This is a genomic window from Bacillota bacterium, assembly GCA_040757085.1.
Taxonomy (GTDB): Bacteria; Bacillota; Sulfobacillia; order JACIYH01; family JACIYH01; genus JACIYH01.
This window is the reverse complement of sequence record JBFLXJ010000002.1, coordinates 1-115343: the sequence shown is the minus strand read 5'-3', so window position 1 is coordinate 115343 and position 115343 is coordinate 1. Positions and strand designations below refer to the sequence as shown.

The window sequence follows — 115343 nt, the reverse complement described above, 5'->3', positions numbered from 1 at the left end:
CCCTTCCTGCTGTTCTGCGGTGTGGCCCTCTTCATCTACTTGCTCCTCTGGCTGTGGGCCCGGTAGGTAGGAATGAAGTGGTCCCGTGGTGAATCTAGTAAGCTCGGGAGGTGGGACCTGCCCTTTGCCAGCAACGCACTGCCCAAAAGTTCTGGCATTCATGGAGGGATGAGGGTTGCGCATCGTGGTATGTGCCAAGCAGGTGCCGGACACCGAGGCCAAGGTTACGGTGGGCAAAGACGGCAGGTCCATAGACGAAACCGGGATAACGTTCATCATTAACCCGTATGACGAGTTTGCCCTGGAAGAAGGGCTGCGTATCAAAGAGAGGCTGGGAGGCGAGGCCACCGTCACCATGGTGTGTGTGGGTCCGCCCCGGGCCGAGGAAGCTCTGCGCACGGGGCTGGCTATGGGGGCGGACCAGGCCGTGCACATCTGGGACGAGAGCCTGGCCCGGGCCGATGCCGCCGCGGTGGCTGCCGTCCTGCACGCCGCCGTGGCCCAGATCGGATTTGACCTCATCCTGTGCGGACGGGTGGCCATCGACGATGCTTCTGCCCAGGTGGGACTCCGTCTGGCCGAGAGGCTGGGTCTTCCTCACGCCAACGCGGTGACGAAGCTGGAGATCCAGGGGCAGAAGCTGTTGGCCTACCGGGAAGTGGAGGGCGGCGTGGAGGTGGTGGAAATGCCTCTGCCCGCCGTGGTGACCGCCCAGAAGGGGTTGAACGAACCGCGCTATCCCACCATTCCCGCCATCATGAAGGCGAGGCGCAAGGAGATCGGGCGTCCCACCCTGGTCCAGCTCGGCCTGGGTGCTCAGGAGGTGGCGGATGCCTGCCGGAGCGAGGTGCTGTCGCTGCAACCGGCGCCCGGGCGCAAGGGTGGGCGCCTGGTGGCGGGTGAGCCGGAGGAGGCGGCCCGCACCCTGGCCCACCTCCTGCGGGAAGAAGCCAAGGTGCTGTAGGAGGGTGGGGAAGATGGCGGGGATATTCATATATGCCGAGGCGAAGGAAGGAGAGTTCCGCAAGGTAACGGGTGAGCTGCTCTCGCAGTGCCGGGCGGTGGCGGACAGCACCGGGCAGCCCCTGGTGGCCCTGGTGGTGGGTCCTGCTCCCGAGGATGCACCGGCGCGCCTGGCGCCGTTCGGGGCCGATTCTGTACTGCACCTGGATGGACCCGGCCTCGGTGTTTACACGAGCCAGGCGTATGCCTGGGCGGTGGCTGCCTGCCTCAAAGAGCGGGAGCCCGCGGCCCTGTTCTTCGGCAACACACCCCTGGCCCGCGACCTGGCTCCCCGGGTGGCGGAGCGGGTGGGGGCGGCCCTGCACGCCGACTGCACCGGCCTGGCCTGGGAGGACGGCCGGTTTGTGTTCACCAGGCCCCTTTACGGTGGCAAGCTGTACGCCCGCGCGGTGTCGAAGCCAGGTCACCCGGTGATGGCCACGTTCCGGCCCAACGCCCTGGGGACGGTCCAGGTGGCTGCCACCTCTCCCGGCTATGAGCGGGTGCAGGTGGAGGTGCCGGCAGCTGCTGTCACCACGGTGGTGAGGGAGACCATCCGCCAGATGGCGGGGAGGGTAAGCCTGCAGGAAGCGGAGATCATCGTGTCCGGGGGCCGGGGCGTGGGTGGCCCCGGGGGGTTCCGGGTCATCGAGGAGCTGGCCGATGTGCTGGGGGCGGCGGTGGGCGCCTCCCGGGCCGCGGTGGATGCGGGCTGGATCAGCTACGACCACCAGGTGGGACAGACGGGCAAGGCGGTATCGCCCAACCTGTACATCGCCTGCGGGATATCGGGTGCCATCCAGCACCTGGCGGGGATGTCGTCTGCGCGCTGCATCGTGGCCATCAACAAGGACCCTGACGCTTACATCTTCAAGGTGGCCGATTACGGGATCGTGGGAGATCTGTTCCAGGTGGTGCCGGCTCTTACCAGGGAACTGCGCGAGATGCTGGCCCGCGCCTAGGAGCTGGTTGTCATGCCCACACGACCCATATACTGGAACATTTCCGGTCACCTCTGGTTATACCTTTTCCTCGCCATCGCCCTGGGGGTCCTTGCCCTGGGGTTGTGGGGGCACTACCGCCTGATCCGCCGGGGACCCCGGCAGTCCTGGTGGGACCAGCCCTGGCGGCGCCTGGGGTCCCTGGTGGTGGATGGTCTGTTCCAGCGGCGGTTCTGGACGGATCCCTACGCGGCGATCATGCATCTATTCATCATGTGGGGTATGCTGGTGCTCCTGTTCGGGACTGCCATCGTGCTTCTGGAAGCCGACTTTCACCTGCCCGTGTTCCGGGGCACCTTCTACCTCTGGCTTTCCCTGGCCCTGGACATCTTCGGGGCACTGGCGGCGGCCGGGTTGGTGATGGCCCTGGTGCGCCGCTACCTGGTCAGGCCGGCCCGGCTGGACAACCGGTGGGAGGACGCCGTCATCCTGGGCGGGCTCCTGTTCGTGGTGCTCAACGGGTTCGCCCTGGAAGGGTTGCGGCTGGCGGCCTCCTCTGATCCCTGGCAGGCTTGGAGTCCCGTGGGAGCGGCCCTGGCCGCACTCCTGGCGGGAGTGCCCGCGGACATCCTGATGGGCTGGCACCGGGTGCTGTGGTGGGTGCACCTCCTCACCGCTTTGGGCCTGGTGGCATGGTTGCCCTTCTCCAAGCTGCTCCACCTGGTGATGGGCCCTGCCCATCAACTGCTGCGCGACCTGGGCCCGCGGGGGGTGCTGGTTCCCGTCGACTTCAGCGACGAGACCCGGGAGGTATATGGGCTGGCCAACCTGAATGAATTGGGGCCGCGGGGAAGGCTGGCCCTGGAGGCATGCACCAGATGCGGGCGCTGCCAGGAAGTGTGCCCGGCCCACCTTTCCGGAAAGCCCCTCACCCCTAAACAGGTGGTGCTCGATCTGCGCCGGGAACTGGAGGTCGCTTTGCCCTGGCGGCAGTCCGCCCTGGTGCGGGCGTCCTCTGGCGGTGGTCCTGCGATGCGCACCGCCACAGCGGGTGGCGCCGGAGGGGAAGGGCAGGCCGGCCCGCGCGTCATACCCGGTCAGGTGGTGGAGGCCGACGTCATCTGGTCGTGTACCACCTGCGGGGCCTGCCAGGAGCATTGTCCGGTGTACGTCGACCACCCGGCCCTGCTGGTGGATATGAGGCGCTACCTGGTCATGGTGGAAGGGGATTTTCCCTCCGAAGCCCAGCTCACGCTGCGCAACGTGGAGACTAACTTTAATCCCTGGGGAGTGGGTTGGGCCGACCGGGCCCAGTGGGCGGACGGGCTGGGGATACCCGAATTCACCACCGTGGTGGCCGATCATCCCGATGCCTGGCTGTACTGGGTGGGGTGCGCGGGGGCATTTGATGCCCGCAACCGCCAGGTGGCGGCCAGCGTGGCCGGGCTGCTCAAGAAGGCGGGGGTACCGTTCGGCATCCTGGGCACCCGGGAGAGGTGTTGCGGTGACCCCGCCCGCCGGTTGGGGAACGAGTACCTCTTCCAGACCCTGGCGGAACACAACATCGCCGCCATATCAGGAGCCGGGGTGCGGCGCATCGTCACCGCCTGCCCCCACTGTTATCACGTCCTGAGTCGCGAGTATCCCGCCCTGGGAGGGCAGTTCCAGGTAATGCACCATACTGCCCTGCTGGCCCACCTCATGCGGGAAGGAAGGCTCAAGCCCGCCCGGCAGGTGGACGGGGTCGAAGTAGTGGTGTACCACGATTCCTGCTACCTGGGCAGGTACGCGGGGATATACGATGCTCCCCGGCGTCTCATCGACGGGCTGGGCCTGGCGCGGGTGGAACTTGCGCACTCGAGGCGGCGCAGTTTCTGCTGCGGCGGCGGGGGCGGCCGCACCTTCCTGGAGGAGGCGCTGGGCAAACGCATCAACCTGATGCGCACCGACGAGATCATGGCGACACGGGCGACGATGGTGGTAACTGCCTGTCCCTTCTGCCTGACCATGCTGGAAGACGGGGCCAAGGAAAGGAGCCGGGCATTCAGCGTCCTCGATCTGGCCGAGTTGATGACCCGTTACTTGTGACCACGCGTGCCGCCGGGTTCCCTCGATTCTTTCCGGGGGGATATGTGCCCCCGGTCGAGCCTGATCCGGGCTGGCCGGGCGCGGCCGTTATTCCCCAGAGGGAGCAGGCGCAGGCGGTAGAGCAGGTCGCCCGCCCAGGTGACGATTTCCTCCGAACGCCGGATGGCCAGGCCTTTGCAGGCAGCTTTTCCCCCGATGGTGAGGGCAGCCACGCCGCTCACCACCAGCACCTGGGGGAGCAGGTTCCCTGCTTGCGGATACAGGGCGGCCAGCCTTACCACGAGGGTGGAGGCGGCCGCTCCGCTCAGGGTGCCGCATATATCACCGACCACGTCCGTACAAAAGTTATTGACTTTGTCAGCGTTGCGGACCATCCACAGGGCCTGGCGGGCGCCCGGTTTCTTTTTGGCGGCGCGGGCGTGGAAGGGTGCCTCGGAGGCGGCGGCGGTGGCGACGCCCACGATGTCGAATACCACGCCGATGCCAATCACCACAAGGATGGCGAGCAGCGCGGGAACGATGCTGAGTCGGGAAGAAAGAGCCTGTGTGGGAAGGGACATGCCTAGGGAAATGCCGAACGCCAGGGCGGCCATGACCAGGCCATACCGCAACCCCTGCCGGGCTGCCGACCGGTTGGTGCCTCCCCGTCCCTTGCGAGATGCTGACCGGTCGGCACCTCCCCGGTCGTTGCGTCTGGGACCTTTGTCGTCGTCTGCCAACCCGGACCTTCACCCCCGGCACAATCTATATTTTCTTTCCCGTTCCCGATCTCCTTCCCCCCGTGAACCATCCGGCGTGGAGGCAGGAGGAGAATTGCGCACAGGCGCGAAAAGTTTAGGGGAACGAGGATTGGGGGAGGGCTGAATTTGGAGAAGCTGATCGAGGTCAAGGACCTGAAGACGTACTTCTTCACCTCCGACGGGGTCCTTCCCGCCGTGGACGGGGTGACCTTCCACATCAACCGGGGTGAGACCCTGGGGGTGGTGGGAGAGTCCGGGTGCGGCAAGAGTGTGACGTCCCTGTCCATCATGAGGCTGGTGCCCATCCCGCCCGGCAGGTACGTGGGCGGGGAGATCCTGTTTGAAGGGGAAGACCTGCTCAAGAAGTCGGAGCCTGAAATGCGAAAGATCCGCGGCAACGATATCGCCATGATATTCCAGGAACCCATGACCTCCCTCAACCCGGTGTACACCATCGGTGACCAGATCGCGGAAGCCATCCAGTTGCACCAGGGTCTCAAGCGCCGGGAGGCCATGGCCAAGGCCGAGCATATGCTGCGCCTGGTGGGCGTGCCGGATCCCCACCGGCGCATCCGGGAGTATCCCCATCAGTTGTCGGGCGGGATGCGGCAGCGGGCCATGATCGCCATGGCCCTCTCCTGCAACCCCAAGTTGCTCATCGCTGACGAACCCACCACCGCCCTGGACGTGACCATCCAGGCCCAGATCCTGGAATTGATGAAGACTCTGAAGCGGGAACTGGGGATGGCTATCATGCTCATCACCCACGACCTGGGTGTGATCGCGGAGATGGCGGAGCGGGTGGTGGTCATGTACTCGGGCAAGGTGGTTGAGGAGGCGGTTGTGTATGACCTGTTCCGCGAACCGCTCCATCCCTACACAGAGGGCCTGCTCACCTGCATCCCCCGTATCGACCGTCCCCGGGGCAGGTTGCACGTGATCGAGGGCGTGGTCCCCAACCCGCTGGAGTTCCCACCCGGGTGCCGGTTCCATCCCCGGTGTCCATATGCTCAGGATATCTGCCGGACTCAGGAACCCCCGCTGGTCGAGCAGGGTTCCCGCCGCATCGCCTGCCACTTTACCCCGGCGGAGCGGCGCCCGGCCAGGGAGGTGGCGTAATTGAGCGTGGTACTGAAAGAAGAAGCAGGTCCCGCCAGCTCTCCCCAGAGCGAGACGTTGCTGGAAGTGGTGGACCTGAAGAAGCACTTTCCCATTTACGGGGGTGTGTTCTCCCGGGTAGTGGGGTACGTTTACGCCGTGGACGGGGTATCGTTCACGGTGAGGCGCGGCGAGACCTTCGGCCTGGTGGGGGAGTCCGGCTGCGGTAAGACCACGGCCGGGCGGGTGATCCTGCGCCTCACCCCGGCCACTTCCGGCAAAGTGTACTTTGACGGGCAGGATGTGTTCGCTCTCTCTCCCGCGCAGATGCGCCGCCTGCGCCGGGAGATGCAGATCATATTCCAGGACCCGTACGCCTCCCTGAACCCCCGCATGACGGTGGGGGAGATCATCGGTGAACCCCTTGAGATCCACGGGGTGGCGCGGGGCGCTAAGAAGCAGGAACGGGTGAAGGAACTCCTGCAGGTGGTGGGCCTGCAGGCTTCCGATGCCCGCCGCTACCCCCACGAGTTCTCCGGCGGGCAGAGGCAGCGCATCGGTATCGCCCGCGCCCTGGCCCTGCATCCCAAGTTAATCATTTGTGATGAACCCGTTTCCGCCCTGGACGTGTCCATCCAGAGCCAGATCCTGAACCTGCTGGACGAGCTGCAAGAACAGTTCGGCCTGACCTATGTTTTCATCGCCCACGGCCTGCACGTGATCAAGCATGTGTCCGACCGGGTGGGCGTAATGTACCTGGGCAAACTGGTTGAGGTGGCATCGGCGGATGAGCTATTTGCCGAGCCGTACCATCCCTACACCGAGGCCCTCCTGTCTGCCATTCCCATCCCCAACCCCGAGGTACGGCGCGAGCGCATCGTCCTGGAGGGAGATGTGCCCAGCCCCATCAATCCCCCGCCCGGTTGCCGCTTCCACACCAGGTGCCGGTATGCGCAGGCTGCCTGTCGCGAGGCTGAACCCTCGTTGCGGGAGGTAGGGAACGGGAGGTTGGTAGCCTGTCATCTGCGCCCGTAGCCGCGACATAGAACGGGAGGGGAGGGCGGGGCATGGAGGGGGGCCGCAAGCCGCTGGGCACGGCCCGGATGCTGGCCTACAGCCTGGGTTCGCTGGGGGCATCTGTCCCGGCCCAGGCTTTTTCTACGTATGCGGTGTTCTTTTATGTGGATGTCCTCAAGTTGCCGGCGTTCTGGGTGGCCACCATAGGGATGACCCTCTACGGGATCTGGAATGCGGTTAACGATCCCATGATCGGGTACGTTTCCGACCGCACTTCCACCCGCTGGGGCCGCCGCATTCCCTGGATCGCGGGCGGGCTCTTACCCCTGGTAGTTTTCTTCATCCTGGTGTGGAGCCCCCCCGGCCTCGCGCCAACCGGACTATTTGTGTACTTCCTGGTCGTCATTTTCCTGTACGATTTCTTCTACACCCTGGTAGTACTCAACTGGACCTCGCTGTTTCCCGAGATGTTCACCAGCCTGCGGGAACGGGCCCACGTGTCGGCCTGGCGCCAGATCTTCGGGAACGTGGGTCTCATCCTGGGGGTGGCCCTGGTCCCCGTGCTGTACGGTACCGTAGGCTGGCCCGGGATGGGGCTGATCCTGGGTGTGGTCACTGGCGTGGCCCTGGGCATTTCACTGCTGGGCAGCCGGGAAGACCCTTCCCTGCGCGGGGAACCCCTGCCCCTGGGGCCAGCCCTGCGATACACCCTGGCCAACCGGTCCTTCCTCACATTCGTGCTGACCAGCCTCACGGTGCAGTTTTCCTGGACGGTGCTGATGGCCACCTTGCGTTTTTACACCAAGTACGTGCTCGGGCTTAACGAGGGTCAGCACACCCTGATGCTGCTGGGCTGCTTCCTGGTGGTGTTTGTCCTGCTCCACCCCTGGGGTCGCATCACCGTGCGGCTGGGGCCGCGCAAGGCCATGATGGTGGGGCTGGTCATTTTCGGGCTCACGCTCCTTCCTGCCTGGTTCGTGAGCGATTTCGCAGGCGGTGTGGTGTACGCGGCCTTGCTGGGCCTGGGGTTGCCCGGCCTAATGCTGCTTCTGGACGTGCTCATCTCTGACGTTATCGACGAGGACGAGTTGCGCTCTGGTGCCCGCCGCGAAGGCATGTATTTCGGTGTACACGCCCTATTCATCCGACTGGGAATCTCCTTCCAGGGCCTGGTGATGGGTGCCGTCCTCACCGCCACCGGCTACGACCCCAATCTGGCGGTGCAACCGGCTTCTGCGCTGTGGGGCATGCGTTTCCTCATGGCGGGAGTCCCCCTGGTGGCCGTGGCCCTTGCCTTCCTGTGCATGGTGCTTTACCCGCTCCACGGGGAACGGCTGGCGGCAGTTAAGGCTCAGGTGGCGCGGCACCGTGCCGGGGGAGAGTGAGGGTTGGGCAGAGGGGCAGGTTACGTCGCCTTCAATCCCCTGGACATCCCTGCCTGCCGGGCAAGGATGCTGGGGTCGGGCTTTGTGGGAGGCAAGGCCAAGGGCCTGTTCCTGGCCGAGCAGGTGCTGGCCCGGCGGGGCCTTTTGGGCACGCGCGTGTTGATCCCGCCCACCTGGGTTCTTCCCACAGGCGTGTTCGAACAATTCCTCGATGAGAACGACCTGTACCGGTTCAGCCCGGGCGCCCGCACCATGGAGGAGTACGCCGAAATAGTGGCTGCATTCGCCCGAGCACCGCTACCGGGACCGGCGCGGCAACGGCTGGCGTCGTGGTTGGCGGAGGTGGATTACCCGCTGGCCGTGCGTTCCTCTGCTTTCCTGGAGGACAGCCTGCGGTATTCCTTCGCCGGCAAATACCACACGGTGTTCATCCCCAACCGGGGGCCCCTGGAGGTGCGCCTGGCCGCACTGGAGGCGGCTATCAAGGAGGTTTATGCCTCGGTGTACTGCCCCGATGCGGTGGCATACCGGCAGCGACGGGGCCTGGGGGACGACAGCATGGCCGTGATCCTGCAGAGGTTGGTGGGTGAGGAGCACCGAGATCTCTTCTATCCCGAGATTTCCGGGGTAGGGTTTTCGCGCAACTACCGGTGCTGGAGTGAGCGTGTCCGGCCGGAGGATGGCGTCCTGCGCCTGGTATTTGGCCTGGGGACCCGTTGCACGGGACGGGGGTACGCGCGCCTGGCTTCCCTCACCAATCCCGAGCTCAGGCCTGAGGGCAACGATCCCCGCGACGTGGCTCGCTACTCCCAGGAGATATTTGACGCCCTGCACCTGCCCTCGGGGCGCCTGCAATCCTGGAACATCAACCAGAGGCCGGACGTGGTTGCCTGCCATCCCCACTTCTCCTGGTACGCCCAGTTGTATTTGCCCGACCGCAACGAACTGGTTCCTCCGCCGGCTCTTCTACCCGAGGGACCTGCGGGCACCAGGTACGTGTTCAGTTTCCCCACCCTGGTGCAGCATTTCCGGCCCGTACTGGAAACCGCACGGGAACTTTTTGACCTGCTCGAGGACTCCCAGGCCATGGACACGCCGGTGGACGTGGAGTTCACCTACGCCACCGGGACGCGCGAGTTCTGCGTTGTGCAGGCGCGCCCCCTTTCCAGCTATGAGGAGTTCCGGCCCGTGCGCATTCCCTCCATGCTCCCCGGTGAACTCATCCTGCGGGGGGACCGCATGATGACCAACGGTCAACTGGAGAACGTCAACCACCTGGTCTACGTCGATCCCGACCTGTACCGGCACACCGCCGACAAGGCCCGCGTGGCCAGGGAAGTGGGACGCGTGAATGAGCGACTGGCGGGAGACCGCTATATCCTGGTGGGACCGGGGCGGTGGGGATCTTCCCATCCCGCTCAGGGAGTGCCCGTCCAGTACCGGGAGGTGGCCCATGCCGGGCTGCTGGTGGAACTGGGCTCCCGGGAGGAGAGCTTCATCCCTGAGCTATCTTATGGTACCCATTTCTTCGCTGACCTGGAGAACGACCGTATCCTGTACCTGCCCGTCTTCACCCACCTGGGGAGCAATGTGTATCATCGGGAGTGGTTCTGCCGTTACCCGGCGGAAGATACCGGTCATCCGGCAGTCAAGGTTTACCGAGGCAGGTTCTCCGCCTACCTGGATGGCCGCCAGCCCCTGGGGGTGGTGGTCTCACTAGGAGGTTAGGTGTCCGGGCGCGGTGTTCCCGGCCGCCCGGTAGGTCCGGCGAGTCGCGGTGTGACTTGCCCGGCGGGTGCGCCATCGTGTATGCTGGGAACGCACGGCTCAGGGGGGATGGGCATGAAAGCGGTCAAGGTGGAGCGTCTGGGCATGGACATGGTGTCCGACCAGGTGGTTGTGTTCCTCAAGGAGGTGGATGGTAACCGGTCCCTGCCCATATGGATCGGGCACCTCGAGGCAGGCTCCATTGCCCTGGCCCTGGAAGGGGTGCAGCCGCCCCGTCCCATCACCCACGACCTCCTGAAAAGTATGCTTGATGCCTTGGGGGCGCGGGTCAAGCGGGTGTCGATCAATGACCTGCGCAATGAGACCTTCTATGCCCTCATCGAGGTCGAGGCGGACGGGCGCACTTTCGAAGTCGACTCACGTCCCAGCGATGCCCTGGCCCTGGCCCTGCGCACGGAGGCACCCATCTTCGTGGCAGAGCAGGTACTGGAACAGGCCGGGGTGCGGTCGAGCGAGGGAGAGCAGAGTGGATAGTTTCGTCATCCCCGTGGCCAACGGGGTACTGCCCCGACCGGACGGTGGTGTGGTCACGGGGATATTCGTCAACCCCTACGCAGCACGGGTGCTGCAAGAGGCGGGACCGGACGCCGACATCCTGCTGTGCCCTTACGCGGTGACCAAGGGGAGGCTCTACCCGGTGGGGGTGATGGTATCCGTTCAGGAGGCATGGATGCAGCCCGTCTACGTGGGCAGCCCGTGCGGTCCCTACCGGAAGGTGACTGCCCTCTTCGCCCGCGTGACCGGGCGCGGGCGTTTCCGGGCAGGGTCTTTCTGGCGCCGGGGGCACATCCTGCTAGCCTCCAGGGTGGAAGCCCTGGACGTGGCGGCCCTGCGGGGCCAGGGGTACCCGGCGGTGGATGGGGCCGGCTGGCAGGCCGTCGGGGGACATACCCGCTTCCAGGGAGCGGAAGACGTGGTGGTTACCCTGGAGGGGGTGGAGTACGAATCCGGCCGGCGCGTGGAGGTCACCGGCAACGTGGGCGGCATCATTCCTCCCGACCAGGCCCACACCGTGGAACACGGGATCATCAGGGCCCTGGCCCAGTACGCCTTCTGCACGCCCCGCCTGCTGCGGGAGGCCTTTGCCGAAGAAGGCCGCGAACTGGAACAATCCCTCGACGTGGGTTTTCGCCTGCGCCTGCCCGAAGTATTCGGGGTGACGCGGGCGGGAGCTTGCGGTAACCCCCTGTCCGACCTGGCCCACTTTTACCTGGCGCGGGAACTGGTGGAGAGGCTGGCCGAAGGGGAGCCTTTCCCCCGCTCCCTGGAGGCTGCCCGAAACGTCACCATGTCCCGGCTGGTGGAAGAACTGGAACTTACCGATCGGGCCCCGTTTCGGGTACCGCGGGCTTTGAAGCACGGTATGTTCCACGACGACACTCCCATGGACATGGCCACTCTGAAGCGGGTGCTGGCGCGCTTTCCCGCCTCACCCTGGGCATAACCGGGCAGCGCGGGCCCTGACGGCTGCCGGAGCCGGGGTCGGGTGCGGGAACTGAAGGAGTGCCGGCCGAGGGAGGTGGAGGCCGTGGACCTCGTGCGCATCGGTGATAAGGTGCTCAGCCGCCAGAAGCTGGCCGAGGCTATCGACCGCATACTGGAGATGCGGGCGCGGGGCCTGTCCCAGCAGGAGGTGGCGGACCGGGTGGGGGTTGACCGCACCTTCGTGTCCCGATTGGAAAGCCTGGGCGAGGTGCGCAAGGGGCGGACCATCGCTATGGTGGGATTTCCCGTGGAGAACCGGGCTGAACTGGAGCAGGTCGCCCGTGAGGAGGGAGTGGATTACACTTTCCTCCTCACCGACCGGGAACGCTGGGACTTCCTGGAGAACAAGAGCGGGGTAGAGCTGTTCAACGAGATTATGTCCATCATCTATGCGGTGCGGGAACACGATGTGGTCATCCTGATGGGTTCCGACCGGCGGGTCAGTCTGATGAAGGGGCTGGTGGACAAGGAAGCCATCCTGGTCCCCATAGGCACCTCTCCCATGACCCAGGGGGCGCGGGTAGATCCCGAGAAGCTACGGGCGCTCATCCGCTCCGTCAAAGGCCCCTGACCCGCACCACTTGCGTCGGCCGGGTCCTCGAGCCGGGTGCATACCAGATACCAGGAATGGACAGCGGCAGCGAATTCATACAATAGCTTGCGTCCCGGCGAGGGCGGGGCGCAGGTGCTTCCTATGCGCTTTGGCTGCGTTTTTGCTGGGCATACGAGGGGCGGCCCGGCCTGGTGGTTGCTTCCTGTGTGGTTCGGGTTGCGCGTTCCCTGGCGGTGCCCGGCGGTCCGGGTCGCCCTGGGGGACGGCCAGGAAGGATGGGCCGTCTTGCTACCCGCAGGTTCGTCGCCCCGGCGGGTGAGGGATACGGTGGCCTGGTTGGTCCGCCGGGGGGTGAAGGACGTGAGCGTTTCTCCGCGGTTCGGCGTGCCGGGGCGCGGCCTGGCTTTGTGGATGGCGGCCACGCTGCGGGTGGCGTTGCTGATGGCCTCTCGGGGAGGAACACCCGCACGCGCCCTGGTGGTGGGCACCCATACCATGGTCGGGCAGACGGCCCTGGGGTGGCTCGCCTCCAGGGTAAGGCACCTGTCGGTGGGGCAAAGCCCGGACCGGAAGCAAACGTTGGTTGGGGACCGCTTGCTCGACGACCTGGGGGTGGCGGTCACCTGGGACCCCGTGGACGTCCCCGGGCCGCGCTGGGAGGGAGACCTGGTGGTGTGGGCGGGGGGATCGGTTCCTTTGCGACGGGAGGTGTGTGCGCCCGTGTGGCTGCAGGCGGGGACCTCACTACCCACCGAGGCTGGGCGACCGGTCTGGGGGACTGTGGTGGTGGTGGATGCGCTGCTCCGGGGAGTGGAAATGAAGGGCATACCCGCCTGGTGGTGGCGGGAATTGCGGCCTCCGGGCGAGGCGCAAAGCGTTGATAGGCAAGGGCCGGGCGGGGTTCACCAGCAAGTGGGAGTCCAGAACAGTCCGTGCCAAAACGGTGGAGTATCAGGGCTTCCGGGACAGTCCGTTAGCAACGCGTTAGCAAGCAGTTTGGAAGTTCGCGCCAGTGCGGTCGCGGCTGGCCTGAAATCGCCTTGCGCTTGTGAACGCCGGCACGAGCTACCGACTGCGGCGAGGAGTCAGGTAGGAGCCAGGATGCCGCATTCGAAGCTTGACGGGCACATTTGCGGGCTGATAAAATCGAGCAGGGAATGGTTCGTGGGATGCATGTGAACGTGGTCACATGCACGGACGCCAGTTCACGGGGAGGGCAGACTCACTATGAAACGTGTTTGGAAGGCTCTGGTTCCCGTACTGCTCGGCATAATCCTCTTCCTGATCCCGGTCCCTCAGGGTCTCAATGCCAATGCCTGGCACTATTTCGCACTTTTCGCAGCCGTGATCGCCGCGCTGATTCTGGAACCCTTACCGGCTGGCGCAGTCGGCGTTGTGGGCGTGACTGCAGCAGCAGCACTTGGATTGGTCGCGCCTAAGCCGGCTGAGTCTATCAAGTGGGCTCTTTCGGGTTTTGCCAACACTACGGTGTGGCTGATCTTTGTCGCTTTCATGTTCGCGCTCGGGTACGAGAAGACTGGCTTGGGGCGGCGTGTCGCGCTGGGTTTAGTCAAGGGTTTGGGCAAAAGGACACTCGGTCTTGGATACGCAATTACCCTGGCTGACCTGGTGCTTGCTCCCTTCATGCCTTCGAACACGGCTCGCAGCGGGGGAACCATTTACCCCATCGTCAGGAACATCCCGGTGCTTTACGGATCGCTGCCAGGGGAGACGGCGCGCAAGATTGGGTCGTACATCATGTGGACGGCGTTTGCCGCCACCTGCATCACCAGTTCGATGTTCCTGACCTCGCTGGCACCGAACGTGCTGGCTGTTTCTCTGGTGAAGAAGACCGTGAACTTGGACATTGTCTGGTCCGAGTGGTTCCTTGGTTTTGCCCCTGTTGGGATCCTGCTCATTTCTACCCTGCCCCTGCTGATTTACAAGATATATCCGCCTGCCTTGAAAGCGAGTGAAGAGGTACCCGCATGGGCTGCCCGGGAACTCGCCAGGATGGGCAGGCTAACCAAGAACGAGCTGGTGATGGCTCTTCTGGCCGTGCTGGCGCTGCTCCTCTGGATTTTCGGATCCGACGTGCTCGACGCCGCAACGGTGGCCCTGGTTGCCCTCTCCTTGATGCTGCTGACGGGCATCGTGGCGTGGGACGACGTTTTGGCGTACAAACAGGCCTGGAACGTGCTGGTATGGTTTGCCACGCTGGTTACCCTTGCGGACGGCCTGAATAAGGTGGGGTTCGTGACATGGTTTGCCAAGGCAACTGCCGGTGCTATGGCGGGCATGTCGATGACGGTCATCGTGCTTCTGCTGACGGCCGTCTTCTTCATCGTCCACTACATGTTTGCCAGCCTGACGGCACACGCCACCGCGCTACTTCCCGTATTCCTGGCGGTAGGCGCCGCCGTACCAGGTCTCCCCATCAAGGTCTTCTCGCTGCTCCTGTGCTATTCGTTGGGTCTCATGGGAATCCTCACCCCCTATGCCACGGGGCCGGCCCCGGTGTATTACGGGAGTGGGTACGTGAGCCGCAGGGACTTCTGGGTGCTCGGGCTGATCTTCGGCCTGGTTTACCTGGCCGGACTCCTCGTGATCGGTGCGCCCTACCTCTTCGCAGTGTACCGGTAGGGGTACGGCGGGTGCATGGCTTGGGGCGCCGTTGCACGGAGGTTCGAACACTGAACACGTTAGAGGAGGCAGCCCCGTGGGCAGGAGATCGATCCCTCTGAAACTCGGGCAGAGGGACGAGGTGGTGCAGGTCCCCGAGGAGAACCTCGTTGCGGTGGTGGAACCAAGGGAGAGGCCGGCGGTACCGGACCCGGTGGCAGAGGTACGGAGGGCACTGGCGGAGCCTATCGTTTCCCCGCGACTGTGTGAGATGGTCCGGCCGGGGCAGAAGGTGGCCATCATGGTGAGCGACATCACCAGGCCTGCTCCCACTTCAGTTCTTTTGCCACCCCTCTTGCGGGAACTCTCGTCGGCGGGCGTGCGCGAGCACGACGTTACAATCGTTTTCGGCATGGGGATCCACAGGCGGCATTCTCCCGAAGAGCAGCGGGCGCTCGTGGGCGACGGAGTCTTTAAAAGGTTCAGGTGTGTGGACAGTTCGGAACTCGAGGTTGTGAACCTGGGTGAGACCTCGAGGGGGACGCCGCTCGAGGTGGCCCGGCCCGTGGCAGAAGCGGACGTTAGGGTGGCCACCGGGAACATCGAGTTGCACTACTTTGCGGGTTACACGGGTGGGGCCAAGGCTTTCATGCCCGGGGCCTCGACACGAAAAGCCATCGAGCACAACCACGCCATGCAACTCCTCCCGGGGGCCGCCCCCGGTCGCATTGAGGGCAACCCGGTGCGGGAGGATATCGACGAGTTTGCGAAGAGGATCGGTGCTGCCTTCATCGTGAACGCCGTTCTCAACTCACATAAGGAAATCGTTGCCTGTCTCGCCGGGCACTTGATCGAGGCGCACCGGGAAGGATGCAAGCTTGTGGATTCGATGTACAAGGTGGAGATCCCCGAACCGGCGGATATCGTAGTTGCTTCCGCAGGGGGGGCTCCTAAGGACATCAATGTTTACCAGGCCCAAAAGGCCCTTGACAACGCCAGGTGGGCGGTGCGACCCGGCGGGATCATAATCCTCATTGCCTCGTGCCGGGAAGGATTTGGCGAATCCACGTTCGAGAGGTGGATCATGGAGGCCCGTACCGCGCACGATCTCATCGAGCGACTAAAGAAGGGGTTCGTCCTCGGGGGCCACAAGGCAGCAGCGATTGCCAGAGTACTCGAGGTGGCGCAAGTCTGGCTGGTATCCGAGCTCGCGCCCGGCGTTGTAAGGAGCCTGATGTTCAGGCCTTTTGGCTCGGGCCAGGAGGCGCTTGATCGGGCCATCGCGGAGAAAGGAAACGGTTGCAAAGTGATTGTGATGCCGCGTGCAGGGGTAACGTTGCCGTGTACTCCGGGGGTAAGGGCTGGCGGCTGAGCCGGCTGGCCGGCTTGTGTCAACGGGCGCGGTTGGCTGGGTTGACAGGGCGGGGGAGAACCCGGTATAGTGATGGCAACCAAATGGCGAGGAAGGGGAGGAGTACCCGCGTCCGTCGCCGCCCAGAGAGCCGGGGGCAGGTGCGAGCCCGGTCGAGGACGATGCGGGGAATGGGCCCCAGAGCTGCCACCCCAACGAGGGATGCCTCCAGTATGGGTGGACGGATGTCCCCCGTTAACGGGACGCCGGTATCGGCTGGGTGATGGCCTGTACCGGAACAGAGTGGGGTTCCCCCACTTGGGTGGCACCGCGGAAGTGACCTTTCGCCCCAGGGCGAAAGGCCTTTTCTTTTAGCGGGGTAGGCCCGGGGGGACCCAGTTGGGTGGCACCACGGGGAAGGCTCCCGTCCCAGCGGCGGGGGCCTTCGTGTTTCCAGGTGGCGAGGTGAGCGAGTTGATCAATCCATCCCGGGACCAGTTCTTGCAGGTGGCGCGGAGCGTTCAGGGGACGGCCGTGGTTCCCGTCTGGCGAGAGTGGGTGGCCGACACAGAGACGCCCGTTTCGGCGTTGCTGAAGCTGGGCCACCTGAGGCCCGTGTTCCTGCTGGAGAGCGCGGACGGAGGGGAACGGGTGGGCCGCTATTCCTTCCTGGGATTGCAGCCCTTCTGGGAGTTGCGGGCCCAGGGGGACGTGGTGACTGTACATCGCGGGGACCGGACCGAGGAGCGGACCGGCGACCCGGTGGCCGTGATGCGGAGCGAGATTCACCGGTACCGGGCGGCGGCTGCCGGGCCGCTGCCACGCTTTTATGGCGGGGCGGTGGGGTACCTGTCGTACGAATGGGTGCATCGACTGGAGAAGCTGCCCCGCCCCCGGGTGAGCCGGCTGGGGTGGCCCGAGGCGGTGTTCGTTATGGCCGGGGTGGTGCTCGTATTCGACCACCTGCGGCACACGGTGACGGTGGTGGTCAACCAGCTCCTGGACGGCGACTCTGACTCCTGTTACAGCCGCGCCGCCGCCCGCATCGAGGAGGTGCAGCACCACCTCGCGGGTTCTCTACCGCGCGCCTCGTGCCCACACGGGGTCCGGGAAGGGGAGTTTTCGGTCCCGCGGATGCCCCTGCCGCCGGACGGCCAGCGGTCGCTGCTCCCTGAGCGGGAAACCGGCGCGGAAGGATTCACCAGCAACTTCACGCGGGAGGAGTTCTGTCGCTGCGTGCGGCGGGCCAAGGAGTACATCCGTGCGGGGGACATCTTCCAGGTGGTGCTTTCCCAGCGCCTGGAGAGGCGCCTGCGGGCGCACCCCCTGGATGTGTACCGCGTACTGCGTGCCCTAAACCCTTCGCCCTACATGTTTTACCTGGACCTGGGCGACAGGTACCTGGCGGGGGCGTCGCCGGAGATGCTGGTGAGGGTGGAGGAGGGCTGGGTCGAGACCCGACCCATCGCCGGTACCCGGCCCCGGGGCCGGGATGCCGAGGAAGACGAGCGCCTGGCCGGGGAGCTGGTGGCCGACCCCAAGGAAAGGGCGGAGCATGTGATGCTCGTGGACTTGGGGCGCAACGACGTGGGGCGGGTGTGCCAGCCGGGGACCGTGCGGGTGACGGAATTCATGACGGTGGAGCGTTACTCGCACGTGATGCACATCGTGTCGGCCGTGCGGGGGAAGCTGTGCCCGGATGTGGACGCCTTCGGCGCCCTGGCCAGTTGCTTTCCGGCCGGCACGCTCACCGGTGCACCCAAGGTACGGGCCATGGAGATAATCCGTGAGCTGGAGCCGGAGGAACGGGGCCCTTACGGCGGGGCGGTGGGGTACTTCAGCTTCTCGGGCAACGCCGACACCTGCATAACCATCCGGACCGTACTCATGTCCGAGGGTAGGGCGGTCGTCCAGGCCGGGGCCGGGATAGTAGCCGATTCCGACCCGGAACGCGAGTACGAGGAGACCATGAACAAGGCCCGCGCCCTGCTCCTGGCGGTCGAGCGGGCGGAAAGGGGCCACTGGTGAATCCGGGGGGTGAAAGCGGTGCTGGTGATCCTTGATAATTACGACTCTTTCGTCTACAACCTGGTGCAGTACCTGGGGGAGCTGGGGGCGGAAGTGAGGGTGTTCCGAAACGACCGTGTCGAGGTTGCCGCCCTGGCCGAGATGAACCCGGAAGCCATCGTCATATCGCCCGGACCCGGTCGCCCGGAGACGGCGGGAGTAAGTGTGGAGGCAGTGCTGCTACTGGGGTCGCGCATTCCCGTGCTGGGCGTGTGCCTCGGGCACCAGGCCATAGCCGTGGCGTACGGCGGCCTCGTCATGCTGGCCCCGGAGCCGGTTCACGGCAAAGTGTCCGCCATCCACCACCGCGGAGATGGGCTCTACGCCGGGGTTCCAAATCCGTTTCCGGCCACCAGGTATCATTCCCTGGTCGTGGATCCACACCGGTTGCCACCGGAACTGGAGGTGACAGCCTGGACGGAGGACGGCATGGTCATGGGGATCAGGCACAGGCGGTATCCAGTGGTGGGTGTGCAGTTTCACCCCGAGTCCATCCTCACCGCCCCGGGCAAGACCATCCTGGCCAACTTCCTGCGCATGGTAAGGGATTGGTGGGTAGGGACCGGTCGGGAGTGCTGACCGGGGGAGCCGGTTGCCCGCCCGGTTCAGGGGGCTGGGCGACAGTCCGGGCGGACGGGGGCGATACGGACCCGGGTGACGGCGGTTCGGAATGGGGAGGTGAGCATGGTGCTGCGCACGGCTCTACACAAAGTGGTGGACGGGATTTCCCTTTCCCTGGAGGAAGCGGAAGCGGCCATGCGGGAGATTGTGGAGGGCAGGGCCACCGATGCCCAGATCGGTGCTTACGTCACGGCCCTGCGCATGAAGGGCGAGACGGCAGCGGAAATCGCGGGGTCGGCCCGGGCCATGCGGGCGGTGGCCACACGCGTGCGCTCGCGGTACGGCAGGCTGGTGGACACCTGCGGGACGGGAGGGGATGGTTCGGGTAGCTTCAACATATCCACCGCGGCTGCCTTCGTGGTAGCCGGTGCCGGTCAGCCGGTAGCCAAACACGGCAACCGGGGGGTGTCCAGTCGTTCTGGCAGTGCCGACGTGCTGGAGGCGCTGGGGGTGAACCTGGACCTGGGACCGGACCAGATGGGCCGCTGCATAGACGAGGTGGGGATCGGGTTCCTCTATGCCCCCCGGCTGCATGCCGCCATGAGGCACGCAGCCGGTCCCCGCAGGGAACTGGGGATGCGCACCATCTTCAACCTGCTGGGCCCGCTGACGAATCCGGCCGGGCCCCGGGTCCAGCTCCTGGGGGTGTATCATCCCTCGCTGGTGGAACTGGTGGCCCGGGTGCTGCTCCTGCTGGGCACGGAACGTGCCCTGGTGGTGCACGGGGACGGGTTTGACGAGTTGACCACCACGGGGGTGAACCTGGTGGCCGAAGTCACTCCCGGGGGGGTGCGGGTTGAGGCCCTGGACGCGACCGACCTGGGGTTTCCCCGGGCAAGCCGCGATGAGTTGCTGGGGGGTACCCCCCGGGACAATGCGGAAACCATCAGGGCGGTGCTGGCGGGGGAGAAGGGCCCGCGACGGGATGTGGTGCTGCTGAATGCAGGCGCTGCTCTCTTCCTGAGCGGGATGGCCTCCCATCTGGGGGACGGGGTTCGCCTGGCTGCCGAGGTCGTGGACAGCGGCAGGGCCATGGGCAAGTTGGAAGCCCTGCGGCGCTTTACGGCCGAGGTCCTGAAGGGGGAAGCGTCCGCGTAGGGGGGATCGCTGTTGGCTGGGGGCGGATTTCTGGAGGTGCTGGTGTCGGCTGCCCGGGAGGAGGTCTCGCGAAGGCGGGCACGCCTGCCCCTGGGTGTGCTCAGGGACCAGGCTGGCAGTGCACAGCCGCGGCGGCGGTTTCGGGAGTCCCTACGCGGGGGGTCGCGGGCATGGCCGGCCATCGTCGCCGAGATCAAGCGGGCCTCTCCGTCCCGCGGCCCGCTTATGAACGACTGCCGGGCCGATGAGCTTGCCTCCCGGTACGAAGCTGCCGGCGCCCGGGCCATCTCGGTGGTGACCGAGCCCAGGTACTTTCGGGGCCGGCCGGAGGAGCTGGCCGAGGTGGGAAGGGCGGTCAGCCTGCCGGTGTTACGTAAGGACTTCGTGGTGGACGAGTACCAGGTGTATGAGACGGCCGCCCTGGGAGCGGATGCCGTGCTCCTCATCGCGCGGGTGCTGCCGGACGCCAGGTTGGCGGAGTTCTGCGCGCTGGCTCGTGAACTGGGGATCGAGGTGCTTGTGGAGGTACACGAGGAAGCGGAACTGGAACGCGTGCTGGCAGCAGGTGTGGACCTGGTGGGCATCAACAACCGGGACCTTTCCACTTTCCGCACCGACCTGGGAGTGACGGAGCGGCTGGCTCCCCGCTGCCCTCCCGGAGTGACCGTGGTGAGCGAAAGCGGCATCCGGCAGCGGTCGGACCTGGAGCGGCTGGCGGCCATCGGGGTCAGGGCAGCGCTGGTGGGGGAGGCCCTGCTGACCTCACCGGACCCCGCCGGGACTTTGCGCTGGCTGGCGGCGCCGCCGGAGGCCGCCGGCTGGGGAGCAGCGGGTGGCGGGGTCGAGGCGTGAGGGGAGGGCCGGCGATGGGGGTGCTGGTGAAGATATGCGGCCTGACCCGGGGCGAGGAGGTCGATTGGGCAGTGGAGGCGGGAGCTGACGCGGTCGGGTTCGTGTTTCACCCCTTGAGCCGCCGGCGGCTGGATCCTGAGCAGGCGCGGGTGCTGGCCGCCCGAGTCCCCGGGGGGGTCACGAAGGTGGGCGTGGTGGATAGCCCTGACCTGGACGGGCTGCTGGGGCTGGTTGATGCCGTGCCCCTGGACGCCGTGCAGTGGCACGGGCGGTACCGCGGCGACGTGATGGCGGCACTGCGCCGGTTACGGCCCGACGTCAAGTTGATCCTGGCAGTGGGGATGGGAAGGACGGAGGCAGTTCGATCGATACAGCAGGCGCTGCGGTTGGCCAATCTGGCCGAGTACTTTCTGCTCGACACCGCCGCCGGGGCGGGTGGGGGAACCGGTCTCACCTGGGAGTGGGCGAGCGGCCAGAGCATCGTGTGGCCCAGGCCGGTGATCGTGGCGGGAGGGTTGACCCCCGAAAATGTGGGTCGAGCCCTGGATCACCTCCTTCCCGCCGGTGTGGACGTGTCCAGCGGGGTGGAAAGGGACGGAGTTAAGGATCGGCATAAAGTCTTCGGTTTCGTGAGGGCGGTGCGCTCCTGGGAGCGCACCCGTGGGGGAGGTGCGGTGGATGAGTAACTACCCGTGGCCCGATGAGCGGGGCCGGTTTGGCGATCGGGGGAAGGTTTGTGCCGGCGTTCCCGCCCTTCGTGGCCCCCACCAGCACCGACGATCCGTGGGTCACGTGCACGATTGCGTGCACAAAATGCGACAGGCCCTTGACACGTCGGCGGAGAGCCGCTAAACTGTGCCCTAAATACTGCCGCCAAACCCATGAGGGGCGAATTACCCCGGACGGCGGGTGCAAAGAGAGCCAGCGGCCGGTGCGAGCTGGCCACCCGGCCGGGGGGATCCGGCCCTGAGGGCGGGCCGAGGCACATCCCAAGGCCCGGACGGTATGGGCCCGTTACTGCCCGGCAAGAGGTTGCGGCTTTTGTCGCAGCAAGCGGGGTGGCACCGCGGGAGTTGGCCTCTCGTCCCCGACAGCAGGGGGCGAGAGGCCTTTTACTATTTCGCCCCGTGGCAGCGGAGGCAGCAAGGGAGGGAGTTGTCCATGACGCACAGGCAGTACCTGATGATTCCGGGGCCCACGCCCGTGCCCGCACGGGCGGCCCTGGCGGAAGCAGCGCCCATGATCAACCACAGGGGGCCCGAATTCGGTGCGCTGCTCGGGGAAGTGACCGGAGCGCTCAAGCGGGTCTTCAGGACGACCCACCAGGTGCTCATTTTCCCGGCCGCCGGCACGGGTGCCATGGAAGCGGCTGCCGCCAACCTGGTGGCTCCCGGGGAAAGGGTGCTGGTGGCGGTGGCCGGGGAGTTCGGGGCCCGTTTTGCCGAGATCATGCGCGTCATGGGGGCCGACGTACGAACCCTGGAGTTCCCCTGGGGCGCCCCTGTCGACCCGGTCCAGGTGAACCGGGCCCTGGAGGCCGACCGCTCCATCAGAATCCTCGTGGTAACTCACAACGAGACGTCCACCGGGGTGACCATGGACCTGCCCGCACTGCGTCGGGCCATCCCGGGGGACGACGTGCTCTTCGTGGTGGATGCGATCAGTTCGGTGGGGGCCATAGATGTGCGCCCCGACGAGTGGGGCATCGATGTGCTGGTGGGGGCATCCCAAAAGGGGCTGATGGCGCCGCCCGGGCTGGCGCTGGTGGCCGTAAGCGAGGAGGCCTGGGAGAAGGTAGGGAGAACCCGGTGTCAGAGCGTCTACTGGAGCTTCGTGCGCGCGCGTGAGTTCCTGGAGAGGCCCAGCCCCCAGACCCCGTACACACCCGCGGTTTCCCTGCTTTACGCCCTGCGGGAGTCGCTGCGGTTGCTCGAGGCGGAGGGACTGGAGAACGTCTTCCGCCGCCACGCGGTGGTGGCCCGGGCCATACGGGCGGGTGTGCGCGCACTGGGGCTGGAGACGCTGGCTGCTGAGGCGTGCGCGTCCAACACGGTCACGGCGGTGAAGGTTCCCGACTGGCTCGACGGGCGTAAGCTTCTCGCCCTGCTCCAGGATCGCTACGGGGTGGTTTTGGCCGGCGGCCAGGGGCCGTTGGCCGGGCGGATTTTCCGGATCGGGCACGTGGGACAGGTGGGGTGGCAGGATGCGGTGGTGGTCCTGGCAGCCCTGGAGATGGCGTGTCGCGACCTGGGAGCCGAGCTGGAGCCGGGGCTGGCGGTGGCGGCTGCGGAAAAGGTGTTCGCGGGCGAGGGGCGATGCCCGGGGGCCGTGTAGCGCCGCGGAGGGCCAAAAGCTGTTTTGGGGGGGCGAACACCATGCGGATCCTGGTGACGGACGGAGTGGCTCCGGAAGGCGTCGAGGTGCTCAGGCAAGAGGCAGAGGTTGAGGTGACGGGACCGCTCCGGGAGGAGCAGCTTCTGGAGCTCATCGGGGAGTACGACGGGATGATGGTTCGCAGCGCCACCCGCATCACGGCACGCTGCATTGGGGAGGCGCGGCGGTTGAAAGTGATCGGACGGGCGGGGGTGGGGGTCGACAACATAGACCTGGAGGCGGCCACGCGCAAGGGCATCGTGGTGGTCAACGCGCCGGGCGGCAACGCGGTCGCGGTGGCCGAGCACGCGATCGGGTTGCTCCTGTGCCTGGCCCGGAAGATTCCCCAGGCCCATCAGCACGTGAAGTCGGGGCGCTGGGAGAGGAGCCGCTTTCTTGGCAAGGAAGTGCGGGGCAAGACGCTGGGGTTGTTCGGGTTGGGGCGGATCGGGTCGGAAGTCGCCAGGCGAGCTCTGGCCCTGGGGATGAGGGTGCTCGCCTACGATCCCGCCGTCTCCCCCGAACGGGCCATCGCTACGGGCGTGACCCCGGCCGAGCCTGCAGAGATCTTGTCGACTGCGGACTTCATCAGCCTGCACGTCCCCCTGACCCCGGATACCCGGGGAATGATCGGCGCAGAGGCAATATCGCGCATGAAGCCAGGGGTGTGCCTGATCAACTGCGCCCGGGGTGAGGTGGTGGACGAGGGGGCGCTGGTCCGTGCCCTCCAGGAGGGTAAGGTGGCCGGGGCGGCTCTGGACGTATTCAGTTCCGAACCACTCCCGCCCGGCCACCCCCTGCTGGGCCTGGACAACGTGATCCTGACACCCCACCTGGGTGCTTCCACTGCGGAAGCACAGGCCAGCGTGGCCGTCGAAACCGCCCGCGCCATCCTCGCCGTGTTGAGGGGTGAGCTGGTACCCAATGCGGTGAACGCACCCGCCCCCGCTCCCGAGGAGAGCAGGCAGTTGGCGCCTTTGCTGCCCCTGGCGGAGATGCTGGGCCGTTTCGCCGGGCAGTGGTCGGAAGGGATGATCCGAGGGGTGCGCGTGGCCTGGGCGGGCGAAGTGAGCAGCCTGGATACCCGCCCCCTCCTGAATGCCGTGCTGAAGGGGATGCTTCGGCCGCTCCTGCAGGAGCATGTGAACGCGGTCAATGCCCCCCTGCTCGCCCGGGAGAGAGGGATCAGGGTGACCGAGGTGAGGGCGGATGACACCGACGGCTACCCCAGCGGGATCACCGTTTCGACCAGCAGCAGCCGCGGTGAGCGCGCCGTAGGGGGAAGCCTCTCGGCACGAGGGGAACCTCGTCTGGTGCGCATAGACGGTTACCGCATCGACGTGTCTCCGGCCGATTTCATGCTCGTGTGCCCTCACATCGACCAGCCCGGAATCATCGGGCATGTGGGGACCATCCTGGGCAAGGCCGGTGTCAACATCTCGGGCATGCAGGTGGCCAGGCAGATCCGCGGCGGGGAGGCCATCATGGTGCTGGGTATGGATTCCCCCGCGCCCGCCGATGCCCTGGCTGAGATCGCCCGGGTCGAGGGTGTCCTCTCCGTCCGGCCCGTATACCTGCGGTGAAACTGATCAGGAGGGATCGACGTGGCCAGGTTCATGCCATTTCGTGCCGTGCACTTTGACCCCCGCGTGGTGGGCGGCGACCTGGGTCCCGTGATAGCGCCCCCATACGACGTGGTGGATTCCGCCCTGGGGGAGCGGCTGGCCGCCCGCCACCCGTACAACGCGGTGCGTCTGGAGCTGACCGTCCCCGTGGCCGGGGGTTCACCGGAGCGTTACCGGGAGGCGGCCAGCCTGTGGACGGCGTGGCGGCGGGCGGGCATTCTGGTGCGGGATGGACTCCCTGCCTTCTACCTGTGCGAGCACGAGTTCTGGCACGGTGGCCGCCGGCTGGTGCGCACGGCGGTAGTGGGGACCCTGACGGTCGCGGCGGGGGTACTGGCGCACGAGGACACCATGGCCCAGCCCAAGGAAGACCGCCTGCACCTGCTGCGCGCCTGCCGGGCCCAGTTCAGCCCCATACTTGCCCTGTACGAGGACCCCGAGGGCAGCGTGGCGGCCGCCTTGCGGGAGGCGCGGGGCGATGATCCCGATCTGCAGGCCGTCGGCGAGGGGGAGGCCCTGCGGGCCTGGAGAGTGACAGCGGAAGACGCCATCGAGCGCGTGACCGCGGCGGTGGGCAGCGGTCCCGTGGTGATCGCCGACGGCCACCACCGGTACGAGTCAGCCCGGAGATTTGCCGGGGAGACGGGGGAGGAGGGGCATCGGCGCGTCCTGGCCGCCCTGGTGGCGACCACCGATCCCGGGCTGGTGGTACTACCTACCCACCGAGTGGTGCGTCGGATCTCGCCGGGTGTCCGGGATCAAATTATGGAAAGGGTACGGGGCGCCTTCACCACCGAACCGATTCCGGGAGATATTCCCTTCGGGTGCGAGGACAGGGCTGCTTCCTGGTGGGAGGCTTTCGCGCCGCCGGCGAGGTCGGAGGACGGCCACATCCGGCTGGTGGCGGTGACCGACCAGGGAGCCTGGGCCCTGGGTTACCGCGGGGAAACGGCCGAGGCCCTGAAGCTCCTCGACGGCATCCTCTCGGAGGCGGGCGTGGCAGCGCGCGGGATCTTGGGCGAAGCTGGTGCGGCCGTGGAGTACACCAGGGATGCCGTTTGCGCCCTGCGGGAGGTGCTGGGGGGCCGGGCCCGGGCCGCCTTTTTCCCACCCGCCGTCTCGGTCGGGGAGGTGTTTCGGAAGGCGCGGGAGGGCTTCCGCTTCCCCCGCAAGACCACTTACTTTCATCCCAAGGTGCCCGCGGGGTTGCTCATGTGTGACCTTGACGACTAGCCCCGAATCGAAGGGGGTCTGCCGGCCGATGTCGAAGCACGAACATCTGAGACGCATTCTTTCCGAGATCCCAGGTGCTGTGGTGGCCTTTTCGGGGGGCGTGGATAGTACTTATTTGCTATACGTGGCCCGGGAGGTACTGGGGCAGCGGTTGCTGGCGGTAACGGCAAGTTCGGAGATACACCCCGAGGATGAGGTCGAGCGCGCCCGGGAACTGGCCGGAGCCATGGGGGTTCTACACCTGGTGGTGAGGACGCGCGAGCTGGAACTGCCTGCGTTTTCCTCGAACCCGCCCGACCGTTGCTACCACTGCAAGAGGGCGCTGCTTTCCCTGCTGTGGGATGTGGCCAGGGATCGCGGGCTGGCGTGTGTCCTGGAGGGTTCCAATGCCAGCGACGTGCTGGAGTACCGGCCGGGAGCGCGGGCCATCGCCGAGCTGGGGGTGCGCAGCCCATTGCAGGAGGCCGGGCTCACCAAATCCGAGATCCGCCAGTTGTCCCGGGAGGCAGGGTTGCCCACATGGGACCTGCCCCCCATGGCCTGCCTGGCCACCAGGTTTCCCTACCACACTGCCATCACCCGGGCGGGTCTGGAGGCGGTGGCGCAGGCGGAAAGGAGTCTGCGCACTCTGGGACTGCGGCTAGTCCGTGTGAGGCATCACGGAACGGTGGCCCGCATCGAGGTGGCTCCCGGGGAGATTGGGGCGGTGCTGGCGGCCCGGGAGGAAGTGGTGCGGGCAGTGAAGGGGGTTGGCTACGCATACGTGGCCCTGGACCTGCAGGGTTACCGCAGCGGTAGTATGGACGAGGTGTTGGGCAATGGCGGTCCGCAGTAAGTTATTGCCGGATCGCGACCATCCTGGCGGCGGCTTGCCGGTGAGGAGCTGGGGGCGGTGGATAGAGCTGCTCTGGTGAGTCTTCTCGAGCGAGTACGAAGGGGCGACCTCGGCGTTGAGGAGGCGGTCGAGGAACTGGCTGTACTGCCATATGAGGATATGGGTTTTGCCAAGCCGGACCATCACCGTGCCCTGCGTTTGGGTTTCCCGGAAGTTGTGTTCTGTCAGGGGAAAACCCCGACGCAGGTGGTCGAGATCCTTCAGAAGCTGGCCTCCCGGCATGTGGTGGTGATGGCCACGCGAGCCGATGAAGAGGTCTGGCAGGCTGTGCGGAAGTGGAACTCGCAGGCGGAGTATTTCCCCGCTGCCCGCATCATCGTCCTGCGTTCCGGAATCGATCGGGGGGCGGGGTATTGCCGGCCCAGAGGTTTTGTGGCAGTGGTCTCGGCGGGGACGGCGGACCTGCCCGTGGCGGAGGAGGCAGCGGTGACGCTGGAGGTGGCAGGCGACCCCGTGGAGCGTATTTACGATGTGGGGGTGGCGGGTTTGCACCGCTTGCTTCCCCATCTCCGCCTCCTGCGGCGGGCGCGAGTGGTGGTGGTGACGGCGGGCATGGAAGGGGCCTTGCCCAGTGTGGTGGCCGGGCTGGTGGGGCGGCCGGTGATAGCGGTCCCCACCAGTGTGGGGTACGGGGCGAGTCTGGGCGGGATGGCCGCGTTGCTGGCCATGCTCAACAGTTGTGCGCCCGGCGTGGCAGTGGTGAACATCGACAACGGCTTCGGCGCGGCGCAGATTGCCCACCTGATAAACTGCGACGAGTAGGGGGGTCACCGGTGGCTGAGGACGCCAGGGGCTTGCGGCTGGCTTTCGTGGACCCTGCCTCCGGCGTGAGCGGGGATATGCTGCTGGGGGCCATAATCGACTGCGGCGTGAGCGTCGAGGATCTGAACCGTGCCGTGGGGGCACTTCCCCTCCAGGGCGTTCAAATAGTGGCCCGGAAGGTGAACAAGGCCGGCATTTCGGCAACCAAGGCCGACGTGCTTCTGGCAGAGGGGGGCGGGGGCGGGCCGGCCGTGAACGAAGGACACGTGCACCGGGGGTTGCATGAGATATTCGCCCTGCTTGATTGCAGCTCTCTCCCCGGTGCCAGCGTGGCCCGGGTCAAGGAAGTTTTCCGGCTCCTGGCGGAGGCGGAGGGCCGCATACACGGCGTCCCTCCCGATCAGGTGCACTTCCACGAGGTGGGGGCGATCGACGCCATAGTGGACGTGGTAGGGGTGGTGGAGGGACTGAGGCTCCTGGGAGTGGAGATGTTGTTGTGCGGCCCGCTGCCGCTGACAGGTGGTGAAACCGTTGCGGCGCACGGCGTGATTCCCCTTCCTGCGCCCGCCACACTGGAACTGTTGAGGGGGTTCCCCGTGAAGGGGGCTCCCGGCGAGGTAGAACTGGTGACCCCCACGGGGGCGGCCCTCATGAAGGCCATGGCCCGGCCGACACTGTCCTGGCCGCGGATGGTTCCCGAAGCCGTCGGGTACGGGGCAGGAACCCGGAATCTCCCCCGTCCCAACGTATTGCGCCTGGCCGTGGGAACTGCCTGGGTTGCCGGCGACGGGTTGGACGAGGGCTTGACTTTTTGCGAGGCGGAGGCAGCGCGGGACCTGGGCGCCGAGCTGGAGCATTGCTTCCTGCTGGAGTGTAACATCGATGATATGAACCCGCAGTTCTACGATTACGTTCAAGAACGCATGTTCGAGGCGGGAGCTCTGGACGTGTTCATGAGACCTGCGTACATGAAGAAGCAGCGTCCCGGAGCGGTGCTTTCCGCGCTGTGCCGTGGTGCTGACCTGGCGGCCGTGATTTCGGTTTTCCTGCGCGAGACGACCACCATAGGCGTGAGGGGCTACCGGGTCACGCGATGGCTGGCGTCGCGAGAGGTCAGGGAGGTGACGACCCCCTACGGCACCGTCCGGGTCAAGTGTGCCTACCTGGGGGGCAAGCTGGTGAACGTGGCGCCCGAATACGGCGATTGCAAGGCACTGGCTGCCTCCTCGGGGGTTCCGCTGAAGGAGGTTTTCGCAGCGGCGCTCGCAGTCTGCGGGGCTGACCGCCGCTCAGGCGGAACAAGCGTAACCGCCGAATAGCGCCAATGTCGCTCCCACTTGGCTGGTGCCGATCTCATTTTGCTTTGGCGCTCCCTGGGCGAATGCGTATGGGATGAACTTGCCGCAGAAGTGCGGACCGTTGCAGCAGGTACCGGGGCAGGTCCCCTGGAGAGGGCGTGGGCATTGTCCGCCCCGGAGCGCATTAGGCATATGGGGAGGACGGCATCTGCGGCTTTCAGGGGGGCGCTGAGAGGTGAGAGGGCACATCAGGAAGAGATCCCGGAACGGGTGGACGGTCGTGGTGGAGTTGCCCCGCGACCCGCAGACGGGCAAGCGGCGGCAGAAGTGGGTGACGGTGAAAGGAAACAGGCGGGATGCGGAGCGCACCCTGACGCAACTGCTATTGCAGGTCGACGGGGGTGCCCTGGGTATGGCTCCCACAAGGTTAACGGTGGGGGAATATCTCCAGTGGTGGCTGGACACCGTGAAGCAAAGACTGCGACCGGCAACCTACGAATCCTGGAAGGAGCGCCTCAGGTACTGGTACCAGACTCTGGGAAGCAGGTACCTCGTCGCACTCACCCCCGTTGATGTCCAGCAGGCACTGTGCGCCTTGCCGGACACGCTATCGGGGGGAACGCGTGCCAGCGTCTTTGCAGTGCTGCGGGTGGCCATGAGGCAGGCGGCGAAGTGGGGTATGGTCGCGCGCTGTCCCACCGACGGGGTGAAATGCCCATCCCCGGGCGTCGGACGGGTGAACGTATGGACGGAAGAACAGATCCGGCTATTCCTGCGCGAGGCCCGGGGTTCGCGCTACTACCCGCTGTTTCACCTCGCGCTGGCGACGGGAATGCGCCTGGGGGAATTGCTGGGCCTGGTGTGGGAGGATGTGGATCTCGACCGGGGTGTCATCCAGGTAAGGCGTTCCCTGGTCGGACGGCCGAGCGGGCCGGAGCCGAGGTGGCAGGAGCCCAAGACGCCGCGTTCGCGGCGGCCGATACCGCTGGATTGTGTTTCCCTCGAGGTGCTTCGGCAACACAGGAAGCAGCAGATGGAGGAAAGGTGGAGGGCGGGTTCTTCGTGGCAAGACTACGGTCTTGTGTTCAGCACGGACAAAGGCAAGCCCCTTCAGCGTCCCAACATCACCAGGAGGCTGAAAGAGATTGCCCTGGTAGCCGGGGTTCCCGTTCTCCGTTTCCATGACCTCCGGCACAGCCATGCCACCGTGTTGCTGCGCCAGGGTGTGCACCCGAAGGTGGTCTCGGAACGGCTGGGGCATTCCTCGGTGGCGCTGACCCTCGACGTTTACAGCCATGTACTGCCCGATACCCAGAAGGAAGCGGCCCGGGCCATGGAGCGGGTTTGGGATCCGCCTTCGGTTGGCAATTCGTTAGCAACAGCGGATCCCGGGCCGTGACCCCGCTGGCTGCGCAGGGGCAAAACGGCCCGGCATACCCGCCTGGTGGTGGCGGGTATGGGGATGGCCGGAAGGGTTTCTGCCGGCGGGGGGCCTGGAGGCGGCCCTCCCGCCTCCGCGTTCAAGGGGGCCGCTATCGGCCCGCCAGCTGGACCGGGTGTGGCAGGCGGCCAGGGAATGCGGTTGGTCGCTGGCGGGTGCCATTCTGGGGCCAAACGGGCGCAGCGTGGCATGGTTGACAGGTGTGGGGGGTGCGCATATAATCGGGGATGCCATTGAGTGAGCACCGGGCAGTAATGTCCGGGGCCTTCATATATTGCCGGTGGAGTCCGATTAATTGGGGAGCTAGACTCCAGGGAGGAGAAGATCAGGTGGCCCAGAAAGAAATCGTTCTTTCGCCGGAGGGCCTGGAGAAGCTGGAGAAGGAGCTGGAATACCTGAAGTCGGTACGCCGGCGGGAAGTGGCCGAAAGGATCAAGCAGGCCCGTCAGTTCGGGGACCTGGACGAGAACTCGGAATACGAGAACGCCAAGAACGAGCAGGCCTTCGTGGAAGCGCGGATCGCGCAACTGGAGAATGTGCTCCGGTATGCCCGCGTCCTCAACCGGGAGGCCATCGACCCCGAACGGGTCAGCCTGGGATCGCGGGTAACGCTGCGCGACGTGGACACAGGGGACGAGTTCACTTATACTATCGTCTCCTCGGCGGAGGCCGACCCTTCTGCCGGTCGGATTTCCGACCAGTCCCCGGTGGGGCGTGCTGTCCTGGGGCAGAAGGTGGGTTCTCAGGTGGAAGTGGCGGCGCCTTTGGGTCGTTTCCGCTACGAGATCGTGGCGCTGGGGAGGTAAAAAGCCAGTTTGGAGATGAGCAGGGAAGAGCCCAGGCTGTCCGACGTGCTGGAGGCCCGCAGGGCCCGGCTGGAGCAATGGAGGGCGAAGGGGGTCGACCCGTTCGGGGGCAGGTTCGAGAAGACCCACTTCGCCCAGCAAATTAGAGAGGACTTTGCCGCCCTGGAGGGGCGCCCGGTGAGGGTAGCCGGCCGGGTGATGGGGATCAGGGTGCATGGGAAGGCCAGCTTTGCCGACCTGCAGGATATTTCCGGTCGCATCCAGGTTTACGCTCGGGCTGATGTGCTGCCGGGCGGGCAGTACGATGACTTCACTTTGCTGGACGTGGGCGACGTCATCGGAGTATGGGGCAAGGTCATGCGCACCCGCCGGGGCGAGGTCTCGGTGGAGGCGGAAGGGTGGCAACTCCTCACCAAGTCGCTGCGACCACTGCCCGAGAAGTGGCACGGCCTGAGGGACGTGGAACTCCGGTACCGCTACCGCTACCTGGACCTCATGGTGAACCCCGAGGTGCGGGACGTGTTCCTCACGCGGGCCCGGGTGGTGCGTGCCATCCGTAACTTCCTGGATGCCCGGGGGTTCTACGAGGTGGAGACCCCGGTGATGAGCCTGGTGGCGGGCGGGGCGACCGCACGCCCGTTCATCACCCACCACAATGCCCTTGACCTCGACCTGTACCTGCGCATTGCACTGGAGCTGTACCTTAAAAGGCTGATCGTGGGAGGCCTGGAAAAAGTATACGAGATCGGGCGGGTGTTCCGGAACGAGGGGATTTCCACCCGTCACAACCCCGAGTTCACCATGCTGGAACTCTACCAGGCTTATGCCGACTACGAGGACATGATGGTACTTACCGAGCAGATGATTTCCCGGGTAGCGGGGGAAGTCCTGGGGACCACGGTTATCACTTACCAGGGGAACCGGATTGAGCTGAATCCGCCCTGGCCGCGGCTGCGACTGTGGGATGCCATGCGCCGGTATGCTGGCCTGGGTCCCGAGGACATCAGGGATGACCGGGATGCGGCCGAGGTGGCTGCCGCACGGGGGCTGCGCCTGGACAAGCCCGCCACCAAGGCCAACGTCATCGACAAGATCCTGGAGGAGGAAGTGGAACCCCACCTGGTGCAGCCCGCGTTCCTGATCGACTACCCGGTGGAAATGTCCCCGCTTGCCAAACGCCGGGCAGATGATCCCGGGCTGGTGTACCGGTTCGAGGCGTTCGTGGCCTGCCGGGAGATAGCAAATGCCTTTTCGGAACTGAACGATCCCCTTGACCAGCGGGAGCGCTTCGAGCAGCAGGCAGCCGTGCGGGCCCGGGGTGACGAGGAGGCCCATCCCTTCGACGAAGACTTCCTCCTTGCCCTGGAATATGGGATGCCCCCCACCGGCGGCCTGGGGATCGGTATCGATCGCCTGGTGATGCTACTCACGGATTCACCTTCCATTCGGGACGTCATCCTCTTCCCTCTGCTACGCCCCCGCCCGGCCGAAGGCTGATCGCTCCTCCCACCCCCGTTGTCGTCCCCGGTCTCCGTACTCTGCGTCGATGGGGGCGATCGGCGTCACCTGCGCCGAGCGGCGCTAGACGCGGATTGTCTGCCAGCGGCGGCTGCGGAAGCGGAAGGTGACGAGGATGGCCCGGGTCCACTGGTCGCAGGCGATGGCACCCCATATGCCGTACAGGCCCAGGGGAAGGATGATTGCCCCCAGATAGCCCAGGCTGAGCCGCACTCCCCATATCCCCACCAGGGTGAGGTACAGCGGCCAGCGGGTGTCACCCGCTCCCCGTAGCGCCCCTGCAAGTACCGCGTACAGGGCCAGGCCCGGTTGAGATACGGCGGCGATCCGGAGGGCAGAACTGGCCAGGGCCGTCACCTGGGGGTCGGTGGTATACATCCGGGCCAGGAACAGGGAGAAGAAGGCGGTGGCGAGGGACACCGCCGTCACCAGGCCGAAGGCGAGCATTCGGGCCGTATACGCATACCTTTCTGCCAGGCGCGGCTTGCGGGCCCCCAGAGACTGCCCCACCAGGGCGGTGGCGGAAATTGCGAATCCCATAGTGATGGGGAAGGTGAGGTTGGTCAGGTTGACGGCGATCTGGTGGGCGGCGTAGGTGCTGGTGCCCAGAGAAGTGACCACCCTCACGAACATGAGGATGCCGAAGGACATGGCGAGTTGTTCGGCGGCGCTGGGAATACCCACGTTGAGGATGCGCCCCAGCAGCCCGAGGTCAGGGCGGTAGCTGGTCCAGGAGGCGACGCGCAGGCCGCACCGCCCGGTGACCGTGGTCACCAGGAACGCAGCACAGCCCCACAGGCCGCTCACCAGGAAGGATATGCCTGCCCCCTGCAGGCCCAGGGCGGGAGCACCCATCTTTCCCCCCACCAACAGGTAGGCGACGAGGATGTTGAGGACGGTACCCACCGCGTTGACCAGCATGGGGGTACGGGTGTCGCCGGCTCCCCGCAGGCTCGCCCCCAGGCACATGGCGGCAGCGCTGGGGGGAATGCTGGCGAACAGGAGCCGCAGGTAGGGTACCGCCAGGGCTGCGGTAGGGTCATCCAGGCCCATGGCCCGCAGGGCGGGCCGGGCCAGCATCCACCCCGCAACTCCCACCAGGGTAGAAAGGGCCGCCGTGGCCGACACGGCCTGGAGCACGGCAGCCCGCGCGGTGTCTGCATCCCCGGCCCCCATGGAGCGGGCCACTATGGTGGTGGCACCCGCCCCCAGAGCGAAGAAGCCGGAGACAAAGAACCACTGGAGCTGGTTGGATACCCCCACGGCGGCGATGGCGACAGGCCCCAGGTTTCCCACGATGGTGAGGATGAGCACCTGCGCCAGGCCGAAAAATAGTTGTTCGGCGACCGAGGGCCACGCCAGCGTGAGGACGTGCCGGACCAGGACTCCGGTGGGGGCCCCTTCGGACACGGATAAGAACGAGGCCGGGGAATTACTTCGAGTCACGCAATAACTTATTGGCTGACCGCGCCCGTTTTCCTCCTGCCCGGCAGCACAGCAGCACATGCCGCCGTTCCTGCACCGGGCGCCCGCCTCGTGCGGCCCGCCTCCCCCGGTTCCTGGTGCCGGTTCAACGGATCGGCTCTACTGGTCCCGTGTGCACGGTGATACCTCGGGCTGCCAGTTCCTCGAGGAAGAGGTCGGGAGGTACGGCCCCTTCGGCTTCCGGAGCGATCACACCGGGCCGGTTGATCTGGCGCCGTCCCACCATCAGGGTGCCGATGGCAAGGGGCACACCGGTCAGGTTCATCATGCGGTCTACAGCAGCCAGTTTCACCCGGGCCGGAATGCCGTCCTTTTCGCCCCGGACTTCCACGTGGATGCCCGATAGGGGGCGGGCAGGCTTCCCCACCTTCTCCATCATGGGGAGCAGGGGCTTGATGATGCGCCCCAGGGCATCCTTGCGGGCGGGAGTGGCGGTGAGCCCCAGGCGGGCCACAGCCACGGCTACCCAGTTAAGAAAGCTCTCGGTGAGGCCTCCCCGCAGTGTGACCTCCTGCAGACCGGGAATGAAGCGGGGGATGGTCACCGGTTCGGGGTGGCCCACGTGGTACACGGCCACGGGACCGATGGGCTCGGGGAAGGTGACGACTTTCCGGCCGGTCCCCGCGCGCACCTGGGTCATCTTGCCCCCGGAGAAGGTGGGAACCTGGCCGGTGAAGATGTGCATGGTGTGCAGGACAACTGCGTATCCCTCCGAGTCTGAAGAGGCTCCACACCAGGCGATGTGGACCTCGCGGGCGGAATCCAGCATGGTCACTCCCTTGCGCGCCAGGACGTTGGAGAGCCCCGGGGTCCATCCCAGACCGGTGAGGATGGTGACCCCTCGGTTTCTCGCATGGGGGTCAAGTTCCAGCACTGCTTGGGCAGCGTCGTAGTCGTCGCATATGCTCACGTAAGGCTTCCCGGCATCGATGGCCGCGCGGGCCACCCTTGCCTCGAAGAGGTAGAAGGGGCCGATGGCCCCCGCCGCCACGTCGTGCTCGGCGATGAGACGTACGAGGGCATTGTGGTCCCGGGCGTCCACGGCACGGGCCTGCGCCCTGGGGCCTATGGAGGCCGCTACCTGTTTCGCCTTCTCCAGGTTGCGGTCCGCGATCGTGAGTAATTCAACTTCGGGGGAGCGCCCCAGCTCCCTGGCCGCACGGCTGCCCATGTCCCCCGCTCCGCCCAGCACCACGACCTTCATGGGAAGACCCCCTCTCCCGTGATCGTTCACTGGTGAAATTCGCCAGTCGTCAAAAATTACCTGCCGCGGCGTACCAGTTGGAGGCGGGCGAGGTGAGAGCGCTGGGCCCGGGTGTTACCGGGCTGCGGATGACGCCGCCGCTCCCGGCCGACGGGACCGCCGGTACGGATCAGAGCACCTTGCTTAGGAAGGCGCGGGTACGTTCGTGCCGGGGAGAAGCGAAGATCTGCTCGGGTGGACCTTGCTCCAGGATGATGCCGTGTTCCAGGAACATGATGCGGTCGGCCACCTCGCGGGCGAACCCCATCTCATGGCTGACTACCAGCATGGTCATCCCCTCCCGGGCCAGGTCCTTCATGACCGCCAGCACTTCTCCGATCATCTCCGGGTCCAGGGCCGAGGTGGGTTCGTCGAACAGCATCAATTTGGGGCGCATGGCCAGGGCGCGGGCGATCGCCACCCGCTGCTGCTGCCCGCCGGAAAGTTGCGCGGGCAGGCTGTTCACTTTGGCTGCCAGCCCCACCTTGGCCAGCAGTTCCCGGCCCAGCTCCTCGGCCTCCGGGCGGGCCATACCAAGCACCTTGATGGGGGCCAGGGTCACGTTCTCCAGGGCGGTGAGGTGGGGGAAGAGGTGGAAGAGCTGGAACACCATGCCTACCTGGCGCCTGATCTGGCACACGGGGGCGTGCCGGTCGGTGATGCACTGGCCGTCGATGTACACCTCCCCCGACGTGGGCTCTTCCAGCCGGTTGATGCAGCGCAGGAGGGTGCTCTTGCCGCCTCCGCTGGGGCCGATGATGACCACCACTTCCTGACGCGCCACTTCGAAGCTGACGCCCTTTAGTACTTCCAGGCGGCCGAAGTATTTGTGAAGATCCTTGACCACCAACATGGGCCCGTTCACTGCGTTTCAGCTCCCCTCGCGGCGGTGCTCGCGCTTGAGTTTCATTTCCGTCCAGGACACCAGCCGGGTGAACGGCAGGGTCATGGCCAGGTAAAGTAGCGCCACAGTAATCCAGATCTCAAATGGTCGGAAGCTGCGGCCGGCCGAAATCATGCCCCGGAAGAGGAGTTCCTCCATCGAGATGATGGACACCATCGAGGAATCCTTGAGCATGGCGATGAACTCGTTGCCCAGGGGAGGCAGGACCCGCCGGAACGCCTGGGGGAGGATGACGTAACGCATGGCCTGGAAGGGGGTCATGCCCAGGGAAAGGGCCGCCTCAGTCTGACCCCGCTCTATGGACTGGATGCCGGCCCGAAATATTTCGGTGACGTACGCGCCGCAGTTGATGCTGAGGGCAGCAATGGCGTCCACCACCATGTTGGGCTTGTACCCGAATAGCTGGGGGAGGCCGAAATGGATAAGCATGATCTGGGCCAGGAGGGGCGTGCCCCGGAAGAAGTCGACGTATATGGCGGCCGGCCAGGAAAACGCCTTAAATCGTGACAGGCGGGCGATGGCGGCGAAGAGGCCGATGACGGTGCCAAGGGCCGTGGTGATCACCGTGAGCCGCAGGGTCAGCCAGGCCCCGCCCACCAGGAACGGCAAGTAACGCTCCATGATGTCCCAATTGAGGGTCACGGGGGTTGCACCTCCGGTCAAGAAAAGGGGGGCGTACGGTGTGACGCCCCCCTTCCCTCACTTTTTGTCGTCGCGGGTTCTCTCACTTGCCAAAGTACTGAGCGTAGATCTGGTCGTACTTGCCGCTGGCCTTGAGGGCAGCGAGGGCGTGGTTGATCTTGGCGTGGAGTTCAGTATCCTCCTTGCGCATGGCCATCCCCAGGTACTCCACGTTTATCGGTTGGCCGATCACGAAGGGATCGCCGGGGTTGGCCTTCATGTGCTCTACCGCTACGGGCAGGTCGATGACGCAGGCGACGGCACCACCGATCTTGACCTCGTTGATGGCGTCGGGGGTGCTCTTGAACTTCTTTATCTTTACCAGCTTCTTGCCCTCGCTCTTAAACTTTTCGTTCAACTTCTCCATGGCGAACTGGCCGGTAGTGTTGACCTGCACAGCTACATCCTTACCGGCCAGGTCATCCGGCCCCTTGATGTTGGCGTCCTGGCGGGACATGATGACCTGTCCGGACTTGAAGTATGGGTCAGAAAAGGTCACGGCCAGAGCGCGTTCGTCGGTGATGGTCATGCCCGAGATGATGAGGTCGATCTCTTTGGCCAGCAGGGCGGGAATGAGACCGTCCCAGGCCATGTTGCGGATGTCGGCCTTGAACCCGGCCTCATCTGCGATGGCCCGGATCAGGTCCATGTCGAAGCCCTTGAACTCACCTGTCTTCTCGTCTATCCACTCGAACGGCGGGTAGGCGGCCTCCGTCCCCACCTTTACCACCGGTTTCTCCGGCGGTGGCGCGGGTTGCTGAGCCGTGGGCGCTGGCGCGGGTTGCTCGGCCTTCTGTGCACATCCGGCCAGCCCGAGCAGCAAACCCAGCGCCAGCAACACGGCTATCGTCTTCCTCACGACTATCCCCCCTCCGGTCAGTCTCGTGGGGTTCTTTTTTCGCCGTTGGGGGGATAATTCCTGCCTATGAGGGCACTTCTCCTAAAAAGTTGATGGGGATCGGGCGCCGTCCCGTGGGGGATACGAGTGTGGCTTCCCTCAGCCGGACCGGTCCCTCCCCCACGTCCACCACAAGGAACGGGTAGGTGAGGACCTGGGCCACCATGGCCCCGCGGGGTGGGCCCACCAGCTCCACCTCCAGCTTTCCCGCGGAGAGCTGCTCGGCGAGCGACGCGGTGAGACGCAACTCATACCCCGCAGTCCTCTGCTCTCCAGCGCAAACGAGAAGGTAGATCCTGTGCCGGTACGAGGTCACGTAAACCCCCGCCTCCGGTGTCTCGGCCCGTTCGGCAAGAGGCCTCGGTATTTCTTCCCGCCCCAGGAGGCGGGGTGTCTCCCCGGGCATGCGCCCACCTCCATATCACGTTATGCTGTGGATCACGGTATGCACCGGCGTCATGCTATGCGCCGGATCGCCGTGCGCCGGGGCCTGGAGGCGGCAGCGGGGGCTGGGCCGGCATGCGGCGCTTGTGCTCGGAGGCTTCGTGCATGCGAACGATGCAGTCGCGGACGGCGGGCTCAGCTTCGCCCGTGAGCAGGTAACGGTCGAGATCGGCGTAAGTGAGGCCCATTTCACCTTCGTCTGTCTGGCCCGCCCACAGCCCGGCCGTGGGAGGTTTGGTGATGATGCGTTCGGGAATGCCCAGGTGGCGGGCCAGTTCCCGTACCTCGCTTTTGACCAGGCCGGCCAGGGGGAGGATGTCCACTCCTCCATCCCCGTACTTGGTGAAGTAGCCCACGTGCAACTCGCTGCGGTTGCCGGTGCCCACCACCAGCAGGTTGTGGGTGTTGGCGTAGTAATAGAGTGCGATCATGCGCAGGCGGGGCTTGAGGTTAGCCAGGGCCATCCTGCGGCGATCGGGAGCACCTTCCTCGGGCAGGACCCGACGCAGGGCCTCGTAGGGTCCGTCGAGGGGTATGGTGACGGGCTCCAGATTAAGCGACCTGGCCACCAGGCGGGCATCTTCCAGGTCGACGGGGTTGCTCTCGCAGGGGAGGATCAGGGTGTGGGCCGTCTGCGGAAAGGCCCGCTGGCAGAGGGCCGCCACCACCGCGGAGTCCACCCCCCCGCTCAACCCCACCACGGTACCCCGTGCTCCTGCCCTGTCCACCTGCTCGTGGATCCATTCTGTCAGATAACGGGCCAGCTCTTCGGTGCGCATCTGGTCCCTCTCCTTTCCTGTGGTCACCTCATTATTTTGCACGGATCGACCGGCAGGTCCTTCCCCCTGTGTCAGATTTGTGACTGCGGTCCGGCAGGGGACGTCCGGCGCCGGGGCCGATGTTGTCCGGTGGTCTCAGCCTGATGGTGGTGCCCGGTGTTTCGCACACGTTGGTCCCCAATTGGGAATATATCCCTCAACAATGGGTACAATAAGGAGTGCAGTTACCATATTATAGGAAAAGGAGTGTGGTGGGATGGAGGACGTGGAGAAGCTGTTCTACCAGGACATGCGTGAGAAGCGGGTGTCAGCTTCCGGCGCCCGTCACAAGAAGGGCAAGAGGGGCCGCGTTGGGCGTGTGGTTACACCGGCGGACATCTCCGGGCCCGAGTACCGCCAGGGAAGCCAGACCTTGAGCTACAACATAACGGAACTCGTGGGAGTGCTGAGCCAGAGCCCTGCGCTGAAGGAAGCCCTCCTGGCCCGCCTGGACGAAGAGTACCGCACTTACCGGCTGGCCATCGAGCGCACCGTCGAGGCCGTCAACCAGTTGGTGGGGGCAGCCCTGCAGGCCACTCACCGCCAGATTCAGCAGTTGGAAAGCCGGGTGCAGCTCCTGGAGGAAGTGGTGCGGGAGGGTCAGAGCGTCGTTTGCCCGGCTGCAGCCCCGGATGCTGCAGCCTCCGGTGACGATGACAGGGAGGCGGGACATCCTGGTGCTCCCCAGGCGCGGCCGGCTCGCAAGCGTATTCGCTGGGGCAACACGCCTGAGGAGATCAAGAATACCACGTTCCGGGTGCTGGAGGGACTGCAAAAGAGCGGAGAACGCATCACGGTGGGGCTTATCCGCTCCCGCACCCCGAGTATGATGCGCTGGTTGTACGGTGAAAAGGCGGTGTTCGCCGGCCTCAAGGGTTTGCTGGAAGAGTACCAGCAGCATCTGACCCAGGCCGTCGGCTCATAACATCGCGCCCGCCGACCCCGGGGCCTATTCCAGGGGTCGGCAGGAACTCCGCCATAGGGGTGCACGCCCCAGCAGGTGCTGGATGGCAGGTTCGGGGGCCGCTGGGGGCGAAACAGCACGGAGAGAACACCGTAGGGGGCGACCGCGACGAAGGCCGTGCTGTTTGACTTCGGAGGCACCCTGGCCGAGTGCCCGGCCTGGATGGACCTGGAGCTGGATGGTCTGGTGTCTGCCGCCCTGGCCGGCCTGGCGGCCCGGGGCTGGCCGCTTCCCCGGGAGGTGGATCAGGACCGGGGCCGACGCATGCTACACCACCTGCGGCAGGTGGCCAGAGAAACCTGGATGGAGTGCCCGGCCCGGCGCTGCGTGGAAGAAATTCTTCCCCGGCTGGGGGTGGAATGCCCGCCCCCCGTCCTGCTGGACGGGGTACTGGAGGATATTTACGGGGAGCTTCTGCCTCAGGTAACCTGGTTGCCGGGCAGCCTGGAGCTTCTCGGGGACCTGGCCGAGGCGGGTCTGGCCCTGGGCCTCGTGTCCAACGCTGCTCATGCCCCCTTCATCCACCGGGCGCTGGCCGAGGCGCGGGTGGGGCACCTGTTCCGAACCGTGGTTATCTCGGCGGAGACGGGGTGGCGAAAACCGCATCCTGCCCCTTTCTTGCGTGCCCTGGGTGACCTGGGAGCTTCACCCGAGGAGGCTTTCCACGTGGGGGATCACTTTCACCAGGACGTGGTGGGGGCGGCCCGGTTGGGGATACGGCCCATCTGGGTGAATCCGCAGGCGGGGGACGGACTCCACACGCCGCAACTGCTCACGGCAGGTTGTTGCCCCGGCGTGGCCTTGGTGCGGGACCTGGCGGGGGTAGCGGGTTACCTGGTCGGCACCGCTCAGGGGGAGTGGTCGAGAAGCATGGCCACGTCAGTGAGGTCGGTGGTCGTGCGTACGGGGGGAAGGGCCCGCATGAGGTAGCGCCCGTAGTAACGGGTGGCCACACGGTGATCCAGGATCACCACTGCGCCCCGATCCGATCTGGTGCGGATCAGGCGACCGAATCCCTGCTTCAGCTTGATGGCCGCCCTCGGCAACGTGTATTCCCGGAAGGGGTCCTTGCCCAGGGAACGCAGGTGTTCGCACCGGGCTTCCACCAGAGGCTCATCGGGTACTTCGAAGGGTAGCCGGGCTATGATCACGCAGGAGAGGGCTTCTCCCGGCACGTCCACTCCTTCCCAGAAGGAATCCACTCCAAAGAGGACCGATCCCGTGTCGCGCCGGAATTCCTCCAGGAGCGCATCGCGAGGGGCATCCCCCTGTTTGAGGCAGGTGTATCCCATTTCCTCCAGGTGGGGAGCGACCTCGGTGTAGACCTGGTTCATGGCCTGGTACGAGGTGAAGAGGACGAATGCTCTTCCCCGCGTGATACTCACGATTTCCCGCACCTTGTCGGCCACATAGGACAGGTAGCCGGGCCGGTTGGGATCGGTGGCGGCGGCGTCTTCGGGTACGCACAGAAGGGCCTGTTGCTGGTAGTCGAAGGGGGATCCCAGCACCAGGCCCTCGTATTCGGCCAGGCCGAGCGAAGAGGCGGTGTAGCTGAAGTCCCCGCCCACGGCGAGAGTAGCAGAGGTGAGGATTACGCTGCGGGTACGGGAAAAAAGCAGCTCGGCCAGGGCTTCCGCCACGGATATGGGGGCAGAACACAGTGCCACCCCGCCGTAGCGGGTACCGGGGGCCGGTTCCAGCCAGTAGGCGCAGGCGGGATCTCCAAGCGTGGCCGCCTGCTCCAGTTCTTGCCCGAGGGCGCGGCAGCGCGACGCCTGGTTGGCGGCAAGCTGGGAGTGCTCCTCCGACATACCCATGTCGGCGATCTGGTCCAGTGCGTCGGCCAGGCGCACGAGGTCAGTGAGCAGCTCCTGGTATCCCGGGAGGGGGGCCCGCAAGCGTAGTGGACGCCAGGTGCCGGAGGGGGATGCGGAGAACAACCGGTCACGAAGATCGTTGAAAAAGCGGGTGGAGGAATCCCGGACCCTGGCCAGCACCTCCTCATAGCGCCGCAAGGTGCGTTCGCTCAGCACTGCCTTCGCCCGGGACTGGCCGAGCAGGTCCTCTACCGCTTGCACCAGCCAGGCGAAGCGGTAACCGGTCAATCGGGTGCCCAGGTGATCTGCCGCCACCCGGTCCAGGTGGTGAGCCTCGTCGCATATCACCACTTCGTGGGAGGCAAGTACCCCGAGCCCGCCCGTCTCGCGGCGGACCCTGAGGTCCGCGCACAGCAGGGCGTGGTTGGTGAGCAGCAGGTGCGATTCGTCCTGACGCCTGCGGGCCCGGCGGAAGAAGCATTCCTCACGGAAGGGGCACTTTTCTCCCACGCACTCGTCGCTGTCGCTCTGCACTTTCGTCCATACTTCGGCGGGAACGGGGAAAGGTAGGTCTGCCCGATCACCGCTGGCACCGGGCCGGCCTGCCCACTCAGCCAGCCTCTTCGTGGCTAGGTCCGCTTCATTGGCCAGGAGCCCGAGGCTCAGTTGCTGCTCTCGCGTATTGACTTCCTGGTCCAGGCGGCGCAGGCAGAGGTAATTATTCCTTCCCTTGACCAGTACGGCCCGCAGGGGCGGGGCATGCAGCTGTTCGAGGACACGGTTGACCGCGGGAATGTCCTTCTGCAGCAGTTGTTCCTGCAAGTTGATGGTGTGGGTGCTGACCACCACACGTTCGCCCCGGCTGAGGGCCCAGATGGCAGCAGGAAGGAGGTAGGCCAGGGATTTGCCCACCCCGGTGCCGGCCTCCACCAGGCCGTGGGAGCCCTGTTTCAGGCATCTCCACACCAGGCGGGCCATCTCCAGTTGCTGGGGTCGTTCTTCGTATGCTGGCAACACCTGAGCGAGCAGGCCGCCCGGCGAGAATATGGTCTCCAGGTGTGATTCATCCAGGTTAACGGTCAACGGTTTTCCCCCATCCGGGTAGATTTTGCCACAGCCGGCGTTGGACACGCAACGAAGGACTCGCGACGTCTGCGGTCGTGATGACCGCGATGGCTCCGATGGCGGTGACGATCCGGGCGAACAGGAGTACAAAAACCCCTTGACACCAATGCGAACACCTGTTAGAGTAAAGTCACCAAACCGAGGTTCGCTGTCACGGGGGGCTACCGGTATGGACCGCGTAATCTATCTGTGGCTGGAAGGCGGTATTGCCCGGGCCTATGCTTCCCCCGGTGGGGAAGAGACCCGGGAGGTCACGGGGAGCGAACCCTGTGAAAGGGCTGAAAGGCCCGTGCTCGTCTGTCACCAGGGCCGGCTGGTCGATGCTTCCTGTGGATTTCCCGGCCTGCGGGTTGGGGAAAGACGTTCCCGGCTGGGGCATTTGTGTCCGGGGGCCATTGTGGTGTCGTACGACGCCGGGGTATGCGAAGCACAAGCGCGTCGGTTCTGGGATCTGGGCACCACCGTTTCGCCGGTCGTCGATCCGGAAGCGGAGAACCGGATCTACCTGGGCTGGAACACCGCCTGGCCCGAGCGGCTTGAGCGCGTGGTGGCCGGGTTGGCGCAGAAGGCGGTGCCTGCCTTGGGGTACCGCCTGCTGGGAGCCCTCGCCTCCAGCAAGGTGGTGGCCCGGGGGGCGGCGGAATGGCTGTATGACGCCCTCCTGGAAGGGAAGCGAACCCGGTTGCCGGGGGCGGTCCGGGGTAACCGGCTGGTGCCTTTCGCCGGAGGAAAAGGGGTGGTGGGCTGGTGGCTGGAACTCAGCCCCCAGGGTGAAGCTGAGTTCTGGGCCTCCCTGCCCGTACGGTACCTGTGGCCGGTATCGGAAGACGTGGTAGCACGCTTCTTGCGGCTGGGATTGTACCGTATCGGGGATGTGGCCCGACTGGGGGCAGAGACCCTGGCCCTCAAGTTCGGTGTTCTGGGAGAAACCATTTCTCGCCTGGCCCGCGGGGAGGGGCCGGATGGAGTACGCCCCCGGCACCCCCCGGAGAGGATAGAGCGGCGACTCAACTTTGCCGATCCGGTGTACGACTACGGGGCGGTGGCCAGAGGGTTGAGGTGGCTGGCCCGGGAAGCCGGGGCTGCCCTGCAGAAAAAGGGATACGGTACCCGGGAACTGGTGCTGGAAGTGGAGTGGGAAGGAGGTGTGCGCACCCGGGTTCAGCGTCGGTTGTCCCGGGGGGAAGGTGATCCTGCCCGTCTGGCCGTGCTCGCGGGACTCCTGTGGGAACGCCTGCTGCTGTGCGCTCAGAACCGGCCGGGTTCGGCAGGTGAGCGGGCAGTGCAGGCAGTGAGGTTGGTGGCTGGTGGCCTGGAGGAGGCGTGGTTCGGGCAGTTGCAACTGTTCCCGGGTGGGGAGCCGGTTCCTTCAGCACCCGCAGGTGACCGGCTGCAGGCGGTGCTGGAAGGTTTGCGGGAACGTTATTCCCGCGAAGTCGTGCGCGTGGGGATGACTCCTGCCCGCCGCCAGTTGATGCTCTCCTTCTACGCCTGACGACGGGCGGCGGGGGCTCGGAGGTGATGTTGGCATGCCGCGCGACACCCCGGTAGTACGGTGGGGGTGGGAGCAGGGATTACCGGTACCGCTGGGGATTGTTCGGGCCAACGGTTTCCTGCCGGTGGTGGAAGTGCTTGACCGGTGGGTGGAGGCAGGGAAGTGGTGGGAAGGGGAAGAAGAGGAAACTATCTTCTTCCGGATCCACCTGGCCGATGGCAGTGTCCGCGAGGTGAGGCGCCGTCTGGGCGGTGCCGCAGAGGGAGAGAGGGATAAGCAGTGCTGGTGGGAGATAAAGTCGTCCTGAGAACTCCCGAAGTGGAAGACATACACGTGCTGCTGCGCTGGATAAACGACCGCGAGGTGGGCCAGTACCTGATGCCCCACTTCCCCTTTTCCCACACCGAGGAGCGGGACTGGCTGGAACGCGTGTCCCGGAGTGAGACCGACCGCGTCCTTCTGATCCAGGCCCGCGATGACCAGCCCATCGGTGTGATCGGCCTCCACCGCATCGACCACACCCGCCGCCAGGCCGAACTGGGTATCTTCATCGGCGAAAAGGAGTACTGGGGGCGTGGCTACGGTACCGACGCCATCCGCACTCTGCTCCGCTTTGCCTTCCAGGAGATGAATTTCCACCGCATATACCTGCGCGTCAACGCTGACAACGAGCGTGCGCAGCGCTGCTACCGGAAGTGCGGTTTTGTTCACGAGGGTACGTTGCGGGAGGCCGTCTTCTCGGGGGGACGGTGGCGCGACCAGCACCTGATGGCTGTGCTGGCCCATGAATTCCCGGGCACGGCCGGTCCATGCTGCGAGAGACGCGAGATAACCACTGGGTGATGAGCAGGGCCGCGGCCAGGGAGGAGCCACCCCCCACAGTGAACGCCCACCCCGCCCCCCAGCGGTCGGCCAGCGTGCCGGCGATAAGGTTCCCCAGCGGGCCAGTGCCCTGCATGAGCATGCTGTAGACGCTCATGGCGCGTCCCCGCATTTGGGGCGGTACGCTCACCTGGATGGTGCTGTTGGCGGAGGTGGTGAAGGTTATCATGCTCCACCCCACCGCCACCAGCAGCGGTATGAGCACCGGGAAGGAAAGCCCCCGAGGGACGGGGCCGGTGATGATCCCCAGGACCGTCTCCAGGCCGGTGAACGCGAACAGGGCCCCCCAGAGCAGGCGGGGACGGGGGCCGCCCTCGCTGATGGCAGCCAGAGCCAGGGCGCCGGTTAGGGCACCGGCCCCCTGGGCGGAAAGCAGGAAGCCGAACCCTTCCGACCCGGTGTGCATTTCCTGCCGGGCCAGCACGGGCAGCAGGGTCTGGAAGTTCATGGCCAGGGTGCTGGTGAGGCCTGCCGCTACGAATACGGCCAGCACGTGGGGCGTACGGGATATGAAGGACAGCCCTGCCCCGATATCCCGGAGCAGCACCATGCGCCCGGGGGTGGGGTGTTCCTCCAGATTCATCAGGGCCAGGCTGATGAGCACGGCCAGGAAACTGATCCCGTTGGCCACGAAGGCCCAGCCCGTGCCGGTGGCGGCAATCAGGAGCCCTGCCACCGAGGGGCCGATGAGCCGGGCCACGTTGAAGCTGGTGGAATTGAGGGCGATGGCGTTCAGGATATCTTCGCGTCCCACCAGGTCCATGATCATAGACTGGCGGGCGGGGGTGTCGAAGGAGGTGACCACGCCCAGAAGGGTGGCCAGTACCATGATGTGGGCCACAGTGACCCGCCCGGTGAGGGTGAGGATTCCCAGGACGAACGCCAGGGTCATGGCCGAGGCCTGGGTGACCATGACCAGTTTCCGGCGGGGGACGCGGTCGGCCACCGCTCCCGCGGGCAGGGCCAGGAAGAAGATGGGGGTGAACTGAAGCGCCCCCACGACCCCCAGCAGGAAGGGCGAGTTGGTCAGTTCCAGGACCAACCAGGACTGGGCTACCCGCTGCATCCAGGTGCCTATGAGGGATATGCACTGGCCCATCCAGTACAGCCGGAAGTTGCGGTGTCTCAGGGCCGCAAAGGGACTGCGTACCGCCAAGCGGGAGTCCTCCAGTTACTTCGGGAAGCTTAATATCCGCTATTCCAGGGGACCCCCGCCGATTCCTGCTGGCCAGCAGGAACCAGACCCTGGATGGGGAAACCACTAACGCCGGGAGGTGATGTGGTGAAGGCGTTCCTGCAGGGGCTGGTGATGGGCAAGCCGGCCGACTACGTAGAGGCCCGATACGAGGAGAGCACCACCGTGCGCATCGTGTACCGGGGCCCGCGGTTGGAGGCGGTGGCGGAGTCAGTTCTCTCGGGCGGTGCCATCCGCGCCCTGGTAAACGGTGGTTGGGGTTTCGTCTCCTTCAACCGTCCGGATGACGCCGAGGGACTGGTGGGTGCCGCCCTGGCTGCGGCGGAACGGGTGGGTCGCGAACGGGGCGAGAAGGTCTCGCTGGCTCTGGTCGATCCGGTGGAAGCGGAAGTGCATCTGGATGCCGGGGAAGACCCGCGGAAGGTGAGCCTGGCCCAAAAGGTGGATCTGATGGGGGAGTACAACCGGTGCATTATGGCCTGGGGCCCGCCGGTTACCACCTCGCAGGTCTTTTACCAGGAGAAGTTCACCCGCCTGTGGCTGTGTACTTCGCACGGCACCTCGATTTACCAGGAGAAGCTGGACCTGAGCGGGGTGGTGGCGGCGGTGGCTACCCGCGGTGGGTTGACCCAGATCGCGCGCCACGGGTTCGGTTCCTCCCGCGATTTCGGGGTGGCACGGGGGTTGGAGAGCCGGGTCGAGGAGGTGTGCCGGCTGGCCACCGCCCTCTTGGATGCACCGGTGGTCCAGGCTGGTGAGTACCCGGTGGTGTGTGATTCCCGCCTGGCGGGCGTGTTCGTGCATGAGGCATTTGGGCACCTGAGCGAGGCAGACGACCTGGCCGAAAATCCTGCCCTCCAGCAGGTTATGAGGCTGGGGCGCCGGTTCGGCAGGGACATCCTCAATATCTACGACAGCGGTCTGGACAGGGGGGCGCGGGGATACCTGGCGTACGACGACGAGGGCACCCCCACGGAGAAAACTTACCTGATCAAAGAGGGAGTGCTGGTGGGCAGGCTCCATTCCCGCGAATCGGCCGGACGCCTGGGGGAGCGTCCCACCGGCAACGCCCGTGCCCTGGATTTCCGTTTCCCGCCGATCTGTCGCATGCGCAACACCGGCATCGATCCCGGGACGGCGTCGTTCCAGGATCTCCTGGAGGGGATCGAGCTGGGTGTGTACGCCGTAGACTCTTACGGGGGCGAGACAAACGGGGAGATGTTCACCTTTACGGCCGGTTACGGTCGCATGATCAGGAACGGTGAACTGGCGGAACTGGTGCGGGAAGTGAAACTGACGGGTAACGTGTTCCATACCCTGGAGAACATCGATGCCATCGGGCGAGAGGTGGGTACGGAGGAAGGTCCGGGCGGTTGCGGCAAGGGAGCCCAGGCTCCTCTTCCCGTCAGCCATTGGAGCCCGCCCATCCGTATCCGGCGCGCCGTCATCGGGGGGAGGTGACGAGGGTGAGCGGTGACATGCGAGCCGACTTTGCCACCGAGTTTGCCTTCATGGAGCGCGTGCTGGACCTGGCGCGCCGGTCCGGGGCCGCTGCCGAAGTGTTCTGGGCCTCCGGGGAAAGGCTCCCGGTGAACTTCGAGGCCGGTCGCCTGAAGCGTATCGAAATGACGCGTCACCAGGCCTTTGCCCTGCGGGTGCTCCACGAGGGCCGGGTGGGCTTGAGTTCCACCACCGTGGCCCGCGAGCCCGAGCAACTGGTGGAGCGGGCCATGGCGGCAGCCCGTTACGGCCCCCCGGCCGAATTTGCGTTCCCCTGCGAGAGCCCCGGCTCCGACCCGGGAGAGTGGTGGGATGGCCGGGTAGCCACCCTGGAGCAGGACGTGATGGTGGAGTGGGGACGCGGTTTCGTGGCGCAACTCTCCGGTGTCGGGCCCGCCCTCGCCCATGCCAGCGTGGCCCGTGAGACGGCCGTGACCCGCGTCATCAACACGGCCGGCCTGGATGCTGCTTACCGGAAGACCGGTGTGTCAGTGGCGTTCATCGCAGAGGTAACCGAGGAGGGCAACTTCCTGCACGTGTACAACTGGGACGCCTCCACCAGGCTGGATGTGGATATACCCGCTCTGATCTCTCAGGTGGTGGACGACCTGCAGGCGGCGCGGCGCAATGTGGTGATGCCGCCCGGGGAGTATCCGGTGGTGCTTGCCCCCCGAGCGGTGCGCGACCTTCTGGGGCCTATCCTGGCCTGCGTGGACGGTCGGGCCGTGCAGCGGGGGATATCTCCCTGGCGAGATCGGCTGGGGGAGGAGATGTTCCATCCTTCCTTCAGCCTGGTGGACGACGGCCGTTTGCCTGGCGGGGTGGGGAGTGGCCTTTGCGACGATGAGGGCGTACCGACCCGGCGCACCTCCATCGTGGAGGGGGGCGTGCTGCGCAGCTTCCTGCTCGACCTGGAGTCGGCGGCCGCTCTCAAGATGGCACCCACGGGCAACGGATCCCGGAGTGAACTAGCGGACGGTCCCCCCGTACCCAGGCAGACCAACCTGGTGATCCCCGCGGGGGAACAGCCCCTGCGGGATATGCTGGCAGGCGTCAGGGATGGCCTGCTGGTGGAAAACTTCATGGGGGCCTGGTCTGGCAACCTGTACGCGGGCGTGGTCACGGGCAACGTGGCCCTGGGATACCGGCTGCGGGATGGAGAACGGGTGGGGCGCGTGAAGGACTGCATGTTCTCGGTAAACGCCTTCACTGCCCTGAAAGAAGCCCTGGGGGGCATAAGCCGGGAAACCAGGCGGCTGGCCTCCGTGTACTTCCCTTACGTTCTGCTGGAACGGGCCACCATCACCACCCGCTCCCCCTGACTCCCGGCCCACCCGAGCGCCCTGGTGCGTCCGTCCTTATATGCCGTAGAGCTTGTAGCAGTGCCGGCAGGGGGGCGGCGCCGGCGGGGGCGTGCCTGCGGCTGACGGGTTGAGGAGTGCATCGAGGGCGAATTCCACCTGGCCCCATCTCTGGCGGCGGGCAAAGGCCTGGCGGAAGGAGCGAGCTGTGCGCGACTGCCACATCGCGGGAAGGCCCCTGATGACGTCACCGAATGTCAGGCGGGGCACGTGCTCGGATGTGCCCTGGAACAGGCGGGGGATCCCTTCCCGAGAGGGGAGGGCCAGGTAGCCGCAGGGCCCGGCCCGGCCATCTACGGCGATCCACAGGTTGTGCAGGGGATCGGCTTCGCAGACCATGACGTCGTCTCGCAGGGTCAATCCGAAAATGCGCACTGCAACCCCCAGTTCCTCGCCCCTGCGTTTGGCCTCGACGGTGAGTTCGGAGACGGCGGGATCCGGTTCCCGGCCGAAGGCACGCAGGGAGTCCAATTCGCGGCTGGGGATGTAATCCAGGTTGGGAGCCGACACCTCGTCGGCGCCCAACTCCCTGGCCAGGGATACGAGCTCGGGAAGTTCGGGGAGGTTGGGCGGCATCATCTGCATGATCAGCACCACCCGGGGACGGGGCTTCTGCCCGCAAAGAAATGAAACGTTGGCGGCGATGCGCTCAAGAGAGGACCCCACCCGCAGAGCGTCGTTGGTGGTGGCACGGGCGCCGGCTAGGGACACGGCCACCAGGTCCAGGCCCACGCGGCACGCTTCCCGCGCAGCCTCCTCGTCCAGGAGCATGGCGTTGGTGGTGAGCGAGACCTTGCAACCGGCCTGTTTCAGGGCTGCTGCCATGTCCCACAGGCGGGGGTGGAGCAGGGGTTCCCCCCAGCCCTGCAGGTGTACCAGTTGTATCCGGCCGGCGTGCGGCAGCAGGGCGGAGAAAGCTTCCCACGGCAGGTGAGCGGTGATCCAGCGGTCGGCCAGGGCCGTCCGGGCACAAAAGGTGCAGCGCAGCTGACATGCCGAAGTTACCTCAACCTGCACTATGCGGGGAACCTGTAGTGGACGCATGGGCATCCCCTCCGCCCCGGTGGTTCTACGGTAGGGGCAAATGCTCCTTCCGGTTGAGGCGCGACCAGGCGTTCTCGCCTGCCGGGGGGGCCAGGTTACCGCTCAGATGGACCGTGCGCCGTACGCGCACCTGTCTTTCGCGGGCGAGTGGCATTGTCGATAAAGGGGGAGAGGTGTCGAGACTATGCCCACGGTGAAAGTGGATGATTTCGACCTTTACTGGGCGGGTTGGCTGCGCCCGGAGGGCGGGGTAGTAGTCCTGGTGCACGGTGCCGGAGGCAATCATTCCCACTGGTTGCCCCAGATCTCGCATTTGCGTTCGCTCGCGGCGTGGAGCGTAGTGGCCTTCGACCTCCCCGGGCACGGGCGCTCGGGAGGCGAGGCGCGTTCCACCATTCCTTCTTATGCGGATGTGGTCTTCCGGGGCCTGCAGGCGCTCCTGGCAGAAGGGGACGGGGAAGGGTACTCCGCCATTGAGCGACGGCAGGTGGTGGTGGGCGGTCACTCCATGGGCGGGGCAATCGCCCTGGAGATGGGCCTGTCCCGCCCCGGGTCCCTGGCCGGGTTGATCTTGGTGGGGACCGGTGCCCGTCTGCGGGTGTTGCCTTCCGCTCTGGAGATGATGGCCCGCGGTGAGCGCGACGAAACCCTCCTGCGCATGGCATACGCCCCCGGTGCCGCACCCGAGTTGCTGGAGCGGGGGCGGGCCGAGTACATGGCGGTGCCGGTGGAGGTGCTTCACCGGGATTACAGCGCTTGCGACCGTTTCGACCGCATGCAGGAGGTGGTCGGCCTGCGGCTTCCCGCCCTGGTGGTGGTGGGTGCCGAGGACGCCCTGACCCCACCCAAGTACGCCCGGTACCTGGCGGAGAAACTGGGAGGAAGCCTTCGCATCATCCCCGGAGCCGGGCACATGGTGATGCTGGAAAGGCCGGAGCCGGTCAATCGGGCCATGGTCGAGTTCCTGATATCCCTGAAGACCTGAGCGGAATGGGCCATGCGCGTGGTCGCCCTGAGCGATGAACTGGAAGGAGAAGTGCTGGCCCGTTCCGTGTGCACTGCCTCCGGACAAGTACTGGTGGGAGCCGGAGTCGCCCTGACGCGGTCCCTCATCGCCCGGCTCAGGGAGCGGGGATTCACGCGCGTGGTCATTCGCGACTGGCTGCTCGATGACGTGGAGATAGACGATGCGATATGTGAGGAAACCCGGACCATGGCCACGCGAGCGGTCCACTCGGTACTGGAAGGGGTGGTGCACGGGCAGGAGCCCGACCTGGGCAGGGTGGCTGAGGTGGTCAGGAGGGTGATATGGGAATTGCGGGAAAGCTCCAACGTGGTCCTGAGCCTTTCCGCCCTCCGTTGTCACGATGACTATACCTGTGTTCATTCTGTCAACGTATGCATCCTGGCGGGGGTCCTGGGTATCGCTCTGGGCATGTCCGATTGTGAACTGACTGACCTGGGGATGGGGGCCATCCTGCACGACCTGGGCAAGATTCGCATCTCCCGGGAGATATTGGGCAAGCCGGGCGCCCTCGGGCAGGATGAGTGGGCGCTGGTACGGGCTCACCCCATGGAGGGCTACCGCCTCATGGTGCGGTACGTACGAGCGAGTTACCTGGCCGCTCATGCGGCCCTGGATCACCACGAGAGGATGAACGGTTCCGGGTACCCGCAGGGCCTGGCGGGGCGGGAGATCACCCTGGTAGGGCGCGTGGTGGCCATTGCCGATGTATTTGACGCCATGACCAGCGACCGGGTGTACCGGCGGGGGGTGCCCCCGCATGCAGGCCTGGTTCATCTCCGGGAGGGTCGGGGGGAACTGTACGACGCGTCCCTGGTGGACAGGTTTTGCCAGCGTATTGCTCCCTACCCGATCGGTACGGTGGTGAAACTGAGCACAGGCGAACTGGGTGCGGTGGTGGCGTATACCCCCGCCAGCCAGTGGTTGCCCCGGGTACGCCTATTCTCCGATCCAGAGCTGCGCCCCGTCCCGCCGCAGGAAATCGAATTGGCCGCCCATCCCGACGTGACCATAGCGGGGGTGCTGGACGATTACCCGCCCTCATTTAAGCAGTTGACCAGGCGATATTGATACGGTCGGCGGTTCCTTTACAGGGGGGGTGTTGATTCGTTATAATGTGATTGCAGTATCGGTTGCTGAAAAGCCGAAGCGCATAATCTTGACCACAGGGTGGACGGCTGGATTCCCGCGGGGGAAGGGGTCCGGGTCCTGATGTCAGTGGCAGTGGCCGCCGGCCCGGTGTCGGCTTGCCGGCGCGGGAGGTGGCGCGACGGCAAAATGAGCTCGGTGAGTTATCAGGGTCGGGCAGACATCCCGGCCCTGTTACTTATGTATACAGAAAGTTCGATTATTTGGTGGACAGGGGGATGATGGCTGCTGGCACCGAATATGGAGAACTGGGCTATCCGGGCTGAGACAGCAGGGGGTGTGCAAGAAAGTGGAGGTCAAGGAGGAAAAGACCAGGTTCGATGGCGTCAGGGTGGAGGTGCTGGGACCCACTTACGAGCCGGGAAAGCCGGCGGGCCAGGACGAGGGTAACTGGCGCCGCAAGTTGCGCGACCGTGAGGAGATGCTGCGTTACCTGAGGACGAGCGAGCGGTACTGGTACAGTTCCGACTGGTACGGAAGCGAACGCCGCAAGAACCCGGCTTAGCATGCGATAACCCGGCCCGGCCGGAGAGAATGGGGTGAGTTCGTTGGCTTTTTCCATACCCACCATTTCGTACACGGGCAAGGTGAAGGAGATTTCCCTGGGACCTCCCGATCGGGCGGTCAAGGTGGGGAACGCCGGTTGCTATCCCTTCCATCTGTTTGAGGGGGAGATGGGCAATCCGCCTCGCATCGCCATGGAGGTGTACGACGTAGCACCGGGCGACTGGCCCCCCGCTGCCCTGGAGCCTTTCGCTGACGTGGTGTCTGACCCGGTAGCCTGGGCCAGGAAGTGCGTGGACGCCTACGGGGCGGAAATGGTGTGCCTGCAGCTTGTGAGCACGGATCCCAACGGTCTCAACCGCCCCGCCGAGGAAGCGGCGGCCACCGCCAAACGGGTGGCAGATGCCCTGAACGTCCCCCTCATCGTGTGGGGCTCGGGAGACGTGGAGAAGGACGCCGAGGTGCTGCGCCAGGTGTGCGAGGTGTGCGAGGGAAAGCATCTGGTGGTTGGACCCGTGCAAGACAAGAACTACAAGAAGATCGGGGCGCCCGCCATCGGCTACCGCCACACGGTGATCGCCTCTACCCCCATCGACGTCAACCTGGCCAAGCAATTGAACATCCTCCTGGGCAACCTGGGGGTGCCCGATGAACTGCTGGTGATGGACCCCACCGTGGGCGGCCTGGGGTACGGTCTGGAGTACACCTATTCCGTGATGGAGCGCATGCGCATGGCCGCCCTCGTGCAGCAGGATGACCGGCTGCAGTTCCCCCTGGTGTGCAACCTGGCCAGAGAGGTGTGGAAGGTCAAAGAAGTAAGGCTGGAGGACCCCAACCTGGGTGACCCGGGCAAGCGGGGAATCTTGATGGAAGCCATCACCGCGGTCCTCCTGGCGCTGGCAGGGGCGGACGTGCTCATCATGAGGCATCCCGAGGCGGTCCGGCTGGTCAGGGGATACCTGGCTGAGATGATGGGTGCTGCCGCCTGAGGCCGGAAGGGCCAGAGGCAGGAAGGAGAGGTATGGCAATGGCGGACCATTTGGACAGGAGTGCGTGCCCGGCCACGGTGCAGTTGCTGGGCAAGGCCCAGCAGGACGGGGTGTCGACCGCCTTCCTTCGGGCGGATCACGTCAAGCCCTGTCCCATAGGGGCGGAGGGTAGTTGCTGCCGCAACTGCGCCATGGGCCCCTGCCGGGTGCTGCTGCCCCGTGGCAAGTCGGACCTGGAAGTGGAAGTGACCGGTGTATGCGGGGCCACCACCGACACCATATCGGCCCGCAACTTCCTGCGCATGATTGCCGCGGGGGCGGCCGCCCACTCCGACCACGGGAGGGCGGTGGCAGAAACCCTGATTGCGGCCGCCAAGGGAGAGGCGCCCGGTTACACCATCAAAGATGAGTACAAGCTCCTGAAGCTGGCCCTCGATTTCGGCATTGAGGTGGGGGACCGGCCCATCGAGGAAATAGCCCTGGACGTGGGGAAGGCGGCCCTGGCCCAGTTTTCCCAGCAGGAAGGGGAACTGGCCTTCATCAAGAAGGCCCCCCTCAAGCGGCAGGAGATATGGCGTAAGCTGGGCATCGTCCCCCGCGGCATCGACCGGGAAATCGTGGAGGCTCTGCACCGCACCCATATGGGTGTGGACCAGGACGCCGAGACCCTGCTTTTGCACGGGATGCGGGCTGCCCTGGCGGATGGCTGGGGCGGGTCCATGATCGGCACCGAGTTGCAGGACGTATTGTTCGGCACCCCGCAGCCCATCCTGGGTCAGGTGAACCTGGGGGTACTCAAGCCCGACCACGTGAACGTGATCGTGCACGGGCACGAGCCCCTGCTTTCGGAAATGATCGTGGTGGCGGCCGAAGACCCGGAGATGCTGGCCCTGGCCCGCGCCAAAGGGGCGGAGGGCATCAACGTGGCCGGCATATGCTGCACGGCCAATGAGATCCTCATGCGCCACGGCGTCCCCATCGCGGGTAACTTCCTGCAGCAGGAACTGGCCATCGTCACCGGCGTGGTGGATGCCATGGTGGTGGACGTGCAGTGCATCATGCAGTCCCTGCCCAAGGTGGCCCAGTGCTATCACACCAGGATCATCACCACTTCCAACCGGGCGCACATCCCGGGAGCCACCCACATTGAGTTCCACGAGCACGATGCCGTCAACGCGGCCAAGGCCATCGTGCGCGCCGCCATCGAGGCATTCCCCCACCGCACGGGCCGGGTAGAAGTACCTCCCCACCGGGTGGATTTCGTGGCCGGGTTCAGCCACGAAACCATCGACTACCTGCTGGGAGGTGTGTTCCGCGCTTCCTACCGGCCCCTCAATGACAACATCATCAACGGGCGCATTCGGGGCGTGGCCGGGGTGGTTGGTTGCAACAACCCGCGGGTCAAGCACGACTCCGTGCACGTGGAAATGGTGAAGGAACTGATCAAAAACGACGTGCTAGTCCTCCAGACCGGTTGCAGCGCCATCGCCTGCGCCAAGGCGGGCCTCCTCACCCCGGAGGCGGCGGCCAGGTACGCGGGCGGCGGTCTGGCCGAGGTGTGCGAGGCCGTGGGCTTGCCCCCCGTCATCCACATGGGGGCATGCGTGGACAACAGCCGCATCCTGATGGCGGCCACGGCCATGGTGAAGGAGGGCGGCCTGGGCGACGACATCAGCGACCTGCCTGCCGCGGGGGCGGCGCCCGAGTGGATGAGCGAAAAGGCCATCGCCATCGGGCAGTACTTTGTGGCCTCGGGCGTGTTCACCGTATTCGGGGTGACCTGGCCCACCACGGGCAGCGAGAAGTTCACCCGCATGCTGTTCGAAGGGCTGGAAGAAAAGGTGAAGGCCAGGTGGGCCTACGAGCCCGATCCGATCAAGGCGGCGCGGCTCATGATCGAGCACATCGACGCAAAGAGGAAGGCCCTGGGTATCGACAAGGCGCGTGAGCGGGTCCTCTACGACATGGCCATGCGCCGCGGGCTGGAAGCCCTCTAGGGACGGGGGGAGAGAGATGTCCAAGATCATCGCTTCGGCAGCCATCCGTGGTGCCCACAAACTGGTGGCCCGGGCGGAAGAGAAGTGGCAGCAGGCCATGGACCGCTGGGGGGCCAGGCAGGAGGTGGGCTTCCCCAATACCGGTTACTATTTGCCCGTCATCTATGGCATCCTGGGGGTGCCTGTTAAGACCCTGGGCGACATGGAGCCGGTGCTGAAGAGGGCAAAGTCGCTGCTCCCTCCGCCCGTGCGGGAGGACATCCACCTTCCTTATCTGGGACCAGTCCTGGATGCCGGCATGGCCACCATGTTCGCTGAGGAGATCATCGAGGCCATCCGGTACCTGGAGGATCCCGACTTTTACACCAAGCAGGAAGAGCCGGTGGACGGCCGCATCTGGCTGGGGGCGGCCGACGACATCATCCTTCGTCGGCGCGGCATCGAGTTCGTGGACGGCACCGCGCCCGGCTTCGCTGCCATCGTGGGCGCGGCGCCCTCGCCCGAAGTAGCGGCCAAGATAGCCCAGGAACTGCAGGAAAAGATGCTCTACGTTTTCATGGCCGCAGAGCACAACGGGGTGCGTTTCGGAGAGCAACTGGTGGAGGCGGGGGTGCAGATCGGATGGCCCACGCGCCTGGTCACCTTCGGTCCGGACATCACCTCGGCCGTGTTCGCCATCGGCTTCGCCACCCGGGCGGCCATGTCCTTCGGCGGCGTCGAGCCCGGTGACTTCCGCAAGATCCTCATTTACAACAAAGACCGCATTTTCGCCTTCGTGCTGGCCCTGGGCACGGTGACCGACGAGTGGTACGCCACCGCCGCGGGCGCCATCAACTGGGGGTTCCCCACCGTTGCCGATACCCCCATCCCCCAGATCCTGCCCAGCGGGGTGTGCACCTACGAGCACGTGGTCTCCAACGTGCCCCACGACCACATTGTGGCCAAGGCCATCGAGGTGCGCGGCCTGAAGGTGACGGTCACCAAGGTGCCGGTGCCTGTTGCTTACGGCCCCGCCTTCGAGGGCGAGCGGGTGCGCAAGGACGACGTGTACCTGGAGTGCGGCGGCGGTCACAGCCCCTGCGTGGAATGGTGCACCATGAAGAGCATGGACGAGGTGGAGGACGGTAAGATTGAGGTTGTCGGACCCGAGATCGACGACGTTCCTCCCGGCTCACACCTGCCTTTGGCCGTGGTGGTGGAAGTGGCCGGGCGCAAGATGCAGGAGGACTTCGAGCCCATCCTGGAGCGGCAGATCCACCACCTGGTGAACTACGCTCAGGGCGTCATGCACATCGGCCAGCGCGACATCGCCTGGTACCGCATCAGCAAGGCCGCCAGGGAGAAGGGATTCAAGCTGCGCCACATCGGGTCCATCCTGCACGCCAAGCTGCACCAGGACTTCGGCACCATCTTCGACAAGGTACAGGTAAAGCTGTACACGCGGGAAGAGGACGTGCTGCCCATCCTGGAGAAGGCGCGGGCGGTGTACCGGGCGCGCGACGAGCGTATCGAGGGTATGACCGACGAAGCCACCGATACCTACTATTCCTGCACCCTGTGCCAGTCCTTTGCTCCCGGGCACGTGTGCATGATCAGCCCCGAGCGTACCGGCCTGTGTGGTGCCTACAACTGGATGGACTGCAAGGCCTCGTACGAGATCAACCCCACCGGCCCCAACCAGCCCGTCTTCAAGGGCGAGTGCCTGGATTCCAGGCTGGGACGGTTCAAGGGCGTGGACGAGTTTGTGACCAAGGCCTCCCGGGGCAAGATCCAGGGGTACAACTTCTACAGCATCGTCCATGACCCCATGACCACCTGCGGGTGTTGCGAGTGCATTGCGGCGGTGCTGCCCCTCTGCAACGGGGTCATGACGGTGAACCGCGAGTACACGGGCATGACCCCTTGCGGGATGAAGTTCACCACCCTGGCCGGCATGGTGGGCGGCGGCGTGAGTACCCCCGGCTTCGTAGGCCACAGCAAGTACTACATCACCCAGCGCAAGTTCATTGCCGGAGACGGCGGGCTGTTGCGCCTGGTGTGGATGCCCAAGATTCTGAAGGAGGAAATCCGCGAGCGCTTCGAGAGGCGGGCGCAGGAACTGGGCGTGCCCGACCTGCTGGACCGCATCGCCGACGAGACGGTGGGGGTCACAGAGGAAGAGATCCTGCCCTTCCTGGAGGAGAAGCAGCATCCCGCCCTCACCATGGAGCCCATCATCTGAGAAAGGACGGATGTCGATGCCACTCACCGGTATAGAGATATTCAAGCTCCTGCCGCGCACCAACTGCGGCCAGTGCGGGGTTCCTACCTGCCTGGCCTTTGCCATGAACCTGGCCGCCGGTAAGGCCGAACTCTCTTCCTGTCCCCACGTCTCCGAGGAGGCCAAGGCCAAGCTGGAGGAGGCCTCGGCCCCGCCCATCCGTCCGGTGACCATCGGGTCCGGCGACGGGCAGGTGAAGATTGGCGGCGAAACCGTGCTGTTCCGGCACGAGAAGCGGTTCGAAAACCCCACCGCCATAGCCCTGCTCATCTCCGACACCATGTGCGACGACGAGATCACCGCCCGCCTGCATAAGTTCCGCACCCTGCGCTACGAACGGGTGGGCCTCACCCTGAAGCCGGACATGGTGGCCCTGGAGTCGGCCTCGGGCGACGGGGAGCGCTTTGCTCAGGTGGCTGCCCGCATTCACGGGGAAACGGGCGGGGCAGCAATGATCCTCATGAGCGATCGACCTGCGGTACTGGCCCGGGCGCTGGAGGCGGTACCCGGCAGCCGGCCTCTGCTCTACGGGGTGACGGCGGAGAACCTGGATGCCATGCTGGAACTGGCCAAGCAGCACAACTGCCCCCTGGGCGTGAAGGGGAGCACCATCGACGAGGTGATCGCCACCAGCGGGCGGCTGCTGGACCTGGGATGGAAGAGTGTGGTGCTGGATGGCGGTGCTCGCAGCCTGAAGGCGGCGTTCGAGGAACAGGTGGCCATCCGCCGGGCGGCCCTCCTCAAGAAGTTCCGTCCCCTGGGGTTCCCCACCATCGTGTTCCCCTGCCGGATGACGGACGACCCCATGAAGGAGGCCCTCATCGCCGCCACCTTCATCGCCAAGTACGGCGGGATCGTGGTGCTTTCCGACCTGGAGGGCCATTCCCTGTTCCCGCTCCTGGTAGCCCGCCTGAACATCTTCACCGACCCGCAGCGACCCATGGCCACCAGCGAGGGGATTTACCCCATCGGCCAACCCGACGAGAACTCGCCCGTGCTGGTCACGTCCAACTTCTCCCTGACCTACTTCATCGTGTCGGGTGAAATCGAGAATAGCCGGGTGCCGGCCTGGTTGCTGGTGCAGGACACGGAGGGGTTGTCCGTGCTCACCGCCTGGGCGGCCGGTAAGTTCGTGGCCGACACCATTGCTGCTCTGGTCAAGAAGTCAGGTATCGCCGACCGGGTCGCCCACCGCAAGATCATCATCCCCGGCTACCTGGCCGCGGAAAGCGGCGCCCTGGAAGATGAGTTGAAGGGATGGCGGGTGCTGGTGGGTCCGCGGGAAGGTGCCCACATCCCCGCGTACCTGAAGAACTGGCAGGTTGCTTGAAGAGGGGGTGGCACCGGTGATCCTCATCGGCGAGAACCTGAACATCATGTCCAAGACGTACGGCCCCGCCATCAAAGAACGGAACGCCTCCGCGATCCAGGAACTGGTTCGGAACGAGGCGGAGGCAGGGATGGATTACATCGACGTCAACATCGGTCCGGCCCGGAAGGGCGGCCCGGAGACCATGACCTGGCTGGTCCAGACGGTTCAGGAAGCGGTGGACCTGCCCCTCTCGCTCGACACCACCAACCCCGAGGCGGTGGAGGCGGGGCTGAAAGTGCACCGGGGCAAGGCCCTCATAAACTCGATCTCCCTGCAGCCGGAGCGCCTGGAAAAGGAACTCCCCCTGGTCACCAGGTACGGGTGTGCCATGGTGGGCCTGCTCTGGGGTACCGAGGGGATGCCGCGGGACGCCGCGGAGAGGGCGGCCCTGTGCGTGGATCTCGTGTACAAGGCCACCCAGGCCGGGGTGCCCGCCGAGGACATCTGGATAGATCCCATTGTCACCCCCGTGTGCGTGGACATCAACCAGGTGAAGGCATGCCTGGAGTTCATGAGCATGCTGTCGGAAATCGCTCCGGAATGCAAGTCCATCGTGGGGCTTTCCAACGTATCGAACGGGACGCCGACCCGGTTGCGCCCCTACCTCAATCGCACCTACCTGATGATGTTCATGAAGTACGGGCTCACGGCCGCGATCGTGGACGCCTTCGACGAAGAACTGGTGGCCATCGCCCGCGGGAAGCGCCCCGAGCTGGTATCGCTGGTGCACCGGATGATGGACGGCGAAGACGTCGACTTCTCCGGGCTGACGCCGGAGGAGGTCGCTTACGCCAAGACGGTGCGCGTCCTCACCGGCCAGACCGTGTACTCCCACTCCTGGCTGGAGGTATGAGATGACGCCCATGGGCCTGGGGGAAAGTTACCGCCACGCCCTGGCCCTGGCCCAGCAGGAACTGGGGCAGGCGTCGGGGGCGGAACTGGCCCGCCGCCTGGCGGCGAGCGGGGCAGAATTTCTGCTGCCCGGCTCGCCCGGGGCGGGTCCCGGCGGAGCCATCAGGCTCTCCTTCCTGGGCCGGCCGGTGCTGGTTTCCCTGCCCGATGCCCGGGTGGTAGCTTCCCTGCCCGACGGCGTGACGGTACCTCGTGTGCCGGATGCCCCGGTGGGGACTTCCCCTCCGGATGGCGGCATGGTGGACGTGCCCCAGTGGCTGGCCATCCTCACCCTCCACTACTTGAACGGGGCCAGCGGGGACCCGCTGACCGGGGAGCTTATCCCCTTCCGGGACCTGCCCGGGGGGCGGGTGTACGACTCCAATTTCGAGAAGCGCGTGCGGGCCCGGCTGGTGAGGGCTTTCGCCCACCAGCCGGCCCTGCTCGTGGAGGCAGGAAGGCGCCTGGGCGGCGAGGCTGTCGAGATGGGGGATGCTACGGTGCGCGTCCTCACCTTCCCCCGGATACCCGTCTGGCTGGTGCTGTGGGCCGCCGACGAGGAATTTCCCGCCCAGGCCAATGTGCTGTTCGACTCCAGCGTGCATTCGTACCTGTGTACGGAGGACGTGGTGGTCCTCTGCGAGCAGGTCGCATCGGAACTGATCAGTATGAGCAGGAAAGCCGAGGTCGGGACGGACGGTGCCTAAACACGTGTCGGTTGCCGGCAAGGGGGGAACGGGAAAGACCACCCTGTCGGCTTTGCTGGTGAGGTGGCTGGTTGAGCGAGGCAAGACCCCGGTGCTGGTGGTGGATGCCGATCCCAACGCCAACCTGGGGGAGGCCCTGGGGTTGAGCTGGCAGGGGACCATTTCCGAGGTGCTGGAAAGGGCCAGGGCGAAGCAGGGGATTGCGGCCGGGATGACCACCAGCACCTTCATCGAGTACCAGTTGAACCAGGTGCTCACCGAGGCGAGCGGGTTCGACCTCCTGGTACTGGGAGGTCCGGAAGGTCCCGGATGTTACTGCTTTCCCAACGAGATGCTGCGCCACTACATGGAAGAACTGAGCGGGAATTATCCCTATCTGGTGATGGATAACGAAGCGGGTCTTGAGCACCTGAGCAGGCGGGTGGCCCGGGACGTGGACGTGCTGCTGGTGACCAGCGATCCGACCGTGCGGGGGATCCGTTCGGCCCAGCGCATAGCCCGCCTGGCACGCTCGCTGGGGGTGGTCTCCGGCCGGGTGGAGTTCGTGCTCTCCATGGCTCGCGATGGCGACGAGCGGGCGCTGAGGGAAGAAATGCAGTGTCTGGGGATTGACCCGGTAGGGGTCATCCCTTACGACGAGATGGTGGTCGAGTACGACTTGAAGGGCCGGCCACTGTTCGAGTTGTCGGCGGAAGCACCCGCCTGGCGGGCGGTGACGGATATCGCGGAAAAGCTGGGGTTGTGATGGGCAGGGTACAGGTCAGATTCCTCCCCGACAACGTGACGGTGAGCGTTCCCGCCGGCACTGACCTTTTGCAGGCGGCGGCCCTGGCGGGGTTGGAGATCAAGTCGGGCTGCGGGGGCGAGGGCGTCTGCGGCCGCTGCCTGGTGGCCATCCGCTCGGGGAAGGCACGGGTAGGGGAGGGCAACATGGCTCCCAAGTTCCGCCGCCTGGGGTACGTGCTCGCCTGCCGTACCAGGGTGGAGGAAGACCTGGTGGTGGAAATCCCGCCCGAGGCCCGCATCGAGACTACCCAGCAGGTATTGCTGGATGCACCGTCCCGGCTCCTGCAGGAAAAGGAGACGGACGTGCTGGTGCAGTACGGGCTTCAGCCCTTCTGCCGCAAGTACACCCTCTCCCTTACTCCTCCCACCCTGGTAGAAAACGCCGCCGATCTCACCAGGCTGGTATCCAAACTGGTCCCCGCCAGCGGTTTTGGGGAAGTGACCACGAACCTTAACGTGCTGCGTGAGCTGCCCGAAGTCCTGCGCCGGGACAATTTCCGGGTGACCTGCACCCTGGCCGACCTGGGGGACGGCCGCGCGGAAATCGTACACGTGGAACCGGGGGAAGCTATCCGCCCGGCGTATGGCCTGGCGGTGGACATCGGCACCACCACGGTGGCCGCCCACCTGGTGGACCTGGTTACCGGTGAAACCCTGGATCGGGTAGGTACTTACAACCACCAAATCCGGTACGGGGATGACGTCATCACGCGCATCATCCACTCCGTACGGGAAGAGCGGGGCCTGGAGCAGTTGCAGCAGGCCGCCGTGGCCACGGTCAACGAACTCATCGATCGCCTGCTGGCTCGCCACAACCTGTGGCCCACCGACATCCAGGCGGTGGTGGCGGCCGGCAACACCACCATGACCCACTTCTTCCTGGGGGTGTCCCCCAAGTACTTGCGCCTTGAACCGTACATCCCCGCCGCCGCCCGCTTTCCTGTGGTGAAGGCGGCTGAACTCGGCCTCAAGGTGCACCCAGAAGCTCCCGTGCGCTGCATGCCGGCGGTGGCCTCTTACCTGGGCGGGGATATCGTGGCCGGGCTGCTGGTGGCCGACATGCACCACCTGCCCGGGATCGGCCTTTACATCGACATCGGCACCAACGGGGAGATGGTGCTGGGTGGCCGGGACTTCCTGGTGGGGTGTGCCTGCTCGGCCGGACCCGCCTTCGAGGGCTCGGGGATAACCTGCGGCATGCGGGCCACCGCGGGAGCCATAGATGGGGTGGCCATCGATCCGGAAACCCTGGAGGTGCGGGTGCACACCGTGGGGGGTGAAAAGCCGCTGGGCATCTGTGGCTCGGGGCTGGTGGACGTCCTCGCCAAGATGTGGCGGGCCGGTGTCATCGACAGGGCCGGCAACTTCCAGCGGGTTTCGTCGCCGCGGGTACGCTGGGGAGAAGAAGGGCCCGAGTACGTGCTGGCCTGGCGCCGGGAGTCCAGCAGCGGACGGGACGTGGTCATCACCGAGTCGGACGTCAAAAACCTGTTGCGGTCCAAGGGTGCTGTGTACGCCGGGATCAGGACCCTTCTGCGCTCCGTGGACATGGAGCAGGATGCCGTGGAGAAGGTCTGGATCGCCGGCGGATTTGGCAATTACCTCAATATCAGGGAAGCCGTCAAGATCGGTCTCTTGCCCGACCTGCCGCCGGAGAAGTTCGTGTTCCTGGGTAACGCTTCCGTGAAGGGGGCGCGCCTGGCCCTGCTTTCCGGGCGGGCCTGGCAGGAAGCAGAGAAGGTGGCGCAGGGCATCACCTACCTGGAGCTTTCGGTGGGGAGCTCTTTCATGGACGAGTTCGTGTCCGCGCTGTTCTTGCCTCACACCGACCTGCGGCTTTTCCCCTCGGTGGAGCGGGAGGAGGTGGAGTGGTGACCCTGGCCGATGAGATCAGGGAGCGCAGCGGTCAGGACATCAACTCCTGCTACCAGTGCCACAAGTGCTCGGGGGGGTGCCCGGTCACCTTCGTATCGGACCTGCCCCTGAGCGGGCTGGTGCGGGCGCTGCAACTGGGGCTGCGGGATGTGGCCCTGGCGTCCCGGCTGGTGTGGTTGTGCTCGGGCTGCCGTACCTGTTACGAGCGTTGCCCCAACGGTATCGACGGTAGCCGGGTGCTGGACGCCATCAAGGCCATGGCAAAGGAAGAAGACCGGGTGGAAGATCCCCAGGTGGCGGCGTTCCACGACGCTTTCCTGGGTATGGTGAGGCGCTTCGGGCGGGCCTATGAGCTGGGGATGATGGCCGAGTACAAGCTTCGTACCGGCACCTTTACCCAGGACGTTCCCATGGGGCTCAGGATGATGGCCCGCCGCAAGCTGCGCCTGGTCCCCTCCCTGGCGCCCGGCCGGCGCGACCTGGCCCGTCTCTTTCGCGAAGGCGTACGGTACCGGAAGCGGCAGGCGGGGGGTGAACTGGAATGATGGCGTACTACCCCGGGTGCTCGCTGCACTCCACGGGGTGGGAATTCGATGCCTCCACCCGGGCGGTGTGTGCCGCCTTGGGCATCGGCCTGCGGGAAGTGCCGGGCTGGACCTGTTGCGGGTCCTCTTCTGCCCATACCCGCCCCGGTCCCCTGGCCCGGGCCCTGGGGCTGCGCAACCTGGTGCTGGCGGAAGGGGTGGCGGAAGAGGTACTGGTCCCCTGCGCCGCCTGTTACAACGTGTTGAAGGGAGCGGATGCGGCCTGGCGGGCTGGCGAAGAGGAGGCCCGCGAGGCGGCCCATCTGGTGGAGGGGGGACTGGGGCGGCCCTACCGGGGCAAGGTGGCCGTGCGGCACGTGCTGGAAGTGCTGGCCGGTTCCCGGGTGCTCGATACCATCCGGGCCAGGGTCAAATTCCCCTGGCGGGTGCCTGTAGTTCCGTACTACGGTTGTCTGCTGGCCCGGCCTTCTGCCCAGGTGGGATTCGACCGCCCCGAGCAGCCGGTATTGATGGATCGCATCCTGGAGGCCATCGGGGCCGAGGTGCGCCCCTGGTCGTACAAGACCGATTGCTGCGGGGCCTCCCTCACCATTTCTCACGCGCCGGTGGTGGAGGTCCTGGTGAACGAACTGATCAGGCAGGCCCGGCGGGCGGGGGCAGTGGCCCTGGTGACGGCATGTCCCATGTGCCACGCCAACATTGACTCTCGCCAGAGCGAGTCGCCCCCCATGCCCGTGCTCTACATCACGGAAGCCGTCGGGGTGGCCCTGGGCCTGTCCGAGGCGGAGCGCTGGCTGGGAGCCCACCTGGTCGATGCCCGCCCATTGCTGGTCTCCGGGGGACCCCCGGCTATTGCCCGCTGACATCGCATCTCCTGTGCAGGTGGTCAGGAATGGGGGCGCGGTGCCCCCGGGGAGATGGTACCATGAGTGAAGCGCGTGAAAACGTGGTTGTGCCGGGCGAGGTGTGGCTCGGGGCAGGGGGTGAGGGCGCCGTACCGCTGGGGTCGGTGCTGGTGGTGGGGGCGGGGATCGCCGGCATGCAGGCGGCCCTGGACCTGGCTTCTGCCGGCTTCCTGGTCCACCTGGTCACGGCGGAGCCCTCCATCGGGGGGCGCATGGCGCAGCTCGACAAGACCTTCCCCACCAACGACTGCGCCATGTGCCTGCTGGGGCCCAAGATGACGGATTGCCAGAACCACCCCAACATCGTACTCCACACCATGAGCACCCTGGTGGGGCTGGAAGGCGAGGCCGGTAACTTCCGGGCTCTGGTGAAAGAACAGGCCCGCTACGTGGACGTGCGCCAGTGCACGGGTTGCGGCGATTGCGCCTCGGCGTGCCCCGTGACCGTCAGGGATCGCTTTAACCTGGGCCTGGCCGAGCGTAAGGCCATCTACAAGTATTTTCCCCAGGCGGTCCCCAACGCCTATGCCATCGAGAAGCGGGGGACCCCGCCCTGCCGAGCTACCTGCCCGGCCGGATGCAACGTGCAGGGGTACGTGGCCCTCATTGCGCAGGGCAAGTTCCGGGAGGCCCTGGAGGTGGTGCGGCGCCGGCAGCCCTTTGCCTCCATCTGCGGGCGGGCCTGCCACCACCCCTGCGAATCCGAATGCAACCGGGGCCAGTTCGATGAGCCCCTTTCCATAGCGGTGTTGAAGCGGGCGGCTGCCGACTACGGCTGGTACGACGAGCCCCAGTTACCCTCCACCTGGCGGGATGAGAAGGTGGCGGTGGTGGGGGCAGGCCCGGCCGGTCTGGCCGCTGCCCTGGACCTGGCGCGGGAGGGGTACCGGGTTGCTGTCTTTGACGCCCAGCCGGCCCCCGGCGGCATGCTGCGTTCGGCCATCCCCGAGTACCGGCTGCCGGCCGCCCTGGTGGAGAAGGAAACGGCCTGGATCCTCTCCCACGGGATGGAGTTCCGGGGCAACACCAGGCTGGGCACCGACTTCTCCCTCGACGACCTCTTCGCCCAGGGCTACCGGGCCGTGTTGCTGGCCCTGGGCACTCCCAAAGGACGGGGACTTGCCATCCCGGGCACAGGTGGCCCGGGCGTGGAACTGGCCCTGCCTTTCCTGAACCGGGCCAAGCTGGGGCCGCGTCCCCAACTCGAGGGCCGGGTGGTGGTGATCGGGGGAGGCAACGTGGCGGTGGATGCCGCCCGCTGCGCCCGCCGGCTGGGGGCATCGGCCGTGGCCATGGCCTGCCTGGAGTCGCGCGCGGAGATGCCCGCCCACCCCTGGGAAATAGAGGAAGCGGAAGAAGAGGGCATCCAGATCCACACCTCGTGGGGTCCCGTGGAGGTGGTGAGGGAGGGCGACCGCATCCGCGGCGTGCGCCTGCGCCGGTGCACCCGGGTGTTCGACGAGCAGGGCCGCTTCCGGCCCGAGTTCGATGATTCCGTGCAGACGTTCCTGGAGGCCGACCACGTCATCCTGGCCATCGGCCAGGCCCCCGATGCCGGGTTCCTCTCCGCGCAGGGGGTGGAACTGGATGCCCGCGGCTTCATCGCCGCCGATCCCGTGACCCGGGCCACGTCCCGGCCGGGCGTGTTTGCCTGCGGGGACGGGGCGGGCGGGAAGCCGTCCATTGTGGATGCGGTGGCGGATGGGCACGAGGCGGCGGAATCCATCCGGCGGTACTTGCAGGGGCTGGACCTGCGCGCGGGGCGGGTCGCCCCCCGGTCCGAAAAGCTGGGTCCGCCGGAGGGAGTCCTGGTGCAGGCCACGCCCCGACTCAAGCAGCGCCTGGCGTCGCCCGCAGAGCGGGTGCAGGACTTCCGGGAGGTGTACCTGGGGTACACGCCCGAGGAAGCCCAACGGGAGGCTTCTCGCTGCCTGAACTGCGGCATTTGCTCCGAGTGCCTGCAGTGCGTGTCCGCATGCAAAAAGCAGGCCATTGACCATACCCAGCAGACCCGCGTCGTGGAGATCCCGGTGGGGGCCGTGATCCTGGCCCCCGGCATGGGGCTCTTTGAGGCGGAAGGTGCCCTGGAGTACGGCTGGTCGGTGTACCCCAACGTGCTCACCAGCATGGAGTTCGAGCGGTACCTTTCCGCTACCGGGCCCACGGCGGGGAAGGTGGTGCGGCCTTCGGACGGAAAGCGGCCGCGGCGGGTTGCGTTCATCCAGTGTGTGGGATCGCGGGACACCGCCTGCGCCGAGTACTGCTCGGCCGTGTGCTGCATGTACACGGCCAAGGAGGCCATCATCGCCCGCGAGCACGACCCCGACATCGAGCCCACCGTGTTTTACCTGGATCTGCGCGCCTACGGCAAGGGGTTTGACCGCTACATCGAGCAGGCCAAAGCCCACGGAGTCCGCTACGTGCGCAGCATGATCTCGGCGGTCAAGGAAGACCCTGTCACCCGCAACCTCATTATTCGCTACTGGTCAGGCCAGCGCCTGGAGCAGGAGGAGTTTGACCTGGTGGTGCTGGCAGTGGGGGCGCGGCCGCCGGCGGGGGCACAGGAGCTGGCGAGGGCGGCGGGGATCGAACTGGACGAGTACGGTTTTGCGCGCACCGACCCCGTTTTCACGGCCCTTTCTACCCGGCCGGGGGTGTTCCTGGCCGGGGCGTTTGCGGGTCCCCGCGACATTCCCGAGAGCCTGGTGGGGGCATCCGCGGCTGCTGCCTGCGCGCACGCGCTGCTCGCGCCGGGCCGGGGTACTCAGGTTACCCCCAAGACCTATCCTCCCGAGCGGGACGTGCGGGGCGAGGAGCCGCGGGTGGGGGTGTTCGTGTGCAGGTGTGGTATCAATATCGGGGGCGTGGTGGACGTCCCCGCCGTGGTGCAATTTGCCGCCGGCCTGCCCGGGGTGGCCCACGCCCAGGAGTTCACGTACACCTGCTCCCAGGACAGCCTGCAGCGCATCCGGGAGGCCATCGCAGAGAAAGGACTCAACCGCGTGGTGGTGGCTTCCTGCTCCCTGCGCACCCACCAGTCCCTCTTTCGGGAGACCCTGCGTGAGGCTGGCCTCAACCAGTTCCTCTTCGAGATGGCCAACATCCGCGACCAGTGCTCGTGGGTGCACCGGGAGGTCCCCGATGCTGCTACCGAGAAGGCCAAAGACCTGGTGGCCATGGCGGTGGCCAAGGCCCGCACACTGACCCCGCTCACCATGCAGGCGGTACCCGTGGTGCAGAAGGCTCTCGTCATCGGGGGCGGCCCGGCCGGGATGGCCGCCGCCCTGGCCCTGTCCGCCCAGGGTTTCCCCTGCTACCTGGTGGAGCGCTCCGACCGCCTGGGCGGCCAGCTCCTGCGCCTGCGCCGCACCATCGAAGGGCAGGATGTGGCTGCCTTGCTGGCGGATCTCGTGGGGCGGGTGATGGAGGACCCCCGTATCACCGTGTTTACGCAAGCCGAGGTGGCGGAGGTCTCAGGTCACCAGGGGCACTTCACCACCCGCCTGCGCCTGCCTGGTGGGGAGGTGACGGTGGAGCACGGCTGTGTCCTGGTGGCCACCGGCGTGGAGGAGTACCGGCCCGGCGCTTACCTGTACGGCCAGGACGACCGGGTGTGCACGGTCACCGAACTGGAAGGCCAGCTCGCCACCCTGGAGCGGGAAGGTTCCCGTCCGCCCTGGAGGCAGGTGGTGTTCATCCAGTGCGTCGGTTCGCGGGATGCGGAGCGGGCGTATTGCAGTCGGGTGTGCTGTGCCCAGACCCTGAAGAACGCGCTGTGGCTCAAGCGGCTGGCGCCCCGCTGCCACGTGGTGGTTCTCTATCGCGATATGCGTTCGTACGGGTTCCTTGAGAAGTACTACCGCGAGGCCCGCTCCCTGGGGATCTCCTTCCTGCCCTACCCCGACGACGCACCGCCGGTGCTGCAGAAAGAGGAGGAGCGGCTCTGGCTGGGCACGGTGGATTCGGCCTCCGGGCGCCGCATCGAACTCCATCCCGATCTGGTGGCCCTGGCCACCGCCGTGGTGCCCGCTTCGGGGGCAAAGGAACTGGCTTCCCTGCTCAAGGTCCCCCTGGGCGAGGGCGGGTTCTTCCTGGAGACCCACATTAAGATGGGCCCCCTGGACTTCCCCTCGGCGGGGATATACCTGTGCGGTGGGGCCCACTGGCCCAAGTCCCTGCAGGAGGCAATCTCCCAGGCCCAGGGGGCGGCGGCGCGGGCCGCGGTGGTGCTGTCCAAAGAGTCGCTCTGGGTGGGGGGCGTGGTGTCGGTGGTGGACGAGTCCCGGTGCGCGGCCTGCCTGACCTGCGTGCGGGTCTGCCCGTACCACGTACCCTTCATCAACGCCCGCGGGGTGGCCCAGATCGAGGCCGTGCAGTGTCAGGGATGCGGCATGTGCGCGGCAGAGTGCCCGGCACGGGCCATCCAGTTGGGCAACTACCGGTTCGACCAGATGGAAGCCAAGCTGGCGGGCCTGCCGTAGCGGCGGTGCCAGGCGACGCGGTCGTCAGGAGGTGGAACAGTGTCCGCGAACGACGGTGCCGAAGCTATCCCTGCCCCGGCCGCCGCGGGACCGGCAGGCACCGGACCGGAGCAGGCCCAGGCCCGGTTCGAGCCCAAGATCGTGGCGTTCTGCTGTTACTACTGCGCGTATTCGGCGGCCGATCTGGCCGGTTCCATGCGCCTGCAGTACCCGCCCAACGTGCGACTGATCGAGGTGCCCTGCAGCGGGCGGGTGGATCCCGCCCTGCTGCTGCGGGCGCTGGAAGAGGGAGCGGACGGGGTGTACGTGGCCGGGTGCATGGAAGGAGATTGCCACTTCCAGCAGGGTAACATCAGGGCCAAGAGGCGTGTGGGCGCGATCAAGAAACTGCTTTCCCAGATCGGCTGGGAGCCGGAGCGGGTGGAGATGTACAACGTGCCTGCCTCCGACGGAGCCCGTTTTGCCCAGGTGGCCCGTGAATTCACCGAGCGCGTCAGGCAACTGGGACCCAACCCCGCGCGGGCGAAGAAGGTGAGAGCGTGATCATAGCGGAGCAGAAACCCATCCCGGAAATAGCGGCCCAGGTGCGCCAGTGCACGCGAGTGCTGGTGCTGGGGTGCGGGGGATGCGTCACCGTGTGCCAGGCGGGGGGCGAGAAGGAAGCGGAGATCCTGGCCTCGGCCCTGCGCCTGATGGCCGCGCGGGAGGGCTGGGACACCGCCTTCGACAGCGCCGCCGTCACCCGCCAGTGCGATCCCGAGTATCTGGACGCCATCGCCAAAAAGGTGGCGGAATACGACTGCATTCTCTCCCTGGGATGCGGGGTGGGGGTGAACTTCCTGGCCGAGCGCTTCCGCCGCACCTGGGTGGTGCCGGGTTTGAACACCAAGGGGGCGGGCGCCACCCTGGAGGCCGGCGTGTGGGAGGAGAGGTGCCTGGCATGCGGCGATTGCATACTGCACCTCACGGGGGGCATCTGCCCCATCACGCGCTGCTCCAAGAGCCTGCTCAACGGCCCCTGCGGGGGTTCCCAGGGAGGCAAGTGCGAGATATCCCCCGAGGTGGCCTGCGGGTGGCAACTCATATATGACCGCCTGAAGGAACTCGATCGGCTCGACCTTCTGCTCGAGCTCAGGGAGCCCAAAGACTGGTCGCGGACCCACGACGGCGGTCTGCGCCGGGTGGTGAAGGAGGAAGCCCGGCTATGACTGGTAACGGGTGTAAGACGGAAAGCCGGCTGGAGCGCGTCCTGCGGGAGGGCCACTTCGCCGTCACCGCCGAGGTGGGTCCCCCCAAGAGCGCCTCTTCCAAGGGGATCTCCCGCCACGCGGCGGCCATCAAGGAGGTGGCCGACGCCATCAACCTCACCGACAACCAGACCGCCATCGTGCGCCTGTGCAGCCTGGCTGCGGCCGTGCACGTGATGGCGGCCGGGGGCGAGCCGGTCATGCAGGTCACCTGCCGGGACCGCAACCGCATCGCCATCCAGTCGGACCTTCTGGGTGCGTACAGCCTGGGTGTGCGCAACGTCCTCTGCCTCACCGGCGACCACATCAGCTTCGGTAACCATCCCCAGGCCCGCACCGTGTACGACCTGGATTCCGTCCAGCTCGTGAGACTGGTGCACGACATGCGGGAGTACCGGCGTTTCCAGAACGGTGAGGAGATCAAGGTGGCACCGCCCCGCTTCTTCATCGGGGCGGCGGAAAACCCCTTTGCCGACCCGGTGGAGTTCCGGGCCCTGCGGCTGGCCAAAAAGGTGAAGGCGGGCGCTGACTTCATCCAGACCCAGGCGGTGTTCGACGTGGATCGCTTCGCCCGCTTCATGCAGGTGGTGCGGGACATGGGGTTGCACGAGCAGGCGTTCATACTGGCCGGTATCGTCCCCACCCGGTCCGCCAAGGCCCTCGAGCGCACCGCCACCGTGCCTGGCATGGTGGTGCCCCAGGAACTCATCGACCGCATGAGGTCGGCCACCGATCAGGAAAAGGAAGGCGTGGCCATCGCGGTGGAGTTGATCGCCCGCCTGCGGGAGATCCCCGGGGTGCGCGGCGTGCACATCATGGCCATCGCCTGGGAGGAAATCGTCCCCGAAATAGTGAAGGAAGCGGGCCTGCTTCCCCGCCCCCGGGTGGAGGTGGCTGCCCCCGCCTAGACCATGCGGATGGCCTTGAGAGGGCACGTGACGGCGCATTTGGCGCAGCCGCGACACATGGCCACCTGGTACGGTACTTCGTAAGGACTATCCTGCCTGAGGATGCGGGTGGGGCAGGCGCGGGCGGCCACGCAGATGCCGTCTTCACATGAAGCTGCGTTGCACTTAGCGGGATCCACGACTGCCGTCGCTTTGGGCATGCCGAACCGCCCCCCGGGGGGTATTATATCCGCATCAGGGCTGCTCGAGGAGGGGCGTGGGCGTTTTTTACCTTCCCGGCTGATACCCGCCACCATGGGCGGCCACGACCAGTCCCGACTGGCGCCCCCAGTTTGATTTCAACGTAGCTGAGGTGGTGGCGCTGGGGCGGCTTCCCCATCTGGCCCCCTGGTCAGGGGAGGGACCCGCTGACCGGCAGGCAGTGGCGCGGGCCCTGGAACTCACCGGTACCGCATCCCTGGCCGGACGGCTGCTCAGTGCTTTGAGCGAAGGGGAGAAGCAGCGGGTGATGATCGCCCGGGCCCTGGCCCAGGAACCTGCACTGCTGTTGCTGGATGAACCCACCTCGCACCTGGACATTGCCCGCCAGATCGAAGTCCTGTCACTGTTGTCCCGGCTCAGCCGGGAGCGGGAGATGACCGTCCTGGGAGTGATGCATGACCTCAACCTGGCGGCGGCCTGGTGCGACCATCTCCTCCTGCTGCACGAAGGACGCGTCTTCGCCAGCGGTGCTCCCGAGGAGGTACTCACCCAGGAGGTGGTCCGGCGCGTCTATGGGGCAGAGGTGCTGGTGCTGAGGCATCCGGGGTCTGGATCTCCCTACGTGGTGCCCGCCCTGCCTGCCCGCAGCAGGGCCAGTGCCGAGGGGTCAGGGGTGGGCAGTTCCCGGGCTGGCCGGGCGAACAGGTAGCCCTGGGCCAGGTCGACCCCCGCCGCGAGCAGGATTTCCACCTCGCCGGGGTCTTCCACGCCCTCCGCCACAGTGATGCAGCCCAGGCGACGGGCCAGGTGGGCCAGGGTGTCAACGATGACGCGGCGGGGCGGGTCGCGGTGGCAGTTTCTGACCAGGTACCCATCGATCTTGACGTAATCGGGCTGGAGTTCTATCAGGGTGCGCAGGCTGGAGTATCCGGATCCCACGTCGTCGAGAGCCACGGTGTAGCCGCATGCCCGCACCCTGGCGAGAGCCTGGCGCAGGCGTCCGGGGTCCGAGGAGGCCGACCTTTCCGTCAGTTCCAGGGTCACCTGTTGGGGGCCCAGGCCGGCCTCCTTGAGGGCGTGGCCGATGTGTTGCAGGTCAAAGGCAGGATCGTCCAGCGCCCTGGGGTCCACGTTCAGGAAGAGCTTCAATTCCCCGAGACGCCCCCGCAATCCGGTGATGGCCTGGCGGTGACACAACAGTTCCAGGCGTCCCAGCAGGCCGTACTTCTGGGCGAGGGGGAAGAGGGTCAGGGGTCCTTCCCAGTGGCTGCCACCAGGCCCGCGGGACAGGGCTTCGTAGCCCACAACCCGGGCTTCGTTGAGGCAAATGATGGGCTGGTAGACGCTATGTATCCGGCCCTCTTCCAGGATGGCCAGGATTTCCTGCCGCGAGAGGAAGTCCTCCAGGCCCATGTCCGACTTGGCCATGAGGACGGCCTCCTTCATGGCCTCGTAGATGAGCCGGTCCATGCGACCGTCCGGGCTGGGCCGGATCTCTGCGTAACCCAGGTGGACGGTGAGCCTGCGGTCGAGTGGTAGGTCCCATGCCGCTGCGTTGAGGCACGTTTCCACCAGTTGCCGCAGTCTTTCCAGGTCCGGGCCGAGGGTTTGTTTGTCCCCCGGATTGGGGAAGAAGAGCAGGAAGTCATCGCCTCCGGTGGTGCAGGGTATGATCCCCGTGGCCTTGCCCAGCCGGAGGGGCGCATTGCTCAGCACCTGTCGCAGAGCGGCCAGGATGGCATCCCCCATGCTGCTGCCGTGCTTCTCCTGTACAGATGAGAAGTCAACCAGATCTATGAATACCAGGCCCAGTACCGGGTGGCGCCTCGCTATTTTCGCCAGGCGAGGGATGACTTCGGCCAGAGCAGGTACCTGCATCCCCGCGGCTTCCCTCCTGACCCCCAATAACTATTATCGGGCGGGCGGGGCTCGGCCTCTAGGTCCCGGTCGAGGGTGCTGCCCGCTGCGGACGCCTAGGGCGAGGCCCCGGGAGCGTGTTTTCCGGCGTCTGGAAGCAGGAGGGGGCAGGGAGGTGTCGAATGTCTCTTTGGTGGCCTGCCGCCTGGCAGGACCCTGGATTTCCTGGTGGCGCGCGGGCGTGATTGATCTGCGGGCATGTCAGGCAGTCTGGTTCCCGGCCGGATGGGGCAAGGGGGGAAGCGCATGAGGGAAGTGGACGTGGCTCAGGTAGCGGAAGCGGTCGCCAGGTTGTGCCAGGAAGCCAACATGGACCTGGGCGAGGATGCCTTCGCGGCACTGGAGAGGGCGCTGGAGCAGGAAGAGTCGCCGGTGGGGAAGGACATCATCGGGCAGTTGATTGAGAACGCCCGCCTGGCGCGCAAGGAGTGGGTACCCATGTGCCAGGACACGGGTGTGGCCGTGGTGCTGGTGGACGTGGGTCAGGACGTGCATGTGGTGGGCGGGTCGCTTGAGGATGCCATCAATGCCGGGGTGCGCAAGGGTTACAAGGAAGGTTACCTGCGCAAGTCGGTGGTGGGAGATCCGTTTGAGCGCAAGAACACGGGTGACAACGCCCCGGCGGTGATCCACTACCGGGTGGTACCGGGAGATAAGCTGAAGATCACGGTGCTGCCCAAGGGCGCCGGTTCTGAGAACATGAGCGCGCTCAAGATGCTGACTCCCGCCGATGGCCTTGAGGGTGTGATGGATTTTGTGGTGCAGGTGGTCGATGAGGCGGGATCGAACCCCTGTCCCCCGATCATAGTAGGTGTAGGGGTGGGTGGCACCATGGAACAGGCGGCCCTGCTGGCCAAGCGGGCGCTGGCCCGGCCGGTGGGCCAGCCTCATCCCCGGCCCGAGATCGCGGGGATTGAGGAAAAGCTGCTGGAACGGATCAACCGGCTGGGGATAGGGCCGCAGGGTCTGGGCGGCCGGGTGACGGCGCTGGCGGTGCACATGGAGGTGTATCCCACCCACATTGCCTGCCTCCCGGTGGCGGTGAACCTGCAGTGTCACGCGGCCCGGCACAAGGAAGCGGTGCTGTGACTCCGGCGGAGGAGGAGAGAGCCGTGTCTTTGAAGCAGGTGACGACGCCCCTTACCGATGAGGTGGTATCGGGTTTGCGGGCGGGGGACCGGGTGCTGATCTCCGGTTATATTTACGCGGCGCGGGATGCGGCACACAAGCGGTTGTACGATCTTTTGCAAAAGGGTGAGGAGTTGCCGTTTGACGTCCGGGGGGCGGTGGTTTACTACGTGGGGCCCACCCCGCCCAAGCCTGGTCAGGTGATCGGGTCGGCGGGTCCCACCACTTCCGGCCGGATGGACCCGTACACGCCGGCATTGATCCGGGCTGGGTTGAAGGGGATGATTGGCAAGGGTCTGCGTTCTGAGGCGGTCAAACAGGCCATGCGGGAGTACGGGGCGGTGTATTTTGCCGCCGTGGGGGGAGCGGGTGCGCTGATTGCGCGCAGCATCGTGGATTCGGAAGTGGTGGCGTATGAGGATCTGGGCGCGGAGGCGATCAGGCGCCTGCGGGTGGAGAACTTCCCCGTGGTGGTGGTGAACGACCGTTACGGTGGTGACCTGTACGAGGAGGGTAAGATCCGTTACCGTCTGGAGTGAGCCCGGGTGCCCCGCGGGGCTGCAGGGTTTGCGTGCGGGGGCTGCTCGGGTGGTGGGCCGCGTTGCGCAGTTACGACAGGCAACTTCTGGAGCAACTAACTGGGAGGGAAAGAGGGATGGCGACTCCGGAGGAACTGCTGGCGAAGACGAAGAAGCCGGCCCAGGATGCCATGCGGCTGCATCCCTTTTACCGGGGCAAGATCGAGACTTATCCCCGCTGTGCGGTCCGCAGCATGGATGATTTTGCCATCTGGTATACGCCCGGGGTGGCGGAGCCCTGCCGGGACATTCAGAGGAACCCCGAGAGGGTGTACGACCACACCTGGAAGTGGAATGTGGTGGCGGTGGTATCGGATGGTACCCGGGTGCTGGGGTTGGGGGACATTGGTCCCGAGGCGGCCATGCCGGTGATGGAGGGCAAGGCGCTGCTGTTCAAGTACCTGGGTGGGGTGGATGCGGTACCCATTTGCCTGCGCACGAAGGACCCCGATGAGTTCATCCGCACGGTGAAGCTGCTCGAGCCCTCGTTCGGCGGCATTAACCTGGAAGATATTGCCCAGCCCAAGTGTTTCCGGATTCTGGACACCCTCAGGCGGGAGATGGAGATCCCGGTGTGGCACGATGACCAGCAGGGGACGGCGGCGGTGACGCTGGCGGGTTTGCTGGGTGCGTTGAGGGTGGTGGGCAAGAAGCTGGAGGATGCCCGCATTGCCATGATCGGGGCGGGTGCGGCCAACATCGCCTGTGCCCGGGTGATCATCGGGGCGGGCGCAGATCCCGGCCGCATTGTTATGTGTGACTCCACCGGGATACTTCACAGAGGTCGCATCGAGCTCCGGGAGACGCACCCGGAGAAGTGGGAGCTGGCCCAGAAGACCAATGCCGAGGGGCGTACGGGTGGCATCCCCGAGGCCATGAAGGGGATGGACGTTGTGATCGGGCTGTCCAAGCCCGGCCCGGGCACGATCAAGCCCGAGTGGGTGAAGGCCATGGCTCCCGATCCCATCGTGTTCACGTGCGCTAACCCGGTGCCCGAGATCTGGCCGTGGGAGGCTAAGGAAGCGGGTGCGGCGGTGGTGGCGACGGCGCGTTCGGACTTCCCCAATCAGGTGAACAACTCGTTGGGGTTCCCCAGCATTTTCCGGGGGGCGCTGGACGTGCGGGCGCGCACCATCACCGATGAGATGTGCATTGAGGCGGCACGGGAGCTGGCGCGGTATGCCGAAGACAGGGGGCTGGGTCCCGATTACATCCTGCCCACCATGGAGGAGTGGGAGGTGTACCCGCGGGTGGCGGCTGCCGTGGGTGTGAAGGCGGTGGAGCAGGGAGTGGCGCGCCTGCGCCTCACCTGGGACGAGTTGAAGTCCCGCGCAGAACAACTCATCCGCAAGGCGCGCGAGGGTGCCGCATTGCTCATGCGCGAGGGCATCATTCCTCCCGTACCTGCCGAGTAAACGTCTCGGGCCGCCCGGTGCTCACCGGGCGGCCCCCCTTGGAGGGTCAAGATGAAACTTTACGAATACCTAGCCAAGGACGTATTCCGCCAGGCGGGCATCCCGGTGCCGGCGGGGCGGATCTGTGAGACGGCAGATCAGGCCGCCGGGGTGGCGGCCGAGATCGGGCCGGTGGCGCTAAAATCGCAGATCCTGGCAGGCGCGCGGGGCAAGGCGGGTGGCATCGCCTTCGCCAGCACCCCCGAAGAGGCGCGGGAGGTGGCGGCCCGCCTGCTGGGCACGGAACTGCGCGGCTACCGGGTGGACAGGCTCCTGGTGGAAGAAAAGCTGGCCATCGAGAAGGAACTATACCTGGGCATAGCGGTGGAGGGTAGCGCCCGGCGACCCCTGCTCATCGCTTCCGCCCAGGGGGGAATGGCCATCGAGGAAGTTCCCGAGCGGGCCATCGTGAAGAAGCCCCTGGACATCACCTGGGGGATGCAGCCTTATGTGGGGAGGCTGCTGGCCCGTCGCCTGGGCCTGGAGGGGTCGCTGGCCCGCCAGTTCGAGGACATTGCCATCCGCCTCTGGGGTGTGTTCCGTCGCTATGACGCCGAACTGGTGGAGATCAACCCGCTGGCCGTGGCGGCAGTGTCCGGCGGGGACCGGCGGCTGGTGGCGGCAGACGCGCGTCTGAACGTTGACGACGAGGCCCTCTACCGTCATCCCGAACTGCCCCGTGTGGAAGAGGGTACCGACCTGGAGCGCCGGGTCAAGGAGTTGGGGCTCTCCTTTGTGCAACTGGACGGGGACATCGCCGTGATGGCCAACGGGGCCGGGATCACCATGGCCACGCTGGACGTGCTGGCGCGCTACGGAGGCCGGCCGGCCAACTTCCTGGACGCAGGCGGGGGAGCGGCCGCGGAGCCCATGGCCCGGGCCATCGGGGTCCTTCTGGAAACGCGCCCCCGGGTCATACTCATCAACATCTTCGGGGGGATCACCCGTTGTGACGACGTGGCGCGCGCCATCGTGAAGGTGAAGACCGAGCAGGGCCTGCCCGTTCCCCTGGTGGTCAGGCTGGTGGGCACCAACGAGGAACAGGGGACGGCCCTCTTGCGAGAGCACGGTGTCGCCGCGTTCCGGCAGATGGAAGAAGCTGCGGCCAAGGCAGTGGCCATAGCCAGGGGAGGTGACAGTTGATGTACAAACCGCGGGGCGTCTTTATGCGTAATCCCGACCTGGTGCCGGCGTACCTGCGTCCGGGGATGTGGGGATGGATGCTGCACCGGGTGACGGGTCTGTTAATCGTGTTTTACCTGCTCCTGCACATCTGGGTGATCGGGCGGGCGGCGCAGGGTCCGGAGGCGTTTGACGCCATCATGAGGACGCTGGGGACGCCGTTCTGGCGGGTGATGGAAGTGGGCCTTCTGGCCTGCGTGCTGTATCACGGCATAAACGGCATCCGCATCATCCTGTTTGACATGGGGTATGGCATCCGGGCGCACCGGGCCTTGTGGTATGCCACCATGGCGGTGGTGGTGGTGTTGTTTGTGATTGGGGCGGTGCAGATGCTGATGCCCCTTTTTGCCGGTCCGGCGTCGCCGGCGGCTTAGGGGGAGGTGGGGAAGTTGCGCACCTGGGCGTGGATACTGCAGCGGGCGAGCGGGGCCATCCTGGTGTTTGCGCTGGGGTTGCACTGGCTTGTACAGCATCATGTTTCCCCGGGGGCGGAGATCACCTTCGCCGGTGTGCACCTGAAGCTGAAGTGGGTGCTGTATCTGGTCTCTGACGTGCTGCTTTTGGTGTTTGCCGTGTTCCACGGTTTGAATGGCCTGCGCACGGTGGTGCTGGACTTCAGGGTGTCGCGGGGCGCGGCGGTCGTCCTGACCGTGGTGCTGGTGGTGGTGGGTATAGGTGCCATCGTATACGGCGTACCACCGATCCTGGCTTTTCTCAGGGGGTAAGGGACATGCCATATCATCGCATCCTGGTGGTGGGGGCGGGATTGGCTGGCTTACGGGCTGCCATTGAGGCGGCGGGCGAGGATGTAGCGGTGCTGACACGGGTGCATCCCGTGCGGTCGCACTCGGTGGCGGCGCAGGGTGGGGTGAATGCTCCCCTGGCCAATGTTCCCGAGGGTAAGGAAGACAGTCCGGAGCGGCATGCTTTTGACACGGTCAAAGGAGCCGACTACCTGGCGGACCAGGACGCGGCTGAGTTGATGACCCGTCTGGCTCCGGAGCGGATCTATGAGATTGAGAACTGGGGTTGTCCTTTTTCCCGCACCCCGGAGGGGAAGATTGCCCAGCGTCCCTTCGGTGGGGCTGGTTTCCCGCGCACCTGCTATGCGGCCGATCGCACCGGTCATGCCATGCTCCACACCCTGTACGAGCAGGTGGTGAAACGGGGGATCAGGGTATACGAGGAGTGGCTGATGCTGGACCTGATCGTGTCCGGTGGTCGCTGCCGGGGGGTGGTGGCCATGGACATGGTAAGCGGTCGAGTGGAGGCGTTCGGTGCGGAAGCGGTGGTCATGGCCACGGGCGGTGCGGGCAGGATTTACGCGCGATCCACCAACTCCCACATCAACACGGGGAGCGCGGCGGCGTTCTGCTATATGCGGGGTGTGCCCCTGAAGGACATGGAGTTCGTGCAGTTTCACCCCACTTCCCTTTATCCCAACAACGTGCTCATTTCCGAGGCTGCCCGTGGTGAAGGTGGCTATCTTCTCAACCGGGACGGGGAGCGTTTCATGGCGCGATATGCGCCCAAGGCCATGGAGTTGGGGCCGCGGGACATCGTGGCGCGGTCCATCCAGACCGAGATCGACGAGGGGCGTGGGTTTGAGAACGCCTACGTGCACCTTGACCTCAGGCATCTGGGGGCGGAGAAGATCAAGGAGCGGCTTCCTGCCATCCGGGAGATAGCCATGTACTTTGCGGGCGTGGACCCCATCGAAAAGCCCATTCCCATTCAGCCCGCGCAGCATTACACCATGGGCGGTCTGGACGTGGACAAAGACGGTGCCTCCGAGCTTCCCGGCCTGTTTGCTGCGGGCGAGTGCGCCTGTGTGAGCGTGCACGGGGCCAACCGTCTGGGTGGCAACTCGCTGCTTGAGACGGTGGTGTTCGGGCAGTTGGCGGGAGCGGCGGCGGTGCGATACGTGCGGGGGCTGGAAAAGACGGGGCCCGATGGCAGTGCACTTGATACTGCCGTGGGCGAGGTGGAGGCGCGCATCGGGGAGCTTATTTCCCGGCAAGATGGTGAAAGGACGGCCGTGATCCGGGAAGAGATGAAGCAGGTGATGTTCGAGAAGGTGGGGATATTCCGCGAGGAGGGTCCCATGCGGGAGGCGGTGGAGAAGATCCGGGAGCTGAAGGAGCGGGTGAAGCGAGCCCGGGTGGATGCCCGCGGCCGTCGTTACAATCTGGAGCTGATCTCGGCGCTTGAGCTTCCCGCCATGCTGGAGCTGGCGGAAGTGATTGCGCTGGGTGCGCTGACCCGCCCCGAGAGCCGGGGCTCTCATTTCCGGCGGGACTATCCCCAGCGTGATGATGCCAACTGGCTCAAGCACACGGTGGCGCGCTGGACTCCGGATGGCCCCCGGCTGGAGTACAAGCCGGTGGTGATCACGAAGTGGCAGCCAGAGGCGCGCAAGTACTGAGGGGGTGGAGTGGTTGAAGTTCACGGTATTTCGCTTTGATCCCGAGGTAGACAAGGAGCCCCGCTACTCCACCTACGAGGTGCCGGTTGGGGAAGGGACGACTCTGCTTGAGGCGCTCCTGTGGATCGTGGACAACGCCGATGGTTCGCTTTCCTTCCGGTATGCCTGCCGGGAGGCAATTTGCGGGGCGTGCGCCATGTTCGTGAACGGCAAGCACCGGCTGGCATGCAAGACGCAGGTGAAGGACCTGCGAGCTGATGAAGTGGTGGTGCATCCCCTGCCCCATCTGCCCATCATCAAGGACCTGGTGGTGGACATGAGCGGGTTCTGGGAGAAGTACCGGGCCATCCGTCCGTACCTGATCGCGGAGGGCCTGGGTGACCGGGAGTTATACCAGAGTCACCGGGACCGGCAGGCCATAGATGAGATGCTGAACTGCATCCTGTGCGCGTGCTGCTATTCCTCGTGTCCCATGGTGTGGACGAACCCGGGTTACCTGGGTCCCGCGGCGCTGCTAAAGGCCTACCGGTTTGCGGCGGACACCCGGGACAAGGGTGGGCGCGAGCGCCTCAAGCTGGTGGCAGGGGAAGACGGGGTGTGGCGGTGTCACACCGTGTTCAACTGCGCGGAGGCTTGCCCCAAGGACATCAACATCACGTGGTCGATCCAGGCGCTCAAGCGCAAGCTGGCCCGCGCGGCCGTGGGCCTGAAGCCCTGACGGAGGTCGCAAGATGGCTATCTTGGTGGACGAAAAGACCAGGGTGCTGGTGCAGGGCATCACGGGGAACCAGGGGGCGTTCCATACCCGGCAGATGCTGGACTACGGTACCCGCGTGGTGGCGGGAACCTCCCCCGGCAAAGGTGGACAGGAAGTGCACGGGGTGCCGGTTTACGACACGGTGGAGGAGGCGGTGGCCCGCCACGGCCCCACCGCCTCCGTTATCTTCGTGCCGGCCCCCTTTGCCAAAGATGCCGCCTTCGAGGCCGTGGACGCCGGGATCAAGCTGCTGGTGATCATCACCGAACACATTCCCGTACACGACGCCATGGAGATCATGGCCCTGGCTGCCGCCCGCGGGGTCACCGTGGTGGGGCCCAACACCTTCGGCGTCATCTCTCCCGGCAAGACCAAGCTGGGGATCATGCCGGGCAACATCTACACCCCCGGGCCGGTGGGGATAGCTGCGCGTAGCGGCACCCTGTCGTACGAGGTGGCGGCTGCCCTCACCGCCACCGGCCTCGGCCAGTCCACGGTGGTGGGGATGGGCGGGGACCGGGTGGTGGGGCTTTGCTTCGTGGACCTGCTCAAGCAGTTCTCCCAGGATCCTGATACCAGGGCGGTGGTCCTGGTGGGGGAGATCGGGGGGACCGCCGAGGAAGAGGCGGCGGAGTACATCAAGACCATGCAGAAGCCGGTGGTGGCCTACCTGGCGGGCAAGTCTGCTCCCCCCGGCAAGCGCATGGGCCATGCCGGTGCCATCATCGAACGGGGCAGGGGCACATTCGAGGGCAAGGTGGCGGCCCTGCAGGCGGGGGGCGCACGGGTGGCCTCCCTCCCCTGGGAAGTACCGCGACTGGTCATGGAGGCACTGGGGGCAACATAAGCCGGGGGTGACCCTTTGCGATCTATCCTGGCTTACTTTGCCTCCGATGAGGCAGCTACCCGAGCGGCCGAAGAGCTGCAGCACCTGGGGCTGGGCGACATGGAGGTGGAGCGTATAAGCCGCTACCCGGCCCCGGTAGCGGAAGGACTCAGGAATATCCAGAGGCCGTTTCCCCTCAGCCATACCGGCCTGGAGGACCGCATCGACCGGGCCCTGGCGGCGGCCGATCCCGGTTACAGCGGGATGGCGGGTGCGGAGCTGGCGGGGGGAGCGGCCTTCGTGCTGGTGATACCGGAGGTGCCCGAAGACCGGGTCCAGGCTGCCGTCCGCATCATAAGAGCGCACGGCGGCAAGGTGTGAGGGGTGGCAGGCTGGCGTAGCACGAGAACTCCCTGCCCGCGGGGTAATATCCCAGGGCGACGCAGACCCGGTGCGAGGCCACGTTGGCAGGGTCGTAAACATACAGCGGTGTGATGCCGCGGTCCAGGAGTTCTCCGGTGAGGGCAGAGACCACCGCGCGTGCGTAACCGCGGCCCCGGACATCGTCCCTGGTGAAGACGCCGATCTCGGCAAACCGGTCCGACTGCCAGATCACGAAGGCCTGGGAGACAGGTTCGCCTCCCCTGGTGTAGCGATAGCCGAAATAGGGGAGAAGTCCTCCCGCCCGGCTCGCCCGGTAACGCTGGGGGCCCGGCTCGGGTCCCGGGAAGGGGCGGAAGCTGGAGCGGTCGGTGATGGCCACCACATTAATGGTCTCTTCGCTCCGGTGCTGCAGGAAACGCTGCAGCCAGCGCGCATACCGCAGTTCGGCAACAAAAAAGTAGCGGTTCGCCGGCTCCAGACAGCCGTACAGCAGGCAGCGGGCGGCGGCGGCGTCCGAACTGGCCAGGGTGACCAGCCTGACATCGTTGAATCCGGCGTTGGCCACCACCACCAGGCCCCTTCCCGTGCGCCCGTTCAGGCGGCATACCCGGGTGAGTTCCCGGGGGTGAAACAGGGCGTAGTAGCGTAACAGTGCCTGGTCAACCCGGTTGGCGGCCAGGAATTCCTGATTCGTCCCCGGCAAGTGCGTTGTCCTCCGTCCTTTCCCGCTGGATCAGGGCCACGCCTGTGAGCAGGAGTAAACCGCCTGCCCCCTGAAGCAGGGTCATGGTTTCCCCCAGGATGAGAAATGCGAGCAGGCATGCCACCAGCGGCTCCACCGTGCACACGATGCTGGCCCGGCCCGCCTCCACGCGCAGGAGGGCTTGCAGGTAGAGGTAGTAGGCCAGGAGAGTGGGACCGATGGCGAGGGCCAGCACCCACGCCCAGGCCCGCAGGGGCAGGCGGGGGTAGGGAGCTGCGTACCAGCATGACAGGGCCAGGAACAATGAGCCCCACCCCAGGGCGTAGAACAGCGTGGTCCAGGCCGAGTGGCGCGCCAGCGAATAATGGCCGAACACCGTGAAGAGCGCGTACGTGAGCCCGGAGGCCAGACCGGCCATCACCCCCACGGGCTCGAAGGTGAGGGGTGCCTCCCGTCCCGGAGCCGGCGTTCCCACCACCAGGGCGCATCCGGCCACGGCCAGGACGAGAGACAGCCATTTCGTCCGGGTCAGGGGTTCGCCCCAGAGCAGGGCGGCCAGGATGACCACGTAGGCCGGTGCCGTGTAGAGCAGCATGGCCGCCGTCCCCACCCCGGTGCGCATGATGGCCATCATATACACTACGTAGAAAGCAGCCACGCTCACCAGGCCGTACAGTGCATAAAACGCGAGGTCGATCGCCCCGACCCTGAAGTTCTGGCGCCCTCCCAGGGCGAGAGCGAGGCCGAGCAGGAGGAACGCCATTCCCGCCCGCAGGGTCGCCACCTGCAGGGGCGACAACCCGTAACCGCCCAGGATGGTGCCCAGTATCCCCAGGCTTCCCCAGAGGGAGGCAGCCAGGGCGGCCATGGTGTATCCGGTGGCGCGGGTGCTCCGCTTCTTCATCATCACCGGATAAGTTCGCCCTGGACGCTCCTGCTCCTGCGCCAGCCTGTAGGTCTGAAAAAGAGTCTGGGGGCAAAAACGGGCCGGTTTGGGGGCCCGATTGGCTGCAGGCGGAAACCGCTAGCGGAGGCCCAGGGCCTCCAGGGTGCGGGGTCCCACCCGTCCCCCTTCGTCTATGCCCAGGCGCTCCTGGAACACGCGCAGCGCGTCGGCAGTGGCGGGGCCGAACCAGCCGTCGATGTTGCCGCCGTATAGCCCCAGGGCGGCCAGGGACCTCTGCACTTCCATCACGTCGGTGCCGGCCTCGCCCCGGTATATGGCATCGCGCACGGGCACGGGTCCGACTATGTACACCGGGGTGCCTTCGGGCACCAGTTCGTAGAGTTCTTCCACCGCCCAGTTCTGCATCCTTATGCAGCCCTCCGATACCTCGGCGCCAATCAGGTCGGGCCGGTTGGTACCATGGATGCCGTAGGTCCCCCACGGGATGTCCAGGCCCAACCAGCGGCTACCAAATGCCCCTCCCCAGTGCCTCGCCTTGTGCACCACCTTCCACTGGCCCAGGGGGGTGGGGGAATCGGCCTTTCCGATGGCGACCCCGTAGCGCCGGAAAAGGTGGCCTTTCCGGTACAGGGTCAGGGTGCGCAGTCCCGTGTCCACTACGATGAATTCCGCCGGCAGTTCGTCGAGGGGCGGTATCTCTAGCAGTTCGGGGATGAGCATTCTGCCCGGCACAGAGGTGAGCAGCGCCAGCCAGGTGGTGGGGCCCACGATGCCGTCTACCTCCAGGCCGCGGTCGTGCTGGAACCTCTTCACCGCTTCCTCGGTGGCGGAGTCGTATCTACCCGTGAGTTCGGCCAGGTAACCCAGCTCCCGCAGGATTTCCTGAACTTCGTTGACGTCGGGACCGGCGAGTTCCGGCTCCTGGCGCCGCAAGGCACGATCCTGAGCCAGGCAGGTGCATCCTGACCGGTTGGGGTCGGTGCCCGGGGTAGGTACAGGTACCCGGGTGACAGGCGGGGGGAAAGCGGGCCGGGTCGCAACTTTATGGGGCTCTGCATCGGGGCCAGGGAGTGGGGTACCCGCATCCGCCCCAGCAGGACGGGGGGCTGCGTCGGGAGCGGCGAGATCCGTTGCCCAGCCGCCGATCAGCAAGATTGCTGCCAGGATCGGCGCCAGCAGGCGCAAGCCCAAGGCTGCTTCCTCCCGCAATGGAGAGCTAAATTTAACCTCGGGAAGGAATATGCCCTCCCCACGGGAGGTCCATGCTGGCAGGTCAGGGGGCCTGCTCGGCGGCGATGAGGGCGGCTCCGTATGCCCCCTGCAGCTGGGGATGGCGGGGCACGTTGATCCGGTGCCCCAGGCGTTCCTGCAGGACGGCCAGCAGGCCCCGGTTGAGCGCTACGCCGCCCGTCATGGTTATCTCCGGTTCTGCCCCCACGCGGGCCACCAGCCCCTGCAGGCGATCGCATATGGCCTCGTGCAGTCCCCGCACGATCTCGTCCCGGGGGCGGCCCTGGGCGATCAGCGATATCACTTCGGACTCGGCGAAAACGGTGCACGTCGACGACACCGTGGCCCGGTTGCGGGCTGCCAGCGACAGGCGTGCCATTTCCTCCAGGTCGATTTCCAGAGCGCGCGCCATCACCTCCAGGAAGCGGCCGGTGCCGGCGGCGCACTTGTCGTTCATGGCGAAGTCGGTTACCCGCCCTTGGCCGTCCACCCGGATCACCTTGCTATCCTGTCCGCCCACGTCTATTACCGTGCGGGTGCCGGGGAACTCCGCCCAGGCTCCGCGGGCGTGGCAGGTGATCTCCGTAACCCGGCGGGCGGGGAAGGGGACGCTGATGCGGCCGTAACCGGTGGCCACGATGGCGGCCAGGTCGGAGAATGTCCCACCGCAGGAGGTCAGGGCCTCCTCCAGGGCTGCCCGGGCGCTCTGCTGGCTGAAAGCACCGGTGGGGCGGAGGGACCAGGCGGCCACCCGGTCTCCGTCCAGGATGACAGCCTTGGTGGTGAGGGAACCCACGTCAATCCCCGCTACCAGCGGCAACGCTATCTCTCCTTTCCGGGATGCTTTCCAGGAAAGCCTCCAGGCGGGTGCGTGCCTGCTCCTCTCGCCCGTTGCGGGGGTCGATGCAGTCGCCGTCCAGGTTGAGGAATGGGATGCCCGCTCTTATACTCTCCTGGCGGAGCAGGTTCACCGCTCCGGTTGACTGCCGGCACCCCCAATGGGAGTAGTGGACGATGCCGTCCACCGCGTAATCGCGGGCCAGGTGGAGCATAACCTCGAGGCGCCGCTGGACCGATCCCCACATGAAGTGGGATGTCATCTTGCGGGCCAGGGATTCCCAGGGGCGGGAAGGGTCAAGTTCGTCCCACCACAGGTAGCTCATTTCTTCGGCGGCAATGACCGCTCCCTGTTCCAGTTCCAGGAACGGGATCAGAGTGCCGGGGTAGAAGGGCCGGAAGTGGAGCCACAAGAGACGCCACCTTTCCCGAGGGACCGCAAAGCGGCCGCTGCGCAGGCGGGCGGCCAGGGCCTGCGCCAGGGCCCGGTAGATGTGCACGCCGCCCCGGGAGCCGAATGCCATGAAGAACGCCGAAGCGTAGGAGAGCGCCTCGCTACCCCGCCAGGGGGCGGGGCGGTGGCGCCGGAGACGCATCACCTTCAGGTAATGCCGCCGGGCCTCATTCGACAATTCCAGGGTATGGGGAAGGTGACGGGCGTCAAATCCCCGCCCGCCCGCTTCCAGGCCGGCTGCCACCTCCTGCAGGCGGCGTGTCACCCGGACCACGGCATCCGGCCCGTCCTCGTAGGGCACGTCGATGAGGTAGTAAGGCACGCCGAAGAATCGGCTGCAGTGCTGGAGGAACTTCTTGGCGCCATCGCAGAACAGGGAGGTGGCCACCACGGCATCCGGGCGGGGGAGCCATCCTTCCAGCGCCAGGCCCAGGGCACAGCGGTGGAAGCTGCACAGGTCGGAGGGAAAGCCCTGGCCGTCTGCCCGTACGATGAGGTCCTGGGAACCGCGCCAGGCGGCGGCGAATCCCGCGGCCATCTCGGGCATCACGGGGATGGCTCCCATCCCGTACACGAATTCGCTGGGCAGGGCCACGTTGCACCACACCACCGGCCGCCGGCGGGCGGCGGCGTCGGCCAGTTCGCCCAATCCCCAGCGCACGGCTTCGGTCACGTAGCTTTCCGTCTCGGGCCGCCGTGACAGCGTCAGCCAGGTCCTGGCCAGGGCCAGAACCCAGGAGTGCGATAGGGCATAACGCAGGGCGTCCCTGCGGGCCCGTGGGGATAGCAAGGCCAAGGTGGGTCACCCCGGTAGCCTTCCGCCTGCACGGGCGGGGAGAGTCTCCGCGAAGGCCTGCACCCTGGTCAGCAGTTGTCCCGAGGCGGAGGCGCGGTACTCCGCCTCCAGAAAGAGGACCGGTAAGGATGATCCCCTCGATATCCAGGGGAAATCGTAACCCAGGTTGTCGCAGAACTTCAAGGCCAGGAAGACGATCCCCTGAGCCCCCCGCCGGCGGGCCAGCTCCTCCAGGTAGGCCAGCCTTTCTTCGGGAAGCTCCATGCGGGGGCAGGGGGGCCGTTCCAGGTAAGCACGGGCCAGTTGCCCCCAGTCGCCACCCCCGGGAGGGATGGCGAGGATGCGCTCGCCCAGGCAGGAATCCTCGGCTACCACCCGGGCTCCCGCCTGCTCCATGACTTCCAGTACTCCGGGGTCCACGGGGTGGGAGGTGATTACCATAACTCCCGGCTCGCCGCTCCTCCCCGGGGCCGCGGCACCACCCCTCATCACCGCCGGGCGGGGTCCCGTGTGCACCACTGGCCTTTCGGTGGTGACACCGCCGGCGGGGACGGGCGCCGCCAGCGAACGCAGGAAGTCGAGGGCATCGCGCGGATCAGAGGTGAACACCTGGCGTACCAGGCGGTGAAATGCCGGGCCGCTCATAAACTGGCTGGTCCGGCTGAGCAGGCTGCGCATTTCTGCGAACAGGCGGCTGGCTCCCGCCAGCCCCCCCGACGGAGGGCAGGCCCCTGGAAGGGCACGCAGCCCCAGGTACAGCTTGTCCAGTTCCCCGGCCAACCGCTCCTCTCCCGGGTTCCCCCGTTCCCTGGGCAGGTCGACCAGGAAGGCGGGCAGGTGGGGCAAATGGTGACGGAGGACGTCGGCTAGGCGGCGCATGGGGTCGCAGCAGGTGGTGAGCACCACCGCCGCCGCTGCCTGCGGGGTGCGACGGTACAGATCCCAGAAGGCAGCCCTGACGTAAGCGCAGAAATCCCGGGGGAGGAAGGCGTCGCACTCGCCCGGGGCGGGATGGGATGGCAGCAGCCTCACCGGCTGACAGCCGGCTGCCCAGATCGCTTCCGGGGGCACGTAACTGCAGGTGTAGTATACGAGGGGGAGGGGCGCGCTCAAGAGCGGTCGCCACCGGTGGCCCGCCGGGCGGCATCCACGATCAGTTCGCGGCCTCCGGCCAGGGCACCCAGCAGGGCAGCCGCCTCCGCCGGGATGATGATCTTGGCCGCGGGGTCTTCAGCCATCTTCTCCATGGCTTCCAGGGAGCGCAGGGCCACCACCGCCGGATTGGGTTCGGATTCCCGCATGGCGGTGAGCACCAGCCGCAATCCCTCCGCCCGCGCCTGCTGCACGGTCAGGATGGCCTGGGCTTCTCCTTCCGCCTGCAGGATGCGCGCTTGCTTCTCGCCCTCGGCCTGGCGGATGGCCGCTTCCCGCACGCCCTCCGCCCGCAAAATGGCCGCCGTCTTCTCGCCCTCGGCCTTGGTCACCACTTCCCGGCGTTCCCGTTCGGCCCGCATCTGCCGCTCCATGGCGTCCTGGATGTCCTTGGGCGGGGTGATGTTCTTGAGTTCGACGCGGGTGACCTTGATACCCCACTTGTCGGTGGCCTCGTCCAGGATGGTGCGCAGCTTGGCGTTGATGATGTCCCGGGAGGTGAGGGTCTGGTCGAGGTCCATCTCCCCGATGATGTTGCGCAGGGTGGTGGCGGTAAGGTACTCGATGGCCACGCGCGGGTTGGCGATCTCGTAGGTGTACTTGACCGGGTCGGTAACCTGGAAGTACACGACGGTATCGATCTGCATGGTTACGTTGTCGCGGGTGATTACGGGCTGCGGGGGGTAATCTGCCACCTGCTCCCGCAGGTCGATCACCGCCCGCATGCGGTCGATGAACGGGATCAGGAAGTTAACTCCTCGCTGAGCGACGGCGTGAAAACGCCCCAGCCGCTCGATGATGCCCACCGTGCTCTGCTGGACGATACGGATGGACGAGAGCGCGACCGCCACCACGAACAGGGCCAGCACCACCAGCAGGACGATCGCTCCCAGGGCTCCCGGCATGTCCCTCACTCCCCCCTCGGCGGCTTGTCGGCACCCGGCCCGGCGTCCGGCCCGGCCACCGGTTCTACCACCAACTTAACGCCCTCCACGCGGGTCACCCGCACCCTGGTGCCCGCGGGGATTTCCGCCTCCCCCGCCGGCACGGCAGTCCAGACCTCCCCGCCCACGCGGACCAGGCCGGGCGAGAGGGGCGCCACCGGTGCCGTCACCGTGCCCACCCGGCCGGGCAGGGCATCCACCGCCGTGCGCGCCTCGCCTCCCCGCCTGAAGACCAGTCGCTGGACCACCGGCCGCGTCATGACCACCAGCAGCCCGGAGACCACCACGAAGCTGAGACCCTGCCCGATGACCCCTGCTCCCAACCAGCTCGCCACCATGGCCGCCAGGCAGCCGATGGCGAACCAGATGACGAAGAACCCGGCCGTCACCATCTCCACCACGGCCAGGACGACAGCTCCCACCAGCCACCACTGCCACGGTTGCAGGGTCAACCCTTATCCCCCCTCCCCCTGCTGACCGAAGCGGGACGTCCCACCTTCCCCCGCACGTGGGTGCCTCCCACCACCGCGCAGGGCAGCACGTGCACCCCGGGGTAGAGGACGGTGCCGGGGTTGCACACGGCATTGCATCCCAGGCTGCACCCGTCCCCGATGAGGGCACCCAGCTTCCTGAGGCCGGTCTCGACGTGCGTCCCGCGCCAGAGGACGCTCACGGGACCCCGATCCAGCCGCAGGTTGCCCAGCTTTACTCCGGCACCCAGATTGACGCCCGGACCCAGGATGGAATCCCCCACGTAGTTGAAGTGGGGGGCACACGCCCCGCGGAGCAGGATGGAGTTCTTCACCTCGGAGGCGTGGCCCACGGTCGACCGGGCCCCCAGGTAGGCGGGTCCGCGGATGTACGCCCCCGCCGCCAGGTGCGCCCCCGGCCCCACAAACACCGGTCCCCCCGTGATCACCACGGTGGGCTCGATGACCGCCCCCGGCGCGATGAAGAGCTGGGGTGAATCGAAGAAAACCCCTTCCAGGGAGACCCCCTCTCCCACTTCTATGCCGGGGGGAAGCCGCCCGCGCAGGCGCTCGGCCAGCAGGGGAAGGGCCTGCCACGGATACTCCAGCCCCTCGAACAGAAACCGCTCTTCTTCCGCGCAGGTGAAGATGTCGAACAACAGGGCCTCGGCCACTCTGGTCACCTCACCGTCTCCGGGGCTTTTGCCCCGCGACCACTACTGACAGGCCCGCCTCCCAGTCGTAGAGGGGGTGTTCCAGACTCCACCGGAAGCGGGCCTCGCACAACTGGATCAGTTCCTCGAGTTCGCCCGGAGTGAGTCCGTGCTGAAACAGGACTTCGGCCTCTCCGCTTTTCCGCAAGGACTCCAGTTGCTCCCGTGCAACCCGGTACTGCTGTTCACGCAGACGGACCCTCTCCGGCGGGGGCAGCCGGGCGTCGTCGGGCGCCCGGCAGTATCCCCAGGCATGCATGCGGACCCCTTCCAGCCCCGCCCGGCTGAGCAGGGCAAAGAAAGAACGGACCGGCCACTGTTCCGCACCGACCTCTTTCAAGGGTGTGCTCCAGGGGAAGGATCGGTCGCCGAGTCTTGATTCTGTATTGCGCCCGGCGAATCCTGCGCCGGTTGAGTAGCATCTTTCGTGTAGCGGACAGATTTTCGTCACCTCGGAGGCCGGCACCGGTTGCCGTAAGGCCGCACGGCCCGCCCGGAGATGGTCTTTCCCCGCTTCCGGGGTGCGATCCCCCGGCGCAAACCGTCGGGAGAGGTGTACGCCCGGCGTCTCAGCAGTGCCACAGGTAGCCGTAGTTATTGTTGAGTTTCGAGGGACGGTCTTGACTGCTGAAGGCTGAGGTGGTAGCCTTGGGACTGAATGAACCGTCATTCAGCCGCGCGGTGCAGGGAGCGGCAGCGGCGGGTATGGGGCGGGGCGGTAGATGGAAGCAGAGAAGCGGCTGGAGAAGGAAACGATGATCCTGGATGCCGCGGAGCGGGTTTTCGCGGCCCGGGGTTACGCTGCCACCACCGTTAAAGACGTGGCGCAGGAGGCCGGCGTTGCCACAGGCACGGTGTACCTGTACTTCCCCAGCAAAGAGGAACTTTTTCTGGCCCTCATCGACCGGGGGACCAGGGCCGTGCTGGAGGGCATCGTGCAGGCCCGCCAGGGCCGGCCCGACGTGGTGGCCAAGCTGGCTGCGTCCCTTGAGGGGGCTGTGCGGTCTTTTTCGGCCCACCGGGACCTGGCCCGAGTCGCCCTTCTGCAGGCGCCCGGGGCACTGCCATCCTGCGAGGAGAGGCTGGCCGAACTCCATCGGCTGTTTGCGGCGTACGTGGCCCAGGATCTCGAGGAAGCATGTGCCGCCGGGCTCATCCCGCCCCTTGATACCCGTGTGGCGGCATGGGCCTGGGTGGGCTCTTTCGCCGAGATACTGCTGGCGTGGGTGCGGGGTGACGTCCCCGACCTGGAGGAGGCTCTTCCCGCCCTGGTCGCTTACAACCTGCGGGGCATCGGCGCGGGTTCTGCGGCGGCCGGCCATGCCGGCCCAGCGCAGGCGTCCCGCCGGCGGGGGAGGTGAGGTGGGGCGGTGGCGTACCGGAACCTGGGTGAGTATCTGGCTGAGCTGGAGAGAAGGGGGGAACTCCGCCGGGTGAAGGTGGAGGTCGACCCCGTGCTGGAGATGGCGGAAGTGGCCGCCCGTCTGGTGCGCCGGGGAGGTCCGGCCGTCCTTTTCGAAAAGGCCAGGGGGTCGCCCTACCCCGTGGCCATGAACCTCTTCGGGACCCCGTCGCGAGTGAGGCTGGCCCTGGGTGACGACCCCGACGAAATCGGGCGGCGTCTGGCATCGTGGCTGGATTTGCCCCGTCTGGAAAGCTGGGGGGACAGGATGCGGGCTCTCCCGCGGCTGGCCCAGGTGGCCTCTTTCTTCCCCCGCCGGGTAACCCGGGCACCCTGCCAGGAAGTGGTGGAGGAGAGCCCGTCTCTGGAGAAGCTGCCGGTGTTGCAGTGCTGGCCGGGTGACGGGGGGCGTTTCCTCACCCTGCCCCTGGTGATAACGCGCGACCCGGTGAGCGGCAAGACCAACGTGGGCATGTACCGGATGCAGGTTCACGACGATCGCACCCTGGGCATGCACTGGCACGTGCACAAGGACGGTGCCCGCCACGCCCGAGCGCTGTCGCCCGGGGAGAGGCTGCCCGTGGCCGTGGCCCTGGGGGGCGATCCTGCCACCATTTACGCAGCAACGGCCCCTTTGCCCGCCGGGCTTGACGAGTTTCTCTTCGCTGGCTTCCTCCGCCAGGCCCCCGTGGAACTGGTGAGGGCAGTCACCGTGGACCTGGAAGTACCGGCGGAAGCGGAGTTCGTCCTGGAAGGTTACGTGGAGGTGGGGGAAGAGAGGGTGGAGGGGCCCTTCGGGGATCACACCGGGTACTACTCGCCCCCGGAGCCCTACCCGGTGTTTCACCTCACGGCCCTGACGCGCCGTTGCAACCCGGTGTATCCGGCCACGGTGGTGGGCCCCCCTCCCATGGAGGACGCCTGGTTGGGCAAGGCCACCGAACGTATCTTCATGCCGCTGCTCCGCCTGCTGGTCCCGGACCTGGTGGATCTGGACCTGCCGGTGGAAGGGGTGTTCCACAATCTGGCCATCGTGTCTATCAGGAAGCGGTACCCCGGCCACGCCCGCCAGGTGATGTCGGCGCTGTGGGGGCTGGGGCTGCTGGCCCTCACCAAAGTGGTGGTGGTGGTGGACGAGGATGTGGACGTCCACGACTACCGCCAGGTGACCTGGGTGGTGGGTACCAGTGTGGACCCCGGCCGGGACGTGACCGTGGTGTGGGGACCGGTGGACGCCCTGGATCACGCCGCCCCGTACCCGGCATACGGGACCAAGATGGGCATAGACGCCACCCGCAAGTGGCCCGGCGAAGGGCAGGTCCGTCCCTGGCCGGCCCGGGCCGAGATGAGCCCCGAGATCCGGGAACTGGTGGACCGGCGTTGGGAGGAGTACGGCCTTGGCTCCCGCTAGCAGCGCTACTTCTTCTGCCTGGCGCGGCCTGGTGCGTAAGCTGGTGCACCTTGCCGAGCTGGTGCGCTGGGAGCACACCGTGTTCGCCCTGCCCTTTGCGTATGCCGCCACATTCCTTGCCTCCCGGGGCTGGCCCAGCTTCCACGACTTCTTCTGGGTGACGGTGGCCATGGTGGGGGCGCGCACGGCGGCCATGGGCCTGAACCGGCTGGTGGATCGCGCCCTGGATGCCTTGAATCCGCGCACATCTCACTGGCACCTTCCCCGCGGGCTGGTCAAGCCGGGCGAGGTAGTGGCCCTCGTAACGGTGTCCCTTGGTCTCCTGGCCCTGGCGGCGGCGATGCTGAATCCCCTGTGCCTGAAGCTTTTCCCCGTTGCCCTGGTGGTGCTGGTGGTGTACCCGTACACCAAGCGCTTAACCTGGGGATGTCACTTCGTGCTGGGCCTGGCAGAGTTCGCGGCCCCCTTCGGGGGATGGATTGCGGTCACCGGCCGCGCCCATCCGGCTGCCCTCCTTTTGGGAGTGGGGGCGGGGTTGTGGGTGGCGGGTTTTGACATCCTGTACGCCCTGGCGGACGTGGATTTCGACCGGGCGCACGGTGTGCGTTCCATACCGGTCCGTTTCGGCGTCAGGAACGCGTTGCGGTGGTCGGTGGTGGTGCACGCGGTGGCCTGGTTGTGCCTGTTGGGGGTGATGCCTGTGCTGGGAGCGGGATTCTGGTACGCCCTGGGACTGCTGATCATGGCCGGCCTTCTGGTGTACGAGCACAGCATCCTGTCGGTCGCCGACCTTTCCCGTCTGAACCGGGCGTTTTTCGATCTGAACGGTGTCATAAGCGTGGTCTTCTTCATTACCACGGCCCTGTCCGCGGTGCTCGGCTGAGGGAAGCCGAGCTGGGACGAGGATGAGGGAGGACGAGGCGCAATGAGCGGTGCGAGTAGTGTGGGCAACGTGAGGCGCGTGAGGGGCGTGAGCGCGCGGTTGTGTGTCTTGGGGGCATGTTTGGTGGCGCTTGTGGGCGCCACGCTGGCGGGATGTGCACGTCCACCCGCCCCGCCCGCCCTCACCCTGGGACTCATTCCCATCGAGGACACTCTGCCGTTCTGGGTGGCCGAGCGTCAGGGCTACTTCAAACAGGAAGGCGTGACGGTGAACCTGAAGACGTTCGCCAGCGCTGCGGAACGCGATGCCGCACTCACGGCAGGAGAAATCGACGGGGCAGTGGCGGACCTGGTCGCGGTGGCCCTGCTCCACGCGGGCGGAACGCGGGTGGGCGTGGTCAGCCTCACCCTGGGGGCGAAAGGGACGGAGGGGCGGATCGCCATCCTCAGCCCGCCCGGGACCACCCTCACCGTGGACGACCTCCGGGGCAAGGAGATCGCCGTCTCCCCCAACTCCCTGATCGAGTACACGGTCACCCGGCTCCTCCGGAACCGCGGTTTCCGGGCGGACGAGATCAAGACCATGGCGGTGGCCAAGATCCCGGTGCGCTTCGAACTGCTCATGGCGGGGAAGGTGCCGGCGGCGGCCCTCCCCGATCCCTTTGCCGCCCTGGCGGAGAAGCGGGGGGCTCACCTGGTCGTCGATGACACCGCCGACAACATCTCGCAGGCCGTGGTCCTTTTCCGGAGCAGCGTGCTCGAGGAGAAGGCGGAGCAGGTGAAGAAGGCGATGCGGGCATATGCCCGTGCCGTGGCAGACATCAACGCCGACCCCATGGCTTTCTCCAATTTGCTCACCGAGAAGGCCGGTGTCCCCAAGGAAGTGCTGGACTGGTACCGCACCCTGAACTTCCCCGGTCTGGTGCTGCCCACCCGCACGCAGGTGGAAGACGCCCTCAACTGGCTGGGGGAGAAGGGCCTTCTCAAGCAGCCCCTGCGTTACGAGGATCTGATCGACGGGCGCTTTGCGGCGGAGGCGGCCAAGTGATCGAGGTCAGGGATCTCCACGTGGAATATCCGGGGCGACCGCCCGTGGTGGCGCTGGCGGGCGTGTCCTTTTCCATCCCCCGGGGGAGTACCTGTGCCATCATCGGTCCCTCCGGTTGCGGCAAGACCACCCTGCTGCACGTCCTGGCGGGGCTCCTCCCTCCCCGCTTCGGCGAAGCGCGGGTGGACGGCCAGCCGGTGCGGGGTCCCCGCGAACGGACGGCCCTCATCCTGCAGGACTACGGCCTCTTCCCCTGGAAGACAGTGTGGGCCAACGCCGCTCTGGGGCTGCAGATCCGGGGACGGCTGCCGGCGGAGCGCCCGCTGGTGGAAAGGCTGCTGCGGGAACTGGGCCTGTGGGAACTGCGGGACCGGTTTCCCGCGCAGCTCAGCGGGGGACAGCGGCAGCGGGTGGCCATCGCCCGTGCCCTGGCGTTGCAGCCGGACCTCCTGCTCATGGACGAGCCGTTTTCGTCCCTGGATGCCCTCACCCGGGAGGGTATGCAGGAACTGGTAGCAGAGGTATTCCGGCGGGGAGAGATCACGGCCGTGCTGGTGACCCACGACATCGCCGAGGCTGCGTTCCTGGGGCAGAAGGTACTGGTGATGGGGCCCGGCCGGATCACCCATCAGGTGAGCAACCCGGGCGCGCTGCAGCCCGGCTACCGGGCATCGCCGCAGTTCCTGGCCCTGTGTACCAGGCTGCGGGAGATGTGCCGTCCGGGGACGGTGGCCCGCAGTGCCTGATCTTGCCCGCGGGAATGAGGGCGTCGCGTCAACCGGGGGAGGGTCGCGGTTGGGTGAGCGCAGGATATTCCCCTACCTGTTCGTCCTGGCGTTCCTCCTGGGGACCTGGTGGGTGATGAGCGCGGTGCTCGCCCTCCCGGCTCTGCCTACTCCGGTAGCGGCCGTGGGTGCCCTGGTGCGCTCCTGGGGGCAGGGCCTTGGGTACCACACCGCGGTATCCACGTGGCGGGTGGTGGCCAGTCTCTCCCTGGCCGCAGTCACTGCTGTCCCCCTGGGGCTGGTGCTCGGTCAGGCGCGCGCCGCCGACCGCCTGGCGGGACCCGCCATCTACCTGACGTATCCGGTCCCCAAGAGCGTCTTCCTCCCGGTCGTGATGGCGGTACTGGGCTTGGGGGATGCCGCCCGCATCTTCATGGTGTGGCTGGTGGTGTTCTTTCAGGTGCTGGTGGGTACGCGCGACGCCTCCCGGTGCCTGTCCCCTCAGTTTCTGCATTCCATGCGCTCCCTGGGGGCGTCCGCGCTGGATGTGTACCGGCATGTGGTATGGCCGGCGGTGCTGCCCGCCGTCTTCACGTCCCTGCGGGTGGGGCTGGGCACCGCCATCGCCGTACTCTTCCTGGCGGAAACGTGGGCTTCCCAGAGCGGGATCGGCTACTTCATCATGCTGGCCTGGACCAGGCTGGGGTGGGACGACGTGTTTGCCGGCGTGCTGGCCATGGCGGCCCTGGGGATGGGCCTGTACCTTGTACTCGACCTGCTGGAACGGGTAGCCTGCCCGTGGCGCTTCGTATGACCTCCCGCAAGACCGCCCCCGCCCGGCTACCCCCACACCGGACGGCTGGCCTCGCCCCGGCGCCGCAGCCCGGGCCGCATGGAGGTGGCCCCGGTGTGCACCCCCAATCCGACCGGCAAAGCGGTGATGGCGGCGGGCTGCCACGCCCGGGGCAGGAAAAGGAGGCCTTCGTGCGGAAGCTTTTTGACACCATTGCCCCCCGGTACGATCTCATGAACACCGTGATGACGGGGGGTTATGTTTTGCGCTGGCAGCGGTGTTTCGCACAGGTCACCTTCCTGCGGCCCGGGCAGGCGGCCCTGGATGTGTGCTGCGGAACCGGCGAACTCGCCCTCATCATGGCCCGGCAGGTAGCGCCCGGGGGCCGGGTGGTGGGGCTCGACTTCTCACCCCGCATGCTGGCCATCGCGCGCGGCAAAGCCGCTCACTGGCAGGCCACTCGCACCGGCCGTACCGGGCCCGGCAGGGGCCGGCACGCGGGCCCCGGCTCGCTGGAGTTCGCCTCCGCAGAAGGTGAACCGGTCGAGATCCACTTCGTGACGGGGGATGCCCTGCAGCTGCCTTTCCCGGACGGGTCCTTCGACTGTGCCGCCATCGGGTTTGCACTGCGCAACGTGAGCGACATTCCCCGCTGCCTGGCCGAGATGGCGCGAGTGGTGAGGCCGGGGGGGAGGGTGGTTGCCCTGGAAGTGTGCCGGCCTCCCTCCCGCTGGGTGCGAGCCTGGTTTTACCCGTACTTTTACACCGTCGTACCCCTGCTGGGGTTGCTGGCCGGGTTCAGGCGGCCGGTGGCCGGGGGCCCCTTGCGTCCTTACAGTTACCTTCCCCGGTCGCTGGCCTACCTGCCAGACCTGGGGGATCTGGCGGCCGCATTCGCAGCAGCCGGTCTGACGGAGGTGCAGTACCGCGTGCTGCCCCCTGGTGTGGCGGCCCTGCACTGGGGAACCGTGCCCCGTACCCGCTCTGGAGCCAGCGGGGGGTAGGGTGGTCCCGCTTGAGGTAGTGGGGTCGGGTACTTCAAACAGGGAAGGGGCCGGCCTCCGTAGAATAGTCTGGATGAAGGGCCAAATCCAGCCGGCGAGGGGGGCTACCGGTGCGGAGAAGGCGGGTCCCCGACGTAGTGGTGCGCAGGCTGGCCATGTATTTGCGCGTGCTGGAGGAACTGGGGCCCGGCGATCACGACCGCTTTATCTCCTCGCAGGAGCTGGGGGATAGAGCCGGCGTGTCGGCAGCCCAGGTGCGCAAGGATCTGGCTCTTTTTGGCGAGTTTGGGAAACAGGGTGTGGGGTACCAGGCCCGCTTTTTGCGTGATGAGCTGCGCCGCATCCTGAACATCAGCCGCCCGCTCAACGTGGGCATCGTGGGCGTGGGTGAACTGGGCACGGCCCTGGCCCGGTACACCCTGAGGCGCTGGGCGGCCGACCAGAATTATCCCTTTCGCCTGGTAGCCCTGTTCGACAACGACCCCGCCAAGGTGGGCAGCCGGATCGACAACGTGGAGGTTTCGCCGTCCTCTTCCATCCCCACCCTGGCCCGGGAATTGAAGCTGAAAATCATGATGATCGCCGTGCCTGCTTCCGCGGCCCAAGCCGTGGCAGACCTCTGCGTTGCGGGCGGGGTACGGGCCATCCTCAACTTTGCTCCCTGCAAACTGCAGGTCCCTCCTCAGGTCCACCTGCAGCAATCTGACGTAAGTCTGGAACTGGAGCAACTGGCTTTCTACCTGTAGCGGCAAGGCGACACCATTAGGGGGAGGGGATTAACATGCCCGATGCCGCCGAGCGGAAGGGTGTGTTCACCACCGTGTCGGGGCAGGTGATCAAGGCCGTTTATCGCCCGGAGGACATCGCCGAGCTGGATTACGAGCGCGACCTGGGGGACCCGGGCCAGTACCCCTTCGTGCGCGGGGTGTACCCTACCATGTACCGTGGCCGGCTCTGGACCATGCGCCAGTTCTCTGGATTCGGTACGGCCGAAGACACCAACGCCCGCTTCAAGTACCTCCTGGAGCACGGGGAGACGGGTCTCTCCACGGCCTTCGATTTCCCTACTCTCTTAGGGTATGATTCCGACCACCCCCGTGCCTCGGGCGAGGTGGGCAAGCTGGGGGTGGCCATCGACACCCTGGATGATATGGAGAGACTGTTCCGAGGTATCCCGCTCGGCCAGGTGTCCACCTCCATGACCATCAACGCTCCCGCGGCCATCCTGTGGGCCATGTACCTGGTGGTGGCCCAGAAGCAGGGAGTGAGCTGGGATGAGGTATCCGGCACCATCCAGAACGACATCCTCAAAGAGTACATCGCCCAGAAGACCTTCGTATTCCCCCCTGCGCCTTCCATGCGCCTGATAGTGGATACCTTCGAGTTCGGTGCCCGCCATGTGCCGCGGTGGAACACCATCTCCATTTCCGGATATCACATCCGGGAAGCGGGTGCCACCGCGGTGCAGGAGCTGGCCTTCACCCTGGCGGACGGTTTCGCTTATGTGCAGGCCGGGATCGAACGGGGGCTTAACGTGGACGACTTCGCTCCCCGCCTCTCCTTTTTCTTCAACGCCCACAACGACCTGTTCGAGGAGGTGGCCAAGTACCGGGCTGCCCGGCGCATCTGGGCCCGGCACATGCGGGAGCGTTTCGCCGCGCGCAACCCGCGTTCGTGGCTGATGCGCTTCCACACCCAGACGGCTGGTTGTTCTCTCACCGCCCAGCAACCCGAGTGCAACATTGTCCGCACCACCGTCCAGGCCCTGGCTGCCGTGCTGGGCGGCACCCAGTCCCTGCACACCAACTCCATGGATGAGGCCCTGGCTCTCCCCAGCGAGAAGGCGGTGCGCATTGCCCTGCGCACCCAGCAGATCCTGGCGGAGGAGTCGGGCGTGGCGAACACCATCGATCCCCTGGCCGGGTCTTACTTCGTGGAGGCGCTCACCAACCAGATGGAGGAGCAGGCGGAAGAGTACTTCCGCAGGATCGAGGCTTTGGGCGGGATGATCAGGGCCATCGAAGCGGGCTTCCCCCAGCGGGAGATCGCCGACAGCGCTTACCGGTACCAGAAGGCGCTCGAGACGGGAGAGCAGGTGGTGGTGGGGGTCAACAAGTACGTGGTGGAGGAGAAGATCTCCATCCCCATCCTGCGCGTCGATCCCGAGGTGGAGCGGCGGCAGATTGCCCACCTGCGGCAGGTGAAGGCGGGACGTGACGAGGGCGTGGTTCGGCAATGCCTGCGGCGGCTGGAAGAGGAGGCCCGTGGCACGGGCAACCTGATGTACCCCATCCTGGAGTGCGTGCGTGCTTACTGCACCCTGGGGGAAATGATGGATACGCTGCGCGGTGTTTTCGGTACCTTCCGGGAGCCCGCCCTGTACTGAGGTTCAGTGGGGGTGAAAGGGTGAAGCGGCCGGTGCGCGTTTTGATTGCCAAGCCCGGGCTGGACAGCCACGACCGGGGGGCGAAGGTGGTGGCGCGGGCCCTGCGTGATGCCGGCATGGAGGTCATCTACACCGGCCTGCACCAGACTCCGGAGCAGATCGCCGAGACGGCGGTGCAGGAGGACGTGGACGTGGTAGGACTGAGCATCCTCTCCGGGGCTCACAACACCCTGGTGCCGCGGGTGGTGGAACTGCTGCGGGAAAAGGGCAGGGAAGACGTCCTGGTGCTGGTGGGTGGTATAATCCCGGAGGAGGACGTGCCGTTCTTGCAGGAACACGGCGTGGCGGCCGTGTTCGGGCCGGGAACTTCGACGGAAGCAATCGCCCGGTTCGTCAAGGAGAGGTTGCAGGGACAGGAATGTCGCTAGTAGACGAGATCAGGCGCGGCAATCGGCGGGCCCTGGCCCGGGCCATTTCCAGGGTTGAGGACGGGGGCGAAGAAGGTCGGCAACTGGTGAAAGAGGCGTTCCCGCATACCGGGAATGCCTTTGTCGTGGGTGTCACCGGAGCCCCCGGGGCAGGAAAGAGTACCCTGGTGGGGGCCCTGACGGGCCACTGCCGCCGCCAGGGTTTCACCGTGGGGGTGGTGGCGGTAGACCCCACCAGCCCCTTCACCGGTGGGGCGCTCCTGGGAGACCGGCTCCGCATGCAGGAGCACGCCCTGGACGAAGGCGTCTTCATCCGCAGCCTGGCTACACGGGGCTCTCTGGGGGGCCTGTCGCGGGCCACGGGTGATGTGGTGTGGCTGCTGGATGCCGCGGGTTTCGAGGTTATCTTTGTGGAAACCGTGGGGGCGGGGCAGGCGGAAGTGGATATCATGCGTTACGCCCACACCACCCTGGTTTTGGTAACCCCCGGCATGGGCGATGAGGTGCAGGTTTTCAAGGCCGGCATCATGGAGATCGGGGACGTGTTTGCCGTGAACAAGGCCGACCAGGAGGGAGCGGCTCGCCTGGCCCGGGAACTCGAGGCCATGCTCGACCTGGCAGGCTCTCGTGCCTGGCGTCCCCCGGTGCTGCTCACGGTGGCCCGGGAAGGCTCAGGGGTCCCCGAGCTGTGGCAGGCCCTGATGAATCACCGGGATTTTGCCCGGCAGACGGGACTCTGGCGGGACAAGATGAAGGCACGGGCGGAGGCCGAGGTGAGGGGCATCCTCACCGCCCGGCTGCTGGAAGAAGCCTGGCGCCGGGCTGGGGAACGGGGCCTCGTGCCGGGGCTGCTGGAGGAGGTGGCCGCCCGCAGGATCGATCCCTACACGGCCGCCGCCATGCTGGCCGACGGTATCCGGAGCTGACCCGCGTAGACGGGTGGGGCCGTTGTGCCTCGTGCAGTGTGACCAGAGAGATCTCGGAAGGGACGGGCTTCAAGAAGGGGGGCTTGACGGGGTGATCGTGGACAGCCAGTACGAAGAGTTGCGGCGCAGGGTGGCCGAGCTCGCCAGCCGGGAACTGGAACCGCGGGCGGCAGTGTGTGACCGCGAGGCCTCTTTCCCCTGGGAGAGCGTGCGGCGGCTGGCCGACGAGGGCTACTTCGGCCTTATGCTCCCACCTGAATACGGCGGGATGGGGCAGGGACTGCTGGCCTATGCCGTCTGCATGGAGGAAGTCGCCCGCGCCTGCGCCTCCTGTGCGCTCATCTGGGGAGTGCACAGCGCCCTGGTGGCGGGATCCATCCTGGCCTGGGGGACGGAGGAGCAGAAGCGCCGCTTTCTTCCCGCCCTGGGGAAGGCCGAAGTGCTGGGGGCGTTTTGCCTCACCGAGCCCGGCGCCGGATCCGACGCCGGGGCCTTGCAGACCACCGCCCGCCGGGAAGGTTCCTGGTACATACTGGACGGCCAAAAGATGTTCATCACCAACGGGGGCGTGGCCGGGTTATATCTGGTGATAGCTTCTACCGACCGCACCCAGGGGTCGCGCGGCCTCACCGCCTTCCTGGTCGAGAAGGAGCGGCCCGGTATTTCCTTCGGACCACCCCTCGAGAAGATGGGCCTGCGCGCGTCCGTCACCACTGCCGTCTACCTGGAGGGATGCCGGGTCCCGGAGGAAAACCGGCTGGGGCGTGAGGGGGAGGGGTTCAGGATCGCCCTGTCGGGGCTGGATCGGGGAAGGGTGGGCATTGCCGCCCAGGCGATCGGGATAGCGCGAGCCGCATACGAGCGGGCCCGCGATTACGCCCGCAAACGCGAGCAGTTCGGACAGCCCATCCTGAACTTCCAGGGTATCCAGTGGAAGCTGGTGGACATGGCCACCGACATCGATGCCGCCCGCCTGCTGTGTCACCGGGCGGCCTCCCTGGCCGACCGGGGGGAGCGGTTCACCAGAGAGGCGGCCCAGGCCAAGCTCTTTGCCACCCGCATGGCCATGCGCTGCTGTGAGGAAGCGGTGCAGATCCACGGCGGGTACGGGTACCTGCGGGACTATACCGTGGAGCGCCTCATGCGCGACGTCAAGGTGACGGAGATCTACGAGGGGACCTCCGAAATCATGCGGGTGGTAATCGCGGGCCAACTTTTCCGTTGAGGATTTATCTGACATTGTCGTCGGGCACGTGGTGCTTACCGTCATGAGCTACGGATGGGGATGCTCCGTCAGGTGTTGCCCCGGGGGAGAGTGGGTGCCATGAAGGTGCTGGGTCTGGTGGGTTCGGCGCGCCGCCTCGGCAACACGGAAATCCTGGTCAAGGAAGCGCTGGCGGGGGCGCAGGAGGCCGGAGCCGAGGTGGCCATGGTGAGGCTCACCGACCTGCGCATCCTCCCGTGCGACGGCTGCATGTCCTGCGTCTTCAGCCGTCGCCCGTGTCGGCTGGGCGACGACGTGCCCTGGTTGTTCGAGCAGATGACGGCTGCTGATGCCCTCGTGGTGGGGGCCCCCACCTACGTTCTGGGGCCGGCGGGAGTGATCAAGCTTGTCCTGGATCGTTACCTCATGCTCGGTCACCAGGTGGAGGAGCTGGGGAGGCGGGGGCGCCGGGGTGCTGCCATCAGCGTGGCCGGCCTGCGGGGATGGAATCCCTTCGGTGCCGGCCTGCTCAACCTGCTCCTGCTTGCCATGCAGGCCCATCCGGTGGGCTGGCTGGAGGCCTACGCCCCCGGCCCGGGGGAGGTGTTGCTGGAGGAAGGACTGATGGAACGGGCCCGCGCCCTGGGGCGCCTCGTCGTTGCTGAAGAAGCGCCCGCCGGCGCGGCATCGGCCTTCCAGACGCCTGCCAGCAAGCGCGCTGCCCGTTTTGAGGGAGGGATTTTTGCCTGCCCGTTCTGTGGCAGCCAGGTGCTGCGGGTGGGCCGGGGTGAGGTGGAGTGCCCGCTGTGCTCGTGTCGGGCGCCGTTGCACCCGGGCGGGGTGGGTGAATTCGTTACGCCCGGTCCCCATGGGCACCGGTGGGACCCGGTCCCCGCCCGCGAACACATTGAGGGCTGGGTCACGAGCACGCGCGAGTTGTACCTGGCCCGACGGGGTGCCATCCGCCCGTTACGCGACCGGTACCGGGCTATGGACAACTGGTGGATATCCCCGCCCTCCTGACACCACCTTTCGCGGGGACTTGCCCCTGGCATAAAATGGCACCCGGTGAAGGCCCGGGGAGGTTTCTGGTGCGGGAATGGGTATAATGGAGGCGGTGAATGGCATGGCCCGTGGTCTTACGGGTGCCGTCAACGTCCTGATGCCATGAAGGTGCCGGATCCCGGGTTTGCCGTGGTAGACGCGGATGGATCCCTGCGGTGGCAGGCGCGGCTGTGGCGCATGGCCGCCCAACGCGTGGCCCTGGAAGCGCGAGGGCTCAGGTACATGGCGCCGCTGTGGACGTTCGCCCGAGCGAGTCGTGTGCTGGCCTCCCTGGGGCCGCCTTTGGTTTTCCTGGGCACGGGGGATTTCCACCACCTGGCGTACCACCTAATCAGGCGCAAGGCCCGTGAACCTCTGACGGTCTTGGTTTTCGACCGTCATCTGGACGGGCAGCCGGGCATCCCCGGTTTTGTGACCTGCGGGTCATGGCTGGGGAAGGTGGTCAGGTTGCCCCGCGTGAGGCAGGTCGTGGTGGCGGCAGCCGAGGCGGCAGCCGAGGGGCAGGGGGCGGCTGCGGCACCCCGGTCCGGGGACGGAAGCACGGGGGCCAAATTGCTGGTGGTTCCTCCTCAGCGGGTGGTGCAGGTGCGCGGGGAGCTGCCGGAGGAGTTCAGCCTGCTTTTTCCCACCCGGAAGGTGTACGTGAGCATCGACAAGGACGTCCTCCGCGAAGCGAGGACCACCTGGGGCAGCGGACCCCTGGTTATGTCCGACCTGGCCAGGTGGCTCTCCTGGTTGCGCAGGTCCCGGGAACTGGTGGGGGCAGACGTGTGCGGCGAATTGGTGCCCCGCAGTCCCTGGCCCGATGACCGGGAGATGCTCGCCATCAGGACGAACGAGGCCTTGAACCTGCTTCTGTACCGCGTTCTGGCGGGGTTGTCGGTGCGGGCAGCTCGTGGCGCTGGTCTTATTTCCCCGCGTGGCAGGGGTCGCGCCGCCGGGTAGCGCCGGGGCACGGCGCGGGGGCTGGGGTGGCGGGGAAGGCGCTGGATGACCGCCTGGGGTGTGCTGTGGTGGCGGCATTCACCTCGATAGCAGCGGGTTCCAGGGCGGATCGAGCGCCCGGGAAGGGTGGGGGTGCAATGTGTTGACGGAGGTCGATAAGAAGGTTATAATGCCCAGTGCAAGATCCTTATGAGGAGGGATCAGCCCTGCGCCTGCACGGGCCGGACGAACCGGTATACACCATCAGCGTGGCTGCCCGCCTCCTGGGGGTCAACCCGCAGACCCTGCGGGTGCTGGAACGGTACGGGCTGGTGTGTCCTTTCCGCACCGAGAACAACATCCGCCTGTACTCGGAGAACGACCTCATCCTCTTGCGGCGGATATGCCACCTCATCCGCGTTGAACGTATAAACGTGGCCGGGGTGAAGCTGATCCTCCGCATGGAGGGCATCCTGTCCGACGAGATGGGTGGCCGTTCCGGCGGTGTCTACGAAGAGGCGGGGGGCCGTTCCGGCGACGAGCCCGCCGCTGCGTCCGGGCGCGAGCCCCCCGGTGCGGGTCGTTCCGTGTACGGTGGCGCCGGGGGCTCGGCGGCCCGGCGGATTCCGGTTGAGGTAAGGGACGAGGAGGACGCCTAAGAGGGCAGCCACCAAGAAGAGACGATTGTGGACGAGGAGGTGCGCCTGTATGGCGAAGGTCGTGGGAATCGACCTGGGGACCACTAACTCAGTCATCGCGGTAATGGAAGCCGGTAAACCCCAGGTGATCATCAACGCGGAGGGAAGCCGTCTTACCCCTTCCGTGGTGGGATTCACCAAGTCGGGCGAGCGCCTGGTGGGGCAACTGGCTCGCCGCCAGGCGGTCCTGAACCCGGCGAATACAGTGTTTTCCATCAAGCGCTTCATGGGGCGGCGCTATGATGAGGTCAGCATGGAGCGAGACCGGGTCCCTTACCAGGTGAAGCGCGGTCCCAACGACACGGTACGCGTGTACCTGCCCGCGGCGGGGAAGGAGTTTTCCCCGGAAGAGATTTCCGCCATGATCCTGCAGAAGCTGAAGATGGACGCCGAGAAGTACCTGGGCGAGCCCGTCACCAAAGCGGTGATTACCGTGCCCGCGTACTTCAACGACGCCCAGCGCACGGCCACCCGCGATGCCGGGCGCATCGCCGGGTTGGAGGTCCTGCGCATCATCAACGAGCCCACGGCCGCATCCCTCGCCTACGGTCTGGACAAGAAGTCCAATGAGACCATCCTGGTGTGGGACCTGGGCGGCGGCACCTTCGACGTCTCCATCCTGGAGGTGGGCGACGGCGTATTCGAGGTGAAGGCCACCGCGGGGGACACCCACCTGGGCGGCGACGACTACGACATGCGGCTGGTCAATTACGTGGCCGACCGCTTCCAGCGGGAAACGGGGATCGACCTGCGCAAGGACCGGCAGGCCCTGCAGCGTCTCCTGGAGGCGTGTGAGAAGGCCAAGTGTGAACTCTCCTCGGTACCCGAGACCACCATCTCCCTGCCGTTCATTACCGCTGACGCCTCGGGTCCCAAGCACCTGGAAGAGCGCATCAGCCGGGCTAAGTTCGAAGAGATCACCCGGGACCTGACTGAGCGGTGCATCGGTCCCTTCCGCCAGGCACTGGCCGATGCGAAATTGACGGAGCGCGACATCGACGAGGTCATCCTGGTGGGTGGCGCTACCCGTATGCCCGCCATTCAGGAGCTGGTGCGCAAGCTGACCGGCAAGGAGCCACACCGCGGGGTTAACCCCGACGAAGTGGTGGCCGTGGGGGCGGCCATCCAGGCCGGGGTGCTGGCCGGGGAAGTGAAGGATATCGTCCTGCTCGACGTCACTCCCCTCTCCCTGGGTATCGAAACCCTGGGCGGCGTGATGACCAGGCTCATTGAACGCAACACCACCATTCCCACCCGCAAGAGCGAGATATTCACCACCGCGGCCGACGGGCAGACAACAGTGGAGATCCACGTGCTGCAGGGCGAGCGGGAGTTCGCCCGGGACAACCGGACCCTGGGGCGGTTCCTGCTCGACGGCATCCCGCCCGCGCCGCGTGGCATCCCCCAGATCGAGGTCACCTTCGACATCGACGCCAACGGCATCCTGAATGTGACCGCCAAGGACCGTGCCACCGGGCGCCAGCAGCACATTACCATCACAGGGTCGACCCAACTGTCCAAGGACGAGATCGACCGTATGGTGAAGGAAGCCGAGCAATACGCGCAGGATGACAAGCGCCGGCGCGACCTGGTGGATGCCCGCAACCAGGCGGACTCCCTTATCTACCAGGTGGAAAAGACCATGAAGGATATGGGAGACAGGTTGTCAGCCGACGAGAAGGCCCGCATCGAACGCGCCATCTCCTCGCTGCGCGAGGCTACCAAGGGCGAGGACGTAGCTCGTATCCGCTCGGCCATGGAGGAATTGCAGCAGGCGTCCTACCGGATGGCCGAGCAGTTGTACCGCCAGGCCGCGGGTGCCGCGGGCTCGTCGGGGGGCTCCGGTGCTTCCTCGACCGGGTCGTCGCGGGGCGGCGGAGACGACGTCATTGACGCCGAGTACCGTCCCAGCGACGGGGACAAGTAGCCGCCGGGCGGAGGTGTGACCGGTGACCCATCCTGAGAGCTGCGTGCAACCGCGGGAGGAAGACCCGCGTGGGGAAGTAGAGCGGTTGAAGGCCGAACTGGACTCGGCCCGGGAGGAGCTGGAACGCGTTCGCGCAGAGCTGGAAACCGCCCGGGCGGAACTGGAGCGCGCCCTGGCGGAGCAGGAGACGGCTCGGGCGGAACTGGAGTCCAAGCGTCAGGAAGCGGAGCGCAACTGGGACCAGTTCCTGCGCGCGCGGGCCGACCTGGACAATTACCGGCGCCGCATGGAGCGCGAGGTCGAACGCCTGGTGGAGCGCGGCCGGCAGGATCTTCTCCTGCGGTTCCTGGACGTCGTGGACAACTTCCAGCGTGCCCTCATGCCCCAGGTGATGGCCTCGGCCGACCCCGATGGCCTGCGCCGGGGGCTGGAACTGATCTCCCGGCAACTGGACACCATGCTCAGCCAGGAGGGCGTGGAGCCGATCCAGGCGCTGGGCAATCCATTCGATCCCCGTTTCCACGAGGCGGTGGCCGTGTGGGAGTCGCCCGACGTGGAAGCGGAGACCGTAACCGACGAAATGCAGAAAGGATACCTGTATCGCGGGGAAGTACTGCGGCCGGCGCGGGTGCGGGTAGTTCGCCCCGCGGCCGGCGGCCCGCCGGGGAGCCCTGGCCGTGGCGATGGCCCGCAGGCTGGCCCCGGTGGATACTGATGGGGTGCACAGTGGGGTGCACGCTGCCGCGCAGGCCGGCGTGCTCCCTGGGGACTACCTGTGCGAGAGTGAGCGGGGCGGTGAGCCCTGGTGGAGTTCAAGGACTACTACCGCATCCTGGGTGTTTCCCGGGACGCCAGCGATGAGGAGATAAAGAAGGCATACCGGCGGCTGGCGCGCAAGTACCATCCCGACGTCAATCCGGGAGACAAGGCGGCCGAGGAGAAGTTCAAGGAGATCAACGAAGCGTACGCCGTCCTGTCCGACTCGGAGCGGCGCCGCCGTTACGACCAGTTGGGTGCGGACTGGCCCCGCTGGTCCCAGTGGGAGCGTGCCCAGCGCCAGGCAGGTGGATTCGGTCCCACATTTACGGGAGGAGCGGGCGCGGATTTCTCCGAGTTCTTCCGCACCTTCTTCTCCGATCTGGGGCTGGATCTGGAGCAATTGCTGGCCCAGGCGGCCGGGGCTGCAGGGGGGCGCCCGGCCGGGGGACGTGCAGAGGGAAGGTCCGGCGGCAGGCGGACCTTCTGGTGGACCTGGCCTCCCCGCGAGGCAGAGACGGTAACGCCCAACGGAGGAGGTGGCCCCCAGGAAGCGGGCACCCTGGAGGTCACCCTGGCAGAGGTGGCGCACGGTACGCAGCGCCAGGTGGAACTGGTGCTTCCCGGGGGTACCCGGCGCCTCGAGGTGAGGGTCCCCCCCGGCGTGCGGGATGGACAATTGCTCCGCCTGCCCGGAGGAGCGGGGGGCCAGGATGTGTACCTGCGGGTGCGGGTGAAGCCCCATCCCCTCTTCACCCGGGAGGGGGACGACCTGGTCTACGAATTGCCCGTCTCGCTTACGGAGGCCGTCCTGGGGGCGGAGGTGGAGGCACCCACCCTGGACAGCGGTCGCGTTAAAGTGAAGGTGCCGCCTGAGACCCAGAACGGGGCGGTGTTGCGGCTGCGGGGGCTGGGGCTCCCCCGCCGTGACGGGGGCCGGGGTGACCTCCTGTACAGGGTGAAGGTGGTACTGCCCACCCGCCTGGGCAAGCGCGAGAAGGAGCTGTTCGAGGAATTGGCCCGCCTCCGGCCCGAGACCCCCGCCCGCTGAGGCAGGTCGGGCCTGCAGGAAGGCCTGCCTTCTGCAGGCCGGTCTGTTGAGGCCTCGCGAGCGGCGGGCCGGCGTCCCCCGATGCCCGTTTGTTGAGAGAGGAGCGCGTGTCGTGCAACCGGAGCGTTTCACCGTGAAGTCGCAGGAGGCCCTGGCCTCTGCTCAGGCGTTGGCCCGGTCTGGCCAGCGCAGCCAGGTTGAGCCGGAGGACCTTTTGCTGGCCTTACTGCGCCAGGAGGAAGGGCTGGTGCCCACCTTGCTGGCGCGGTGCGGTGCCAATCCCGAAGCCCTGGCCGCCGAGATGGAGAGGGAACTGGGGCGGGCACCAAGGGCTTATGGTGCCGCGGCGGGGGCGTATGTGTCGCCCCGTTTGGCCGGGGTCCTGGATGGGGCCCAGGCGGTGGCCAGGCGGCTGAAGGACGAGTACGTGTCCACGGAGCACCTGTTGATTGGGCTGCTGGGTGACACTGGCCCGGCCGGGCAGGCCCTGCGCCGGGCAGGGATAACCGAAGAGTCGGTCATGAGGGCTCTGGCCCAGGTCCGGGGCACCCAGCGCGTCACCGATCCCGAACCCGAGGGCAAGTACCGGGTGCTGGAAAGGTACTGTCGCGATCTCACCGACCTGGCCCGGCGCGGCAAGCTGGACCCCGTCGTCGGCCGGGACGAGGAAATCAGGCGGGTGATCCAGGTCCTTTCCCGGCGCACAAAGAACAATCCCGTGCTCATAGGGGAGCCCGGGGTGGGCAAGACCGCCATCGTGGAGGGGCTGGCCCAGCGGGTGGCCAACGGGGATGTGCCGGAGACCCTGAAGGACAAGCGGGTGCTGGCGCTTGACCTCGGGGCCCTGGTGGCGGGGACGAAATACCGGGGCGAGTTCGAGGACCGCATGAAGGCCCTGCTCAAGGAAATCGAGGCTGCCGAGGGACGCATCATCCTGTTCATCGACGAACTGCACACCCTGGTGGGGGCCGGAGGGGCGGAGGGGGCAGTCGATGCTTCCAACCTGCTCAAGCCCGCCCTCGCCCGCGGGGAACTCCGCTGCGTGGGTGCCACTACCCTGGACGAGTACCGCAAGCACATCGAGAAGGATGCCGCCCTGGAGCGGCGCTTCCAGCCCATCTACGTGGGTGAGCCTTCCGTGGAGGATACCATCGGCATCCTGCGGGGCCTGAAGGAAAAATACGAGGTTCACCACGGAGTACGCATCCGCGATTCTGCCCTGGTAGCAGCGGCTACCATGTCGGCGCGCTACATCTCGGACCGGTTCCTGCCCGACAAGGCCATCGACCTGGTGGACGAAGCAGCGGCCCGGCTGCGGACCGAGATCGACAGCGTGCCGGCAGCCATCGATTCCCTGGAGCGGCGGGCGCGCCAGCTTGAGATCGAGGCGCAGGCCCTTTCCCGGGAAGATGACCGGGCGGCGCGGGAGAGGCTGCACCAGGTGGAAAGTGAGCTGGAATCGCTGCGGGCGCGCATCGCCGAGGCCCGTACCCGGTGGGAAGAAGAGAAGCGGCTCATCGGCCGGGTGCGGGAACTGAAGGAGAAGATCGAGGCCACCCGCATTGAAGAGGAGCAGGCCGAGCGGCGCGGGGACCTGGGGAGAGCCGCCGAGCTCCGCTACGGCGTGCGCCTGTCCCTGCAAAAGGAACTGGAAGAGGCCAACCGACAACTTGAGGCCATCCCGCCCGGCCAGCGCCTGCTCAAGGAAGAGGTTGACGAGGAAGACATCGCCCAGGTGGTGGCCAGGTGGACGGGCATCCCCGTCACCCGGCTGCTGGAAGGCGAAATGGCGAAGCTTCTGAGGATGGAGGACCGGCTGCGTCAGCGGGTGGTGGGGCAGGATGAGGCGGTGCGGGCGGTTTCCGACGCCATCCGGCGGGCCCGGGCCGGGCTGGCCGATCCCAACCGCCCCCTGGGGTCGTTCCTCTTCCTGGGGCCGACCGGAGTGGGTAAGACCGAACTGGCCCGCGCCCTGGCGGAGTTCCTGTTCGACGACGAGCGGGCCCTCACCCGCATCGACATGTCCGAATACCAGGAGCGCCACACCGTCTCCCGCCTGATCGGTGCTCCCCCGGGCTACGTGGGCTACGAGGAGGGCGGCCAGCTCACCGAGGCCGTGCGCCGCCGTCCTTACTCCATCATCCTCTTCGACGAGGCGGAAAAAGCCCACCCCGAGGTTTTCAACCTCCTCCTGCAACTTCTCGATGACGGTCGGCTCACCGATGGACACGGCCGCACCGTGGACTTCCGCAACACGGTGGTGATCATGACCTCCAACCTGGGCTCCACCTGGATCCAGGAACTGGGGGGCCGTGACGATGCCGAGATGCGGCGGCGGGTCATGGAGGCCGTGCGCGGTCACTTCCGTCCCGAGTTCCTCAACCGCCTGGACGAGATCATCATATTCAACAGCCTGGGGCCGGCCGAAATCAGGCGCATCGTGGATCTCCAGATTGACCGCCTGGCCGCCCGTCTGCAGGAGCAGGGGTTGGCCCTTGAGGTCACCGAGGCGGCCCGTGACCTGCTGGCTAAAGAGGGGTACGATCCCGTCTTTGGGGCCCGGCCCCTGAGGCGTACCATCGAGCGCCGGGTGGCGAACCGGGTGGCGGGCGCCATCCTGGAAGGAAGGTTCCGTTCTGGCGACACCATCCTGGTCGACCGGCAGGGAGACGACCTGGTGCTGGCGAAGAAAGGTTAACAACGCTGCGCCGGGGCTCCGGCGGTGGCCATATTCCCGCGGGACATCCCCGGTTGGGCGCAGATAGTGTTGCGTCTCAAGACCACCGAGCCCAAGGAATGCGTTGACCGTCTTGTCGCCGCCGGCTTCGACGTCACCCATGTGTCCCTGGTGTGGGCCGACGCCTGAGGCGCTATTGCAGTAGCTGGCCTTCCACCGTATAATGAACGTGGATCTTGAGGTCGGGGCGTGGCCCAGCTTGGTAGGGCGCGTGGTTCGGGACCACGAGGTCGCCGGTTCAAGTCCGGCCGCTCCGACCATCTCTTTTGGCCTCACGCGGCCATTTCCCTCGGACGGCAGACTGTCTCCGACCGAGAGTTGAAAGGAACGGTGAATTGTGATACGGTTACTGGCTCTAGATCTGGACGACACTCTGCTCGGACGGGATGGCAGTATCAGCGCGGAGAACCTGGCTGCGCTGGAGGAGGCCAGGCGGCGCAACATCCAGATCACCATAGCGACGGGCCGACGCTGGCTGTCGGCCCGCGAATACGTGGCACAGGTTAAGCCTACCCTCCCGGTCATCTGCTACTGCGGTGCCAAGGTGGTGGATGCAGCTGGGGAGCGGGTGAGGGAGTTGCACCTGCTGCCTCCCGATCTGGTGGAAGACCTGCTCGGGTTCCTGGCCGGGGGTTCCTACCTTTACGGGCTGTACGTAGACGATGAGATATATACGCAGGCCTGGCTCACCCTGCCGGGCCGACCCGAACAGCCCCCGCCCGGGGTGCATGTGGTACCCTCCGTCCCGGCCGCGTACCGGGAACTCCAGGTGCAGGGGGCGGTACCGGTACCTCAGGTGGACATCTTCGGGGAAGAAGCCGTTGAGGCGGTGCTGACAGCCTTCCCACCGGAACGTCAACGGGGAGCGCGTTTCATTCCCCTGCGGTCGGGAACCCTGGTCTACCTGAAGGTGCTGCCGGAAGCGGCGGAAAAAGGCCAGGCCCTGGCCCGGCTCTGCGAGCAGGCGGGAATCGCGGCCCGGGATGTGGTGGCCATGGGAGACAGTCCCCTGGACGAGGGAATGCTGCGGTGGGCCGGCACCGGGGTGGCCATGCCCTGGGCCAGCGACCAGGTCAAGGAAGCCGCGGACCTGGTAATTGATCAGAGTGAGCCCCATCCGGTGGCTGCCGCTATCCGCCTGCTGCTATCGCACCAACTTGCCGGCCGTGTTCAAGGCTGCCTGAGCTAGCTCCACCAGAAGATGAAGGCGTCGATCAGGGCGTGCACCGCTACTGCCAGGGCCAGGCCTCCGGTACGGTATGCGCTTCTGCCCAGGAACCATCCCAGGGCGGTCATGACCAGCGCTCCGGCCGGCCCGCTGGGGCGGGACGAGGGTCCGAGGTGAATGAGGCCGTACAGCAGCGCCTGAGCTACCAGTCCCCAGGCCGGGCCGAGATAATCGATCAGTTGTACCTGCGCCAGGCGGCGGAACAGGTATTCTTCGGCCATGGCGTTGGAGATCCCGAAGAAAATGCAGATCCCTGCGGCGTATGGCCAGTAACCAGGCAGGTTGGTCACCAGCGGCGCGGGAGGACGGTACAGGTAGCGATAGAAGACCAGGAATGCCGCGGCCATGGCCGCACCTTGGGCCCACCATGCCGCGCTGATTCGCCCCCAGCCGGCTCCCAGGTCGCGGAGCCTCCATCCTGCGATGAGGGCGACCAGCACGGCGGTCATGATCCAGACCGCTTTGAAGGCGGCGTTGGCAATTTCGGGGCGGGCGTTGGAGATGGCGGCGGGCAGGGCAGCCGGTATGGTAAGCGCTGCCAGGTAGAGACCCAGGCACAGTCCCAGCAAGGCGGTGGCAACGCCCCGGAAGGGCCGCACCTGGGGAAGCAAGGTGGCCAGGCTGGCCAGGAACAACGCGCCGGAGAGGTAAAGCAGCGTGGGGGGGCGCGCCAGGCCCATGGCGTACCCGACCAGGGCCACTGTACCCACGGTAAACGCATACTCGATCGGGCCGGGATTACGGGTTCTCTTTCGCGCACGGGAACGCAACGTAGCATCACTCCCTGGAGGCAGCGGGACTCTGACCCAGGTGAGATTCGCCAGCGTTATCCGCTGGTCCTGCGGATGCCGGTGGAGCCCGGCCCGATCGAGGGCGGTGGGCAGGGGCCAGGCGTCCCCGTAGCGAAGCTTTTTCCCGCCGGTGCAGAGAAGGGCGCGTTGGCACTGGAGGAGGGAACGCAGCATGGTGTGGTGGCAACTGTTTTTGGCCTTCGCGCGGGTGGGAGTCCTGGGGTACGGAGGTGGTCCTTCCTCCATCCCTCTGGTGGAGATCGAGGCGGTGGACAACTACCATTGGATGACGACGGAGGAATTCGCGGACGTGCTGGCCATGGGCAATGCCCTTCCGGGGCCCATCGCCACCAAAATGGCGGGGTACATCGGGTACAAGGTGGGTGGCCCCCTGGGGGTGGTGGCAGCGTTGGCCGGCCTGGTATTGCCGTCTCTGGCGGCGATGCTCGTCCTTTACCATCTGCTGGGCATGTTCAGGGCGGTGCCCTGGGTGCAAGGGATGATCAAGGCAGTCAAGCCGGTGGTGGTGGTACTGTTACTCCTTCTGGTGTGGGAGATGGTGCCGTCCTCCTTCGCGGACTGGAAGGGGATCGCCGTGGCCGTGGTGAGCCTGGGCCTAATCCAGTTTGCCCACATCCACCCCGCCCTGGTCATCGTGGGTGCCCTGGCAGCGGGTGCCTTCTTCTTCCGCTGAATCCGCGTGGTCGAGGCTGGTAGCAGGCGGGAGGCGGGGGGCGGTTGGGG

Annotated in this window: 108 protein-coding genes, 1 tRNA gene, 1 pseudogene and 1 other annotated feature (1 of these 111 running past the window's edge); of the genes and pseudogenes, 86 read left to right on the top strand and 24 right to left on the bottom strand. The window is 66.3% G+C overall.

The window, feature by feature from the left end; translation table 11 throughout:
- From AB1446_00830 to AB1446_00815, 4 genes are all read left to right on the top strand, one after another.
- Positions 1-66: the end of a hypothetical protein gene (locus AB1446_00830; GenBank protein ID MEW6545447.1), read on the top strand. 267 nt of this gene lie to the left of the window's left edge; the window shows 66 of its 333 coding nt (coding positions 268-333); its start codon lies beyond the left edge, outside the window; its stop codon occupies positions 64-66.
- A gap of 109 nt (positions 67-175) precedes the next feature.
- Positions 176-964: an electron transfer flavoprotein subunit beta/FixA family protein gene (locus AB1446_00825; protein ID MEW6545446.1), complete on the top strand. Its 789-nt coding sequence runs from the start codon at positions 176-178 to the stop codon at positions 962-964.
- A gap of 13 nt (positions 965-977) precedes the next feature.
- Positions 978-1964: an electron transfer flavoprotein subunit alpha/FixB family protein gene (locus tag AB1446_00820; protein MEW6545445.1), complete on the top strand. Its 987-nt coding sequence runs from the start codon at positions 978-980 to the stop codon at positions 1962-1964.
- A gap of 12 nt (positions 1965-1976) precedes the next feature.
- Entirely contained in the window at positions 1977-4031 is a 2055-nt protein-coding gene (locus AB1446_00815; protein ID MEW6545444.1) for a heterodisulfide reductase-related iron-sulfur binding cluster, read from the top strand.
- On the opposite strand, the gene AB1446_00810 is transcribed toward AB1446_00815, so the two are convergent.
- Positions 4022-4750: a hypothetical protein gene (locus AB1446_00810; GenBank protein ID MEW6545443.1), complete on the bottom strand. Its 729-nt coding sequence runs from the start codon at positions 4748-4750 to the stop codon at positions 4022-4024. The two genes, AB1446_00815 and AB1446_00810, sit on opposite strands and share 10 nt — an antisense overlap.
- Positions 4751-4891: 141 nt before the next feature.
- On the opposite strand from AB1446_00810, the gene AB1446_00805 reads away from it, so the two are divergent.
- The 24 genes from AB1446_00805 to lysS all read left to right on the top strand — a co-directional run bounded on the left by AB1446_00805 (position 4892) and on the right by lysS (position 32638).
- Complete coding sequence (locus AB1446_00805; protein MEW6545442.1) at positions 4892-5890, top strand: ABC transporter ATP-binding protein; 999 nt, start codon at positions 4892-4894, stop codon at positions 5888-5890.
- Positions 5891-6904: a dipeptide ABC transporter ATP-binding protein gene (locus tag AB1446_00800; GenBank protein MEW6545441.1), complete on the top strand. Its 1014-nt coding sequence runs from the start codon at positions 5891-5893 to the stop codon at positions 6902-6904.
- 32 nt (positions 6905-6936) lie between these two features.
- A complete protein-coding gene (locus tag AB1446_00795) occupies positions 6937-8271 on the top strand; it encodes an MFS transporter (protein ID MEW6545440.1) in 1335 nt (444 codons plus the stop codon).
- 3 nt (positions 8272-8274) lie between these two features.
- Positions 8275-9999, top strand: coding sequence for a PEP/pyruvate-binding domain-containing protein (locus AB1446_00790; protein MEW6545439.1), 1725 nt, complete (start codon positions 8275-8277; stop codon positions 9997-9999).
- Between the two features lie 114 nt (positions 10000-10113).
- Positions 10114-10533 (top strand): bifunctional nuclease family protein, encoded by a 420-nt coding sequence (locus AB1446_00785; GenBank protein ID MEW6545438.1) that lies wholly within the window; start codon positions 10114-10116, stop codon positions 10531-10533.
- Positions 10526-11503, top strand: a complete 978-nt coding sequence (locus AB1446_00780; protein ID MEW6545437.1) for a hypothetical protein — start codon at positions 10526-10528, stop codon at positions 11501-11503. The genes AB1446_00785 and AB1446_00780 overlap by 8 nt, the downstream gene beginning before the upstream one ends.
- Before the next feature lie 84 nt (positions 11504-11587).
- Complete coding sequence (locus AB1446_00775) at positions 11588-12115, top strand: helix-turn-helix transcriptional regulator (GenBank protein MEW6545436.1); 528 nt, start codon at positions 11588-11590, stop codon at positions 12113-12115.
- 186 nt (positions 12116-12301) lie between these two features.
- A complete protein-coding gene (locus tag AB1446_00770) occupies positions 12302-13276 on the top strand; it encodes a hypothetical protein (GenBank protein ID MEW6545435.1) in 975 nt (324 codons plus the stop codon).
- Between the two features lie 48 nt (positions 13277-13324).
- Positions 13325-14740, top strand: a complete 1416-nt coding sequence (locus AB1446_00765) for an anion permease (GenBank protein ID MEW6545434.1) — start codon at positions 13325-13327, stop codon at positions 14738-14740.
- 76 nt (positions 14741-14816) lie between these two features.
- Positions 14817-16091 (top strand): nickel-dependent lactate racemase, encoded by a 1275-nt coding sequence (gene larA, locus AB1446_00760; protein MEW6545433.1) that lies wholly within the window; start codon positions 14817-14819, stop codon positions 16089-16091.
- Positions 16092-16171: 80 nt separating this feature from the next.
- Positions 16172-16425 (top strand) — a binding site (T-box leader).
- 44 nt (positions 16426-16469) lie between these two features.
- The gene (trpE, locus tag AB1446_00755) at positions 16470-18098 is read left to right on the top strand and encodes an anthranilate synthase component I (protein MEW6545432.1); all 1629 of its coding nucleotides are present in this window, start codon (positions 16470-16472) and stop codon (positions 18096-18098) included.
- An 18-nt stretch (positions 18099-18116) separates the two neighbouring features.
- Positions 18117-18716: an aminodeoxychorismate/anthranilate synthase component II gene (locus tag AB1446_00750; protein MEW6545431.1), complete on the top strand. Its 600-nt coding sequence runs from the start codon at positions 18117-18119 to the stop codon at positions 18714-18716.
- Positions 18717-18821: 105 nt separating this feature from the next.
- Entirely contained in the window at positions 18822-19856 is a 1035-nt protein-coding gene (trpD, locus tag AB1446_00745; protein ID MEW6545430.1) for an anthranilate phosphoribosyltransferase, read from the top strand.
- A gap of 12 nt (positions 19857-19868) precedes the next feature.
- On the top strand, positions 19869-20708 hold the full coding sequence (gene trpC / locus AB1446_00740; protein ID MEW6545429.1) for an indole-3-glycerol phosphate synthase TrpC: 840 nt from the start codon (positions 19869-19871) through the stop codon (positions 20706-20708).
- A gap of 14 nt (positions 20709-20722) precedes the next feature.
- Entirely contained in the window at positions 20723-21394 is a 672-nt protein-coding gene (locus tag AB1446_00735; protein MEW6545428.1) for a phosphoribosylanthranilate isomerase, read from the top strand.
- A 475-nt stretch (positions 21395-21869) separates the two neighbouring features.
- Positions 21870-23042 (top strand): alanine--glyoxylate aminotransferase family protein, encoded by a 1173-nt coding sequence (locus AB1446_00730; protein MEW6545427.1) that lies wholly within the window; start codon positions 21870-21872, stop codon positions 23040-23042.
- Positions 23043-23083: 41 nt separating this feature from the next.
- Entirely contained in the window at positions 23084-24664 is a 1581-nt protein-coding gene (gene serA / locus AB1446_00725; GenBank protein ID MEW6545426.1) for a phosphoglycerate dehydrogenase, read from the top strand.
- Positions 24665-24685: 21 nt separating this feature from the next.
- Positions 24686-25939: a DUF1015 domain-containing protein gene (locus AB1446_00720; GenBank protein ID MEW6545425.1), complete on the top strand. Its 1254-nt coding sequence runs from the start codon at positions 24686-24688 to the stop codon at positions 25937-25939.
- A 28-nt stretch (positions 25940-25967) separates the two neighbouring features.
- On the top strand, positions 25968-26774 hold the full coding sequence (gene larE / locus AB1446_00715; protein MEW6545424.1) for an ATP-dependent sacrificial sulfur transferase LarE: 807 nt from the start codon (positions 25968-25970) through the stop codon (positions 26772-26774).
- Between the two features lie 57 nt (positions 26775-26831).
- Positions 26832-27596 (top strand): nickel pincer cofactor biosynthesis protein LarB, encoded by a 765-nt coding sequence (gene larB / locus AB1446_00710; protein ID MEW6545423.1) that lies wholly within the window; start codon positions 26832-26834, stop codon positions 27594-27596.
- An 11-nt stretch (positions 27597-27607) separates the two neighbouring features.
- Positions 27608-28915 carry a nickel pincer cofactor biosynthesis protein LarC gene (larC, locus tag AB1446_00705; protein ID MEW6545422.1) on the top strand — a complete coding sequence of 436 codons (1308 nt, stop codon included), beginning with the start codon at positions 27608-27610 and terminating at the stop codon, positions 28913-28915.
- Between the two features lie 214 nt (positions 28916-29129).
- Positions 29130-30293 carry a tyrosine-type recombinase/integrase gene (locus AB1446_00700; protein MEW6545421.1) on the top strand — a complete coding sequence of 388 codons (1164 nt, stop codon included), beginning with the start codon at positions 29130-29132 and terminating at the stop codon, positions 30291-30293.
- 371 nt (positions 30294-30664) lie between these two features.
- Positions 30665-31141 (top strand): transcription elongation factor GreA, encoded by a 477-nt coding sequence (gene greA, locus AB1446_00695; protein MEW6545420.1) that lies wholly within the window; start codon positions 30665-30667, stop codon positions 31139-31141.
- A 15-nt stretch (positions 31142-31156) separates the two neighbouring features.
- Complete coding sequence (gene lysS, locus AB1446_00690) at positions 31157-32638, top strand: lysine--tRNA ligase (protein ID MEW6545419.1); 1482 nt, start codon at positions 31157-31159, stop codon at positions 32636-32638.
- An 84-nt stretch (positions 32639-32722) separates the two neighbouring features.
- Here lysS and AB1446_00685 read toward each other — a convergent pair whose 3' ends face one another.
- The 7 genes from AB1446_00685 to nadE all read right to left on the bottom strand — a co-directional run bounded on the left by AB1446_00685 (position 32723) and on the right by nadE (position 39093).
- Positions 32723-34105 (bottom strand): MATE family efflux transporter, encoded by a 1383-nt coding sequence (locus AB1446_00685; protein MEW6545418.1) that lies wholly within the window; start codon positions 34103-34105, stop codon positions 32723-32725.
- Positions 34106-34229: 124 nt separating this feature from the next.
- A complete protein-coding gene (locus AB1446_00680) occupies positions 34230-35348 on the bottom strand; it encodes a saccharopine dehydrogenase NADP-binding domain-containing protein (protein ID MEW6545417.1) in 1119 nt (372 codons plus the stop codon).
- A gap of 169 nt (positions 35349-35517) precedes the next feature.
- Positions 35518-36240: an amino acid ABC transporter ATP-binding protein gene (locus tag AB1446_00675; GenBank protein ID MEW6545416.1), complete on the bottom strand. Its 723-nt coding sequence runs from the start codon at positions 36238-36240 to the stop codon at positions 35518-35520.
- 18 nt (positions 36241-36258) lie between these two features.
- Complete coding sequence (locus AB1446_00670) at positions 36259-36933, bottom strand: amino acid ABC transporter permease (protein ID MEW6545415.1); 675 nt, start codon at positions 36931-36933, stop codon at positions 36259-36261.
- A gap of 82 nt (positions 36934-37015) precedes the next feature.
- Complete coding sequence (locus AB1446_00665; GenBank protein MEW6545414.1) at positions 37016-37831, bottom strand: basic amino acid ABC transporter substrate-binding protein; 816 nt, start codon at positions 37829-37831, stop codon at positions 37016-37018.
- Between the two features lie 64 nt (positions 37832-37895).
- Positions 37896-38276 (bottom strand): protease complex subunit PrcB family protein, encoded by a 381-nt coding sequence (locus tag AB1446_00660; protein ID MEW6545413.1) that lies wholly within the window; start codon positions 38274-38276, stop codon positions 37896-37898.
- Positions 38277-38331: 55 nt separating this feature from the next.
- Positions 38332-39093, bottom strand: a complete 762-nt coding sequence (gene nadE / locus AB1446_00655; protein MEW6545412.1) for an NAD(+) synthase — start codon at positions 39091-39093, stop codon at positions 38332-38334.
- Between the two features lie 256 nt (positions 39094-39349).
- On the opposite strand from nadE, the gene AB1446_00650 reads away from it, so the two are divergent.
- Together AB1446_00650 and AB1446_00645 are read left to right on the top strand one after the other, a co-directional pair.
- A complete protein-coding gene (locus AB1446_00650; GenBank protein MEW6545411.1) occupies positions 39350-40057 on the top strand; it encodes a hypothetical protein in 708 nt (235 codons plus the stop codon).
- A gap of 156 nt (positions 40058-40213) precedes the next feature.
- Positions 40214-41026 (top strand): HAD family hydrolase, encoded by an 813-nt coding sequence (locus AB1446_00645; GenBank protein MEW6545410.1) that lies wholly within the window; start codon positions 40214-40216, stop codon positions 41024-41026.
- On the opposite strand, the gene AB1446_00640 is transcribed toward AB1446_00645, so the two are convergent.
- Positions 40945-42996: a helicase C-terminal domain-containing protein gene (locus tag AB1446_00640; GenBank protein MEW6545409.1), complete on the bottom strand. Its 2052-nt coding sequence runs from the start codon at positions 42994-42996 to the stop codon at positions 40945-40947. The two genes, AB1446_00645 and AB1446_00640, sit on opposite strands and share 82 nt — an antisense overlap.
- 211 nt (positions 42997-43207) lie before the next feature.
- Here AB1446_00640 and AB1446_00635 point away from each other — a divergent pair, with 211 nt between their 5' ends.
- From AB1446_00635 to AB1446_00625, 3 genes and pseudogenes are all read left to right on the top strand, one after another.
- Positions 43208-44533, top strand: a complete 1326-nt coding sequence (locus AB1446_00635; protein MEW6545408.1) for a hypothetical protein — start codon at positions 43208-43210, stop codon at positions 44531-44533.
- Between the two features lie 34 nt (positions 44534-44567).
- Positions 44568-44840, top strand: coding sequence for a hypothetical protein (locus AB1446_00630; GenBank protein ID MEW6545407.1), 273 nt, complete (start codon positions 44568-44570; stop codon positions 44838-44840).
- Positions 44813-45238: pseudogene (locus AB1446_00625) on the top strand (GNAT family N-acetyltransferase). Before AB1446_00630 ends, AB1446_00625 begins: the two are co-directional and overlap by 28 nt.
- On the opposite strand, the gene AB1446_00620 reads toward AB1446_00625, so the two are convergent.
- Positions 45189-46571, bottom strand: coding sequence for an MFS transporter (locus AB1446_00620; protein MEW6545406.1), 1383 nt, complete (start codon positions 46569-46571; stop codon positions 45189-45191). The pseudogene AB1446_00625 and the gene AB1446_00620 sit on opposite strands and share 50 nt — an antisense overlap.
- Before the next feature lie 126 nt (positions 46572-46697).
- Between AB1446_00620 and AB1446_00615 the strand changes: the two genes are divergently transcribed.
- On the top strand, positions 46698-48071 hold the full coding sequence (locus tag AB1446_00615; GenBank protein ID MEW6545405.1) for a TldD/PmbA family protein: 1374 nt from the start codon (positions 46698-46700) through the stop codon (positions 48069-48071).
- Between the two features lie 5 nt (positions 48072-48076).
- A complete protein-coding gene (locus AB1446_00610) occupies positions 48077-49432 on the top strand; it encodes a TldD/PmbA family protein (GenBank protein MEW6545404.1) in 1356 nt (451 codons plus the stop codon).
- 36 nt (positions 49433-49468) lie between these two features.
- On the opposite strand, the gene AB1446_00605 is transcribed toward AB1446_00610, so the two are convergent.
- A complete protein-coding gene (locus AB1446_00605) occupies positions 49469-50515 on the bottom strand; it encodes a radical SAM/SPASM domain-containing protein (GenBank protein MEW6545403.1) in 1047 nt (348 codons plus the stop codon).
- Between the two features lie 184 nt (positions 50516-50699).
- On the opposite strand from AB1446_00605, the gene AB1446_00600 reads away from it, so the two are divergent.
- From AB1446_00600 to AB1446_00520, 17 genes are all read left to right on the top strand, one after another.
- Positions 50700-51500 (top strand): alpha/beta hydrolase, encoded by an 801-nt coding sequence (locus tag AB1446_00600; protein ID MEW6545402.1) that lies wholly within the window; start codon positions 50700-50702, stop codon positions 51498-51500.
- A gap of 12 nt (positions 51501-51512) precedes the next feature.
- Entirely contained in the window at positions 51513-52610 is a 1098-nt protein-coding gene (locus AB1446_00595) for an HD-GYP domain-containing protein (protein MEW6545401.1), read from the top strand.
- Positions 52611-52977: 367 nt separating this feature from the next.
- Positions 52978-53193: a hypothetical protein gene (locus AB1446_00590; GenBank protein ID MEW6545400.1), complete on the top strand. Its 216-nt coding sequence runs from the start codon at positions 52978-52980 to the stop codon at positions 53191-53193.
- Between the two features lie 34 nt (positions 53194-53227).
- A complete protein-coding gene (locus AB1446_00585) occupies positions 53228-54181 on the top strand; it encodes an acetyl-CoA decarbonylase/synthase complex subunit delta (GenBank protein MEW6545399.1) in 954 nt (317 codons plus the stop codon).
- A gap of 38 nt (positions 54182-54219) precedes the next feature.
- Entirely contained in the window at positions 54220-56178 is a 1959-nt protein-coding gene (gene cooS, locus AB1446_00580) for an anaerobic carbon-monoxide dehydrogenase catalytic subunit (GenBank protein MEW6545398.1), read from the top strand.
- Positions 56179-56194: 16 nt separating this feature from the next.
- The gene (gene acsB, locus AB1446_00575; GenBank protein ID MEW6545397.1) at positions 56195-58399 is read left to right on the top strand and encodes an acetyl-CoA decarbonylase/synthase complex subunit alpha/beta; all 2205 of its coding nucleotides are present in this window, start codon (positions 56195-56197) and stop codon (positions 58397-58399) included.
- Positions 58400-58415: 16 nt separating this feature from the next.
- Entirely contained in the window at positions 58416-59768 is a 1353-nt protein-coding gene (gene acsC / locus AB1446_00570) for an acetyl-CoA decarbonylase/synthase complex subunit gamma (GenBank protein MEW6545396.1), read from the top strand.
- A gap of 16 nt (positions 59769-59784) precedes the next feature.
- Positions 59785-60663 (top strand): dihydropteroate synthase, encoded by an 879-nt coding sequence (locus AB1446_00565; GenBank protein MEW6545395.1) that lies wholly within the window; start codon positions 59785-59787, stop codon positions 60661-60663.
- Between the two features lies 1 nt (position 60664).
- A complete protein-coding gene (locus AB1446_00560; GenBank protein ID MEW6545394.1) occupies positions 60665-61408 on the top strand; it encodes a DUF3786 domain-containing protein in 744 nt (247 codons plus the stop codon).
- Positions 61401-62153, top strand: a complete 753-nt coding sequence (locus AB1446_00555) for an AAA family ATPase (GenBank protein ID MEW6545393.1) — start codon at positions 61401-61403, stop codon at positions 62151-62153. The genes AB1446_00560 and AB1446_00555 overlap by 8 nt, the downstream gene beginning before the upstream one ends.
- Positions 62153-64069 (top strand): ASKHA domain-containing protein, encoded by a 1917-nt coding sequence (locus tag AB1446_00550; protein ID MEW6545392.1) that lies wholly within the window; start codon positions 62153-62155, stop codon positions 64067-64069. The genes AB1446_00555 and AB1446_00550 overlap by 1 nt, the downstream gene beginning before the upstream one ends.
- Positions 64066-64614, top strand: a complete 549-nt coding sequence (locus AB1446_00545; GenBank protein MEW6545391.1) for a 4Fe-4S dicluster domain-containing protein — start codon at positions 64066-64068, stop codon at positions 64612-64614. The genes AB1446_00550 and AB1446_00545 overlap by 4 nt, the downstream gene beginning before the upstream one ends.
- Positions 64611-65477: a CoB--CoM heterodisulfide reductase iron-sulfur subunit B family protein gene (locus AB1446_00540; GenBank protein ID MEW6545390.1), complete on the top strand. Its 867-nt coding sequence runs from the start codon at positions 64611-64613 to the stop codon at positions 65475-65477. The genes AB1446_00545 and AB1446_00540 overlap by 4 nt, the downstream gene beginning before the upstream one ends.
- A 62-nt stretch (positions 65478-65539) precedes the next feature.
- Complete coding sequence (locus AB1446_00535) at positions 65540-70000, top strand: FAD-dependent oxidoreductase (GenBank protein ID MEW6545389.1); 4461 nt, start codon at positions 65540-65542, stop codon at positions 69998-70000.
- Positions 70001-70066: 66 nt separating this feature from the next.
- Positions 70067-70543, top strand: a complete 477-nt coding sequence (locus tag AB1446_00530) for a hydrogenase iron-sulfur subunit (protein ID MEW6545388.1) — start codon at positions 70067-70069, stop codon at positions 70541-70543.
- Entirely contained in the window at positions 70540-71208 is a 669-nt protein-coding gene (locus AB1446_00525) for a methylenetetrahydrofolate reductase C-terminal domain-containing protein (GenBank protein ID MEW6545387.1), read from the top strand. The genes AB1446_00530 and AB1446_00525 overlap by 4 nt, the downstream gene beginning before the upstream one ends.
- On the top strand, positions 71205-72155 hold the full coding sequence (locus AB1446_00520) for a methylenetetrahydrofolate reductase (protein MEW6545386.1): 951 nt from the start codon (positions 71205-71207) through the stop codon (positions 72153-72155). Before AB1446_00525 ends, AB1446_00520 begins: the two co-directional genes overlap by 4 nt.
- Here the strand turns inward: AB1446_00520 and AB1446_00515 are convergent.
- Positions 72152-72355: a hypothetical protein gene (locus AB1446_00515; GenBank protein ID MEW6545385.1), complete on the bottom strand. Its 204-nt coding sequence runs from the start codon at positions 72353-72355 to the stop codon at positions 72152-72154. The two genes, AB1446_00520 and AB1446_00515, sit on opposite strands and share 4 nt — an antisense overlap.
- 155 nt (positions 72356-72510) lie before the next feature.
- Between AB1446_00515 and AB1446_00510 the strand changes: the two genes are divergently transcribed.
- The gene (locus AB1446_00510; GenBank protein MEW6545384.1) at positions 72511-73065 is read left to right on the top strand and encodes an ABC transporter ATP-binding protein; all 555 of its coding nucleotides are present in this window, start codon (positions 72511-72513) and stop codon (positions 73063-73065) included.
- Here the strand turns inward: AB1446_00510 and AB1446_00505 are convergent.
- Complete coding sequence (locus tag AB1446_00505; protein MEW6545383.1) at positions 72975-74234, bottom strand: GGDEF domain-containing phosphodiesterase; 1260 nt, start codon at positions 74232-74234, stop codon at positions 72975-72977. The genes AB1446_00510 and AB1446_00505 overlap by 91 nt on opposite strands.
- A gap of 285 nt (positions 74235-74519) precedes the next feature.
- On the opposite strand from AB1446_00505, the gene AB1446_00500 reads away from it, so the two are divergent.
- The 10 genes from AB1446_00500 (at position 74520) to AB1446_00455 (ending at position 83004) form a co-directional block, all read left to right on the top strand.
- Positions 74520-75362 carry a fumarate hydratase gene (locus AB1446_00500; protein ID MEW6545382.1) on the top strand — a complete coding sequence of 281 codons (843 nt, stop codon included), beginning with the start codon at positions 74520-74522 and terminating at the stop codon, positions 75360-75362.
- Positions 75359-75940 carry a Fe-S-containing hydro-lyase gene (locus AB1446_00495; protein ID MEW6545381.1) on the top strand — a complete coding sequence of 194 codons (582 nt, stop codon included), beginning with the start codon at positions 75359-75361 and terminating at the stop codon, positions 75938-75940. The genes AB1446_00500 and AB1446_00495 overlap by 4 nt, the downstream gene beginning before the upstream one ends.
- A 116-nt stretch (positions 75941-76056) precedes the next feature.
- Positions 76057-77394 carry an NADP-dependent malic enzyme gene (locus tag AB1446_00490; protein ID MEW6545380.1) on the top strand — a complete coding sequence of 446 codons (1338 nt, stop codon included), beginning with the start codon at positions 76057-76059 and terminating at the stop codon, positions 77392-77394.
- Positions 77395-77445: 51 nt separating this feature from the next.
- Complete coding sequence (gene sucC / locus AB1446_00485; GenBank protein ID MEW6545379.1) at positions 77446-78576, top strand: ADP-forming succinate--CoA ligase subunit beta; 1131 nt, start codon at positions 77446-77448, stop codon at positions 78574-78576.
- A complete protein-coding gene (sdhC, locus tag AB1446_00480; protein ID MEW6545378.1) occupies positions 78576-78989 on the top strand; it encodes a succinate dehydrogenase, cytochrome b556 subunit in 414 nt (137 codons plus the stop codon). Before sucC ends, sdhC begins: the two co-directional genes overlap by 1 nt.
- Before the next feature lie 15 nt (positions 78990-79004).
- Positions 79005-79340 (top strand): hypothetical protein, encoded by a 336-nt coding sequence (locus tag AB1446_00475; protein MEW6545377.1) that lies wholly within the window; start codon positions 79005-79007, stop codon positions 79338-79340.
- A 5-nt stretch (positions 79341-79345) separates the two neighbouring features.
- A complete protein-coding gene (locus AB1446_00470; GenBank protein MEW6545376.1) occupies positions 79346-81040 on the top strand; it encodes an FAD-dependent oxidoreductase in 1695 nt (564 codons plus the stop codon).
- 13 nt (positions 81041-81053) lie between these two features.
- A complete protein-coding gene (locus tag AB1446_00465) occupies positions 81054-81758 on the top strand; it encodes a succinate dehydrogenase iron-sulfur subunit (protein MEW6545375.1) in 705 nt (234 codons plus the stop codon).
- A gap of 13 nt (positions 81759-81771) precedes the next feature.
- Positions 81772-82644 (top strand): succinate--CoA ligase subunit alpha, encoded by an 873-nt coding sequence (gene sucD / locus AB1446_00460; protein ID MEW6545374.1) that lies wholly within the window; start codon positions 81772-81774, stop codon positions 82642-82644.
- Positions 82645-82659: 15 nt separating this feature from the next.
- A complete protein-coding gene (locus tag AB1446_00455; protein MEW6545373.1) occupies positions 82660-83004 on the top strand; it encodes a hypothetical protein in 345 nt (114 codons plus the stop codon).
- Here AB1446_00455 and AB1446_00450 read toward each other — a convergent pair.
- The 10 genes from AB1446_00450 to AB1446_00405 all read right to left on the bottom strand — a co-directional run bounded on the left by AB1446_00450 (position 82976) and on the right by AB1446_00405 (position 91553).
- On the bottom strand, positions 82976-83710 hold the full coding sequence (locus tag AB1446_00450) for a GNAT family N-acetyltransferase (protein ID MEW6545372.1): 735 nt from the start codon (positions 83708-83710) through the stop codon (positions 82976-82978). The two genes, AB1446_00455 and AB1446_00450, sit on opposite strands and share 29 nt — an antisense overlap.
- The gene (locus tag AB1446_00445; protein MEW6545371.1) at positions 83667-84614 is read right to left on the bottom strand and encodes an EamA family transporter; all 948 of its coding nucleotides are present in this window, start codon (positions 84612-84614) and stop codon (positions 83667-83669) included. Before AB1446_00445 ends, AB1446_00450 begins: the two co-directional genes overlap by 44 nt.
- Before the next feature lie 120 nt (positions 84615-84734).
- The gene (locus AB1446_00440; protein MEW6545370.1) at positions 84735-85808 is read right to left on the bottom strand and encodes a peptidoglycan-binding protein; all 1074 of its coding nucleotides are present in this window, start codon (positions 85806-85808) and stop codon (positions 84735-84737) included.
- Between the two features lie 82 nt (positions 85809-85890).
- Positions 85891-86667: an acyl-CoA dehydratase activase gene (locus tag AB1446_00435; GenBank protein ID MEW6545369.1), complete on the bottom strand. Its 777-nt coding sequence runs from the start codon at positions 86665-86667 to the stop codon at positions 85891-85893.
- Entirely contained in the window at positions 86645-87934 is a 1290-nt protein-coding gene (locus tag AB1446_00430) for a 2-hydroxyacyl-CoA dehydratase family protein (GenBank protein ID MEW6545368.1), read from the bottom strand. Before AB1446_00430 ends, AB1446_00435 begins: the two co-directional genes overlap by 23 nt.
- A 6-nt stretch (positions 87935-87940) precedes the next feature.
- On the bottom strand, positions 87941-89047 hold the full coding sequence (locus tag AB1446_00425; GenBank protein MEW6545367.1) for a 2-hydroxyacyl-CoA dehydratase family protein: 1107 nt from the start codon (positions 89045-89047) through the stop codon (positions 87941-87943).
- Positions 89044-89991 (bottom strand): SPFH domain-containing protein, encoded by a 948-nt coding sequence (locus AB1446_00420; GenBank protein ID MEW6545366.1) that lies wholly within the window; start codon positions 89989-89991, stop codon positions 89044-89046. The genes AB1446_00425 and AB1446_00420 overlap by 4 nt, the downstream gene beginning before the upstream one ends.
- Positions 89992-89996: 5 nt before the next feature.
- Entirely contained in the window at positions 89997-90482 is a 486-nt protein-coding gene (locus AB1446_00415) for an NfeD family protein (GenBank protein ID MEW6545365.1), read from the bottom strand.
- On the bottom strand, positions 90479-91183 hold the full coding sequence (locus tag AB1446_00410; protein ID MEW6545364.1) for a glucose-1-phosphate thymidylyltransferase: 705 nt from the start codon (positions 91181-91183) through the stop codon (positions 90479-90481). The genes AB1446_00415 and AB1446_00410 overlap by 4 nt, the downstream gene beginning before the upstream one ends.
- A 1-nt stretch (position 91184) precedes the next feature.
- Entirely contained in the window at positions 91185-91553 is a 369-nt protein-coding gene (locus tag AB1446_00405) for a hypothetical protein (GenBank protein MEW6545363.1), read from the bottom strand.
- A 382-nt stretch (positions 91554-91935) separates the two neighbouring features.
- Here AB1446_00405 and AB1446_00400 point away from each other — a divergent pair, with 382 nt between their 5' ends.
- The 22 genes from AB1446_00400 to AB1446_00295 all read left to right on the top strand — a co-directional run bounded on the left by AB1446_00400 (position 91936) and on the right by AB1446_00295 (position 113769).
- Complete coding sequence (locus AB1446_00400) at positions 91936-92574, top strand: TetR/AcrR family transcriptional regulator (protein ID MEW6545362.1); 639 nt, start codon at positions 91936-91938, stop codon at positions 92572-92574.
- A gap of 9 nt (positions 92575-92583) precedes the next feature.
- A complete protein-coding gene (locus tag AB1446_00395) occupies positions 92584-94026 on the top strand; it encodes a menaquinone biosynthesis decarboxylase (protein ID MEW6545361.1) in 1443 nt (480 codons plus the stop codon).
- Between the two features lie 31 nt (positions 94027-94057).
- A complete protein-coding gene (locus AB1446_00390) occupies positions 94058-94909 on the top strand; it encodes a UbiA-like polyprenyltransferase (protein MEW6545360.1) in 852 nt (283 codons plus the stop codon).
- 42 nt (positions 94910-94951) lie between these two features.
- A complete protein-coding gene (locus AB1446_00385; GenBank protein MEW6545359.1) occupies positions 94952-95956 on the top strand; it encodes a MetQ/NlpA family ABC transporter substrate-binding protein in 1005 nt (334 codons plus the stop codon).
- The gene (locus tag AB1446_00380; protein MEW6545358.1) at positions 95953-96702 is read left to right on the top strand and encodes an ABC transporter ATP-binding protein; all 750 of its coding nucleotides are present in this window, start codon (positions 95953-95955) and stop codon (positions 96700-96702) included. Before AB1446_00385 ends, AB1446_00380 begins: the two co-directional genes overlap by 4 nt.
- Positions 96703-96751: 49 nt before the next feature.
- Positions 96752-97495: an ABC transporter permease gene (locus AB1446_00375; GenBank protein ID MEW6545357.1), complete on the top strand. Its 744-nt coding sequence runs from the start codon at positions 96752-96754 to the stop codon at positions 97493-97495.
- Positions 97496-97590: 95 nt separating this feature from the next.
- The gene (locus AB1446_00370; GenBank protein ID MEW6545356.1) at positions 97591-98478 is read left to right on the top strand and encodes a class I SAM-dependent methyltransferase; all 888 of its coding nucleotides are present in this window, start codon (positions 97591-97593) and stop codon (positions 98476-98478) included.
- A 110-nt stretch (positions 98479-98588) separates the two neighbouring features.
- Positions 98589-99224 carry a redox-sensing transcriptional repressor Rex gene (locus AB1446_00365; protein ID MEW6545355.1) on the top strand — a complete coding sequence of 212 codons (636 nt, stop codon included), beginning with the start codon at positions 98589-98591 and terminating at the stop codon, positions 99222-99224.
- Between the two features lie 35 nt (positions 99225-99259).
- Positions 99260-100864, top strand: a complete 1605-nt coding sequence (locus AB1446_00360; protein ID MEW6545354.1) for a methylmalonyl-CoA mutase family protein — start codon at positions 99260-99262, stop codon at positions 100862-100864.
- A 20-nt stretch (positions 100865-100884) separates the two neighbouring features.
- Positions 100885-101292: a cobalamin B12-binding domain-containing protein gene (locus AB1446_00355; GenBank protein ID MEW6545353.1), complete on the top strand. Its 408-nt coding sequence runs from the start codon at positions 100885-100887 to the stop codon at positions 101290-101292.
- On the top strand, positions 101283-102218 hold the full coding sequence (gene meaB, locus AB1446_00350; GenBank protein ID MEW6545352.1) for a methylmalonyl Co-A mutase-associated GTPase MeaB: 936 nt from the start codon (positions 101283-101285) through the stop codon (positions 102216-102218). Before AB1446_00355 ends, meaB begins: the two co-directional genes overlap by 10 nt.
- A gap of 91 nt (positions 102219-102309) precedes the next feature.
- Positions 102310-103443: an acyl-CoA dehydrogenase family protein gene (locus AB1446_00345; GenBank protein MEW6545351.1), complete on the top strand. Its 1134-nt coding sequence runs from the start codon at positions 102310-102312 to the stop codon at positions 103441-103443.
- A 99-nt stretch (positions 103444-103542) separates the two neighbouring features.
- The gene (locus tag AB1446_00340) at positions 103543-104445 is read left to right on the top strand and encodes a flavodoxin family protein (GenBank protein ID MEW6545350.1); all 903 of its coding nucleotides are present in this window, start codon (positions 103543-103545) and stop codon (positions 104443-104445) included.
- A 144-nt stretch (positions 104446-104589) separates the two neighbouring features.
- Positions 104590-105432, top strand: coding sequence for a hypothetical protein (locus AB1446_00335; GenBank protein MEW6545349.1), 843 nt, complete (start codon positions 104590-104592; stop codon positions 105430-105432).
- Between the two features lie 176 nt (positions 105433-105608).
- On the top strand, positions 105609-106070 hold the full coding sequence (locus AB1446_00330) for a MerR family transcriptional regulator (protein MEW6545348.1): 462 nt from the start codon (positions 105609-105611) through the stop codon (positions 106068-106070).
- A gap of 49 nt (positions 106071-106119) precedes the next feature.
- Positions 106120-108036, top strand: a complete 1917-nt coding sequence (gene dnaK / locus AB1446_00325; protein MEW6545347.1) for a molecular chaperone DnaK — start codon at positions 106120-106122, stop codon at positions 108034-108036.
- Between the two features lie 22 nt (positions 108037-108058).
- On the top strand, positions 108059-108751 hold the full coding sequence (gene grpE, locus AB1446_00320) for a nucleotide exchange factor GrpE (protein ID MEW6545346.1): 693 nt from the start codon (positions 108059-108061) through the stop codon (positions 108749-108751).
- A gap of 90 nt (positions 108752-108841) precedes the next feature.
- Entirely contained in the window at positions 108842-109843 is a 1002-nt protein-coding gene (locus AB1446_00315; GenBank protein MEW6545345.1) for a J domain-containing protein, read from the top strand.
- Positions 109844-109955: 112 nt separating this feature from the next.
- Positions 109956-112541: an ATP-dependent chaperone ClpB gene (gene clpB / locus AB1446_00310; protein MEW6545344.1), complete on the top strand. Its 2586-nt coding sequence runs from the start codon at positions 109956-109958 to the stop codon at positions 112539-112541.
- A 24-nt stretch (positions 112542-112565) separates the two neighbouring features.
- Positions 112566-112709, top strand: a complete 144-nt coding sequence (locus tag AB1446_00305; protein MEW6545343.1) for a hypothetical protein — start codon at positions 112566-112568, stop codon at positions 112707-112709.
- 54 nt (positions 112710-112763) lie between these two features.
- A tRNA-Pro gene (locus tag AB1446_00300) sits at positions 112764-112840 on the top strand.
- A gap of 77 nt (positions 112841-112917) precedes the next feature.
- Positions 112918-113769: an HAD-IIB family hydrolase gene (locus tag AB1446_00295; protein MEW6545342.1), complete on the top strand. Its 852-nt coding sequence runs from the start codon at positions 112918-112920 to the stop codon at positions 113767-113769.
- Here the strand turns inward: AB1446_00295 and AB1446_00290 are convergent.
- On the bottom strand, positions 113766-114578 hold the full coding sequence (locus AB1446_00290; GenBank protein ID MEW6545341.1) for a CPBP family intramembrane glutamic endopeptidase: 813 nt from the start codon (positions 114576-114578) through the stop codon (positions 113766-113768). The two genes, AB1446_00295 and AB1446_00290, sit on opposite strands and share 4 nt — an antisense overlap.
- A 193-nt stretch (positions 114579-114771) precedes the next feature.
- Between AB1446_00290 and AB1446_00285 the strand changes: the two genes are divergently transcribed.
- Complete coding sequence (locus tag AB1446_00285; protein MEW6545340.1) at positions 114772-115293, top strand: chromate transporter; 522 nt, start codon at positions 114772-114774, stop codon at positions 115291-115293.
- Positions 115294-115343: the final 50 nt, after the last annotated feature.

What these genes read in the sequence shown, in the direction of transcription:
- AB1446_00635 (MEW6545408.1), top strand. Translation starts at nt 43,208, where the DNA reads ATGGACCGCGTAATCTATCTGTGGCTGGAAGGCGGTATTGCCCGGGCC.
- cooS (MEW6545398.1), top strand. Translation starts at nt 54,220, where the DNA reads ATGGCGGACCATTTGGACAGGAGTGCGTGCCCGGCCACGGTGCAGTTG.
- AB1446_00795 (MEW6545440.1), top strand. Translation starts at nt 6,937, where the DNA reads ATGGAGGGGGGCCGCAAGCCGCTGGGCACGGCCCGGATGCTGGCCTAC.
- AB1446_00600 (MEW6545402.1), top strand. Translation starts at nt 50,700, where the DNA reads ATGCCCACGGTGAAAGTGGATGATTTCGACCTTTACTGGGCGGGTTGG.
- meaB (MEW6545352.1), top strand. Translation starts at nt 101,283, where the DNA reads ATGTCGCTAGTAGACGAGATCAGGCGCGGCAATCGGCGGGCCCTGGCC.
- AB1446_00520 (MEW6545386.1), top strand. Translation starts at nt 71,205, where the DNA reads ATGACTGGTAACGGGTGTAAGACGGAAAGCCGGCTGGAGCGCGTCCTG.
- AB1446_00400 (MEW6545362.1), top strand. Translation starts at nt 91,936, where the DNA reads ATGGAAGCAGAGAAGCGGCTGGAGAAGGAAACGATGATCCTGGATGCC.
- AB1446_00605 (MEW6545403.1), bottom strand. Translation starts at nt 50,515, where the DNA reads ATGCGTCCACTACAGGTTCCCCGCATAGTGCAGGTTGAGGTAACTTCG.
- AB1446_00515 (MEW6545385.1), bottom strand. Translation starts at nt 72,355, where the DNA reads ATGCCCAAAGCGACGGCAGTCGTGGATCCCGCTAAGTGCAACGCAGCT.
- sdhC (MEW6545378.1), top strand. Translation starts at nt 78,576, where the DNA reads ATGTACAAACCGCGGGGCGTCTTTATGCGTAATCCCGACCTGGTGCCG.
- AB1446_00595 (MEW6545401.1), top strand. Translation starts at nt 51,513, where the DNA reads ATGCGCGTGGTCGCCCTGAGCGATGAACTGGAAGGAGAAGTGCTGGCC.
- AB1446_00560 (MEW6545394.1), top strand. Translation starts at nt 60,665, where the DNA reads ATGACGCCCATGGGCCTGGGGGAAAGTTACCGCCACGCCCTGGCCCTG.
- AB1446_00335 (MEW6545349.1), top strand. Translation starts at nt 104,590, where the DNA reads ATGAAGGTGCCGGATCCCGGGTTTGCCGTGGTAGACGCGGATGGATCC.
- AB1446_00340 (MEW6545350.1), top strand. Translation starts at nt 103,543, where the DNA reads ATGAAGGTGCTGGGTCTGGTGGGTTCGGCGCGCCGCCTCGGCAACACG.
- AB1446_00420 (MEW6545366.1), bottom strand. Translation starts at nt 89,991, where the DNA reads ATGCCGGGAGCCCTGGGAGCGATCGTCCTGCTGGTGGTGCTGGCCCTG.
- AB1446_00815 (MEW6545444.1), top strand. Translation starts at nt 1,977, where the DNA reads ATGCCCACACGACCCATATACTGGAACATTTCCGGTCACCTCTGGTTA.
- AB1446_00730 (MEW6545427.1), top strand. Translation starts at nt 21,870, where the DNA reads ATGACGCACAGGCAGTACCTGATGATTCCGGGGCCCACGCCCGTGCCC.
- AB1446_00445 (MEW6545371.1), bottom strand. Translation starts at nt 84,614, where the DNA reads ATGAAGAAGCGGAGCACCCGCGCCACCGGATACACCATGGCCGCCCTG.
- AB1446_00660 (MEW6545413.1), bottom strand. Translation starts at nt 38,276, where the DNA reads ATGCCCGGGGAGACACCCCGCCTCCTGGGGCGGGAAGAAATACCGAGG.
- AB1446_00820 (MEW6545445.1), top strand. Translation starts at nt 978, where the DNA reads ATGGCGGGGATATTCATATATGCCGAGGCGAAGGAAGGAGAGTTCCGC.
- AB1446_00550 (MEW6545392.1), top strand. Translation starts at nt 62,153, where the DNA reads ATGGGCAGGGTACAGGTCAGATTCCTCCCCGACAACGTGACGGTGAGC.
- AB1446_00360 (MEW6545354.1), top strand. Translation starts at nt 99,260, where the DNA reads ATGCCCGATGCCGCCGAGCGGAAGGGTGTGTTCACCACCGTGTCGGGG.
- AB1446_00285 (MEW6545340.1), top strand. Translation starts at nt 114,772, where the DNA reads ATGGTGTGGTGGCAACTGTTTTTGGCCTTCGCGCGGGTGGGAGTCCTG.
- AB1446_00535 (MEW6545389.1), top strand. Translation starts at nt 65,540, where the DNA reads ATGAGTGAAGCGCGTGAAAACGTGGTTGTGCCGGGCGAGGTGTGGCTC.
- AB1446_00540 (MEW6545390.1), top strand. Translation starts at nt 64,611, where the DNA reads ATGATGGCGTACTACCCCGGGTGCTCGCTGCACTCCACGGGGTGGGAA.
- serA (MEW6545426.1), top strand. Translation starts at nt 23,084, where the DNA reads ATGCGGATCCTGGTGACGGACGGAGTGGCTCCGGAAGGCGTCGAGGTG.
- AB1446_00630 (MEW6545407.1), top strand. Translation starts at nt 44,568, where the DNA reads ATGCCGCGCGACACCCCGGTAGTACGGTGGGGGTGGGAGCAGGGATTA.
- larE (MEW6545424.1), top strand. Translation starts at nt 25,968, where the DNA reads ATGTCGAAGCACGAACATCTGAGACGCATTCTTTCCGAGATCCCAGGT.
- trpD (MEW6545430.1), top strand. Translation starts at nt 18,822, where the DNA reads ATGGTGCTGCGCACGGCTCTACACAAAGTGGTGGACGGGATTTCCCTT.
- AB1446_00490 (MEW6545380.1), top strand. Translation starts at nt 76,057, where the DNA reads ATGGCGACTCCGGAGGAACTGCTGGCGAAGACGAAGAAGCCGGCCCAG.
- lysS (MEW6545419.1), top strand. Translation starts at nt 31,157, where the DNA reads ATGAGCAGGGAAGAGCCCAGGCTGTCCGACGTGCTGGAGGCCCGCAGG.
- sucD (MEW6545374.1), top strand. Translation starts at nt 81,772, where the DNA reads ATGGCTATCTTGGTGGACGAAAAGACCAGGGTGCTGGTGCAGGGCATC.
- sucC (MEW6545379.1), top strand. Translation starts at nt 77,446, where the DNA reads ATGAAACTTTACGAATACCTAGCCAAGGACGTATTCCGCCAGGCGGGC.
- nadE (MEW6545412.1), bottom strand. Translation starts at nt 39,093, where the DNA reads ATGCGCACCGAAGAGCTGGCCCGTTATCTGACAGAATGGATCCACGAG.
- acsC (MEW6545396.1), top strand. Translation starts at nt 58,416, where the DNA reads ATGCCACTCACCGGTATAGAGATATTCAAGCTCCTGCCGCGCACCAAC.
- AB1446_00505 (MEW6545383.1), bottom strand. Translation starts at nt 74,234, where the DNA reads ATGCAGGTACCTGCTCTGGCCGAAGTCATCCCTCGCCTGGCGAAAATA.
- dnaK (MEW6545347.1), top strand. Translation starts at nt 106,120, where the DNA reads ATGGCGAAGGTCGTGGGAATCGACCTGGGGACCACTAACTCAGTCATC.
- AB1446_00675 (MEW6545416.1), bottom strand. Translation starts at nt 36,240, where the DNA reads ATGTTGGTGGTCAAGGATCTTCACAAATACTTCGGCCGCCTGGAAGTA.
- AB1446_00650 (MEW6545411.1), top strand. Translation starts at nt 39,350, where the DNA reads ATGGAGGACGTGGAGAAGCTGTTCTACCAGGACATGCGTGAGAAGCGG.
- AB1446_00735 (MEW6545428.1), top strand. Translation starts at nt 20,723, where the DNA reads ATGGGGGTGCTGGTGAAGATATGCGGCCTGACCCGGGGCGAGGAGGTC.
- AB1446_00765 (MEW6545434.1), top strand. Translation starts at nt 13,325, where the DNA reads ATGAAACGTGTTTGGAAGGCTCTGGTTCCCGTACTGCTCGGCATAATC.
- acsB (MEW6545397.1), top strand. Translation starts at nt 56,195, where the DNA reads ATGTCCAAGATCATCGCTTCGGCAGCCATCCGTGGTGCCCACAAACTG.
- AB1446_00785 (MEW6545438.1), top strand. Translation starts at nt 10,114, where the DNA reads ATGAAAGCGGTCAAGGTGGAGCGTCTGGGCATGGACATGGTGTCCGAC.
- AB1446_00470 (MEW6545376.1), top strand. Translation starts at nt 79,346, where the DNA reads ATGCCATATCATCGCATCCTGGTGGTGGGGGCGGGATTGGCTGGCTTA.
- AB1446_00500 (MEW6545382.1), top strand. Translation starts at nt 74,520, where the DNA reads ATGAGGGAAGTGGACGTGGCTCAGGTAGCGGAAGCGGTCGCCAGGTTG.
- AB1446_00385 (MEW6545359.1), top strand. Translation starts at nt 94,952, where the DNA reads ATGAGCGGTGCGAGTAGTGTGGGCAACGTGAGGCGCGTGAGGGGCGTG.
- AB1446_00680 (MEW6545417.1), bottom strand. Translation starts at nt 35,348, where the DNA reads ATGAAGGTCGTGGTGCTGGGCGGAGCGGGGGACATGGGCAGCCGTGCG.